Annotated in this window: 91 protein-coding genes, 5 pseudogenes and 1 other annotated feature (2 of these 97 running past the window's edge); of the genes and pseudogenes, 65 read left to right on the plus strand and 31 right to left on the minus strand. The window is 67.3% G+C overall.

Features of this window, described 5'->3' with window-relative positions; translation table 11 throughout:
• The 4 genes from FZ938_RS16210 to FZ938_RS16225 all read right to left on the minus strand — a co-directional run.
• A protein-coding gene (locus FZ938_RS16210) for an ABC transporter ATP-binding protein (RefSeq protein WP_149199523.1) crosses the window boundary here: on the minus strand, positions 1-1,244 show its 5' portion. It extends 670 nt beyond the left edge of the window; 1,244 of the gene's 1,914 nt are visible here — the first part of the coding sequence; the start codon lies at positions 1,242-1,244; its stop codon lies off the left edge, out of view.
• Positions 1,241-2,086, minus strand: a complete 846-nt coding sequence (locus tag FZ938_RS16215; RefSeq protein WP_149199524.1) for a D-amino acid aminotransferase — start codon at positions 2,084-2,086, stop codon at positions 1,241-1,243. The genes FZ938_RS16210 and FZ938_RS16215 overlap by 4 nt, the downstream gene beginning before the upstream one ends.
• Before the next feature lie 56 nt (positions 2,087-2,142).
• Positions 2,143-3,036, minus strand: coding sequence for a MurR/RpiR family transcriptional regulator (locus FZ938_RS16220; protein ID WP_149199525.1), 894 nt, complete (start codon positions 3,034-3,036; stop codon positions 2,143-2,145).
• A 154-nt stretch (positions 3,037-3,190) separates the two neighbouring features.
• Positions 3,191-3,892: an MORN repeat-containing protein gene (locus FZ938_RS16225; RefSeq protein ID WP_149199526.1), complete on the minus strand. Its 702-nt coding sequence runs from the start codon at positions 3,890-3,892 to the stop codon at positions 3,191-3,193.
• Between the two features lie 172 nt (positions 3,893-4,064).
• On the opposite strand from FZ938_RS16225, the gene fliG reads away from it, so the two are divergent.
• The 6 genes from fliG (at position 4,065) to FZ938_RS16255 (ending at position 10,072) form a co-directional block, all read left to right on the plus strand.
• Positions 4,065-5,087 carry a flagellar motor switch protein FliG gene (gene fliG, locus FZ938_RS16230; RefSeq protein WP_085084489.1) on the plus strand — a complete coding sequence of 341 codons (1,023 nt, stop codon included), beginning with the start codon at positions 4,065-4,067 and terminating at the stop codon, positions 5,085-5,087.
• Between the two features lie 253 nt (positions 5,088-5,340).
• Positions 5,341-6,354 carry a TRAP transporter substrate-binding protein gene (locus FZ938_RS16235; RefSeq protein WP_149199527.1) on the plus strand — a complete coding sequence of 338 codons (1,014 nt, stop codon included), beginning with the start codon at positions 5,341-5,343 and terminating at the stop codon, positions 6,352-6,354.
• Between the two features lie 114 nt (positions 6,355-6,468).
• A complete protein-coding gene (locus tag FZ938_RS16240) occupies positions 6,469-6,978 on the plus strand; it encodes a TRAP transporter small permease (RefSeq protein ID WP_149199528.1) in 510 nt (169 codons plus the stop codon).
• Between the two features lie 3 nt (positions 6,979-6,981).
• Positions 6,982-8,283 (plus strand): TRAP transporter large permease, encoded by a 1,302-nt coding sequence (locus FZ938_RS16245; protein ID WP_149199529.1) that lies wholly within the window; start codon positions 6,982-6,984, stop codon positions 8,281-8,283.
• Positions 8,284-8,294: 11 nt separating this feature from the next.
• The gene (pxpB, locus tag FZ938_RS16250; protein WP_149199530.1) at positions 8,295-9,014 is read left to right on the plus strand and encodes a 5-oxoprolinase subunit PxpB; all 720 of its coding nucleotides are present in this window, start codon (positions 8,295-8,297) and stop codon (positions 9,012-9,014) included.
• Complete coding sequence (locus FZ938_RS16255; protein WP_149199692.1) at positions 9,014-10,072, plus strand: 5-oxoprolinase subunit C family protein; 1,059 nt, start codon at positions 9,014-9,016, stop codon at positions 10,070-10,072. The genes pxpB and FZ938_RS16255 overlap by 1 nt, the downstream gene beginning before the upstream one ends.
• 36 nt (positions 10,073-10,108) lie before the next feature.
• Here the strand turns inward: FZ938_RS16255 and FZ938_RS16260 are convergent, their stop codons facing one another.
• From FZ938_RS16260 to FZ938_RS16270, 3 genes are all read right to left on the minus strand, one after another.
• A complete protein-coding gene (locus FZ938_RS16260; RefSeq protein WP_174757474.1) occupies positions 10,109-11,809 on the minus strand; it encodes an ELWxxDGT repeat protein in 1,701 nt (566 codons plus the stop codon).
• Between the two features lie 176 nt (positions 11,810-11,985).
• Positions 11,986-13,128, minus strand: a complete 1,143-nt coding sequence (locus FZ938_RS16265) for a GGDEF domain-containing protein (protein WP_149199531.1) — start codon at positions 13,126-13,128, stop codon at positions 11,986-11,988.
• Positions 13,129-13,389: 261 nt separating this feature from the next.
• Positions 13,390-15,936, minus strand: coding sequence for a bifunctional diguanylate cyclase/phosphodiesterase (locus FZ938_RS16270; RefSeq protein ID WP_174757475.1), 2,547 nt, complete (start codon positions 15,934-15,936; stop codon positions 13,390-13,392).
• A 604-nt stretch (positions 15,937-16,540) separates the two neighbouring features.
• Between FZ938_RS16270 and FZ938_RS16275 the strand changes: the two genes are divergently transcribed.
• From FZ938_RS16275 to glmS, 4 genes are all read left to right on the plus strand, one after another.
• A complete protein-coding gene (locus FZ938_RS16275) occupies positions 16,541-16,879 on the plus strand; it encodes a hypothetical protein (RefSeq protein ID WP_149199533.1) in 339 nt (112 codons plus the stop codon).
• A 385-nt stretch (positions 16,880-17,264) separates the two neighbouring features.
• Positions 17,265-17,555, plus strand: coding sequence for a hypothetical protein (locus tag FZ938_RS16280; protein WP_149199534.1), 291 nt, complete (start codon positions 17,265-17,267; stop codon positions 17,553-17,555).
• A 190-nt stretch (positions 17,556-17,745) separates the two neighbouring features.
• Entirely contained in the window at positions 17,746-19,098 is a 1,353-nt protein-coding gene (gene glmU, locus FZ938_RS16285; protein ID WP_149199535.1) for a bifunctional UDP-N-acetylglucosamine diphosphorylase/glucosamine-1-phosphate N-acetyltransferase GlmU, read from the plus strand.
• A 52-nt stretch (positions 19,099-19,150) separates the two neighbouring features.
• On the plus strand, positions 19,151-20,977 hold the full coding sequence (gene glmS / locus FZ938_RS16290; protein ID WP_149199536.1) for a glutamine--fructose-6-phosphate transaminase (isomerizing): 1,827 nt from the start codon (positions 19,151-19,153) through the stop codon (positions 20,975-20,977).
• 15 nt (positions 20,978-20,992) lie between these two features.
• Here glmS and FZ938_RS16295 read toward each other — a convergent pair whose 3' ends face one another.
• The 3 genes from FZ938_RS16295 to ftsH all read right to left on the minus strand — a co-directional run bounded on the left by FZ938_RS16295 (position 20,993) and on the right by ftsH (position 28,655).
• Entirely contained in the window at positions 20,993-24,616 is a 3,624-nt protein-coding gene (locus FZ938_RS16295; RefSeq protein ID WP_246458118.1) for a DEAD/DEAH box helicase, read from the minus strand.
• 250 nt (positions 24,617-24,866) lie between these two features.
• Entirely contained in the window at positions 24,867-26,588 is a 1,722-nt protein-coding gene (locus FZ938_RS16300) for a long-chain-fatty-acid--CoA ligase (RefSeq protein ID WP_149199538.1), read from the minus strand.
• A gap of 132 nt (positions 26,589-26,720) precedes the next feature.
• Entirely contained in the window at positions 26,721-28,655 is a 1,935-nt protein-coding gene (ftsH, locus tag FZ938_RS16305) for an ATP-dependent zinc metalloprotease FtsH (RefSeq protein WP_149199539.1), read from the minus strand.
• A 190-nt stretch (positions 28,656-28,845) separates the two neighbouring features.
• On the opposite strand from ftsH, the gene FZ938_RS16310 reads away from it, so the two are divergent.
• Entirely contained in the window at positions 28,846-29,316 is a 471-nt protein-coding gene (locus FZ938_RS16310; protein WP_149199540.1) for a DUF3775 domain-containing protein, read from the plus strand.
• Between the two features lie 89 nt (positions 29,317-29,405).
• Here the strand turns inward: FZ938_RS16310 and FZ938_RS16315 are convergent, their stop codons facing one another.
• From FZ938_RS16315 to FZ938_RS16330, 4 genes are all read right to left on the minus strand, one after another.
• A complete protein-coding gene (locus tag FZ938_RS16315) occupies positions 29,406-29,984 on the minus strand; it encodes an NAD(P)H-dependent oxidoreductase (protein ID WP_149199541.1) in 579 nt (192 codons plus the stop codon).
• Positions 29,981-32,404 carry a phosphoenolpyruvate synthase gene (gene ppsA, locus FZ938_RS16320; protein ID WP_149199542.1) on the minus strand — a complete coding sequence of 808 codons (2,424 nt, stop codon included), beginning with the start codon at positions 32,402-32,404 and terminating at the stop codon, positions 29,981-29,983. Before ppsA ends, FZ938_RS16315 begins: the two co-directional genes overlap by 4 nt.
• Before the next feature lie 86 nt (positions 32,405-32,490).
• The gene (locus FZ938_RS16325) at positions 32,491-33,084 is read right to left on the minus strand and encodes an HPF/RaiA family ribosome-associated protein (RefSeq protein ID WP_149199543.1); all 594 of its coding nucleotides are present in this window, start codon (positions 33,082-33,084) and stop codon (positions 32,491-32,493) included.
• A 382-nt stretch (positions 33,085-33,466) separates the two neighbouring features.
• Positions 33,467-33,988 (minus strand): BCAM0308 family protein, encoded by a 522-nt coding sequence (locus FZ938_RS16330; RefSeq protein ID WP_149199544.1) that lies wholly within the window; start codon positions 33,986-33,988, stop codon positions 33,467-33,469.
• 192 nt (positions 33,989-34,180) lie between these two features.
• Here FZ938_RS16330 and FZ938_RS16335 point away from each other — a divergent pair, with 192 nt between their 5' ends.
• Genes FZ938_RS16335 through FZ938_RS16345 form a run of 3 tightly spaced genes read left to right on the plus strand, consistent with a single transcriptional unit; the run spans position 34,181 to position 37,159 of the window.
• Positions 34,181-35,068 carry a universal stress protein gene (locus FZ938_RS16335; RefSeq protein WP_149199545.1) on the plus strand — a complete coding sequence of 296 codons (888 nt, stop codon included), beginning with the start codon at positions 34,181-34,183 and terminating at the stop codon, positions 35,066-35,068.
• Positions 35,069-35,106: 38 nt separating this feature from the next.
• Entirely contained in the window at positions 35,107-36,087 is a 981-nt protein-coding gene (locus FZ938_RS16340; RefSeq protein WP_149199546.1) for a ribose-phosphate diphosphokinase, read from the plus strand.
• 22 nt (positions 36,088-36,109) lie between these two features.
• Positions 36,110-37,159, plus strand: coding sequence for a hypothetical protein (locus FZ938_RS16345; RefSeq protein ID WP_149199547.1), 1,050 nt, complete (start codon positions 36,110-36,112; stop codon positions 37,157-37,159).
• Between the two features lie 2 nt (positions 37,160-37,161).
• On the opposite strand, the gene FZ938_RS16350 is transcribed toward FZ938_RS16345, so the two are convergent.
• The 3 genes from FZ938_RS16350 to FZ938_RS16360 form a co-directional block, all read right to left on the minus strand.
• A complete protein-coding gene (locus FZ938_RS16350) occupies positions 37,162-37,473 on the minus strand; it encodes a GYD domain-containing protein (RefSeq protein ID WP_149199548.1) in 312 nt (103 codons plus the stop codon).
• 153 nt (positions 37,474-37,626) lie between these two features.
• The gene (locus FZ938_RS16355) at positions 37,627-38,337 is read right to left on the minus strand and encodes a phosphoribosyltransferase (protein WP_246458121.1); all 711 of its coding nucleotides are present in this window, start codon (positions 38,335-38,337) and stop codon (positions 37,627-37,629) included.
• A 33-nt stretch (positions 38,338-38,370) separates the two neighbouring features.
• Positions 38,371-38,832, minus strand: coding sequence for a phasin family protein (locus tag FZ938_RS16360; RefSeq protein ID WP_174757477.1), 462 nt, complete (start codon positions 38,830-38,832; stop codon positions 38,371-38,373).
• Positions 38,833-39,320: 488 nt separating this feature from the next.
• Between FZ938_RS16360 and FZ938_RS16370 the strand changes: the two genes are divergently transcribed.
• The 11 genes from FZ938_RS16370 (at position 39,321) to FZ938_RS30840 (ending at position 48,817) form a co-directional block, all read left to right on the plus strand.
• The gene (locus tag FZ938_RS16370) at positions 39,321-39,878 is read left to right on the plus strand and encodes an Hsp20/alpha crystallin family protein (protein WP_149199551.1); all 558 of its coding nucleotides are present in this window, start codon (positions 39,321-39,323) and stop codon (positions 39,876-39,878) included.
• A 123-nt stretch (positions 39,879-40,001) separates the two neighbouring features.
• Positions 40,002-41,378, plus strand: coding sequence for a nicotinate phosphoribosyltransferase (locus tag FZ938_RS16375; RefSeq protein ID WP_149199552.1), 1,377 nt, complete (start codon positions 40,002-40,004; stop codon positions 41,376-41,378).
• A gap of 136 nt (positions 41,379-41,514) precedes the next feature.
• Positions 41,515-43,272, plus strand: a complete 1,758-nt coding sequence (gene acsA, locus FZ938_RS16380; RefSeq protein ID WP_149199553.1) for an acetate--CoA ligase — start codon at positions 41,515-41,517, stop codon at positions 43,270-43,272.
• Positions 43,269-44,276: a pyruvate dehydrogenase (acetyl-transferring) E1 component subunit alpha gene (gene pdhA, locus FZ938_RS16385; protein WP_149199554.1), complete on the plus strand. Its 1,008-nt coding sequence runs from the start codon at positions 43,269-43,271 to the stop codon at positions 44,274-44,276. Before acsA ends, pdhA begins: the two co-directional genes overlap by 4 nt.
• Positions 44,273-45,283 carry an alpha-ketoacid dehydrogenase subunit beta gene (locus tag FZ938_RS16390; protein WP_211101075.1) on the plus strand — a complete coding sequence of 337 codons (1,011 nt, stop codon included), beginning with the start codon at positions 44,273-44,275 and terminating at the stop codon, positions 45,281-45,283. Before pdhA ends, FZ938_RS16390 begins: the two co-directional genes overlap by 4 nt.
• Entirely contained in the window at positions 45,283-46,452 is a 1,170-nt protein-coding gene (locus tag FZ938_RS16395) for a dihydrolipoamide acetyltransferase family protein (protein WP_149199555.1), read from the plus strand. Before FZ938_RS16390 ends, FZ938_RS16395 begins: the two co-directional genes overlap by 1 nt.
• On the plus strand, positions 46,449-46,718 hold the full coding sequence (locus FZ938_RS16400) for an acyl carrier protein (protein ID WP_149199556.1): 270 nt from the start codon (positions 46,449-46,451) through the stop codon (positions 46,716-46,718). The genes FZ938_RS16395 and FZ938_RS16400 overlap by 4 nt, the downstream gene beginning before the upstream one ends.
• A 19-nt stretch (positions 46,719-46,737) precedes the next feature.
• A complete protein-coding gene (locus tag FZ938_RS31550) occupies positions 46,738-47,256 on the plus strand; it encodes an early set domain-containing protein (RefSeq protein WP_211101076.1) in 519 nt (172 codons plus the stop codon).
• A gap of 94 nt (positions 47,257-47,350) precedes the next feature.
• Positions 47,351-47,566 (plus strand): alpha-amylase family glycosyl hydrolase, encoded by a 216-nt coding sequence (locus FZ938_RS31555; protein WP_211101077.1) that lies wholly within the window; start codon positions 47,351-47,353, stop codon positions 47,564-47,566.
• A gap of 123 nt (positions 47,567-47,689) precedes the next feature.
• Complete coding sequence (locus tag FZ938_RS30835; RefSeq protein WP_211101078.1) at positions 47,690-48,409, plus strand: alpha-amylase family protein; 720 nt, start codon at positions 47,690-47,692, stop codon at positions 48,407-48,409.
• Between the two features lie 54 nt (positions 48,410-48,463).
• Positions 48,464-48,817 carry a hypothetical protein gene (locus FZ938_RS30840; RefSeq protein ID WP_211101079.1) on the plus strand — a complete coding sequence of 118 codons (354 nt, stop codon included), beginning with the start codon at positions 48,464-48,466 and terminating at the stop codon, positions 48,815-48,817.
• Between the two features lie 93 nt (positions 48,818-48,910).
• Here FZ938_RS30840 and FZ938_RS16410 read toward each other — a convergent pair.
• Both FZ938_RS16410 and FZ938_RS30580 read right to left on the minus strand, forming a co-directional pair.
• Positions 48,911-49,680 (minus strand): annotated as a pseudogene (locus tag FZ938_RS16410) (transposase).
• Positions 49,280-49,396: a sequence feature (AL1L pseudoknot), on the minus strand. (Overlaps the previous pseudogene by 117 nt.)
• Positions 49,681-49,730: 50 nt before the next feature.
• Complete coding sequence (locus tag FZ938_RS30580) at positions 49,731-49,997, minus strand: hypothetical protein (protein WP_174757478.1); 267 nt, start codon at positions 49,995-49,997, stop codon at positions 49,731-49,733.
• Positions 49,998-50,391: 394 nt separating this feature from the next.
• Here FZ938_RS30580 and FZ938_RS30585 point away from each other — a divergent pair, with 394 nt between their 5' ends.
• From FZ938_RS30585 to FZ938_RS16505, 19 genes are all read left to right on the plus strand, one after another.
• The gene (locus FZ938_RS30585; RefSeq protein WP_188093915.1) at positions 50,392-56,361 is read left to right on the plus strand and encodes a beta strand repeat-containing protein; all 5,970 of its coding nucleotides are present in this window, start codon (positions 50,392-50,394) and stop codon (positions 56,359-56,361) included.
• A 222-nt stretch (positions 56,362-56,583) separates the two neighbouring features.
• The gene (locus FZ938_RS16425; RefSeq protein WP_246458123.1) at positions 56,584-57,921 is read left to right on the plus strand and encodes a TolC family protein; all 1,338 of its coding nucleotides are present in this window, start codon (positions 56,584-56,586) and stop codon (positions 57,919-57,921) included.
• Positions 57,918-59,600 (plus strand): ATP-binding cassette domain-containing protein, encoded by a 1,683-nt coding sequence (locus FZ938_RS16430; RefSeq protein ID WP_149199557.1) that lies wholly within the window; start codon positions 57,918-57,920, stop codon positions 59,598-59,600. The genes FZ938_RS16425 and FZ938_RS16430 overlap by 4 nt, the downstream gene beginning before the upstream one ends.
• On the plus strand, positions 59,597-60,967 hold the full coding sequence (locus tag FZ938_RS16435) for an HlyD family type I secretion periplasmic adaptor subunit (RefSeq protein WP_149199558.1): 1,371 nt from the start codon (positions 59,597-59,599) through the stop codon (positions 60,965-60,967). Before FZ938_RS16430 ends, FZ938_RS16435 begins: the two co-directional genes overlap by 4 nt.
• A 46-nt stretch (positions 60,968-61,013) precedes the next feature.
• Positions 61,014-64,097, plus strand: a complete 3,084-nt coding sequence (locus tag FZ938_RS16440; protein WP_149199559.1) for an ABC transporter substrate-binding protein — start codon at positions 61,014-61,016, stop codon at positions 64,095-64,097.
• 14 nt (positions 64,098-64,111) lie between these two features.
• Complete coding sequence (locus FZ938_RS16445) at positions 64,112-64,519, plus strand: hypothetical protein (RefSeq protein ID WP_149199560.1); 408 nt, start codon at positions 64,112-64,114, stop codon at positions 64,517-64,519.
• A gap of 2 nt (positions 64,520-64,521) precedes the next feature.
• Positions 64,522-65,004: a hypothetical protein gene (locus FZ938_RS16450; RefSeq protein WP_149199561.1), complete on the plus strand. Its 483-nt coding sequence runs from the start codon at positions 64,522-64,524 to the stop codon at positions 65,002-65,004.
• Complete coding sequence (locus FZ938_RS16455) at positions 65,001-65,759, plus strand: hypothetical protein (RefSeq protein ID WP_174757483.1); 759 nt, start codon at positions 65,001-65,003, stop codon at positions 65,757-65,759. The genes FZ938_RS16450 and FZ938_RS16455 overlap by 4 nt, the downstream gene beginning before the upstream one ends.
• A complete protein-coding gene (locus tag FZ938_RS16460) occupies positions 65,747-69,025 on the plus strand; it encodes a type VI secretion protein IcmF/TssM N-terminal domain-containing protein (protein WP_246458125.1) in 3,279 nt (1,092 codons plus the stop codon). The genes FZ938_RS16455 and FZ938_RS16460 overlap by 13 nt, the downstream gene beginning before the upstream one ends.
• Before the next feature lie 391 nt (positions 69,026-69,416).
• The gene (locus FZ938_RS16465; protein ID WP_149199563.1) at positions 69,417-69,917 is read left to right on the plus strand and encodes a YcjF family protein; all 501 of its coding nucleotides are present in this window, start codon (positions 69,417-69,419) and stop codon (positions 69,915-69,917) included.
• A 42-nt stretch (positions 69,918-69,959) separates the two neighbouring features.
• Positions 69,960-70,130, plus strand: a complete 171-nt coding sequence (locus FZ938_RS30590; protein ID WP_169054901.1) for a hypothetical protein — start codon at positions 69,960-69,962, stop codon at positions 70,128-70,130.
• Complete coding sequence (locus tag FZ938_RS16470) at positions 70,127-70,906, plus strand: substrate-binding periplasmic protein (RefSeq protein ID WP_246458127.1); 780 nt, start codon at positions 70,127-70,129, stop codon at positions 70,904-70,906. Before FZ938_RS30590 ends, FZ938_RS16470 begins: the two co-directional genes overlap by 4 nt.
• 7 nt (positions 70,907-70,913) lie before the next feature.
• The gene (locus FZ938_RS16475) at positions 70,914-72,626 is read left to right on the plus strand and encodes an ATP-binding cassette domain-containing protein (RefSeq protein WP_149199564.1); all 1,713 of its coding nucleotides are present in this window, start codon (positions 70,914-70,916) and stop codon (positions 72,624-72,626) included.
• 1 nt (position 72,627) lies between these two features.
• Positions 72,628-73,929 (plus strand): SPFH domain-containing protein, encoded by a 1,302-nt coding sequence (locus tag FZ938_RS16480; protein WP_149199565.1) that lies wholly within the window; start codon positions 72,628-72,630, stop codon positions 73,927-73,929.
• Positions 73,930-73,936: 7 nt separating this feature from the next.
• On the plus strand, positions 73,937-75,610 hold the full coding sequence (locus FZ938_RS16485; RefSeq protein ID WP_149199566.1) for an ATP-binding cassette domain-containing protein: 1,674 nt from the start codon (positions 73,937-73,939) through the stop codon (positions 75,608-75,610).
• 69 nt (positions 75,611-75,679) lie between these two features.
• Positions 75,680-76,837, plus strand: a complete 1,158-nt coding sequence (locus tag FZ938_RS16490) for an SDR family oxidoreductase (RefSeq protein WP_149199567.1) — start codon at positions 75,680-75,682, stop codon at positions 76,835-76,837.
• A 32-nt stretch (positions 76,838-76,869) separates the two neighbouring features.
• On the plus strand, positions 76,870-77,283 hold the full coding sequence (locus FZ938_RS16495; protein WP_149199568.1) for an SET domain-containing protein: 414 nt from the start codon (positions 76,870-76,872) through the stop codon (positions 77,281-77,283).
• Positions 77,280-78,026: a hypothetical protein gene (locus FZ938_RS16500; protein ID WP_174757484.1), complete on the plus strand. Its 747-nt coding sequence runs from the start codon at positions 77,280-77,282 to the stop codon at positions 78,024-78,026. The genes FZ938_RS16495 and FZ938_RS16500 overlap by 4 nt, the downstream gene beginning before the upstream one ends.
• 63 nt (positions 78,027-78,089) lie before the next feature.
• Positions 78,090-79,274 carry a porin gene (locus tag FZ938_RS16505; protein ID WP_246458129.1) on the plus strand — a complete coding sequence of 395 codons (1,185 nt, stop codon included), beginning with the start codon at positions 78,090-78,092 and terminating at the stop codon, positions 79,272-79,274.
• A 201-nt stretch (positions 79,275-79,475) separates the two neighbouring features.
• Here the strand turns inward: FZ938_RS16505 and FZ938_RS16510 are convergent, their stop codons facing one another.
• The 4 genes from FZ938_RS16510 to FZ938_RS16525 form a co-directional block, all read right to left on the minus strand.
• Positions 79,476-80,918, minus strand: coding sequence for a UbiD family decarboxylase (locus tag FZ938_RS16510; protein WP_211101080.1), 1,443 nt, complete (start codon positions 80,916-80,918; stop codon positions 79,476-79,478).
• Positions 80,919-81,004: 86 nt separating this feature from the next.
• Entirely contained in the window at positions 81,005-82,411 is a 1,407-nt protein-coding gene (locus tag FZ938_RS16515; RefSeq protein WP_149199569.1) for a sodium:solute symporter family protein, read from the minus strand.
• 108 nt (positions 82,412-82,519) lie between these two features.
• Positions 82,520-83,773: an alpha-hydroxy acid oxidase gene (locus FZ938_RS16520; RefSeq protein ID WP_246458131.1), complete on the minus strand. Its 1,254-nt coding sequence runs from the start codon at positions 83,771-83,773 to the stop codon at positions 82,520-82,522.
• Entirely contained in the window at positions 83,773-85,503 is a 1,731-nt protein-coding gene (locus tag FZ938_RS16525; RefSeq protein ID WP_246458133.1) for a thiamine pyrophosphate-requiring protein, read from the minus strand. The genes FZ938_RS16520 and FZ938_RS16525 overlap by 1 nt, the downstream gene beginning before the upstream one ends.
• Positions 85,504-85,838: 335 nt before the next feature.
• Between FZ938_RS16525 and FZ938_RS16530 the strand changes: the two genes are divergently transcribed.
• The 3 genes from FZ938_RS16530 to FZ938_RS16540 all read left to right on the plus strand — a co-directional run bounded on the left by FZ938_RS16530 (position 85,839) and on the right by FZ938_RS16540 (position 89,053).
• Positions 85,839-86,522 carry a UbiX family flavin prenyltransferase gene (locus FZ938_RS16530; protein WP_425529370.1) on the plus strand — a complete coding sequence of 228 codons (684 nt, stop codon included), beginning with the start codon at positions 85,839-85,841 and terminating at the stop codon, positions 86,520-86,522.
• The gene (locus tag FZ938_RS16535; RefSeq protein WP_149199572.1) at positions 86,522-87,472 is read left to right on the plus strand and encodes a LysR family transcriptional regulator; all 951 of its coding nucleotides are present in this window, start codon (positions 86,522-86,524) and stop codon (positions 87,470-87,472) included. Before FZ938_RS16530 ends, FZ938_RS16535 begins: the two co-directional genes overlap by 1 nt.
• A gap of 129 nt (positions 87,473-87,601) precedes the next feature.
• Positions 87,602-89,053 carry an aldehyde dehydrogenase family protein gene (locus FZ938_RS16540; RefSeq protein WP_211101081.1) on the plus strand — a complete coding sequence of 484 codons (1,452 nt, stop codon included), beginning with the start codon at positions 87,602-87,604 and terminating at the stop codon, positions 89,051-89,053.
• Positions 89,054-89,325: 272 nt separating this feature from the next.
• Here the strand turns inward: FZ938_RS16540 and FZ938_RS16545 are convergent, their stop codons facing one another.
• A complete protein-coding gene (locus tag FZ938_RS16545) occupies positions 89,326-90,054 on the minus strand; it encodes a GntR family transcriptional regulator (RefSeq protein WP_149199573.1) in 729 nt (242 codons plus the stop codon).
• 125 nt (positions 90,055-90,179) lie between these two features.
• Here FZ938_RS16545 and FZ938_RS16550 point away from each other — a divergent pair, with 125 nt between their 5' ends.
• The 7 genes from FZ938_RS16550 to FZ938_RS16580 are packed head-to-tail and all read left to right on the plus strand — an operon-like array spanning position 90,180 to position 98,846.
• Complete coding sequence (locus tag FZ938_RS16550) at positions 90,180-91,553, plus strand: M20 family metallopeptidase (protein ID WP_149199574.1); 1,374 nt, start codon at positions 90,180-90,182, stop codon at positions 91,551-91,553.
• Positions 91,550-93,136, plus strand: coding sequence for an ABC transporter substrate-binding protein (locus tag FZ938_RS16555; RefSeq protein ID WP_149199575.1), 1,587 nt, complete (start codon positions 91,550-91,552; stop codon positions 93,134-93,136). Before FZ938_RS16550 ends, FZ938_RS16555 begins: the two co-directional genes overlap by 4 nt.
• Before the next feature lie 4 nt (positions 93,137-93,140).
• Positions 93,141-94,088, plus strand: a complete 948-nt coding sequence (locus tag FZ938_RS16560) for an ABC transporter permease (RefSeq protein ID WP_042698287.1) — start codon at positions 93,141-93,143, stop codon at positions 94,086-94,088.
• Positions 94,081-94,911 (plus strand): ABC transporter permease, encoded by an 831-nt coding sequence (locus FZ938_RS16565; RefSeq protein ID WP_149199576.1) that lies wholly within the window; start codon positions 94,081-94,083, stop codon positions 94,909-94,911. The genes FZ938_RS16560 and FZ938_RS16565 overlap by 8 nt, the downstream gene beginning before the upstream one ends.
• Positions 94,908-96,494: a nickel ABC transporter ATP-binding protein NikE gene (gene nikE / locus FZ938_RS16570; protein ID WP_149199577.1), complete on the plus strand. Its 1,587-nt coding sequence runs from the start codon at positions 94,908-94,910 to the stop codon at positions 96,492-96,494. Before FZ938_RS16565 ends, nikE begins: the two co-directional genes overlap by 4 nt.
• 19 nt (positions 96,495-96,513) lie before the next feature.
• Positions 96,514-97,725: a M20 family metallopeptidase gene (locus FZ938_RS16575; RefSeq protein WP_149199578.1), complete on the plus strand. Its 1,212-nt coding sequence runs from the start codon at positions 96,514-96,516 to the stop codon at positions 97,723-97,725.
• On the plus strand, positions 97,722-98,846 hold the full coding sequence (locus FZ938_RS16580; protein WP_174757486.1) for a M24 family metallopeptidase: 1,125 nt from the start codon (positions 97,722-97,724) through the stop codon (positions 98,844-98,846). The genes FZ938_RS16575 and FZ938_RS16580 overlap by 4 nt, the downstream gene beginning before the upstream one ends.
• A gap of 282 nt (positions 98,847-99,128) precedes the next feature.
• Here the strand turns inward: FZ938_RS16580 and FZ938_RS16585 are convergent.
• Positions 99,129-99,527, minus strand: a pseudogene (locus FZ938_RS16585) (IS6 family transposase); the annotation flags it as partial.
• Between the two features lie 88 nt (positions 99,528-99,615).
• A complete protein-coding gene (locus FZ938_RS16590; RefSeq protein WP_149199579.1) occupies positions 99,616-100,527 on the minus strand; it encodes a LysR family transcriptional regulator in 912 nt (303 codons plus the stop codon).
• Here FZ938_RS16590 and FZ938_RS16595 point away from each other — a divergent pair.
• The 9 genes from FZ938_RS16595 (at position 100,510) to FZ938_RS16635 (ending at position 108,954) form a co-directional block, all read left to right on the plus strand.
• A complete protein-coding gene (locus FZ938_RS16595) occupies positions 100,510-100,782 on the plus strand; it encodes a hypothetical protein (RefSeq protein ID WP_149199580.1) in 273 nt (90 codons plus the stop codon). The genes FZ938_RS16590 and FZ938_RS16595 overlap by 18 nt on opposite strands.
• 20 nt (positions 100,783-100,802) lie before the next feature.
• Complete coding sequence (locus FZ938_RS16600; protein WP_149199581.1) at positions 100,803-101,588, plus strand: 5-oxoprolinase subunit PxpA; 786 nt, start codon at positions 100,803-100,805, stop codon at positions 101,586-101,588.
• A gap of 71 nt (positions 101,589-101,659) precedes the next feature.
• The gene (locus FZ938_RS16605; protein ID WP_014189242.1) at positions 101,660-101,896 is read left to right on the plus strand and encodes an acetyl-CoA carboxylase; all 237 of its coding nucleotides are present in this window, start codon (positions 101,660-101,662) and stop codon (positions 101,894-101,896) included.
• A gap of 5 nt (positions 101,897-101,901) precedes the next feature.
• Positions 101,902-103,281 (plus strand): acetyl-CoA carboxylase biotin carboxylase subunit, encoded by a 1,380-nt coding sequence (locus tag FZ938_RS16610; RefSeq protein ID WP_149199582.1) that lies wholly within the window; start codon positions 101,902-101,904, stop codon positions 103,279-103,281.
• Positions 103,282-103,290: 9 nt separating this feature from the next.
• Positions 103,291-104,166 (plus strand): 5-oxoprolinase subunit B family protein, encoded by an 876-nt coding sequence (locus FZ938_RS16615; protein ID WP_149199583.1) that lies wholly within the window; start codon positions 103,291-103,293, stop codon positions 104,164-104,166.
• On the plus strand, positions 104,156-105,127 hold the full coding sequence (locus tag FZ938_RS16620; protein ID WP_149199584.1) for a 5-oxoprolinase subunit C family protein: 972 nt from the start codon (positions 104,156-104,158) through the stop codon (positions 105,125-105,127). Before FZ938_RS16615 ends, FZ938_RS16620 begins: the two co-directional genes overlap by 11 nt.
• Positions 105,128-105,220: 93 nt before the next feature.
• On the plus strand, positions 105,221-106,300 hold the full coding sequence (gene torT, locus FZ938_RS16625; protein ID WP_149199585.1) for a TMAO reductase system periplasmic protein TorT: 1,080 nt from the start codon (positions 105,221-105,223) through the stop codon (positions 106,298-106,300).
• Between the two features lie 63 nt (positions 106,301-106,363).
• Positions 106,364-107,911, plus strand: coding sequence for a sugar ABC transporter ATP-binding protein (locus FZ938_RS16630; protein WP_149199586.1), 1,548 nt, complete (start codon positions 106,364-106,366; stop codon positions 107,909-107,911).
• The gene (locus FZ938_RS16635) at positions 107,908-108,954 is read left to right on the plus strand and encodes an ABC transporter permease (protein WP_174757487.1); all 1,047 of its coding nucleotides are present in this window, start codon (positions 107,908-107,910) and stop codon (positions 108,952-108,954) included. Before FZ938_RS16630 ends, FZ938_RS16635 begins: the two co-directional genes overlap by 4 nt.
• 4 nt (positions 108,955-108,958) lie before the next feature.
• On the opposite strand, the pseudogene FZ938_RS16640 reads toward FZ938_RS16635, so the two are convergent.
• The 3 genes and pseudogenes from FZ938_RS16640 to FZ938_RS16650 all read right to left on the minus strand — a co-directional run.
• A pseudogene (locus FZ938_RS16640) lies at positions 108,959-109,216 on the minus strand (transposase); the annotation flags it as partial.
• Positions 109,217-109,392: 176 nt separating this feature from the next.
• A pseudogene (gene istB / locus FZ938_RS16645) lies at positions 109,393-110,106 on the minus strand (IS21-like element helper ATPase IstB); the annotation flags it as partial.
• Positions 110,106-110,576: a Mu transposase domain-containing protein gene (locus FZ938_RS16650; RefSeq protein ID WP_149199587.1), complete on the minus strand. Its 471-nt coding sequence runs from the start codon at positions 110,574-110,576 to the stop codon at positions 110,106-110,108. The pseudogene istB and the gene FZ938_RS16650, both read right to left, overlap by 1 nt.
• Positions 110,577-110,724: 148 nt before the next feature.
• On the opposite strand from FZ938_RS16650, the gene FZ938_RS16655 reads away from it, so the two are divergent.
• Positions 110,725-112,041: an ISL3 family transposase gene (locus FZ938_RS16655; protein WP_149199588.1), complete on the plus strand. Its 1,317-nt coding sequence runs from the start codon at positions 110,725-110,727 to the stop codon at positions 112,039-112,041.
• 18 nt (positions 112,042-112,059) lie between these two features.
• Here FZ938_RS16655 and FZ938_RS30595 read toward each other — a convergent pair whose 3' ends face one another.
• On the minus strand, positions 112,060-112,722 hold the full coding sequence (locus FZ938_RS30595) for a DUF6538 domain-containing protein (RefSeq protein WP_174757489.1): 663 nt from the start codon (positions 112,720-112,722) through the stop codon (positions 112,060-112,062).
• Positions 112,723-113,088: 366 nt separating this feature from the next.
• On the opposite strand from FZ938_RS30595, the gene FZ938_RS16665 reads away from it, so the two are divergent.
• Positions 113,089-114,384 (plus strand): tyrosine-type recombinase/integrase, encoded by a 1,296-nt coding sequence (locus FZ938_RS16665; protein ID WP_149199589.1) that lies wholly within the window; start codon positions 113,089-113,091, stop codon positions 114,382-114,384.
• A 183-nt stretch (positions 114,385-114,567) separates the two neighbouring features.
• Here the strand turns inward: FZ938_RS16665 and FZ938_RS16670 are convergent.
• Positions 114,568-115,343: pseudogene (locus tag FZ938_RS16670) on the minus strand (IS3 family transposase); it runs 405 nt beyond the window's last position.

Genomic DNA, 115,343 nt, shown 5'->3' on the forward strand with positions numbered 1-115,343 from the left:
ATATACTGGATCTTTTCCTTCAGCTTGGCCTGACCGTTGGAATCCAGCGTCGCGGTGTCGACGCCGTCAAAGCGGATGGTTCCGGAGGTGGCGGACTGAAGCCCCATGATGGTGCGGCCGGTGGTCGACTTGCCGCAGCCGGACTCGCCGACCAACGCCAGCGTCTCGCCCGGACGAACGGCGAAGCTGACCTTCTCCACCGCATGGACGCGGGCCTTCAGCGAGCCGAAGATGCCCTTGCGCACGTCGAATCGGGTGGTGAGGTCGCGCACCTCCAGCAACGGTGCATCGGCGGCGCGCACGGTGTCCTGAACCGGCGGGGCCGGCGGGGTGGCGTCTGCCTTGGCCTCATCGACCACCAGCAAGGGAAAGCGGATCGGCAAATCCTGGCCGCGCAACGCGCCCAGCTTCGGCACCGCCGACAGCAGCGCCTTGGTGTAGGGGTGCTGCGGCGCCTGGAAGATGCGCTCGACAGGCCCCTCCTCCACCTTGCGGCCGCGCCACATCACGACGACGCGGTCGGCGACCTCCGCCACCACGCCCATGTCGTGGGTGATGAAGATGACGCCCATCCCCATCTCGTCCTGCAGCAGGCGGATCAGCCGCAGGATCTGCGCCTGGATGGTGACGTCCAGCGCCGTGGTCGGTTCGTCGGCGATCAGCAGAGACGGGCGGCAGGACAGAGCCATCGCGATCATCACGCGCTGGCGCATGCCGCCCGACAGCTGGTGCGGGTGACGGTCAAGCAAGCGGGCCGGTTCGGGAATGCGAACCTTCTCCAGCATGCGTAGCGCCTCCGCCCGCGCCGCCTTGCGGTCGAGACCCTGGTGCAGCATCACCGCCTCGGCGATCTGGTCGCCGATGGTGAAGACCGGGTTCAACGACGTCATCGGCTCCTGAAAGACCATTGCGATGTCGTTGCCGCGCATGTCGGTCAACGCCTCGGCCGGCGGCGTGGCGAGATCGCGTTCGCGCCCGTCACGACCCTTGAAGCGGATGCGCCCGCCGACGATGCGGCCGCCGGCATAATCGACCAGCCGCATCAGCGACAGTGAGGTCACCGACTTGCCGGAGCCGGATTCACCGACGATGGCGACCGTCTCGCCCGGCGCCACGGTGAAGCTGACGTCGTCGACCACGCGCACGGGACCATGCTCGCCGTCGAAGGCGACGCTCAGCCCCTCTACGGAAAGCAGGGCCGGCGCGGTGTCGACGGCTTTTGCGGCAGCCGCAGCGGTGCTCATCGCCCCAGCCTCTCGGCGAACAGCGCGAAGATGCGGCGCCACACCATGCCCGGCGCGCCGCTGCCGACCGGCTTGCCGTTCAGACTGGTGACCGGGGTGATTTCCTTGGTGGTGCTGGCGATCCAGATCTCGTCGGCGGTCTCAAGCTCCGCCGCCGGGATGTCGCGCTCCTCCAGCCGCAGGCCGGCCTCGGCGGCAAGCCGCAAGACGACGATGCGGGTGATGCCCTCCAGGATGCGGTTGTCCTTGAGCGGCGTGGCGATGACGCCGTCCTTGACCACGAAGATGTTGGTGGCGGCGCCCTCCGTCACCATGCCGTCGCGCAGTTGCAGCGCATCGATCACCCCGGCATCGGTCGCCGCCTGCTGCGCCAGCACGCTGCCCAGCAGCGCCACCGTCTTCAGGTCGCAGCGGCCCCAGCGGATGTCGGGGATGGTGATGGCGGCGACGCCCTGGTCGCGCCACGCGGCGGGCGGGCGCTTCAGCGGGCTGGCCATGCCGAACACCGACGGGGTGACGCCCGCCGGGAAGGCATGGCCGCGGCTGGATGCTGCGCCGCGGGTGACCTGCAGATAGACGGTCAGGTCGCCGTCGATGCCGGACTCCGCCGCCAGCCGCTCCATGATGTCCAGCCAGTCGCCGGCCGACAGGGCGCAGTCGATGCGCAGTTCGGACAGCCCGCGTTGCAGGCGGGCGATGTGCGCCTCCGGCTCGAACAGGCGGCCGTTGTAGGCGGCGGTCACCTCATAGAGGCCGTCGGCGAACAGGAAACCGCGGTCCAGCGGCGACACATGGACCTCGTCCAGCGGCAGGTAACGCCCGTTCCAATAGGAGATCGTCATCGCTTTCCAGCTTCTTTGGCGCGTGGAGGGGAAGGCCCGGATCACTCGGAGCAGAGCTATTCGGGCGGCCGGTTCGATTTGGGCACGACGTGGAGGTAGGGCAGGATGCGTTCGGCCATGTCGGCGGCCTGATGGACGCTGTCGGGACCGGAGCGCGACAGCGCGGTGCCCAGCGCCACGATCAGCGCCATCAGCCCGGTGGGGGAGCTGTGGCGCACGCCATGGTCGGCCCCGGCCAGCAGGGTCACATCGGCCAGCGGCACGATCGGGCTGTCCGGCGCGTCGGTCAGTGCGATGGCCTTCGCCCCGCGCTCCCGGCACAGCTGCAGATGCTCGATGGTCCGGCGCGAATAGCGCGGCGAGGTGATGGCGATCACCAGATCGCCGGGCTTCATCGTCATCAGCCGGCGGATGGTGCGCTCGGTGCCCGCGAACTCGATGGCTTCGTGGACATTGTCGACATAGGGCTCCAGCACGTCGGTCAGGAACAGGGCGAGATAGGCGCTGTCGCCCAGCCCGAGCGCCACGACGCGACCAGCCTCGCGGATCAGGCGGATCGCCGCCTCGCACTGTTCCGGCTGCAGCAGATCCATGGTGCGGGTGATGTTGACGGCGTCGCTGGCCAGCGATTCCCGCATGATCTCGGCATTCGAGGTGTCGCGCTGCACCGCGACGCGCAGCTTCTCCACCGGCGCGAAGGTGGATTCGAAGGCGCGCAGCAGATCCTCGCGGAATTCCGGAAAGCCGTCATAGCCGAGGAAGCGGGCATAGCGGTTGACCGACGCCACCGATACCTCCGCCGCGGCGGCCAACTCGCCGATCTTCAGGGTCGCGGTGCGGAAGGGATAGGCCAGCGCCCAGGCCCCGACCTTGGCGAGCGCCGCCGGAAGCTGCTGCTGGCAGTTCTGCATGCGGATCAGCAGCGATCCCGTCTGAATGGGTGGCTCCATCCCCCGCTCCCCCTTCGCAGCGGCAGCGCCGCCTTTGTGTCGATAGAGTTACAGGAATGGCATATTCCTGTAAATCCATTTTCACATAGTGGCGTATGCGGTGGGCCGGAGTCCGGGTGGGGATCCCCTCTCCCTCCAGGGAGGGGATTGCCCCCTAGCGGGAGCTGTCGCGAAGGATCTGATCCGGCTGGTTCAGCCACTCCTCCAGCTTCTGCGGCCGGTTCGCAGGGACCGGAGGCGAAGCTCGTTTGGGCTCCGGGGCCGACGGAACCTCCGCCGATTGCGGCGGGCGGTCCAGCGGGGCGCCGGCACTGACTTTGCCGCCGGCGTCGATCCGCGCCCGATAGCGGTGGCCGTCCGCGGCGACGAACTCGCCCGGCCCGGTCGGGCGGTTGCGGTGGAACCGGCCGACATATTTGTTGCCGCTGGGGAAGGCGAGCGTGCCGAAGCCGGTCCGGCGGTCGTCCTTCCACTCCCCCTCATACACGCGCCCGTCGGGCCAGACATGGGTCGCCTGCCCCGAGACCAGCCCGTCGCGGAAACTCCCGTCGAGGCGGCGTCCGTCGCGCCAGGTGACGCGCGCCTGCCCTTCCAGCCGCCCCTCAATCAACGTGCCCTCCACCTGCCCGTCATAGCGGCCGTCGTAGGACCAGCTCAGCACGCCGGGACCATTGCCCCAGCCGTTCGGGCAGGCCCCGGACCAGCGGATGGTCTTGCGCCGGTCGGGATACTGGTCCCACACCTGGCAGTCGGCCCCCTGAACCGTCACCGCCCGTTCCGCCAGGGCGGAAGCCGGCAGCATCGCCGACAGGACGGCCGCGAGACAGGGCGGCAGAAGGGCGGCATGGGCGGGCATGGAGGCCACCTTTCGCGCGGAAGGTTGGGGCTGCACCCTCCAACCGCCCCCGTCCGGATTCGGTTCCGGACCCGCCCTTTCGCAACGTCCCTAACGTGTTCCTTATCGTTTGTTAACGATGTTTGCCGCAATCATCGCACATTGTCGGAATCGCGCATCATGAAGGGTAGCAATGGCTCAGAAGGTTCGTGAGGATTACCGGACCCTCACCGGCCCGGAAAAGGCCGCCATCATGATGCTGGCGCTGGGCGAGGAGCATTCGTCCAAGCTGTTCTCGCTGATGGATGACGAGGAGATCAAGGAACTGTCCCAGGTGATGGCCAACCTGGGCACGGTGTCGGCCAACCTGATCGAGCGCCTGTTCGTCGAGTTCGCCGAGCAGATGTCGTCGAGCGGCACCGTGGTCGGCTCCTTCGATTCGACCGAGCGGCTGCTGCTGAAGACCCTGCCGAAGGACAAGGTCGACCAGATCATGGAGGACATCCGTGGTCCGGCCGGCCGCACCATGTGGGACAAGCTGACCAACGTCAACGAGTCGGTTCTGTCCAACTACCTGAAGAACGAGTATCCGCAGACCGTCGCCGTCGTGCTGTCCAAGATCCGCTCCGACCATGCCGGCCGCGTGCTGGCGCAGCTGCCGGAAAGCTTCGCCATGGAGGTCATCATGCGCATGCTGCGCATGGAGGCGGTGCAGAAGGAGGTCCTGGACGACGTCGAGCGCACGCTGCGCACCGAGTTCATGACCAACCTTGCCCGCACCAGCCGGCGCGACAGCCACGAGATGCTGGCGGAAATCTTCAACGGCCTGGACCGCACCACCGAGCACCGCTTCATGGCCGCGCTGGAGGAACGCAACCGCGACAGCGCCGAGCGCATCAAGTCGCTGATGTTCACCTTCGAGGACCTGTCGAAACTCGACCCCACCGGCGTTCAGACGATGCTGCGCACGGTCGACAAGCAGAAGCTGGGCACCGCGCTGAAGGGCGCGTCGGAGTCGCTGAAGGACCTGTTCTTCTCCAACATGTCCGAACGCGCGGCGAAGATCCTGCGCGAGGACATGGCGGCCATGGGTCCGGTGCGCGTCCGCGACGTGGACGAGGCGCAGATGTACATGGTGCAACTGGCGAAGGACCTTGCCGCCCGCGGCGAACTGGTCCTGGCCGAAGGCAGCGGCGAGAACGAGCTGATCTACTGACCGGCATCTACTGACCGGCGGGGGCTTTCTCGCCGATAAGCTGCGGACAAGGCTGAATTTTTCCGCCTCCCTCACAGGACGTTTGACGGAAGGCGCGGAACGGTGAACCTTTGGATTCCGAGAAAGGGCGGGATCGGGGAAGCCACCGTTCCGGGACACAACCGTTTCAGGATTGCGGCTTCCGCTCCCGCCCGACCGGCCGCAAGGCCGGCGGCTGCCGTTTCGGCCAACAATCAGGGAGCTTCCAGACATCATGACCGCTGACACGCTGCAATCCCGTCTCACCCGCCGGATCGCCGGTCCGGTGGTCGCCAGCCTGCTCGGCCTCGGCGTCGTCGCCGCCGGGCCGCTGGCCGCCGCGGCCGAGACCTGGGATATGCCGACCCCCTATCCGGACACGAACCTGCACACCATCGTGGTGAAGCAGTTCGCCGACGATGTGAAGGCGGCCACCAACGGCAAGGTCAACATCACTGTCCACACCAACGGCTCGCTGATCCGCCATCCGGAGATCAAGCGCGCGGTCCAGTCCGGTCAGGCCCAGCTGGGCGAGGTGCTGATCAGCTCCTGGGCGAACGAGGATCCGCTCTACGGTCTCGATTCCGTGCCCTTCCTCGCCACCGACTTCAAGGCTGCGCACAAGCTGTACGACGTCTCCAAGCCCTTCCTCGAGAAGAAGCTGGAGCGCCAGCGCCTGAAGCTGCTCTATTCGATCCCGTGGCCGCCGCAGGGCCTGTATGTGAAGGACGAGATCCAGTCGGTCGAGGGGCTGAAGGGCCAGAAGTTCCGCGCCTACAACCCTGCCACCACCCGCATCGCCGAGCTGTCCGGCGCCATCCCGGTGAAGATCGAGGCGGCGGAGGTCGCGCAGGCCTTCGGCACCGGCATCGTCACCGCCATGATCACCTCGGCCGCCACCGGCGTCGACACCAAGGCCTGGGACTTCGTGAAGGTCTATTACGACGTCCAGGCCTGGCTGCCGCGCAACATGGTGTTCATCAATTCCGAAGTCTGGAAGGGGCTGGACGCCAACACCCAGAAGGCGGTCCAGGACGCCGCGGCGAAGGCCGAGGCCAAGGGCTGGGCCGAGTGGGAGAAGAAGACGGCCGAGCTGAACAAGACCATGTCGGACAACGGCATGAAGGTGCTGCCGCCGTCCGACAAGCTGAAGGAAGGCCTCTCCGCCATCGGCAAGACGATGACCGAGGAATGGATCAAGGCCGCCGGCGCCGACGGCGAGGCCATCATCGCCGCCTATCGCAAATAAGGCTCCGAGTTGGGAGATGAGTACCCGGCCGGCGGCCAGCAGCACGGCGGCCGGCCGGACATCTCCATTCCCGACGCCCCTTCGTCACGACCGAACGCAGGAGGTGGTTGCGCCATGCGCACCGCACTGTCCATTCTTTACCGAACCGCCGAGATCCTGGGCGCGGTTTCGCTCGCCGCCATCGCCGTCCTGATCGTGACCCAGGTGGCGAGCCGCCTGTTCGACCGCATGGTGCCGGGCGCCGACGAGCTTGCCGGCTACTGCATGGCCGCGTCCTTCTTCCTCATGCTGGGGCCGGCGCTTCGCCGCGGCGCCCATATCCGCGTCGGCGTGCTGGTGGAGCGGCTGAACGGTCCCGCCCGCCGCCTCATGGAACTGCTGTGCCTGGGCTTCGCCACCGCGCTCAGCGCCTATTTCGCCTGGTACTGGGTGCGCATGACCTATGATTCCTACGATTTCGGCGATCTCAGCCAGGGCGTGCTGCCGATCCCGCTGTGGATCCCGCAGGCACTGATGGCGGCGGGCCTGGTGGTGCTGGTCATCGCACTGATCGACGACCTGCTGGCCGTGCTGCAGGGGCGCGACGCCTCCTACCAGCATGCCGGCATGCAGAGCGAGGGCTGAGCGATGGACGAGACGACCGCATCCATCGTCGTCGTGGTGACGATGTTCCTGATGCTGGGGGCCGGCGTGTGGGTGGCGCTGGCGCTGGCCGGCGTCGGCTTCGTCGCCATGGCGCTGTTCACCGCACGGCCGGTGGGCATGGTGATGGCGACCAACATCTGGGGGGCCAGCACCTCCTGGACGCTGACAGCATTGCCGCTGTTCATCTGGATGGGCGAGATTCTGTTCCGCACACGCATCTCGTCCGACATGTTCAAGGGGCTGGCGCCCTGGACCGGCTGGCTGCCCGGCCGGCTGATGCATGTGAACATCATCGGCTGCTCGATCTTCGCCGCGGTGTCCGGCTCGTCGGCCGCCACCGCCGCCACCATCGGCCGCATGACCATTCCGGAGCTGAACCGGCGCGGCTACGACCCGATGATGACCTTGGGGTCACTGGCCGGGGCCGGCACGCTGGGGCTGCTGATTCCGCCGTCGATCATCATGATCGTCTATGGCGTGGCCGCCGACGTGTCGATCGCCCGGCTGTTCATCGCCGGCGTCATCCCCGGCATCGTGCTGACCGGCCTGTTCATGCTCTATGTCGGCGGCTGGTCTCTGGTGAACCCCGGCCGGGTGCCGCCGCCGGAGGCGTCGCAGAGTCTGCCTGAGAAGATCCGCGACACCGGAGCGCTGATCCCGGTCATGCTGCTGATCGCGGCGGTGCTGGGCTCCATCTATGTCGGCATCGCCACCCCGACGGAGGCGGCCGGCATCGGCGTGCTGGGCTCCCTGGTGCTGGCGCTGGTGACCGGCACGCTGAACTGGACGACCTTCCGCGACAGCCTGTTCGGCGCCGCCCACACCTCCTGCATGATCGGCTTCATCCTGGCCGGTGCCGCCTTCCTGACGGTGGCGATGGGCTATACCGGCATCCCGCGCCTGCTGGCGGAATGGATCACCACCATGCAGCTGTCGCCGGCGGCGCTGCTTGTGGCGCTGACCTTCTTCTTCATCGTGATGGGCTGCTTCCTCGACGGCATCTCCATGGTGGTGCTGACGACCTCGGTCATCCTGCCGATGGTGCAGCAGGCGGGGATCGACCTTCTGTGGTTCGGCATCTACATCATCATCGTGGTGGAGATGGCGCAGATCACCCCGCCGGTGGGCTTCAACCTGTTCGTGCTGCAGTCGATGACCGGCAAGGACATCTTCACCATCGGCAAGGCCAGCCTGCCCTTCTTCCTGCTGATGGTGGTGATGGTGGTCCTGCTGTGGATGTTCCCCGGGCTGGTCACCTGGCTGCCGTCGAAAATGATCGGGTGAGGAGCGACAGCGTGGAAGTCCGCTTCACCAGTTGCGGCGACACCGCCTTCAACGTCGAGTTCGGCGAGACCATCGACCGGGCGACCAACGCCCGCGTCATGGCCCTGCACGCCCGGCTGAAGGCCGCGCCGCCGCCGGGACTGGTGGAAACGGTGCCGACCTTCCGCTCGCTGCTGGTGGTCTATGATCCCGTCACGACCAGCCGCTGCGAGATGCAGGCGGCGGTCGAGGCGGCGCTGGCCGGCAGCGACGCCGCCCCGGAGGAGGGACGGCTGTGGCGCCTGCCGGTCTGCTACGACCCCGACCTCGGCCCCGATCTGGCGGAGCTGTACGACACGCTGGGCCTGACGGCGGAGCAGGTGGCGGCGCTGCACGGATCAGTCGAGTATTTCGTCTACATGCTGGGCTTCATGCCGGGCTTCGGCTACATGGGCGATCTGCCGGCCGAACTGGAACGGCCGCGCCGGACGGAGCCGCGGGTGCGGGTGCCGGCGGGATCGGTCGCCATCGCCGGCCGGCTGACCACCGTCTATCCTTGGGAAAGCCCCGGCGGCTGGCACCTGATCGGCCGCTGCCCGGTGCCGCTCTATGATGGCGACCGGCCCGACCCGGTGCTGCTCGCGGCCGGCGACCGGGTGCGCTTCGAGGCGGTGGACCGCGCGGCGTTTGACGCCATCGCCGAGGCGGCAAACGCCGGCCGCTTCGACCCGGCCAGCCTGAGGGCCGCATGATGGCCGCCTGTCTTACGGTGGTCCGGCCGGGCCTGTTCGCGACGATCCAGGATCTGGGCCGCTTCGGCTTCCAGGAGCTGGGCATGCCGGTTGCCGGCGCGCTCGACCCGGTGGCGCTGCGGCTGGCCAATGCGCTGGTCGGGAATCCTCAGGGAACCGCCGGGCTGGAGATTGCCCTGCTCGGTCCTGCCCTGCGGGTGGATGCGCCCGCCGTCCGCATCGCCGCCGTCGGCCCACTGGCGCTGACGCTGGAGCGCGAGGGCGACGCCCCGCAACCGCTGGCCCCGCACCGCAGCCACACCCTGCGACAGGGCGACGTGCTGCGGCTGGGCGCGGTGGACGGGGCTTCCGTCGCCTGTCTGGCGGTGGCCGGCGGCTTCGCGCTGGCGCCGGTGATGGGCAGCCTGTCCACCTATGTGCGTGCCGGGATCGGTCCGCTCGGCGGGCGGCCGCTGGCTGAGGGCGACCGCCTGCCGCTGACCCGCGACAGCGCCCCGGACGGTTCCGACGTCGAGCTGCCGCAGCCGCCCGACTACGGCGCCGGGCCGCTGCGCGTCGTGTTTGGGCCGCAGGAGGACCGCTTCACCGACGCCGCGATCGACACCTTCCTGTCGGCGACCTACCGCGTCGGCAAACAGGCCGACCGCATGGGCCTGCGGCTGGAGGGTCCGGCGCTGGCGCATCGCGGAAGCGCCGACATCCCGTCGGACGGGCTGGTCACCGGCTCCATCCAGGTGCCGGGCAACGGGCAGCCGATCCTGCTGCTGAACGACCACCAGACCGCCGGCGGCTATGCCAAGATCGCCACGGTGATCTCCGCCGACCTGCCCCGCGCCGGCCGCCTGCGCCCCGGCGACAGCCTGTCCTTCCAGGCGGTGACGGTGGAGGAGGCCGAAGCGATCCGCCGCCGCCGGGAACAGGCCATCGCCGGCTGGGTTCGCGCCATCCGCCCGGTGCGCCCCACCGGCGGCATCGACCTGGAGGCGCTCTATGCCGAGAACCTGATCTCCGGCACCGTCGACATCGTGAACGGCGGCAGCGACATCCCCCTGTTGTGACGCCCCTTGCTGTGACAGACGCCCGCCGGAATCGGGTCAGACCCCGACGATCTGCAAGCCGCCGCTGGGAAGGGTGAAGGGCTGCGAGCTGGCGAGTTCCCTCACCACGCCGCTGTCCACATCCAGGCGGAACAGGGCGCCGGCCTGGGTGGAGTCCGTCGCGCTGAAATACAGCTGGTCGCCGACCGCATCCACGCTGGTGGGCTGCGTCCAGGTCGTACGGTTGGTCTTGTCGGTGACCATCCGCGTGCCGGCCTCGGTGCCGTCGGTTCTCCACAGGGCGTTGCCATGCACGGTATCATCGGCGGTGAAGAAAAGCCTGTGATCGGCGACGGTCAGGTTTGCGATGGCGGCGCTGGCGCTGCCGGGCGCGATGTCCTTGACCATGTGCGTTCCCTGCTCCGTCCCGTCCGAGATCCAGAGTTCGAAACCGTTCTGCTGGGTGCTGGCATTGAAAACGACCTTGTCGCCGACGGCAAGGAACTGATTGGGAACGGAAAATCCCGTTGATGGAAAATCCTTGACCAGAACCGTGCCTTCCGGCGTGCCGTCACTCTTCCACAGATCGGGGCCACGATTGAAGAACAGCGTATCTCCCGCCCCGACCAGAGAAACCGTGTGTCCGCTCCTTATATCCTCACCAAGACCTTCCAGCAGCTTGACCGTCCCCTCCTCCGTCCCATCGGTCACCCACAGCTGGCCGTAAGAGCCGGTGCCGTCCCAGGCCGACAGGAACAGCCTGTCGTCGGCGGCCGTGAAATGGTCGGGAAAAATAGGCAACGGCACCGGGATCGGCGGATCGACCGCTCCGGGATAGAAGTCCTTCACCAGCATCGTTCCGGCCGCCGTTCCATCCGACCGCCACAGCGCGTTGCCGTGCTCCATGTCGGTGGCGGAGAAGAACAGCTCGTCCCCCACCGCCGTCAGATTACCCGGAGGGCGACCGGCCCGCGTGTCACCGATGTCCTTGACCATGTGCGTCCCGGCGGCGGTGCCGTCGCTGACCCACAGCTCGGTTCCGTGCCGGCCGTCGTCGGCTTGGAAGAACAGCTTGCCGTCCGCAACGGTCAGCGACACCGGCGACGAGCCCGTCGCCCCCGGATTGATGTCGGCCAGCATGCGCGTCCCGCCCGGCGTTCCGTCGGTCGTCCACACTTCGCGGCCATGCACGCCGCCATCCGCGCTGAAATACGCACGCTTGCCCATTTGGACCAAACCCTGCGGGTCCGACGAGGCCGCACCCGGGGCGATGTCCCGCAGAAGGAAAGCCCGGCGGCCATCTGTTCCCCACAGCTCGTCGCCATGACCGGTGTCCACCGCCGCGAAGACGGCATCGGCCCTGACATGGCTGGTCTTGAGCCGCAGATTGTCGGCGGTCAGGTCATCCCGCGACAGCCCCATCAGCTTGACCCCATCGCGCGGCCCGAAATCGAGGACCAGCCCGTCGCGATCCTGATGGGAATGGGCCAGCACATCCTCAAGGCTGCCGATCCCGCCCCAGCCCTGCAGGTCCAGCAGATCGCCGCTCGTGCCGGCCTGGAAATCGCCGATGCAGTCCCACCCGTCGCCGGGCTTGAGGACGAAGCGGTCGCTGCCGCCGCCGCCTTCCATATAGTCGTTGCCGCGGTTGCCGATGATGGTGTCGTCGCCGCTGCCACCGAACAGAAGATCGCGATGCGCGCCGCCCGTGATCCGCCGGCCGGACACGCCGTGATTCTGCGCCTGATCCCGTCCCATGACTGCGCACTCCCGATGGTGCCGACGCGGACGGCGTCGGAAGGGTGCCATCATCATAAGATTCTTATATACGTGCCCGGCATGTGCACACAGTCAGTGATCCATCGCGCCGGGCCTCTACCCCGGTTCGGCCTGTGATATCCAGCCATCGTCCGAAAGAATGTGCGGCGGATGCTTCAATCCACGGCCGGTGCCGGCTCTTTCACGCTGCTTTCGCGATGGCGGCAGACCCGGTCCCGGCCGCCCTGCTTGGCGCGGTAGAGCGCCATGTCGGCCGCCTTGATCATGGCGTCGGACCGGCCGATGTCGGGGGTCAGGGTCGACAGGCCGATGCTGACGGTCACATGCAGGATCGCGCCATCGTCCTGCGGGATGCTCAGGTCGCGGACGGCGCAACGCAGGCGTTCGGCGAGTTGGAAGGCCCCGTCGCCCGGCGCGTTGGGAAGCAGGATGGCGAACTCCTCGCCACCGAAACGGGCGACGAGATCGCTCTGCCGCACGCTGCACTGAAGCAGACGGCTGAGCGACACCAGCACGGCGTCGCCGGCATCGTGCCCGCGGCTGTCGTTGACGTCCTTGAAATGGTCGATGTCGAGCATCAGGAGCGACACCGGCGTGTCGTGGCGCAGCGCGCCGGCCACGGCCCGGTCGATGGAGGCGAAGAAGGCCCGGCGGTTCGCCAGCCCGGTCAGCGGATCGCTCAAGGCCGCGTTGCGCAGCATCTGCTCGGTATCGACGCGACGGCGCTCGCGCGCCAGCATCGTGCCCAGCATCAGGATGCCCGCCGCCGTGAACAGCGCGATGGGAATCCCGCCATCGATGAAGATCGGCAGAGCGACCTCCCACGGCAGCACGAAGATGCTGAGGGGATGGACGGAGGCAACCGGGCCGAGGATGAACAGCGGTCTTGAATTCCGCCACTCCACGGCAGGCACCAGCCGCCGCAGCAGCAGACCGACGGAACCGGCCACCAGGATTCCGGCCACCCCCGGAAGCGTCCCGGCGCCGCCGATCGCGATGCGGGCCGCCGACACCATCCCGGCGGCCAGCATGGCGGCCAGCGGTCCACCGAAGGGAGCGGCCAGCGCGACCGGCACCGCCTTCACGTCCAGATAGACGCCGGGAGAGATGGGAACCGATTGCAGCATGGCGGCCACGCCGCCGATGCCGAACAGCAGCCCCAGGCAAAGCTGCCGGATCCGGGGCCGTTCCTCCATCCGGTACAGGATCGTCCCGTAAACGAGCGTCACCAGCGCCAGCAGCCCCACACCGCCCGCGAGGGCCGTTGCGATCGTCGCCGTGGCGCTGGGTTCCTCCACCTGCCGCCCCCTTTGAACCGCCGGGTTACCGACCTTCGGGCATCCTTCTTCGTGTGAGTATTCTAATATGCTTAGTGCGAACATCCTAGTGCGATGCACAGGGGTTTGTCGCAAATGCGGCGCATTGTCCGGGGCGTTGCCGGACCGGGACCGGCTTTCGGGCGCCGGCTCTCCGCCGAAATCCGCCGACGCGCCGCCGACAGGCCAAAGACGGCGAGCGGAGCGGCCCGTATGGCGCGAAAACGGGCTTCGCGCGGCTTGTCAGCTCTCCCCATCACCGACGGGACACAGCGACTCGCCTCTTTCACCGGCGGTAGCCGCCGCCACCGGGCCGAACGCCGGATCGAACGCTTCTGCCGGGATGGGCAGGCCGAGGAAAGCCCCCTGCGCGAAGCCGCAGCGGACCTCCGCGGCCAGGAGCTGCTGCTCTCCCGTCTCGACCCCTTCGGCGATCACCGTCAGGTTCATGCTGCGGGCCAGTGCCACCATGGCGCGCACCGCCTGCTGGTTGGGAGGGTTGCGGATCATGTCCAGCAGGATGCCCTGGTCGATCTTCAGGAATTCCACCGGAAGCCGCCGCAGATGGCCGAGCGAAGCATAGCCGGTGCCGAAGCCGCCGACGGAGAACGCAATGCCCAACATCCTGAGCGACTGCATGTTCCGTGTCATCTCCGCCGACGGCGCGAGCATGGCGGCCTCCGGCAGTTCCAGGATCAGCCGGTCCGGCGACGCCCCATGACGGGCGAGGCAGCCGGTGACCTGATCGCCGAAGCCGGAATGCTTGAGCTGCAGGGTGGACACCGGCACGGTCAGCCGCAGTCCCGCGGCGCCACGGTCGCGCCAGCCCGCCAGTTGCCGGCAGCCAGCATCGAGCAGCCATGCGCCGATCTGCAGGATCAGCCCGTTCGCCTCGGCCAGATGCAGGAAGTCGGTGGGCGGCAGCAGGCCGCGGTCGGGGTGGTTCCAGCGCACCTCCGCCTGCGCGCCGGCAAGCAAGCCGCTGCCGACCTCCACCACCGGCTGAAGGAACAGCGCCAGCTGGCCCTTGGCCACCGCCTCGTGCAGCTGGTTCTCCATCCGCAGGTGGTCCAGCGCGTCGGCATCCATCGCCGGATCATAGAAGGTCCAGTTGGCGGTCCCCTTCCGCTTGGCCTGATACATGGCGACATCGGCGTTCTTCACCAGCAGTTCGGGGTCGGTCCCCTGCTCCGGCGCGAAGGTGACGCCGATGCTGGCCGAGATGTGCAGCGTCTGGCCGGCGATGTGGAAGGGTTCGCCCAGGCTTTCGAGCAAGCGGCGGGCCACCGTCTCCGCCTCCGCTCGGTCGCCGACCTGCGACAGGATGACGGTGAACTCGTCGCCGCCGATCCGGGCGATGGTCTCCGATCCGCGGACGCAAGCGGCCATCCGGTGCGCCGCCTCGCGCAGAAGCACGTCACCGGTCTGGTGGCCCAGCGTGTCGTTGACCCATTTGAAGCGGTTCAGGTCGATGAACAGCAGCGCCATGCAGGTCCGGTCGCGCGCCGCCCGCCGCAGCGCCTGACGCAGCCGGTCATAGAACAGCGGCCGGTTGGGAAGCCCGGTCAGCGCGTCGTAATTGGCCTGATGGCGGATCGTCTCCTCCGCCCGGCGTCGCGCGGTGACGTCCTGGATGGCGGTGATCAGCCCCAGCACGAGGCCGCCGGCATCGTGGAATGGTTCCCCGACCTCCTGAAGGTCCAGATGGTCGCCGTCGGGCCGGGCGACGCGGTATTCGATGTCGAACCGTGCGTTTTCGGCCCAGGCCCGGCGGTAGGCGTCCTGCACGTCCGGCCGCTGTTCCGGCACAACCCGGTCGAGAAGCTGCCCGACGGTGATCCGTTCGGCCCCGCCGCCCAGGCTGATCGGTTCCAGGCCCACCGGTTCCAGGCCGACCAGCTCGCGGAAATTGGCCGAGACCTCCAGCAGGTCTTCGGGCAGATGGACGGTGTAGGCCAGCTTGGCGACCCGTTGCGCCTGGGCCAGCCGGGCTTCGCTGAGACGCAGCGGCTCCTGCCGCTTCAACCGTTGCAGCACGCGCTGGAACAGGAACAGCAGGGCCAGCAGGGCCAACGCAAAGCCGCCGGCATAGGGAGCCGTCTCGCGGACGAGGGTGCGGCCGGGCTGCTGCGGCGTCCAGGTCAGCACGCCGAACCACTGCCCGGCGATGCTCTCCAACGGCAGGCTGACGATGTCCGCCGGTGCCGGCCCGCCGGCGTCGGCCACGCGCAGATCGGCGATCCGACGCGAACTTGCCAGCTTCGCCAGCTCCGAGTCGAGCCGGGTCATGAAGACCTGGACCGGCCGGTCGGGGTCCGGCGGCAGGGGATCGTGCCCGTTTTCGTACTCGATCACCCGCGCGCCGAAAACGAAGGGGATTTGCGCGATACGGACGATGCCGTTGACCGGCTTTCCGGCGGCGCGCGCCGCCGCCAGCACCGGCCGCAGATCGGCGGCCTCGCTGGTCGCCGCGTCCAGGTCGTCGCGCAGGGCACCGTCCTTCGACGCATAGATCAGCCCGTCTCGGCCGTTCCAGGCATAGGAGCGGTCGAGACCCCACAGCCGCTCCGCATAGGGGCCGACATTGGCGTTGGCCCAGACGGGGTCGTAGCCCACGACCAGATGGTCGACGGCATCGTTCCACAGGCTGTATTCCTCGGCCTTCTTTCCCATCGCGGCGCCGAGGTCCGCAACCGCGTCGGCGATCTCGTCCTTTGTCCGCTCCGCCGTGGCCGTATCGATCCGCCGGGCCGTCTCCAGCGCCATGAACAGCACGAACGCGATGGTCAACACAACCATAACGGCAAAAAGCAGGCCGGCCATGTTAAGACGACGAGCATCGCCCGTGGCGTGATCGAAGTTTCCCGAGGTGGATGCAGAGATCATCGCGGCGGCTACCAACTTCCGGACAGTGCAATTATTCTATCCCGACCTCCGTTAATTTTCCGCTTATGAGAACAGTTCGCAATGCAAGCGCACCAATCTTTCGTTCTTGCCCAGCTGCCCATGGCCGGCATCCCGCCAGTCTTTCGGCGAGTTGCGTCGATACAGACAAACCGCAATTGAAAATGCGACCCGGCGGAGATCAGCCGACGGAGAAGGGGCGACCGAAAGCTTACAGCTACGGGCGGCGGCCTTCGTTCGATTCTGAAAAATCTGCAGCCAGGATGACGTGAATGGCTGATCGCGGACGGGATTGAAAGATCTGGTCGCGGAGTTGCAATCACATGCCGCCGGAGCCAAGAACGCGCGTCAATTCAAACATGAATATAACGGTACATTCGCAGCATTCTGTTTCATCTTGCTTTCTCGTGATTACGCCGCCTTATTGATACAGTGAAACATGGGCCTCCAATAGGCCTCTCTAATGTAAATAACTGTATTGGGAGTGGGTATGAGCAATTTCAATCTGGTCGAGACGTACGGTGCCGACGCGGTTGGCGCGGCATTGCTGAAGCTGGAGCAGGACCCGGCATTTCGTACTGAAGCCAAAGCAGATCTGAACGCCGCTGTGCTGAAGCATTTCGGCGTCGCCCTGCCGGTGCCCATGCGGCTGATCGAAAACGACCAAGGCTTCCGGGCAGAGGTCGCAGACGCCGGAGATGGTCGCGAGCTGTCCGACCACGAGCTTGATCTGGTCGCAGGCGGCGGTGGCAACAGCACGGGATCTGGCAAGGACCAGGGCGTCATGGATTTTAGCAAGTCCCGCGCATCCAGGGGGCGCATCGGGTAAAGGCGCAGGCTCGCCAACGAGGGGGCATCCGGATACCAGCCGGGCGAAGAAAACTCGGCCGGTGTCCAACGGGTGCAGTTCGGCGAATGGGAACGGTGGCCGGACCGGGCGGGCGATTTCGCCATCTCCCAACGTCAATGAGCCTATGCGCCGGAACTAAGGTCCGGCGCTCCACACCGGCCAGAGGTCATCGGACCTCATCAAGATACGGTGGGATGATTATGACGACTCCGCGATCCAGGTTACCCAGGAAAGGACCGGTACCCGGCTGTGGGTACCGTGTCACGAGGACCTAAAGGTCGAGTTGACGGAGTGGAAGAGAAACGCTACCTCCGTAACAATACTGGTCAACCCCGCTTCCGGAGAGCCCTGGAACAGAATAGGATTGTCCAACGCCGTACATTTGGCCATCAAAGCTCATCCGGAGCTGGAGGGTTACGTTTTCCATGGCTTGCGGAAAGCCTCTGCCTCGCTGCTGGCACCGGTCGGCCGTTCGGCTCTGGAGACCGCAGCCATCACCATGCACATGACATTGAAAAACCTCGAAATTTTCACACGTCAGGCGAACCGGCGACAAAGGGCGAACGCCGCCATCGGAACCGGGGAAACCACCGACGGAAAACGCAGGAAAATTGGGCAGGCAACCCGTTGGAAACATTCGTTTATTGCAGATTGAAACAAAAGTTGACTTGGGCTTCCCCGGCGTGCTGTGGCACACCACTCTCGGAATTGCCGATGGTGTGGCGCCCGCTCCGGAAGAAGCGTCGTCCAATCCGGCAGTGATGTCTTAACCTTTCCCGGCTCAAGTACGACGCCTTTTGCGACCGGCTTTCCCTCCACATCAAGGCTCGACCAGGAACACCACCATGGCCCATCGTCCGCTCGCCTGCGTGATCCTCGCCGCCGGCAAGGGCACGCGCATGAAATCCGATCTGCCCAAGGTGCTGCACCGGGTGGCCGGCCGACCGATGGTCGGGCATGTGCTGGCCGCGGTGAAGACGCTCGACCCCGACCATGTCGTGGTCGTGGTCGGCCCCGGCATGGACAGCGTGGCCGCCGCCGTTGCCCCCTACCCCACTGCGGTTCAGCATGAGCAGCGCGGCACCGCCGACGCCGTGCGCGCGGCCTTCGGCCTGCTGGAGGGCTTCACCGGCGATGTCATCGTGCTGTACGGCGACACGCCGCTGGTCACGCCGGACACGCTGCGCGCGCTGGTCCAGGCGCGCCGGCAGGCGAGCGATCCCGCGGTGGTGGTGCTGGGCATGCGGCCCGACGATCCCGGCGCCTATGGCCGGCTGATCCTGAACGCCCGCGGCGGGCTGGAGAAGATCGTCGAGTATCTCGACGCCAGCGAGGAGGAGCGTGCGGTCACCCTGTGCAACGCCGGCCTGATGGCGTTCGACGGCGCCCGCATGTTCGACCTGATCGGCAGCGTCGGCAACGACAACGCCAAGTCCGAATATTACCTGACCGACGTGGTCCAGATCGCGCGCCGTGCCGGCATGGCCTGCGCCGTGGTGGAGGCTGCCCCGGCCGAGGTGGTCGGCGTCAACTCCCGCGCCGAACTGGCGGAGGTGGAAAAGCTGCTGCAGCGCCGCCTGCGCAAGGCTGCGATGGACAATGGCGCCACGCTGATCGACCCCGACAGCACCTTCCTCAGCGTCGACACCAGGCTGGGCCGCGACGTGGTGGTCGGTCCCGGCTGCTTCTTCGGGGCCGGCGTCACGGTGGGCGACCGGGTGGAGATCAAGCCCTACTGCCATCTGGAAGGCGTGCGCATCGACAGCGGCGCCGTCATCGGCCCCTACGCCCGCCTGCGTCCGGGTGCGGAGATCGGTCCGGACGTCCACATCGGCAACTTCGTCGAGGTGAAGAACGCAGTGATCGAGGCCGGGGCCAAGGCCAACCACCTGACCTACATCGGCGACGCCCGCGTCGGGGCCAAGGCCAACATCGGCGCCGGCACCATCACCTGCAATTATGATGGTTTCACCAAGAGCCGGACGGATATCGGCGCCGGAGCCTTCATCGGCTCCAACAGCGCGCTGGTCGCCCCGGTCGTCATCGGCGACGGCGCCATCGTCGGCGCCGGCAGCGTGGTGACGATGACGGTGGAGGCCGACGCCCTCGCCGTCGCCCGTGGCAGCCAGAAGCTGTACGCCGGCTGGGCAAAGCGCTTCCGCGAACGGAAGCAAAACGAGAAAGCGAAAAAGGCGTAAGGTCGGTTCGGGTCTTCTCTCCGGTCGGCATCCATTCAGGAGCATCAGGTCCATGTGCGGCATCATCGGCATCAACGGCATCCACGACGCGTCCCCCCGGCTGGTGGAAGGCCTGCGCCGGCTCGAATACCGCGGCTATGACAGCGCGGGCGTCGCCACCCTGGTGAATGGCCACATCGAGCGCCGCCGCGCGGAGGGCAAGCTGGCCAACCTGGACATGAAGCTGCGCGACCAGCCGCTGTCCGGTACGGTCGGCATCGGCCACACCCGCTGGGCGACCCATGGCGGCCCGACGGAGAACAACGCCCACCCCCACGCCACCAAGCGCGTCGCCGTCGTCCACAACGGCATCATCGAGAATTACCAGGAGCTGAAGGACGAGCTGACCGGCCACGGCTACGTCTTCGAAAGCGCCACCGACACCGAGGTGATCGTCCACCTCGTCACCTATTACCTGGACCAGCACGGCATGACGCCGGTCCAGGCGTCGGCCGCCGCCTTCAAGCGCTTCACCGGCGCCTTCGCCCTGGTGCTGATCTTCGCGGGCGAGCATGAGCTGATGATCGGCGCCCGCCACGGCACGCCGCTGGCCGTCGGCTATGGCGACGGCGAGATGTATCTGGCGTCCGACGCCTTCGCCCTGGCGCCGCTGACCAACCGCATCTGCTATCTGGAGGACGGCGACTGGGTCGAGGTCAGCCGCACCGCCGCCATCGTCCACGACGCCACCGATGCGGTGGTCGAACGACCGGTGAAGACCACCGCGGTGTCCGGCGCCCTGATCGGCAAGGACGGCTACCGCCACTACATGCTCAAGGAAATCTACGAGCAGCCGCAGGTCATCGGCGACACGCTGAACGCCTACATCAACCCGGAAACCGGCACCTTCTCCCTGCCGGATTTCCCCTTCGATCTGGCCGGTGCGTCCAAGCTGACCATTGTCGCCTGCGGCACTGCCTATTATGCCGGTTTCGTTGCCAAATACTGGTTCGAGACGCTGGCCCGCATCCCGGTCGAGGTCGACATCGCCTCGGAGTTCCGCTATCGCGAGGCTCCGCTGCCGCCGGGCGGCATCGCCCTGTTCATTTCGCAGTCGGGCGAGACGCTGGATACGCTGGAGGCGCTGCGTTACTGCAAACGCCAGGGCCAGAAGATCCTGTCGATCGTCAATGCGCCGGAAAGCACCATCGCGCGCGAATCCGACGCCGTTCTCTACACCATGGCGGGTCCGGAGATCGGTGTCGCCTCGACCAAGGCCTTCACCACCCAGCTGACCACGCTGGCCTGCCTTGCCGTCACCGTCGGCCGCGCCCGCGGCGCCATCGACCAGGAGCGGATGCAGCAGATCGCCCACGCCCTGCGCGAGGTCCCGGCCCGTGCCGCCGACGTCCTGGCCCATGACGAGCGGCTGAAGGAACTGGCGCAGGAGGTGTCGGAAGCCCGCGACGTGCTGTATCTCGGCCGCGGCGCCATGTACCCGCTGGCCCTGGAAGGCGCGCTGAAGCTGAAGGAGATCAGCTACATCCACGCCGAGGGCTACGCCGCCGGCGAGTTGAAGCACGGCCCCATCGCGCTGATCGACGACAATGTGCCGGTGATCGTGCTGGTCCCGTCCGACGCGCTGTTCGAGAAGGTGGTGTCGAACGTGCAGGAAGTCTGCGCCCGCTCCGGCAAGGTCCTGCTGCTGGCCGACAAGAAGGGCATCGACAAGCTGAAGGACAAGGTCCGCTGGTCGGTCGAGCTGCCGGCCTGCGATCCGCTGGTGGCGCCGCTGCTGTATGCCATTCCGGTGCAGCTGCTGGCCTATCACACGGCGGTGCTGAAGGGGACCGACGTGGATCAGCCGCGTAACTTGGCGAAGAGCGTGACTGTGGAGTAAAGGGAACGCGTGTCTTCAGTAGAGTGCGCCCCCCGGATGTGCAGGCGGAGAACCGGGGGGAGCCGACCACAGGCTTGAGCGGATCGACGCCTCGTCCACGACGGCGAGGCTTCTGGCCAGCACGTCGAAATAGCGGCGCCTCTTCCACTGGTCACGGTCGCCGATCACGATGATGCGGTCGCGGGCGCGGGTCAGGGCGACGTTCAGCAGGTTCGGCGCCAATGCCGCCCAGTCCATGCCGCCCGGCCGGGCCGGATCGCCACCCAGCACCAGAAGCACCAGTTCCGCCTCCTTTCCCTGAAAGGTGTGAACGGTGCCGACGGACTCCTTGATCCAGTCGGGATCCAGCTTGTCCCGCTCCAGCTTTTGCCGCAGCCCCTTTGCCACCTTGCGGAAGGGCGTTATCACGTACAGGCCGGGCCGGCGGCCTTTGTGCCTGCTCCCCTGCCACGCGACGGCGATCAGCGCGCAGGCGAGGTCGCGCTGGGCGGGGATCAGATGCCCTTCCGCGCCTTCCGCCGGAATGTCGATCCAGCAGCTTTCCCCGAACAGACCGCCCGGATCGACGGCGCCGCCGCGCCCCTGCACCATCAGCCCGTCATAGGCGATGCGGTTCGCCCCCGTGAACATCGGGTCCAGACAACGGCGATGCACGCGCAGCGGACTGCCCACCCACAGCGGATCGCCGTCCTCCTGCGGCAAGGCGGTGCCCAGCGGATTGGCGCGGTCGGCCAGCACCTGGGCCGAGGTCCGGACCGGATGCCAGCGGTCGGCCAGCGCACAGCGGCGCCGGATCGCCTCGACCGCCTGCATCGGCAATGTGACCACCGGCTCCAATTGCAGAGGATCGCCGATGATCACCGCGCGCCGCGCGCGCCAAACCGCCCCGGCCGCGGCCTGAGGCGTCGCCTGTCCTGCCTCGTCCACGAACAGCCAGCCGATGCTTTCCCGACCCATGCCGTCGAACAGCCGGTCGAAGGAGGCGAAGGTGGTGGACACCAGCGGCACCGCCAGACCGAAGGTCGCCCACAAGGACGCCGGACCACCGTCAATGGCATCCCCGGCGGTCTTGCCGGTCAGCAGATCCATGAATCGGTTGAGGTTGGTCCACACCTTCTTCGACGCCCCGGCCAGGAAAGCGCGGTGCAGATCGAGCGCCCGCAGGAAACAGGCGACGCGCAAGTCATGCAGTTCGGCATCCAGCCAGGGCGAGGTCTTCTGCCGTTCCTCCTCCGGCAGAGCCCGCCATGCCGCGTCGATCCGGGTGCCGGCGAAACCACCGTCCAGCGCGGCAAGCCGGGCGTCCCACGCCGAACAGGCGATCCTTTGCTCCTCGCACCGGGCGCGGGAGGCCGCAAGCTGCCGGCGCACCTCCTCCACCTCCGCCATTCGGCGACGGGCCTCCTCCGTCGCTGCCCGTACGGCAGCGGCGGCGGCGGACGCCAGCGCGTTCAGCAGGTCGCCGGCACCCTGCCGATTACCGGCTTCCTGCAACAGGGCCGCTTCGGCCAACCGGTCGTCCGACCGCAGCAGTTCGGACAGGGTCCGCCGCACCTCGTCCCGGTCCGCCAGCGCCCGTTCGCGCTCGGCCGGAGCGGTTACCCGGTCCCGCCTCAGCGCCTCGAGCGCGGCGAGCGTCTTCGTCCGGCGAAGATCGGCCTCGACCCGTTCGCGCCGAAGCCGGGTGACGGCGTCGCCCGCTTCGCGCCGCCGCACCTGCCACTCCCGCTGCTGTTTCGTGCCGAACAGCTTGCCGAGGAAGGACGGCCGTTCGCGGTCCAGACGGTCGTAAGCCTCGCGCTCCACGAGAAGATGGGCGTCGCAGGCAGCCACCGCCGTCTCCGCCTCGGCAAGGTCGGCCGCCAGGGATTCTTCGCTCCGGCCGGACGCCTCGATCAGGTCGTCCAGGCGGCTCACCGCCTCCCGGCATGTCTGTTCGCGCGCCATTGCGTCGCGGCAGCGGTCGAGACACTCCACCCACGCGGACGCCTTCGCCACCTCCTCCCGCGCCGATGCCGTGTCGATCGTGGATTGCCGTTCCGCAGCCTCGCCCTGCCGCACCCCGTCCGCTGCCGCCGCCAGCGCCGAATGGGCCGCGTCACGCCCGGTCAGGGCATCGGACAGCGCCGCCAGGGAATCGCGCCGGGCCTCGAACAGCGCGATGGCGTGGCGGAAGGCGTCGCGCGCCTCGGTCCAGGACGGCGCGCCGTCTTCATAGGAGGTCTTGAACAGGGTGGGCGGGACCTTCACCCGGTCGAAACGGCCGAACCAGAAGCGGTTGGCGAAGGTTGACCGCTTCTCCTTGTTGCCCAGCACCGCCGCCATCATGCCCCAGCAGAGGCCGGACCTGCCTGGATTGTCCTCCGGCGCGAACAGGGTATCGGCAGCCGCGCGGAAATGATCGGCCTGATCCAGCCAGCGCGGATCGATGGCCTTCAGCGCCGGAATCTCGCGGGTGACGTTCTCCACCGCGCTGTTGTTGGACGAGGCGACGACCATTTCGAAGCCGCGAAGCCGCTCGTCGATCTCCCAGACATGAAAGTCGCTGTGCCGGACGGCGCGTTTGTCGCCGAAGGCGTCGTTGGGGTGGCCGAATTGGGCCAGCGCCCGCGCGCGTTCGACGAACACCCCGACGATCAGGTCGCGCAGAAGGGTCGTCTTGCCGGTTCCCGGCGGGCCGTTGACCGAAAACACGCCGCGCCCATCGCTCAGCCTGGTCAGGGCGGCGTTCACCGCCATCTGCTGCGCCATCACCAGCGGATGGCCGCCCGGTGCCGGCCAACAGCCCGGCGGCAGGTTGGACGGGTGCAGCATCCGTTCGGCGAAACCGGGGTCGCGCACCACGTCGGTGCGTCCGCCGTCATGGCCGAACAGGTAGCCGGCCAAGCCCGGGCCATGGTCGCCACGCCCAATGGCGGCGGACACACGCCCCAGATCACGCAGGAAAAAGCTGTTCAGCAGATCGGGTTCGATCTCCCCGAACCGCCCATCCTTGCGGCGCCTCAACTCCACGCCCTTGAAGCGGGCGCGCGCGGTCAAGCCGGCCCGCGGTGCCCAGCCGGTTTCCCTGGTGACGATGGCGGCGATCGCGTCGCAATCGGCCAGCGTCAGCGCCGGTGCATCGCCCGATGCACAGGCCCCCTCCCCCTCCGGCACCAGGATTTCACGTTCGGCGAGGTAGTCGGTGATGCGCGTCGCCACCCGTTCCTCGACCGCACCGAAATCGCCAAAGCGCAACTCCCCCTTGGCTGCGGCGATCTCGTTCATCGCCCACGGCACCGCCGACACGGCCGGCACGCCGAAGGGATGGCCGTCGGCGGTGACGCACAGGCAGACCAGCGACGCCTCGCCACCGCGCGGACGCTCCTCGTCATCGTCCACGCCCAGCCGTTCACGCAGTTCCTCGACCACCTTCTCCATCTCGAACAGGCCGATATGGACCTGGAAGCGCCATCGCCGGTCGCGTGTTTCGGCATAGGTGGCGCGCATCCGTTCATGCCAGGGCAGCGTCGTCTCGTCCGCCGCCGTCCAGGCGTGATCCCTGCGGTCGTTCTTCGGCGGAGCCGCCGGAGACAACGCTTCGATGGCCTGCCAGTAATCGAGGATCGTCAGCGCGGTGTTCGTACGGTCGGGCGTCATCGGCGGGAGGATTGTCGCAGAAAATCAATCTATAGCAGGCGGCGGGGAATCAATACCATCGTTTCCGGGCAAAGGACGGGGATACACCGCCGCGTTCTGATAGATCGCAAACGCCCGCTCCCCTGCCGGCGCGCGATTGGATGACGACCTGCATGGCGAGCTGGCCGGCGTCCTCGGTGTCTGCGAGGACGCCGCCCGGTAAGGTCGGGATGCACATCGCCGACCTCTGCGTTCCTTGGTCCATGCCGGTTCACAGGTCGGGCGGCCTGGGCTGCTCGGTCGCGCTGCGCAGATCGCGCTTCAGGATCTTGCCGATGATCGACGTTGGTAGGGCCGATCGGAATTCGATCGTCGACGGCCGCTCGAAACGGGACAGGCGGGGAACGAGAAAGCTGTGCAGGTCCCCCGACGACAGCCCGGCGCCGGGCTTCACGACGATGAATGCCTTGACGATTTGGCCGCGCACCGGATCGGGTTCGCCGATGACGGCGACATCGCTCACCGCCGGGTGTTCGCGGATCGCGGCTTCGACCATGCGCGGATACACGTGCTGCCCGCCAGCAATGATGAGATCCTTCAGCCGATCGACGATGTGGAGATAGCCGTCCTGGTCGAGAAAGCCGATGTCGCCCGTGTGGAGGTGTCCGCCGGCCATCGCCGTTGCGGTCGCATCGTCGTCGCCCCAATAGCCGGCCATGAGTTGAGGACCCCTGACACACACCTCCCCGACCCTGCCGACCGGCTGCGGCGTCGTGCCGTCTTCCACGGATACGATCTCGACGATGGTCCCCGGCAGGGGCAGCCCGGCCGAACCCGGCTTGGTGGCGCCTTCGTAGGGGGTGCAAGTGACGACGGGGGATGCCTCCGTCAGGCCGTACCCCTCGACCAGCCTGCTGCCGGTCATCGCCTGGAAGCGCTCCTGCAGCAGCGGCGGCAGGCTGTCGCCGCCGGAGATGCACAGCCGCAGCGACGAGAGATCATGGAGGGCTGCGGTGGGGCAGTCGATCAGCGCCTGGAAAAGCCGGGGAACGCCGGTCATCATGGTCGGGCGTTTGCTCTGGATGGTGGCGAGAATCTCCCGCACGTCGATGCGCGGCAGCAACACCAGCTCGGCGCCGAGCGCGATGCCGAAATTCATCACCGCGGTCATGCCGAAGACATGGAACAGCGGCAACACGGCAAGGAGGCGCTCCTGTTCCGCGGCGCTTCCGGTGAGCCAGTCCCGGCACTGGCAGGCATTCACGCAGAGGCCGGCATGGGTGAGGACGGTCCCCTTGGGCAGTCCGGTGGTGCCGCCGGTGTATTGGATGACGGCCGGTGCACGCTGCGGATCGATGGCGACCGGAACACAGCGGCCGTCGTTGGCGAGCAGACTGGAAAAGGAAAGATGGCGCCCGTCTGCCGGAAAGTCCGCGACGTCCCCCCGGTGGAACAGAGGATACAGCCAGTTCTTCGGGAAGGGCAGGCTTTCCGCCAGGGACGCGACGATGATCCGGCGCAGCCGGCCCGGCCATCCGACCGCCGACAGGGTGGCCTGGAACCTTGGCAGATCGAGCGTGATCAGGATTTCGGCGGCGGAGTCGGCGATCTGCCGCTCAAGCTCCAGTTCGGCGTTCAGCGGGTTGGCGTTCACCACCGTCCCGCCGGCCTTGAGGATGGCATAGAAGGCGATGACGAAATAGGGACAGTTGGGCAGCAGAAGCATGACCCGTGTCCCCTCGCCGACACCCAGCCCCTGCAGCCCCTTGGCGGTTCTTTCGACCAGATCGAGGGTTTCACCGAAGGAATGTCGCCTCCCGAGGAAATCCATGCAGGACCGGTCCCGGTGGGTCGCGGCAGCCTCCTCGAGCAGTGCTGGCAGGGGCCGTGCCGGCGGCGGGCGACGCCAATCCAATCCGGGAGGATAGCTGCGCTCCCAGGGGTAGGTGCTCCCCTGCGCGCCCGCCGAGGCGTCGGCGATGGACCTGATCATGACGTCGGTTCCGATCACGGGTGTGCCGGACACAGTCTATCGGACCTGCCGGGATCGCCTCTTGATGCAGGTTAAAGCCGTTGCCCTGCCACCATCCCCCGAAGGATGGATGATGCAGACCGGCGCGAAATCTCAATGCGTGCCGAGAATGCGCAGCGGGGGTTTGGCAGAAGCCTTCGACCCATCCGGCAGAGTCTCCGCGCCCTGTTTGCTTTCTCCATCAGGGTCTTCCTCCCCGCCCTCCGACTCAGGCAGCGGCTTCGGCAGTTCGTCCGCAGTCAGGGTTTCACGCTCCAGCAGGCTTCTTGCCCCTTGCTCCAGCACGGCGTGGTTCCTGCGCAGAATGTTGGAGGCCCTTGAGGAGGCGGCCTCGACCAGGGTGCGGACCGCCGCATCGATGCGGCTCGCCGACGCTTCACCGTAATGCCGGGGTTGCCAGAAGGCGCCCGGGGGTTGACCGAGAAGATGGCCCGGTTCGGTATCGTAGCAGACCGCCCCCAGCGTTTCGTCCATGCCGTACCGCATCACCATGCCCCTGGCGATGTCCGTGACCTTCGCCAGATCGTCGGCTCCGCCCGTCGACACCTCGCCGAACACGATCTGCTCCGCCGCCCGGCCGGCCATCAGGACGGTCATCTTGTCTTCCAGTTCGTGGCGGCCCATCAGGAAGCGATCCTCCGTGGGACGCTGGATGGTGTAGCCGAGCGCCCCGATGCCGCGCGGGATGATCGAGACCTTCTGGACGGGATCGGTGCCCGGAATCGCCATGGCGACCAGGGCGTGTCCCATCTCGTGATGGGCGACGATGGATCGTTCGTGCAGGCTGAGAATGCGGGATTTCTTCTCCAATCCGGCGACGATCCGTTCGATGGCGGCCTCGAAATCCTCCGTCGACACGGCGTCGGCGTCCCGCCTCGTGGCGATCATCGCCGCCTCGTTGACCAGATTGGCGAGGTCGGCGCCGGTGAAGCCCGGGGTCAGAGCCGCGAGATGGGTAAGGTCCACGCCCCGGTCGAGAGGGACCCGTCTGGTGTGGATCGCCAGGATTTGCGCGCGTCCGGATTTTTCCGGCCGATCGACCAGGATCTGCCGGTCGAACCGCCCCGCGCGGAGCAGGGCCGGATCGAGGATTTCCGGGCGGTTGGTCGCCGCCAGCAGAACCAGCCCGGCGCTGGGGTCGAAGCCGTCCAGTTCGGCCAGAAGCTGGTTGAGCGTCTGTTCCTTCTCGTCATGCCCGCCCAGCATCGGCATTGATCCGCGCGCACGGCCGAGCGCGTCGAGTTCGTCGATGAAGATGATGGCCGGCGTTCGCGCCCGTGCGAGCGTGAACAGGTCCCGCACCCTCGCCGCCCCGACCCCGACGAACATCTCGACGAATTCCGATCCGTTGGTCGAAATGAAGGGAACCTTGGCTTCGCCGGCGACGGCCCTGGCCAGCAGCGTCTTGCCGGTTCCAGGCGGACCCACCAGCAGAATCCCCTTGGGCACATGGGCGCCCAGGCGCGAAAACTCCTGCGGATTCTGCAGGAACTCCACGACCTCCCGCAATTCCTCCTTCGCCTCGTCGACACCGGCGACATCGTCGAACCTGATGGAGACATCGGTCTCGGCGAACAGCTTGGCCTTGCTGCGGCCGATCGACAGCAGGCCTCCGCCCGCCCGCATGCCGGACATCCCGGCCAGACTCCACACGGCGAACAGGATCAGGAGCCAACCGAACCAACTGGCGATGCCCGATGCCCAGCCGGACCCGCTGATGCCGCTGAAGGGGATGTGACGGGCCGAGAGGTCGCGGGCGATGTCGGGCGCGACACGGACGGTCTCGAACGTCCGCGACCCGTTGGGCAGAGGTTCGCTCAGCGTACCGGTCAGGGTGGTTTCGCCGACCATGACCTGCTCGATCTTGCCGCGATCCAGCAGATCCTGGAACTGGCTGTAGGGTATCGTTTGCGCTTGATGAACGCCGGGGAGCGCCCACAGCAGGAACAGCCCGACCCCGATCGACAAGGCAAGGGAAAGCCACAACAGCAGGTCGGCGCCGCGGTCGCTGTCCTTCCTGTCGTCCATGACACCTCCCGCTGCGGTCGGAGCCGCCCGTATGCCTTGCCCGATACCCTGAAGGCTGCAGCGGAGTCCGCTTCCTGTCCTTTACTCAGGTTAAGGCCGGCATCGTGAAGCCGTGGATCAATGGCGGCATTCTCCCGATGCGGATGCACGGATGCCGTTCAGGGAGTCCGCCACAGGAGTCCGGACCGCCATGGCCAAACCTGCTCCTCCCCAACCAGTCCCGTCCGTCGAGCCCCCGTCCGTCGAACCGGTGATCGAGCTGAACATCGGATTGCAAAAGCTGTGCTTTCTGATCGTCAAGGCCCGGGAATTCGACGCCAAGGTGGAACCGTCCGATCTGGATGAGGGCTCCAACCCAAGCGACGACGGCATGCGGGCGGTGCTGGAGGATTACGCCGACGATCCGACCCTGGCGGAACTGAAGGACGCCATCGACGGCCTCGACGACGACGAGGTGGTCGATGTGATCGCGCTGGTCTGGCTGGGCCGCGGCGATTTCTCAGCGGACGAATGGGCAGAGGCGCAGGCGCTGGCCCGGGAACGCCATACGGCCCGTTCCGCGGATTACCTCATCGGCATCCCCAACCTGGGAGACTGCCTGGAGGAGGGGGCCGCCCAGCTCGGCTATTCCTGCGAGGAATTCGAAATCGACCGGCTTTAGACCGGATCGGCGGCGGAATGGTTGAGACACGGCTTCGGCATCCGTCCCGGTCCGGTGGGGCCAAGGCGGGGCCGAGCCGCAAGCCCCACTCAGAAATGGTCGCGTACGGCCGCGCGGATGCGGCGGATGTCGTCGTCGACCTGCGCGGGCGTGGTGTGCGGCCCCAGATCGTCGAAATGCAGATGCTCGACCACCCTGATGCCGCATAGGCCCATGATCGCAACGTCCTGCGTCACCGTGAAGGCCTGCCTCTCACCGGTCGCTTCCAGAAATGCCATCGGGGCGCCGGAACTTGTGACGATCAGCCCCTTGCGCCCATGCAGTTTGCCCTCGACCTCCTCGCCCCGCATTTCCCAGGCAAATCCGTAACTGAAGACACGGTCCACATAGCCTTTCAGCATCGCCGGCATGCCGGCCCACCAGATCGGAAACACGAAGGAAACCGCCTGGGACGCCGTAATGAGGTCCTGCTCGCGCTGGATGTCTTCGGGTACGGCACCCTCGCCGGCCAGTTCCTCCTCCGAGAGGACCGGGTTGAAGCCCATGGCGTAGAGGTCGCGCACGGTGACCGCGTGCCCGCATTGCTCCAACTCGTCCACATAGGCGCCCACCGCCTGCCGGATGAAGCTGCCGGAGCGCGGATGCGCGAAAATGACGACGTGCTTCATGACAATCCTCCCGTTCCGGGCTCGCGCGGCGCGCGGCCGAGTTTCCGTTCCAGCTCCACGACCGCGCGCAGCGTCCCGAGCACGCTGTCCGGCGTCAGGCTGATGGAGTCGATGCCGAGGCGGACCAGGAACTCGGCGATCTCCGGATAGTCCGAGGGCGCCTGTCCGCAGATGCCGCAAGGCCGGCCATTGCGCCGCGCGCCCTCCACGGCCTGGCGCAGGAAAGCCAGCACGCCGGGATCGCGCTCGTCGAAATCGAAGGCGACCAGCGGGCTGTCACGATCCACCCCGAGCGTGAGTTGCGTCAGGTCGTTCGACCCGATGGAGAAGCCGTCGAACCTTTGGGCGAACTCATCCACCAGCAGCACGTTGTTGGGGATTTCACACATCACGTAGACCTCGAGGCCGTCACGCCCGCGCTCCAGCCCGTGGCGCGCCATGGCGGCGATCACCCGGTCGGCTTCCTCCAGACGGCGGCAGAAGGGCACCATCACCTTCACGTTGGTCAGCCCCATCTCGCCACGCACGCGGGCAAGCGCCCGGCATTCCAGCGCAAAGCCCTCCTCGTATGCCGGGTGGGCGTAGCGCGCAGCCCCCCGGAAGCCCAGCATCGGATTCTCCTCGACCGGCTCGAACCATCTCCCGCCGAGCAGGGAAGCGTATTCGTTCGTCTTGAAATCGGACAGCCGGACGATCACCGGACGCGGGAAGAAAGCCGCCGCGATGGTGCCGATCCCCTCCGACAGGCGCTCCACGAAATAGGCGCTGCCGTCCGGGTGGTTGCGGGTCAGGCGGGCGATGCGGGCCCGCACGTCGGCGTCCTCGACACGCTCCGGGTGGACGAGCGCCATCGGATGGACCTTGATCGCCTCGTTGACGATGAACTCCATGCGCGCCAGCCCGACACCGTCGACCGGCAGCCGGCCGGTCTGGAAAGCCAGATCGGGATTGCCGAGGTTCACCATGATGCGCGTCTGCGGCCGCGGCAGCCGGCCAAGATCCAGGCGCTCCACCCGGAACGGCACGGCGCCGTCATACACCTTGCCGGTTTCACCCTCCGCGCAGGAGACGGTCACCGTCTGCCCCTCGCGCAGGGCCTCCGTCGCGCGTTCGGCTCCGACCACGGCTGGAATGCCCAGTTCGCGGGCGACGATGGCGGCATGGCAGGTCCGGCCACCCCGGTTGGTGACGATGGCGGCGGCCGTCTTCATCACCGGCTCCCAATCCGGCGTCGTGGTATCGGCCACCAGAACCTCGCCCGGACGGAAGGCTGACAGATGGTGGGCGTCGGTCACCACGCGCACCGGCCCGGTGGCCATGCGTCCGCCCACCGCGCGTCCCGACGCGAGCACGGTCCCCTTCGCCTCCGAAACGAAGCTCTCCAGTTCCAGCGCCGCCCGCTGCGAGGCGACCGTCTCCGGCCGTGCCTGGACGATGTAGAGGCCGCCGTCCAGTCCGTCCTTGGCCCATTCGATGTCCATGGGCTGGCCGTAATGCTCCTCGATCCGGATGGCGTATCCGGCGAGCCGCAGCACCTCCTCGTCGGTCAGGCAGAAGCGCTCCCGGTCGGCGTCGGGAGTGGGGACGGTCCGCGTCGGCTCGCGCGTGCGGCCCGGCCGGTAAACCATCTTCACCTGCTTCTCGCCCAGCCGCCGCTGCAGCACCGCGCGGTGGCCTTGCCGGAAGGTCGCCTTGTGCACATAGAACTCGTCGGGATCGACCGTCCCCTGGACGACCGTTTCCCCAAGCCCATAGGCGCCGGTGATGAACACGGCGTCGCGGAATCCCGATTCCGTATCCAGCGTGAACATCACCCCGGCCGAGGCGAGGTCGGAGCGCACCATTTTCTGCACCCCGACCGACAGCGCGACCTTGAAGTGGTCGAAGCCCTGGTCGATCCGGTAGGAGATGGCGCGGTCGGTGAACAGCGAGGCGTGGCACCGCCGCACCGCGTCGAGCAGCATCGCCTCCCCGGACACGTTCAGATAGGTCTCGTGCTGCCCGGCGAAGCTGGCGGTCGGCAGGTCCTCCGCGGTGGCGGAACTGCGCACCGCGACGGTCAGGCCCTCCCCGTACTCGACCAGCAGGGCGCGGAAAGCCGTGCGCAGTTGCGCCTCCATCGCCGCCGTCAGGCCGGCCGAGTAGACGATGTCGCGCGCACTGGACCCGGCGCGGGCAAGCCGGACCATGTCGTTCTTGTCCAGCCCGTCGAGCAGCGCGTGGAGATCCTCCCACGCCTTGGCCGCGGTCAGCGCGTCGCGAAAGGCTGCCGCGGTCAGGGCGAAGCCGTCCGGCACCTCGACCCCCAGCGGCTTCAGGTGCCGGTACAGCTCACCGAGGGAGGCGTTCTTGCCGCCCACCAGGGCCACGTCGTCGCGGCCGAGGTCGGAGAACCAACGGATGTATGTGGTGTCCGGCATGTCCGGCGTCCTTGTTCCAGCCTTCGTCCATCGGCGCAACATGGCCGGGCGGCGTGGCCAGAGGTCGTGACCGGGAGCGTGACGGGTCACGGCCCCGGGACGGCTCCCTGGCCGACGACATGATGCTTGCCGACCGGCGTGACCGTGGTCGCCTGCGGGCCGTGAGCGCTTTCCTTCTCGGCGATGCTCAGGCGGACCTCCTGGTCAACCTTCAGGGCGTCGAAGGACCCGTCGGCCACGCTGTTGCGGTGGAAATAGACCTCCTGCCCATCCGTCATTTCGATGAAACCGTAGCCGTCTCCGGCAAACAGGCGGACCACGCGGCCGTGCAAGGGAACCTCATGAGTCTTCACGTCCAGCCGGCGGCGGCGCGCGTAGTCCTCCAACTCCCGGCGGGCCGCGTCGAACGCATCGCGCACGGCGACTCTTGGATTTTCGTGAGCGTGGTCCTCGGGCTTGGCGTGACGCACGGCAAGCTTTTCTCCCGGCACGGTCAGGTCGATCCGGACCGCGTAGAGCTTGCCCTGGTGCTGGTGCCGGTGCGGCGCGTCGATGGTCACATGGCACGCCATGATGTGGTCGAAGAACCGCTCCAGCTTGGCGGCGTGTTCCCGCACGACCGTCTCCAGGGCGGGCGACGGCTCCAGATTGTCGAAGGTGATCTGCACAGGGAATTCCATGGCATTCCTCCTGTCGGTTGCCGCCTGTCAGCGGCCGTACACCCGCCCTCGAGTTCGGCGTCCACCAGGGTGTGCCGGCGAGCGGCACGTTCCACGACCATCACCTCGACGGTAACGAGCAGTCCAGCCACCAGGGCTGCACAGCGCGCCGGCAGCCATTGTGGCGGCTCCCATTGTGGCCGCTCCAGGAGTCCCGGCGTTAACCTGGATCAAGCGGCGCCCCGAAGTCTTGCGGTCCAATGATCCGAGCCGACAATCCCGCAGCCAACCATCCGGGAGAGAGTCGCCATGGAACCCGCAGGCAAGACCGGCCCACGCCACCTGGTCCGCATCGCCTGTGAAACCCCGCTCCCTGCAACTGCCCTCCCATCCGGTCCGCTTCTCAATCGGCGTGCCAATTCACCCTGAGGAAGCACTCGCCTTCGGCGTACTTCCACGTCACTTCACCCTGGTGATGGCGATCGAGCGCTTCGGCGATACGCCGGGGCAAGTGAAGATCCGTGGTCGTCACGTTGATCCCGTCGGCGGTGTCGTGGATGTCCATGATCCTGTTGAGCGGATGCTCGGCGGTCTCGACCTTCTCCTGATGGCGGACCTGCGCCACGATCTCGGCACGATGGGCTTGGACGAACGCGCCGCTCATCGACAGGATGCCGGCCGGGGTCCGCTCCTCGATGCGCTGGCAGGCCTGGCAGACGGTCTCCGTCGCGTCGGCCGGCCTTGCGCCCCACCGCCAGCAGCCGTCCTCGTAGACGGCGTGGCAGCGTGAACAGACGCTGGGATCGGCGGGTTTGAGGTCCGACTTGTAGGGGTCGTGCTCCTTCTCCTGGATCAGCCGGTCTCGCCGTTCCGGTTGCAGGCGGTCATCGATGACCGAGCGGCTGTTCTGAGGCTTTTGTCCCATGGCCACGTCCTCCCCGGTGAGCGGAAAGCGGTATAGTCGCGCCCAGGCAAAACGCCGCCTTAACCTGGATAAACCCGTTTGCGTTTGACTGAAGATTCACTGTTGGGGTCGATCAGGTTAACCTGGATCAAGGTGGGCTGCGATTTTTGGCGCGACGGTACGGAACCTATCCTCCTCTGTAGGAGATGGTTCATGATCAAGCATATTCTTGTCCTGCTCGATGGTGCCGCCGCCGACGAACGGGCGCTGAACGCCGCCTTTACCCTCGCCAAGCTGTTCAATGGGCATGTTGACGCCTTCCACGTTCGGCCCGACCCGCGGGTGGCCATTCCACCGGTTACCGAGGGTTTCTCATCCGACATGCTGGAGCGCCTGATCCGGGAGGCGGAGCAGGCGGACCAGGAACGGGCATCGCACGCAAGGCACAGCTTCGACACCGCCGTTGCGGCCGCCGGCATTCACAGCATCGGCTATCCTGACGCCGATACCGCCATCGCGTCCGGTTCCATCACAGCAACATGGCGCGAAATGGTTGGCCAGCCGGAGGATATTCTCACTCAGCGTGGGCGCTGTGCCGACCTCCTCCTGTTCGCACAGCCATTCGATGCACCAGCCAATGTCCTGCGGCTGGAGACGGCTTTGTTCGAAACCAGTCAGCCGATGCTGCTGGCGGCACCAGGCATGGATGGAGAGGCACTTTCATCGATTGCAATCGCCTGGAACGGCAGCCGACAAGCGGCAAGGGCGATCGCCGGGGCCATGCCGCTCCTGCGGCGGGCGCGGAATGCCACGATACTGACGGTGGACGGAGGCGATGAGGTCAAAGGTCCGACGGCGCCGATGATCACATGCCTTTCCGACCATCTGGCCTGGCACGGCATCTCCGTGGCAGTCGACGTCCTGCACAAGGATGGCCGCCCGACCGGCGAGTTGCTGACGGGAAGGGCGAAGGAGATCGGCGCGGGTCTTCTGGTCATGGGTGGCTACGGACACAGCAGATTCCGGGAAATGGTCCTGGGCGGCGCAACCCGCCATGTGCTGGGGACCACTCTCGGATGCTCGGTCCTGATGGCACACTGAGACAGCCAGCCACTGATAGTCCGGCTTGGGAGGCATCGATGACGCACGATGGAATGCTGCTGTTCGATCTGGACCCGCATTGGCGGCATGGCCGCCGGATCGCCACTCATCTGGAAATTCCGATTTCCCCCCATGAGGAGAGACGCTTCGAGGATGGCGAAATGAAGCTTCGCCCCTTGATCAGCGTCAGGGACCGCGACGTGTTCGTTGTCCAGTCCCTGCTGGGCGATGCTCATGACAGCGTGCATGACAAGCTCTGGCGGCTCCTGCTTTTCACGGGCGCCCTGAAGGATTCGTCCGCGCGCCGGGTGACGGTGGTGGCCCCCTATCTGGCCTACAGCCGCAAGGACCGCCGCACGAAATCCCGCGATCCTGTGGCAACGCGCCAGCTGGCGATCCTGTTCGAGGCGGCCGGTGTCGACCGGGTCGTCACGATGGACGTGCACAATCAGGCCGCGTTCGAGAATGCTTTCCGCTGCCGGACCGAGCATCTTCTGGCACGCCCCCTTTTTGCCGATCACGTCAAGGCGACGGCAGGGAATGACCCGATTGTCCTGCTTTCCCCCGATGTCGGAGGCATGAAGAGGGTCGAACAGCTTCACGAAACGCTGGAACACAGCCTTGCCCGGCCGGTCGGTCTGGCCTTCATGGAGAAGACCCGCAGTGCCGGAGTTGTCGGCGGCGGACAGCTGGTCGGCAACGTGGCCGGCTGCAGAGTGCTGATTCTCGACGATCTCGTTGCGACGGGAACCACCATGCTGCGGGCCGCCGAAGCATGCCGGACGGCGGGAGCCCTTTCGGTGGTGGCACTGGCAACCCACGGCGTGTTCGCGCCGGGTGCCGTCGACATGCTGCAGTCGCCGGCCTTCGACAGCGTCGTGGTGACCGACACCGTACCGCCCTGGCGGTTGGAGGGCGACATATCGGTTCGAAGACTCACGGTGCTGGACACCGCGCCGCTGTTCGCAGAGGCGATCGCCCGCATGCATGCCGGCGGTTCGTTGAGCGATCTTCTTTAGAACAGATGGCGGATCGCCCGAAGTGGATGACCATCCGATACAGCGCGCGGATCGAATGCCGGCGGACCAAGACTTTCCGCTCGAATTGAAGGTGGAGTTCTTACAGAGACCGGATGCTTATTTCGATCGCCCCAGCCAGGTCCAAGCGATCGAAACCCGTCTTTCGTGGGTCTTCCTGACCGAGCGACATGCATACAAACTGAAGAAACCCCGACGACTTCCCGAAGTGAACCTGTCGACGGTGGCGTTGCGCCACGCAAATTGTCTGACCGAAATACGGTTGAACCGTCGACTGAGTGCGATGGTTTATCATTCCGCCCTTTGCCTTGCCCTTCGGCCGGATGGTGACCTCAGCTTGTGCGAGCGGCCTGGGCCCACAGATCGTGTCGTCGATTGGGTGGTTTGGATGCAGCGCCTTCCGACCGAGCGACGGATGGACGAATTGATCGGCTCCAACGCCTTGCAGACAAGCGACGTCCGCAATCTCGGGATTACGCTATCGAGATTTTACCGCTTCAGTCGATCCGTTCCGATGGCAGGCGACAGGTACGTAGGCCGATTTGCGCAGGATGTTGAGAAGAACCAGGTCACGGCCAGAACCACACTCCCCAAAGAAATGGCTTACCGGGCGAACAAGGCAGCGATCTGGCAACGAGGGTTCCTGAAAACACAACGCGGTCTGTTGCGGAAGCGGGCGGAAGGTCGGTGGATCATCGAAGCCCATGGCGACCTTCGCCCAGAACACATCTTTTTTACTGCTCCCCTTCAGATCATCGACTGCCTTGAATTCGACCGGGCACTCCGGCTGCTCGATCCCGTTGATGAGCTTTCCTATCTCGGCCTTGAATGCGATCGCCTGGGAGAAGGGTGGATCGCCAACCATCTTCTGAGGATTTACGAGGCGCGGAGCGGGGACAGGGCCGATCCTCATCTGGTCGCCTTCTATCGCAGTGTCCGCGCTTGCATCCGCATCCGGCTGGCCGCACACCGGCTGGCCGACGCCACTGCCGCCCAACGTGGACGGTGGCTGGAACGCATCGATCAATATCTCTCATGCATCGAGAAACATTGACCCTATTCGGCCAGAGGATCGGAGGTCCGAACAGCGGCGTCGATGGGATGCAACTCGCTTGCCCCCCAGATTTCGGTGTGGGCGTAACCGGAGGCACGGACGGTGGTCGCCACCCTCATTGCCGCGTCAATCCCTGGGGCGGTGAAGATATCGAGGAAGTCGTAGGGACCAAGAACGGCAAAGCTGCTTCGCCATTCGACATCTGGGCAGTTCTGGCCGATCTGTTCGGCGAGGTGCTGCCGGACCTTGTCGGTGGATTTCGGTGGAGCTTTCGTCCCCTGGATAAGCCGTGTCAGCATGATGAATGTGGCCATGGCGTGCCTCTCCATACTCGTGGCCGCAGGCTGGAAGGTCAGCCGGACAGCCGAGCTGCGTTCATGACTATTCTTCAGCTTTCATAATGGACGCCAGGGGAGCGATCCTCGTTAACCGAGATCAAGAGATTGCTCAAATTCACCGGCACCGGATCACGGAAACCCGGTCGTTCCCTGTCCGGCGGCGTCGAGGAGATCGATCACGTCGGAGTCATCCAGTTGGCGGAAGTCGCGGTAGAAAGTTCCGATGGACATGAAAAAGGCAGGAGTTTCCAGACAGATGATTGAGTCGGCTGTTTCGGTGAATGCAGCCAGGCTGTCCGCCGGCGCCACCGGAATTGCCAACACAAGCGCCTTTGGCCCCTCCTTTCGCACCGCCCGAAGAGCGGCGAGCATGGTGGCGCCGGTAGCAATGCCATCATCGACCAGGATGACGGTACGGCCGGCTATGGAAGGCTGACGCCGACCTGCGAGATAAGTGGTGCGGCGTCGCTCCAATTCCTTGAGTTGACGATGTGTTTCCTCTTCGAGCCATGAATCGGATAAAGGCAGGCCGACGTTGGCATTGATCACCGTTTCGATCGCCGCGTTCCCTCCTGCCCCACAACTGGCAATCGCACCGATCGCCAGCTCCGGCTGGTACGGAGCACCCAGTTTGCGGACCAGAACGAGCCCGAGCGGGGCGTGAAGCCTCCTTGCGATCTCCACCGCCACCGCAACACCGCCGCGCGGGAGGGCCAGGACAACGGGCGCCTGATCCCGCAAGGGCGACAGCTTGTCTGCCAGCCGCTTGCCGGCATCGGCCCGATCCCTGAAAAGGGCCGTGATCCCGTCTCCCCCTTCCATCGCTGGCCAATGGCCCATGTCCCCTCCCGGTGCTTCTTCAGGACAGCGGCTTCAGCCGCGCGCATCCGCGGGCTTGCCTTCGCGCCGGCCCTCTGCATTCCGAAAGCGCCGTTCCCTCGGATGGAAAGGCCGGTCCTGTGATGCGCTGGCGGAGGCCTGTTCGGCAATGGCGCGGGACATGCCCTGCGCCTGCTCCATCACCGCGGTCGCCTCATCCGACCAGCGTTTCAGGCGGTCGGCCATCCAGTCGTTCCAGAGAGAGGATCGTTCCGCCGCATCTTCCACCGTCCCCATCCGCTCCACGGTGGACAATGCCGATTGGAGATCGTCCTGGCGATGTTCCAGCCAGTTGCGGCTCATGGCCTCAAAACCGCCGAACAGGTTCGACTGCATGCGCAAGATTGCCTCGGTCCGTTCCAGAAAGTTGTTTTGCAGCAGTGTGTTGGCGCTCCATATTGGAAATGCGCCTTCCAATTGGGGGAACGCCGGTGTGTCGATTGGTTGGCGCCGCATCGATACTCCTCCTCTTGTGCCCGGCATTTGCCGCCGGCCAGCCCAGGCTGGGCATCGCGGGATTTAGAAGAGAATCTTTTTCTCGGCCCTTAATCCACGTTAAGAACAACATGGCGCATTCGGACGGGAATACTTCTTTGGACATTTCGAATCCGAATTGGCTGATCGGCGCAGCCTTCGGCGGATAAGGGTTCAGGAGGACAGGATCACGGACGAGATCTGGATAAAGCCAATCTCTGCGGTCCTGACGGAGCTGGGTATCACGAGCATCGGGTTGGCTCAGACCGAGGTGGACCGCCGCCACAGGCGATACGGGTACAACCGGCCGCCAACACGGCCGTTGTTCGGGGCCGCCGAAGCGCGGCATCGAGCGCATTCTCCGACGAAACAACGGCCAGCCTTAATCCAGATAAAGTCGGCCGGCCCCGCCGGGTGCTAAAAACCATCGCGTCACAAGGGTAATCCCAAGGATAATCCAGGAGGATGCCATGACTATGACTGAAACGGGCACCGGCGAAAAGCCGAAGGACCTCAAGACCACCGGCCTGGCGGCCAAGGAAGTGGCGGAGCGCAATCGCCACCCGCTTTTCGCCCTGCGCGACGAATTCGACCGACTGTTCGACGAGGCGTCGTCGATGATGCGCTTCCCGTGGAGCCGCCGCCCGGTATTCGGCATGGAGCCGCTGTTGCGCAGCGACGCCGATCTGGAGGCGATCGTGCCCCCGGCGGAAGTGGATGAACGGGAGACCGAATACCGCGTCACCCTGGAAATCCCCGGCATGGACGAGAAGGATGCCGAGATTTCCATCCAGGACGATATCCTGACCGTCAAGGCCGAGAAGAAGGAGGAGACGGAAGAAAAGGACAAGAACCGCTATTTCTCGGAGCGCCGCTATGGACTGTGCGCCCGCACCTTCCGGCTGCCTGCCAATGTGAAGGCGGACGCGATCACGGCCAGCATGAAGAACGGCGTGCTCACCATCGTGCTGCCGAAGTCCGAGCCGAGCAAGCCGACCAGGCGCACCATCGAGATCGCCAAGGTCTGAGTTCCCGGCGCCGCTGAAAAAGCCGCGGAAAAGACGGCATCGCCGATGGGCAGGCAGGCCGCCGGCTGCTATGTCGCAGCCCGACATAGCAGCCGGCGCATAGCATTTGGGCGGGAGGCGGCCATGAAAATCCATCCCGGTCCGGCGGGCGATGGCGACAATCTTCTGCTCACGGACCTCTACGAGGTCGCCATGGTCGACGCCTACCTCGACCACGGAATGAACGGCACTGCATCATTCGAGTTGTTCGTCCGCACCCTGCCGGACCAAAGGAATTTTCTGATCGCAGCCGGTCTCGAACAGGCGGTTGCCTTCCTGGAGACAGCCAGATTTGCTCCGGACGATCTGGCGTGGCTGCGCGACCATGCCCAAATATCGAACCGGACCGTCGAATATCTTCGGGACTTCCGCTTCTCCGGGGATGTGGACGCGCTCCCTGAAGGGACGGCCTTTTTCGCCCATGAACCGATCCTGCGCGTGACGGCCAGCCTGCCGGAAGCGCAGATGATGGAAACGCGCCTGATCAACCTGATCCATCTTCAGACCGTCATCGCCTCAAAGGCCGCAAGGCTGGTGTTGGCGGCGGACGGCCGCCCGCTGTTCGACTTCGGTCTGCGCCGGGCACACGGCGCTGAAGCCGGGCTCCTGGCTGCACGAGCCGCATACATCGCGGGCTTCGCCGGAACGGCAACCGCTTTGGCCGGCCGGCGTTTTGGCATTCCGATCGTCGGGACGATGGCGCATTCCTTCGTGCAGGCCCATCGGCAGGAAGCCGAGGCATTCATCAACTTCGCCCGTTCACGTCCACGGAACCTGACCCTGCTCCTCGACACCTACGACACCGAGGCGGCAGCCGGGACTGTGGTGTCCCTGGCAGGCAAGCTGGCGGTCCAAGGGATCCATCCGTCCGCTGTCAGGCTGGACAGTGGCGATCTCGCAGCGCAGTCGCAACGGGTGCGTGCCATCCTCGATGCCGGTGGATTGAGCGGGACGCACATCGTGGCGAGCGGCGGATTGGACGAGCATGTGCTCGGGTCGCTTCTGACCGCGAATGCGCCAATCGACAGCTTCGGTATCGGCACCAACCTGACCACTTCCAGCGACGCGCCTGCGCTCGATTGCGCCTACAAACTGGTCGAGTATGCCGGGTTTCCTCGGCGCAAGCGCTCGCCCGGCAAAGCGACATGGCCAGGGCGTAAACAGGTTTTCCGCAGCTACGATGCCGGCGGCCGGATCCGGACGGACCTGCTGTCCGTCGCCGAAGCGCAGGAGCCGGGACGTCCGCTGCTGATCCCGGTTATGCGGAACGGGCGCCGTGTCGGGCCCCTACCGGACCTGACCGCGATCCGCTCCCACGCTGCGGCTGAATTGGCGAGCCTGCCGGAGCCGGTGCGCGACCTGAAGCATCATGCAACCATTGAAACCGGCATTTCGCCCGAACTCGAGGCGCTCGCCGAGCAGGCTGACAGCATTGGTCAGGTCCGACCGGACCATCCATAACGGCAGGACATCGAATTTCCGGGCGGCTCCTAACCTGGGTTAAACCCAGCCATGGGACGCGGGCGTAACCTGCTGCGCGATACCGCCATCATCAGCACCTGCTCGCCGGGCGGTACGTTCAGGATGAGGTGCACCCATGCCCTGGGAGACCATTCGCAAACGACCTGACGACAAGGCCACCGCCGTCCTGACGGATTACGATCAGGCCCGCGCCGCCTTCACCTGGTCGGGGGCGCGCGCCGATCTGGATGGCCTGCCGGACGGCGGGCTCAACATTGCGTACGAGGCCGCCGACCGTCATGTTGCGCATGGCCGGGGCGACCGGATCGCTTTGCGCTGGTTGGCCAAGGATGGAACGTCCCGTAAGTTCCGGTATTGCGATCTGGCTGAGCACTCCAGCCGGTTTGCAAGTCTCCTGCGCTCGCTGGGTATCGGCAAGGGCGAGCGCGTCTTCAGTCTGCTCGGTCGTCAGCCCGACCTGTATGTCGCCGCCCTCGGCACGCTGAAGAGTGGCTGCGTCTTCTCGCCCCTGTTCTCCGCCTTCGGCCCGGAGCCCATAAGAACGCGCCTGTCGCTCGGCGACGGCCGGGTGCTGGTGACCAGCGAAGCGCTCTACCGCCGCAAGATCGAGCCCTGGCGCCACGAGCTTCCCGGATTGAAACATGTGCTGCTCGTCGATGGCGGAGCCGGGCCGGACGACGGTGTCCTGGATCTGCGGCGCGCGCTGCCGGCAGCGTCGCCGGACTTCGCCTGTGCGAAAACGGCACCGGACGACATGGCTCTTCTCCACTTCACCAGTGGCACAACCGGCCGTCCAAAGGGAGCCGTGCATGTGCACGAGGCCGTGGTCGCCCACCATGTCACGGCCCGCTGCGCCCTGGACCTGCGGCCCGGCGACGTCTTCTGGTGCACCGCCGATCCCGGCTGGGTGACCGGCACCTCCTACGGCATCATCGCTCCGCTGACGATCGGCGCCACGCTGCTGGTGGACGAGGCCGAGTTCGATGCGGAGCGGTGGTACGGTATCCTCCAGCGAGAGCGCGTCACCATCTGGTACACCGCCCCCACCGCCATCCGCATGTTGCTGAAGGTGGGCGCAGACGTGGCGCGGCGCTACGACCTGTCGTCGGTGCGCTTCATGGCGAGCGTGGGGGAACCGCTCAATCCCGAAGCCGTGGTATGGGCCCAGGAGACGTTCGGCCGCCCCTTCCACGACAATTGGTGGCAGACCGAAACCGGCGGGATCATGATCGCCAACTACGCCTCCGCCGACGTGAAGCCGGGGTCCATGGGTCGCCCGATCCCCGGCGTGGAGGCGGCAATCGTCGAACGCACAGCCGACGGCCGCGTCCACCCGGTGGAAGAGCCGATGACGGCGGGCGAACTCGCCCTGCAGCCCGGCTGGCCCTCCATGTTCCGCGGCTATCTGGGCGAGGAGGAACGCTATCGGCGCTGCTTCGCCGACGGCTGGTACCTGAGCGGCGACCTCGCCATGCGCGATACCGACGGCTATTTCTGGTTCGTCGGCCGCGCGGACGACGTGATCAAGTCCGCCGGCCACCTGATCGGCCCCTTCGAGGTCGAGAGCGCCCTCATGGAGCATCCCGCCGTGGCCGAAGCCGGGGTGATCGGCATTCCCGATCCCATCGCCGGCGAGGTGGTGAAGGCCTTTGTTGCGCTCAAGCCGGGCTGGACACCGTCGGAGGCGCTGCGCAAGGAATTGCTCGGGCACGGCCGCGCCCAACTGGGTCCGGCGGTCGCCCCGAAGGCAATCGATTTCCGGGCCTCCCTGCCACGCACGCGCAGCGGCAAGATCATGCGCCGTCTGTTGAAGGCGCGCGAGTTGGGCCTGCCCGAAGGCGATCTGTCGACGCTGGAAAGGGACGAGCGATGAGCGACCTGTCTCCGCCCCCGCATGCGAAGCCGCGCCTGACCCGCGACCATCTGCTTGGCCTGCTGCGGCAGATGGTGCGCATTCGCCGCTTTGAGGAACGGTGCGGCGAGCTGTACCAGCAGGAAAAGATCCGCGGGTTTCTTCACCTCTATATCGGCGAGGAGGCGGTGGCGGCCGGGGTGATGGGGTGCCTGCATCCCGAAGACGCCGTCGTCGCCACCTACCGCGAACACGGGCACGCCATCCTGCGCGGTGTCCCGATGACCGCCGTCATGGCCGAGATGTACGGGAAGGCCGAAGGATGCAGCCACGGGCGCGGCGGATCGATGCACCTGTTCGATGTCGGCACCCGCTTTTTCGGCGGCAACGCAATCGTCGCCGGTGGGCTGCCCCTGGCGGTGGGCATGGCGCTGGCCGACCGCATGCGTGGCCTGCCACGGGTAACCGCATGCTTCTTCGGCGACGGCGCCGTGGCCGAGGGCGAGTTCCACGAGAGCCTGAACCTCGCCGCCCTGTGGAAACTGCCGGTCCTGTTCGTCTGTGAAAACAACCTCTACGCCATGGGCACGCGCCTCGACCGGGCACAGTCACAGACCGACCTGCACCTCAAGGCCGCCGTCTATCAGGTCGCTTCGGAGGCCGTGGACGGCATGGACGTCGTCGCCGTCGAGGCTGCGGCACGGCGCATGACCGACGCGATACGCGACGGCGCCGGGCCGCAATTCCTCGAATGCCGGACCTACCGCTTCCGCGCCCATTCCATGTTCGACCCCCAACTCTACCGCGATAAGGCGGAGGTCGACGATTGGAAGCGCCATGACCCCGTCGCCCGACTGTCCGCCTGGATGCGGGAAGCCGGCATGCTGCACGACACCGATCTCCCCACCATCGAACGGGAAACCGAGGCGGAGATTGAGGCGGCGGTCGCATTCGCCGAGGCCGGGAAATGGGAGCCGGTCGAGGATCTGGCGAAGGACGTCTATACCCGCGAGGTGCATCCATGATCGATGCGGACATCACCGTGGCGGCGGCCAGCCGTATGATCACTTACCGTGACGCCATGCGCGAGGCGCTTCGTGATGCGCTGCTGCGAGACGAGCGGGTCTTTCTGATGGGCGAGGATGTCGGGTGTTACGGCGGATGCTACGCCGTGAGCAAAGGCCTGTACGACGAATTTGGGCCGGACCGCATCCGCGATACGCCGCTGTCGGAATCCACCTTCGTCGGCGCCGGCATCGGCGCCGCGCTGAACGGCATGCGTCCGATCGTCGAGATCATGACCGTCAACTTCAGCCTGCTGGCGCTCGATCAGATCGTCAACAACGCAGCGACGCTCCGCCACATGTCGGGCGGACAGGTGAGCGTGCCGGTGGTCTTCCGCATTCCGACCGGGGCGGGACGGCAGCTCGCGGCGCAGCATTCGCACAGTCTGGAGGGCTGGTACGCCCATGTGCCGGGCCTGCGGGTGGTGGCGCCGGCCACCCTGGAGGACGCGCGCGGCATGCTGTGGACTGCACTCCAAGACCCCGACCCGGTGGTGATGTTCGAGCATGTGATGCTCTACAACATGGAGGGCACGCTGGATGCCGCGGCCGGGCCGGTCGACATCGACCGCGCGGCGGTCCGCCGGGCCGGCAGGGACGTGACGCTGATCACCTACGGCGGCAGCCTGTTCAAGACACTCGCCGCAGCGGAAGCGCTGGCGGCGGACAATATATCGGCAGAGGTCGTGGACCTGCGCAGCCTGCGGCCGCTCGATGCCGAAACCGTGCTGGCCTCGGTCGCCCGCACCCGCCGGGCGGTCATCGTCGACGAAGGCTGGCGGACCGGCAGCTTCGCCGCGGAGGTCAGCGCCCGCATCATGGAGGGGGCGTTCTGGTCGCTCGACGCCCCGGTGGCGCGGGTCTGCACGGCCGAGGTGCCGATCCCATACCCCCGGCATCTGGAGCAGGCGGCGCTCCCGCAGCCGGCCGCCATCGTGGCGGCGGTCAAGGCACTGATGGGGGCGTGATGGGCATTTTCCGCATGCCTTCGCTGGGCGCCGACATGGAGGCGGGGGTTCTGGTCGAATGGCTCAAGCAGCCGGGCGATGCCGTCGCCCGCGGCGACATCGTCGCCGTGGTGGAAACACAGAAGGGCGCCATCGAGGTCGAAACCTTCGAGGCCGGCGTGATCGAACGCCTCCTCGTCACACCGGGCACTTCGGTTCCGGTCGGCACACCGCTTGCCCTGCTCACCGGAGCCGGGGAGAGCGTCGTGCTGCCCAGCCCCGAGCCGCAACCATCGGCGCCCCCTGCCCCGCCCATGCGGGCACCGGCGCCGCTCCCGTCCCCTCCTCCGGTCACGACGGCAACCGTCCCTCCGCCGGCGTCGCCGGCGGCACGGCGGCTGGCGACGGAGCGCGGCATCGCCCTGACGGCGGTTACCGGCAGCGGGCCAGGAGGTGCCGTGCTTCTGGCCGACGTCGAGCGGGCCGCCGCCATGCCGTCCGCCTCCCCGCAGCCGCGTGGGCTGGATGTGGTGCAGATGCGGCGGGCGATCGCTGCGGCCATGGCGCGCTCCAATCAGGAGATCCCTCACTACTACCTGAGTACCACGGTGGCCCTGGCCAAGGCGAACGCCTGGCTCGCGGCCCACAACACCGAACGCCCGCCAGAACAGCGGCTGCTCCTGGCGGCGCTGCAATTGAAAGCCGTCGCGCTGGCCTTGCGGCGCCTCCCCGAGTTCAACGGATCCTGTATCGACGGAACGTTCCGGCCGGCCGAGGGCATTCACATCGGCACCGCGGTGGCGATCCGCGGCGGCGGCCTCGTCGCACCCGCGATCCACGACACCGACCGGTTGGCCGTGGACGAAGTGATGGCCTGCCTGCGCGATCTGGTCGCCCGGGCACGCTCCGGGCGGCTGCGCAGTTCTGAGCTGCAGGATCCCACCATCACCGTCACCAGTCTCGGCGACCGCGGGGTAGAGGGGGTGTTCGGTGTCATCTACCCGCCGCAGGTCGCCATCGTCGGCTTCGGCAAGCCGGTCGAGCGGCCTTGGGTGGTGGATGGCCAAGTCGTTCCATGCCCCGTGATGACGGCGACCCTTGCGGCCGACCACCGGGTCAGCGACGGCCACCGCGGCGCCCTTCTCCTTGCCGAAATCGATCGCCTGCTGCAGGAGCCCGAATCGCTATGACGCCCGACGACGTGCGACACGTGGTGCTGGAGGAGTTGAGCAACATCGCCCCCGAAGCCGACCTTGCCCTCCTCGATCCGGCTGCCGACCTCCGGGAGGCGCTGGACATCGACTCCATGGATCACCTGAACTTCGTGACGGCCCTGCACAACCGGCTGGGCATCGCGATCCCCGAGGTCGATTACCCCCGCCTGACCACCCTCGATGGAGCGGTCGCTTACCTCATGGCCGATCCGGCGATTGCGGCAAAAGCCGGGATCGCATGACGAAGAGTGCGATGTTCCGATGGACGATTTGACAAGACACGAAGGCTCACCCTCGCCGCTTGGAGTTTCTTTCATCCCAGACGAAGATGCCTACAACTTCGCTCTTTATTCAAAGCATGCCACTTCCGTCACCCTGTTGCTTTTCTCTGCACAGAATCCGATTGATCCGATCGCGATCGAGTCCTTCGATCCCCGCCGCAACAAGAGTGGCCGCATCTGGCACTGCCGGTTGCCCGCGACCACGGTCGACCGCGCTACCCACTATGCCTATCGCATCGACGGACCGCGCGCCCCGGCCGAGGGGCAGCGGTTCGATCACGAGAAGACCCTGCTCGACCCCTATGCGACGGCGGTCTTCATTCCGCCTGGCTTCAGCCGCGAGGCCGCCCGTCATCCGGGGCCCAATCCCGTACGTTGCCGCCCTCGGCGTCCTGCGGACGGCAACGTACGGCCTAGAACGGGCCGGCTTAGAACGGGCAGGCTTCGACTGGGCCGGCGACCATGCTCCGCGCCATACCCACGACACCATCATCTATGAACTGCATGTCCGCGGCTTCACCCAACGTGCAAACTCCGGCGTTCCGGCCGACCGGCGGGGCACCTTCGCGGGCCTGATCGACAAAATTCCATACATGCGGGATCTCGGCGTCACGGCGGTCGAACTGATGCCCGTGTTCCAGTTCGATCCGCAGGAGGGAAATTACTGGGGGTACATGCCGCTCAACTTCTTCGCCCTGCATCACACCTACGCAGCCCACCCAGAGCCGGTCGGCCAGCTCGACGAGTTTCGGACACTGGTCAAGGCGCTGCACGCTGCAGACATCGAAGTCATCCTCGACGTCGTTTAAAACCATACGGCCGAAGGCGACGAGAACGGCCCCACCTACAGCTTTCGCGGCGTCGACAACACCACCTACTACCTTCTGGCCGAAGACCGACGCCGCTATCGCAACGACAGCGGCACCGGAAACGTGCTGCATACGGCCAACCGCTACGTCTCCGGCATGGTCATGGACAGCCTGCATCATTGGGCGCGGCAGTTCCGCATCGACGGCTTCCGCTTCGATCTCGCTTCACTGTTCACCCGCCGGGATGATGGCTCCATCGATCTCAACGAGCCGCCGGTGATCAGCGCGATCCAGACGCACCCCGATCTGGCGCGCCTGCGGATGATCGCCGAGGCCTGGGACGTGGTCAGCTACCAGCTCGGCCGCTCCTTTCCCGGAACCACATGGCTGCAATGGAACGATACCTTTCGCAACGAGGTCCGATCCTTCGTCCGTGGGGATCGGGGGGTCACCGCCGGCCTGATCCGCCGGCTCGGCGGCAGCGACGACATCTTCCCCGACACGCCGGAGGACGCCTATCACGCCTATCAGAGCATCAATTTCGTGACCAGCCACGACGGCTTCTGCCTGTATGATCTGGTCAGTTACGACCGGAAGCACAACGAGGCGAACGGCGAAGGAAACCGGGACGGCCGTGACGACAACCGATCCTGGAACTGCGGCTGGGAAGGCAATGTGGCTCTGCCCGAGGCAGTGGCAAGGCTTCGGCGCCGGCAGGCGAAGAACCTGTTCTGCCTGCTGATGCTGGCGAACGGTACGCCGATGTTCGTGGCGGGCGACGAGTTTCTGAACACGCAGCGCGGCAATAACAACCCCTACAACCAGGACAATGAGACGACGTAGCTCGACTGGGATCTGCTGCGGGCCAACGCCGATTTTCACCGCTTCTGCCGGGCGATGATCGCGTTCCGCAAAGCCCATCCCACGCTGTGCCGCAGCCGCAGCTGGCGCGAGGATGTGACGTGGTTCGGAACGACCGGCAGCCTCGACCCTTCGGCCGACACCGGCACGCTCGCCTTCCTGCTGCGCGGCAGCACGCAAGCCGATGTCGATCTCTATGTCATGATCAATGCCTCGACGGCGGAGCAGGAGTTCCTGATTCAGGATACCGCGCCACAGGGCTGGCGCCGGGTGATCGACACGGCGCGCGACGGGCCCGACGACATCGTTTCCCTGGACGGCGCGGCACAGATCGGGGAACGGCGCCATAGGGTGGAGGCGCGATCGATCGTCGTGCTCGTCCGGCGCTGACGCGCTCCACCGATGTCCGGGGAGCCTCCACCCCGGATGTGCATTGGCCTTAACTGAACCGCGCCAGGTTTCCTGGAGGCCATTTGGCTTGAGTCACGCTGCCATAGCGACGTCCTCGGTTTGAGCATCGTAGCGCGCTTCGGTCTCGGCGGGAGGAATGTTGCCGATGGGCTCGAGGAGGCGCCGGTGGTTGAACCAGTCAACCCATTCGAGGGTGGCGAATTCGATAGCCTCTACGGTGCGCCATGGCCCGCAACGCCGGATCACCTCGGTCTTGTAGAGACCGTCGATGGTCTCGGCCAACGCGTTGTCGTAGGATTCGCCAACGCTGCCCACGCAGGGCTCGACGCCAGCTTCGGTGAGGCGCTCCGTTTAGCGAACGCTCAGCTCCGCGTCGCTTCGCGAGCGGGCTGGCGCCCTGGACGGATCGGCCCGCCGGGCGGCATGGGCGTGGTAAGTCGACGGGGCGATCGGCAGCACTCGGCAGATCGGCTCGCCCCCGTGAACGGCGCGGTGCGCGTCGATGAAGGCGATCATTTCTTGAACGGGCGGTCGAGCTCCGCCTGGGCGAAATACGCCGACGCTTTGCGAAGGATCTCATTCGCTTGGCGCAGTTCCCACACCTCACGCTCCAACGCTTTGATCTGCTCCTGCTCATCCGTCGTCGGACCCGGCCGCCTACCTTGGTCACGTTCGGCCTGCCGGACCCAGTTCCGCAGCGTTTCGGGGTTGCAGCCGATCTTCGATGCAATTGAGCTGATCGAAGCCCACTGCGAGGCATGCTCGCCTTCGTGCTCGAACACCATTCGAACCGCGCTCTCGCGGACTTCAGGGGCGTACTTGGGTAATGCCTGTTTCGTCATGATGACCCAACTCTTTCAGATGATGGGGCCTCCAGGAAACCCGGCGCGGTTCAGAGCGCCTGCTCGGCGCCGACGTGGTCGCTGCCTTTATTGAGGAAATGGTCGTGACGCAACGGCGTGATCAGGCCGAGGCCCGGAACCGGCGCAGGGATCGGGAACGCGCCCTCGCTGGAACCGACCGGAAGATCGCGGAACTCGAGTCCGTGCTCGGCGACGGCGACTAGGGGATGGCCGTAATGGAGATAATCCGGTCCATGGTCGACCGCGTCGTGCTGTCCCCCTGCCCCTCGGGCGCCGGGCTGGAGACGCAGCTTCATGGCGACTTGCTGGCAATCCCGGAGGTGTGCGCCAGGCGGACCCGAAACGCCGACAGCCCGCGTCTTTAGAGGCGGACTGTCAACTTTCGGTGGTTGCGCGCGCCCGCAACCACCGAGAATCGCGTTTGCCAATTCTCAGAATCCGAGCTTCGGAAAATATGAGGCCGAGGAATATAGCGATATACCGGCTTGCCTTGCTTCGGCATTACTCCAAGCCGACCCTCAGGTCTTTAATATCAACGTTCTCTGAAATAAAGAGCCTATTCAGAATAGGGATTTATCGCTTAAATGCTGACTGACCCACCCATATATTTAACGGCATTCAGATTTTCTTCAGCAAATCAGAGTGTCATTGCCGGTTGCTACTAGCAACTTCTGCCCCGGCGAAAGGGCCATGATGACAGACCCTCAGAAGGCCGACACCAGTTCCGCACAGCTCATGAACATCCCTGAGGCGCTCGCTTCGGAAGCGGCGGAGGTGCTTCTGAGCGGAAATCGGAATGCGCTGCTGGCTGTGCAGGAGAAGATGGCAGAAGCCTTGAACAGCCAAGGCTTGCCTGGAAATGCCGCGGGCACGCTTGCGGAAGGCTGGATGCATGATTTCGCCGATGGACTGGGCGCCCATGCCACGCCTGATGCCGCCATCCTCCAGGCGAACCGAATCGCTGCCGGTGCCGCCGCACGCATGGCTCAGGCGATGCAGGATGCGGCATCCCTGACCGGCGAGCAGCGGATGGCGACGGCATTGGCCCAAGGACAGGGAGTGGACGCGCAATCACTGTCCGTCCCGGGCTCGGCAGCCGACTTGTCCGCCGCCCTGTTCAACGGCGTAATGGACTCGCTCGCCCGGCCCGCGGGGGCGGCGGACCCGATTGCCGCGCTGGCACTGTCCCTGAGCGCGCCGGCGGCCCAGACGCCTCCTTCAGCACCTCCGCTTTCTCCGGTGGATCAACTGACCGCCGCGCTGGCCTCGGGCGCGGGCGTGCAGGAGGCCGTCAAGGCATTGGGAAGCGATCAGAACAGCCACTTCGCCGATACACTCGAACAGGCGCTGTCCAGTGGTGCGGAGTCCGACGCAGCGGTCGCCGCTGCCCAGGATCTGAGCGCCAGCAGCAAGGTATTGGCCCACGCCGCCTCAGTTGCGCAGTCCGACGGAAACCATATGCTCGCCACGCTGGCGTCCGGAGGCGCGGAGGCGCGCAATGCGCTGGGCAGCCCGGCCTTTGCCAGCGTCCTGAATGATGCACTGGCCCGGGGTGGGGCGCCCGATGCGGCGCTCGGTGTGTCGGTCAGGGCGCAATCGGACATGGCGGCCAGCCAGAATGCCGCCGTCGTACCGGCGAAGCCGACCGACGCGCTGGTGGCGTCGCTTGCGTCCGGCCGCGACGTGGCCGAGACCGTGAAAATCTTCGCCATGGCCGCCGGTATCGACGCGAAGGCATCCGGCGGGTTCGGTCAGGCTCTGGAAGGCGCGCTATCCGCCGGCCATGAGCCGGCCGGGGCACTGGGCGTGGCACGGCAGGACATCGTCGCCCTGTCCGCCCTGTCTGCGGAGACGATGAAAGGCGTCAAGGCCGACCCGCTCGTCACGGCGCTCGCCAGCGGACACGATGTCCAGCAAGCCGTCCAGGCCCTGGGCGGAAGCGGAACCGCATTCGGTGCGGCACTGGGACAGGCCTTGGCGGAAGGGCGGACCGCCGGGCAGGCCCTGGCGGCGGCCCGTCTGGCTGCCGATACCGTCCAGCAGAACTCCCAGGCCAGCGAAGTCCCGGTGTCTCCGCAGGACAAGGCTATGTCCGACCTCGCCAACCCGGACAAGGCCGCCGCTGCCAAAGAGCCCGGCGAGGGCAAGAAGACGGCCGAGGACACCGCTCAGCACAGCAAAAGCGCAGACGGCAAGGCCGCTGAGCAGGTGGCGGACGCCCCGGCGAAAGACGGCAAGCAAGACGGGGAAGCGGAAAAAGACGGCAAGGCCGACGACAAGGGCGAAAGCAAGGGTGATGCCAAAGAGGACGCAGGCGACAAACTTGCGGCCGATGCGTCCGCCGATGGGGCCTCTCCGGCTCCGGACACCTCCTCTCCCCCGGCGGCGAAGCAGGCAACGTTGAGCGAGGCCGCGCTCAAGACCATCGGCTTCGATCAGGCCGGCGTGGCGGACAAGGGAACCGCGAACGATACGCCCACCCACGCCACCACGTCCCCGGAGGCACGGCCGGCGGCCTCATCTCCGTCGGTGACCAAGGCACTGACCACCGCCGACGCCTTCGCCGTTGCCGCGCAAAGCCAGCAGCGGACAGTCCAGGCGGCGGTCCAGGCGCTCGAGACCTCGTCATCCAACACAACCGGCACCGGTTCGCCCGGCAACACGCCGACGCTTCCCTCCACCCCCAGCCTTTCGCCAGAACATCACGCCGTCGCGCCTACCCTATCGTCGTCCTTCGACGCAAAGGCCCTGGCGAAGGCGCTGGCGATGGCCGAGGGAACGACCGCTCCCGCCGGGTTCACCGTCTTCCATCTGATCGAATCGATGTTCCGCCCCGGCGAAACCGACGGCAGCGTGGTCGGCGTCGCCATCGTGGGCAACAGTGGCTCGGCGCTCGGCGTCTGGCAGTACAGCGTCGATGGCAGCGACTGGCTGGCTGTGGGTTCGGTTGCCGAAACGGCGGCACTCGTGCTGCCGGGCAATGCCCTTCTGCGTTTCCTGCCCGCGGCAGGCGCCTCCGGACAAGCTCCCGCCTTGGACCTTCGGGCGGTGGGAGATGAATGGACCAGCGGCTTCAGCGGCGCCGAACACCGCTTGTTTGCGATTGCCGGTACGGGGGGCACGACACCCCTGTCGTCGGAGGTCGCACAGCTTTCCCTGGAGATCACCCCCGTCAACGGCGCCCCGGTGGCAACAGGCGTTCAAGTGGTTTTGGACGCCGTGGCGGAGGACAGCGCCAGCCCGGCCGGCTCCAGCGTTCTCTCGCTGTTCGGCAAGCTGTTTTCCGATCCGAGCGATGCGGTCTTCGGTGCCGCCGGCGACGGCTTCGCCGGTGTGGCCGTTATCGCCAATCCCGGCGATGCCGCCCAGGGCGAGTGGCAATATTGGGACGGTGGCAGCTGGGTCGCGGTCGGCGCGGCGTCGGACGGCAATGCGCTGCTGCTGTCCGCCGACACGATGCTGCGCTTCCTCCCCGTCGCCAACTGGAACGGCCAGCCACCCAGCCTGATGGTGCGTCTGGTCGACGATTCCCAGGGTGCCATCCTCAGCGGCGGCCGTGTCGACCTGAAGACCCTCGGCGTCGGCGGAACGACGCCCTACAGCGTGTCCGCCATCCTGCTCGACAGCCATGTGACCGCCGTCAACGACGCCCCGGTCGCCACCGGCACGACAGCGATGTTGGCGCATATCGCGGAGGATACAGCCAACCCTTCCGGCACGACCGTCTCCGCCCTGTTCGGCAGCCTGTTCTCCGACCCGACGGACGCGGTGGCCGGCGGATCGACGGCGAACGCCTTCGCCGGGGTGCTGGTGATCGGCAACGCCGCAACCGCTGCCCAGGGATCTTGGCAGTACTGGACCGGAACCGCCTGGACCGACATCGGCGCGGCGAGCGGCAGCAACGGACTGCTGCTGGCGGCCGGCACCACTCTGCGCTTCCTGCCTGCCGCCGACTGGAACGGCACGACGCCGGCCCTGACCGTAAGGATGGTGGATGATTCGCTTGGCGCCTTCGCCAGCGGCGAGCGTGTCACCGAGACCACCGGCGGTGGGACCAGCCGTTTCAGTTCCGGCACCATCGCGCTGACCGGCACCGTCGATGCCGTCAACGACGCTCCCGTCGCCACCGGCACCGCCACGACCCTGCCGGACATCGCGGAGGACACCGCCGATCCGGCCGGGGCGACCGTCACCAGCCTGTTCGGCAGCCTCTTCTCCGACGCCGCCGACGCCGTGGCCGGGGGATCGTCGGCCAACGGATTTGCCGGGATCGCCATCGTCGGCAACGACGCAACCACCGCGCAAGGCGCCTGGCAATATTGGACCGGCACCGCCTGGGCGGCCGTAGGGGCGGTGTCGGAAGGATCGGCATTGGTGATTGCCGCCGGCGATCGCCTGCGTTTCGTGCCGGCTGCCGACTGGAACGGCACCACCCCGGCGCTGACGGTCCGGCTGATCGAGGAGGGCGGCGGCGCCTCCCTGACCGGAAGCCATGCCGACCTGACGCAGGGCGTCGGCGACAGCACGGTCTACAGTGCCGAAACCATCGCCCTTACCGGAAGCGTCACGCCGGTCAACGACGCGCCGCAGGTCACCGCCGGCACACCGTCGCTGTCGACGGTGAAGGGTGTGGCCGTCGCGGTCACGGGGCTGTCGGTGTCGGACATCGACGCCGGTTCGACGCCGATGCTGGTCACCCTGTCCGCCGGACACGGAACCCTGACCCTGGCGAATGATGGGCTGGATGCCGTCATCACCGGCAACGGCACCGACACCGTCACCGTCCGGGCGACGCTTGCCACGATCAACAGTCTGCTGGGCGCCACCAATGGGCTTCTCTACACCGCAAGCTCCTACACCGGCGCCGACAGCATCCATATGCAGGTGGATGACCAGGGCGGCGGTGGGGCGGGCGGACCGCTGACCGCCGACGCATCCGTTGCCGTCACGGTGGTGCCGCCCAATGCCTCCCCGGTTCTGATCGACACCAATCTCTCCCTTTCCGTCGCGTCGGAGGCGCTGGCGCCGCCCACCGCAGGCACCGCAGGGTTCGCCGTTTCGACGCTGGTCGGCCTGAATGGCGCCGGACCGGCCAATGTCACCGACAGCGATGCGGGTTCCGTGACCGGCATCGCCCTGGTCGGCACCAACGAGAGCTATGGGCACTGGTGGTTCTCGACCGATGGCGGCACGACCTGGACCCTGGTCGGCACGGTCAACGACAGCGACTCCGCCCTGCTGCTGCATTCGTCCGACCGGCTCTATTTCCAGCCCAACGCGTCGGTGCCCGCCACCGTCAGCGGTGCTTTGACCATCCATGCCTGGGACCAGACCAGCGGAACCGCTGGCACCAAGGTGGCGATGGACACCAGCGCCGGCAGCGCCTTCTCCACCACCACCGACAGTGTGACACTGCACCCCGGCGTGCTGATCCCGAACGGCTCCTTCGACAATGGGCTAAGCGGCTGGACCTACACCGGCGGCACCAGCATCGGTTCGGCCGGGGACGGTCACGAGGGCACCATCACCTCGGCGAGCGGCCAGACGCCGACCCAGTTGGAGGACTTCCTCGGCCTGCCCCACGGCTCCATCGCCACCGCGACCGGAACTGTGCCGTCCTATGGCCATGCGATGAAACTCGGCACGACCGTGACGGTGACGCAGGACACGACGCTGACCTTCGACTGGTCCTTCACCTTCACCGACAACGCGTCCTATCACGACTTCGCCTTCGTCAGTGTCAACGGCGTGGTGACTCTCCTGGCGAAGGAGGCGAGCGCCAGTGGCAGTTTCAGCGTGGTGGTTTCGGCAAACAGCACCCTGTCGCTGGGCTTCGGCACCTCCGACACCGGCGACAACAGCGTCAACCCGACCCTGCGCGTCGACAACATCAAGCTCACCACCGTCGCCAGCGATCCCATCGTGCTGGACATGACCGGACAGGGGCTGGCCCTGCGTCCGCAGTCCGACGGCATCCATTTCGATGTGACCGGCGACGGCGTCGCCGACAGCACCGGCTGGATCGGGGCCGGCAACGCCCTGCTCGTACAGGACAGCAACGGAAACGGCCGAATCGACGACGCGCACGAACTGGTATCAGAACAGTTCGGCACCGGCTTCAACAGCAGCCTGGAGGCGCTGGCATCCCTAGACCGCAATCATGACGGCCGCCTTGACGCCACCGACGAGACCTTCGCCACGCTGAAGGTCTGGCAGGACGGCAACGGCGACGGAAGAAGCCAAGCCGATGAACTGCGGAGCCTCTCCGAAGCGGGCATCCGCTCCATCGCCGCCACCTCGACGCCAAGTGACGCGACCCTCGCCGGCAGCCGGATCCTGGGCACCACCAGCATGACGATGGCTGACGGCGGCACCCACATGGTGGCCGGCGTCGCGTTCGACGTGAAGGCTGCCACCACGGCACAGGTCCAGATCCAGCCGACAGCGTTCGCCCCGGCCAATGCTGCCGACAATGCGGTGCCGGGGACCAACTTCACCAGTCTTCTGGCGTCCGGCCTTGGCCTGCCCACCGACGCGGAGGTTGTGACGCAATCGGATTTTTCTCATTTCCTCGCATGGAGTCCGGAGGCACACGCTCCCGATCAACAGCATCCACAAAACAGCGATACATCAAACGTGCATCATATAAACGGATCCTAATAGTTCTGACGAATTTAGAGGATTTATTAAGCAATTGAACACTGTTTTGTCTTAATTTCCGACGAGTTCGGTCAGCTATATTCGCCAGTGCAGTAAACCGCAAAGCTTCAGCCGACAGCGTTTCTCAGGACCCTCATGCGCAAATTTTTCTTTTACGCCACGGCCTGGCTTACGCTTCTTGGCGGAGCACCACAATCTTCGGTTGCGTCTCCGCGCGACGACGTGATCTCGCTGATTGCCAAGGCGACGGAAACGCATGACCGTCTGAGAGGGGCGGCGGCGGCGGCCGACTCCGCCCGCAATGGTCTGCGGATCAGCCATGGCGGCTGGTATCCGACCCTCAGCCTGTCGGCCAACGGCGGACGCGAAACCACCGAAAAGCCGGCGGGCCTTCCCAACACCGACATGAACGCCGGCCAGCTTTCAATACGCGCGACCCAGCTGATCTGGGACTTCGACGCGACCAATGCCGACATCCGGCGGGCGCAGGTCTCGGTCGTCCGCGCCGACATCGCGGTGGAGCGAACCCGCCAGGAACTGCTGGTGGAAGGCCTGTCCGCCTACGCCAGCCTCGTCCGCGCCCACCGGCTGCTCACCTTCGCCCGGCAGTCGGAAGACAACATCCGCCGCCAGACCGGCCTTGAGGAAGTCCGCCTTCAGGAGGGTTACGGCTTTTCCACCGACGTCCTTCAGGCCAAGAGCCAGCTTGCCGGCGCCCAGGCCCGCCGCGTCGCGGCCGAAGAGGCGATGCAGACCGCGCTGAGCCGCTTCCAGGCCTATTTCGGCCATGTGTCCTTCCGGCTGGACGGCGCCGAAGTTCTGGCGATGACCAAGGCCGCCCTGCCCCCGTCGATGAACGCGGCGGTGGAGGAGGCACGCCGCCACAATCCGCGCCTGCAGGAACTGGCCCTGACCACCGCCGCGGCCGAGGAAGCCGTGACCTCGGTGCGCGGCCGCAGCCTCTATCCCCGGGTGGAAGGCTATGTCGAGCGCAACGTCAAGCGCGACGTCGCCGGCCAGCCCGGACGGCAGAACGAGTTGCTGTTCAAGCTGCAGGTCACCTTCTCGCTGAACACCGGCCTGACCGCGATCAACAGCGTCCGCCTCGCCGAGGCCGACCTGCGCGCCGCCGACGCCACCTGGGCCGATCAGGAACGCACGGTGCTGGAGACCGTCCGCAACAGCTGGAACCGGCTGGAAAGCGCCCGGTCGCAAGTGAAGCTGCTGAACGATCAGGCGAGCCTCGCCGCCGGCTTCCTCGACGTGGCGCGGGCGGAGCGCGAACTGGGGTCCCGTTCGCTGATCGACATCCTGTCGGGCGAGACGACGCTGATCAACGCCCGCAGCGACGCCGCCGCCGCCGAGACGGAACTGGTTCTCGCCGGCTACCGCCTGCTGGCCGCCATGGGCCGGCTCAGTGCCGCCGACATCCAGACCAAACCGATGCCGAAGCTGGCGGCGATGGGGCGCGGTCTTTTCGACGGCCCTGGCAAACAGGAACCGGCGCCTCCCGCCAACCGGGATTCGAAGCGCAAGCGCGGAAAGGGAGACCAGCAATGACCGGCGGCGCCATCGGCTTGCTGCTTCTGCGGCTTCGCGCAAATCCGCGGCTGACGACCCGAGTCTTCGCGGCTTCGCTTGCGGCGAACCTGCTCGGCCTCGCCTCCTCCTTCTACACCATGCTGGTGCTGAACCGGTATGTGACGCACGGCGTCGATTCCACACTCGTGGCGCTGACCGTCGGCGTCGTGCTGTCAATCGCCTTCGAACATCTATTCCGCCATGTCCGGCTGGGCATCGCCGGCCACATCGGCCGCGTCGAGCATGAACGACTGGCGACAGGCGCCTTCGGCATCCTGCTGACCGCACGCAGCGGCGCCGGTTCGGCGGAAGGCGACGCTGCCCGCCGCGAGGCGATGCGGGCGCCCGAACAGATCGACGCGGCATTGGGGTCCGCCAATCTGGCGACCCTGTTCGATTTGCCGTTCGCACTGGGATTCATCGTCGTGGTGGCGTTGGTCTCCTTGCCGCTGGCGGCGATCTGCGTCCTCTTCACTCTGCTGTCCATCACCGCCGGCCTGTTGGCTCAGGCGGACATGCGGGCGGTCGGCCGCGACCTGGCCCAGGCCGGCGCCTACGCGCAGGGTCTCGTCACCTCCGCCATCGTCGGCCGCGACGCGGTCGCGCTGTTCGGCGGCGCGAAGCCACTGCTGAGCGAGTGGCAGCGGGCGGCGAAGGTGCTTCGGACGATGCGCGAGCGGATGTCGATACGCCAGGGGCGCGCACAATCGATGGCGCAGAGCCTCCAGGCGCTCCAGGGTGTGGCGGTCATCGCCACCGGTGCCGTCCTGGTGGTCCGTGGCGAACTGGATGTCGGCTCGCTGATCGGCATCAACCTGCTGGTCGGCCGGGCGCTGGCTCCCTTCACCCGGCTGGCGCAGATCGGCGAATCGCTGGCGATGGCGCGGCAGGCGCAACTCCGCCTGGAGCAGTTTGCCCGCACGGCGGTGGAGCCGCCGACCGGCACCAGCCTGCCCCGCTATGGCGGGACGCTGGAGCTTCGCGACCTGACCTACACCCCGGCGGGCGCCGTCACCCCGCTGCTGCGCCGGCTGTCGCTGTCGGTTCCCGCCGGCAACATCCTGGTGTTGAAGGGCCGGAACGGGTCGGGAAAGTCCACGCTGATCCGCCTGATCGCCGGACTCGGTGATCCGCAGGAGGGGGCCGTGCTGGCCGACGGCGTCGACATTCGCAAATTCGCCCCGCTCTGGTGGCGTCAGCAGATCGGCTATCTGCCGCAAGAGCCCGTCTTCCTCAACCGGACCATCCGGGAGAACCTGCTGCTGGCCAATCCGCGCCTGTCGGAGACGGAGTTGCAGGCCGTTCTTCACCGTGCCGGCGCCGACCGCGCTGTAGCCGACTGCGCCCAGGGGTTGGACACGCCGTTGCGCAATTTCGGCCAGGAACTGCCGGTCGGCCATCGGCGCCGGCTGGCGCTCGCCCGCGCACTCGCGGTCGGCGGACGGCTGATCCTGCTGGACGAGCCGACCGACGGACTGGATGCCGAAGGAACCGCCGTCGTCTACCGCACGCTGATCGAGCTGGCGCGGGTCGGCCACACCGTCGTCATCGCCTCGCACGATCCGCGCATCCTCCAGGGAGCCTCGCTGGTGCTCGACCTCGACCGGCCGCAGGACACGGCGATGATCCCCGACACGGCCGCGATGGTGGCGTCGTGAAGCCGCTTCCCCTGCTGACCCGCAAGCCGGCCGCCGGGCCTGCCCTTCCCCTGGCGGGCGCGACGGCACCGGCGCTGCCCTTCACCGCCGCCACTGCGCCCGAGACCGAGGGCCGCTTCGGCGACGGGTTGTTCGCCGTCGGCATCGCCGCCTTCCTGGCCGCAGTGGGCTGGGCGTCGGTCGCCGAGCTGAACGTCTCAAGCAGCGCTCCCGGCGACGTGGTGCCGCTGGCCTACAACCAGTCGGTCCAACATTTCGAAGGCGGCATCGTCCGCGACATTCTGGTGCAGGAAGGCGATTCGGTGAAGGCCGGGCAGGTTCTGGTCGAGTTGGACCAGACGAAGACCCGCGCCGACCTTGAGGAATTGCGCCTGCGCCTCGGCTCGCTCTCCGCCGACATCGCCCGGCTGGAGGCTGAGGTCGCGCGCCGCGACAGCATCGACTTTCCCGACAGGCTGAGCCGCGAGCGGCCGGATCTGGTGGCGCAGACCCGGGACCTGTTCCGCGCCCGGCGCGACCGGTTGGCCTCCGACCTCGACATCCAGCGCCAGGACATCGTCCAGCGCGAACAGCAGATGGCTGCCATCCGCGCCCGCATCGCCGGCTCACAGGTGGCGCAGGGACTGATCCGCGAGCAGCTGTCCATCAGCGAAAGCCTGCTGAAGCGCGAGATCACCAACCGCATGAAGCATCTGGAACTGCTGCGCGACGATGCCCGCATCACCGGTTCCATCGCCGAGGACCGCGCAACGCTGGCCCAGGCCGAAGCGGCTCTGGCCGAGGCCCGCAGCAAGTTGGTGTGGATCGGACGCAAGTACGAGGAAGAGGGCCGCAACGCGCTCGACGAGGCGCGGCGCAACCACAGCGAACTGTCGCAACGGTTGACCCGTTACCAGGACAGCCTCGACCGGTCCAGCATGCGCGCGCCGATGGACGGGATCGTAAAGACGCTGGCCGTCTCCACCAAGGGCGCCGTGGTCAAGGCCGGCGAAACCGTTGTGGAACTGGTGCCGCGCGACGGCAATCTGGTTGTGGACGCCCGCCTGCCGGTGCAGGACATCGGCTATGTCCGCGCCGACCAGCCGGTGGTGGTGACGCTCGCCGGCAGCGACGCCTCCCGCTTCGGCCATATCGAGGGCCGGGTGCGCACGATCAGCCCGGACACCCTGCTCGATGCCAACAAGCAGTCCTACTACAAGGTGCGCGTCGAGCTGCCGGTGACCCGCTTCGACTATGGCGGCAAGACCTACGAGCTGTTCCCCGGCGTGCGGGTGACCTGCAGCATCCTGACCGGGCGCCGTACGATCCTCGACTACGTCTTCTCGCCGGTCCTCAACGGCCTCCAGCACGCGATGCAGGAGCGGTGAGGATGGTCCGCGCGGCTCGATTTTTCCCTCTCCCGAGGATCACCCGATGCTGAGTTCGCTCCAGCCCCGTTCCCGGCCGCCGCTGCGCTGGTCGCACATGACCAAGAAGGCACGCTTCGCCCTGATCCTGGCGGCGGCGATGCTGGTCACCGTGGTGGTGTCGCTGGTGGTGCGCGCCGGCTTCCTCGGCGGGCGGACCGGGGAGCCGCTGGCGCTCGCCGTCGTCGGACCGCTGAGCGGACCGGATGCCGCACTGGGGCTGGCGCTGCGCAAGGGTGCGGCCCTGCGCGCCGACACCATCAACGCGGCCGGCGGCATCGGCGGACGGCCGGTGGAAATCAGGCCATTCGACGACGAGGGCGACAAGGGCAAGTCGCTGGAGATCGCCCGACGCATCGCCAACGATCCCGACATCGTCGCGGTGATCGGCCACACACCGGAGGCTACGGACAGCGCCACCGCCATCTATGCGCAGAGGAAGATCCCGCTGATCGCCCCGCGCCCGCTGGTCCGCCCGGCGGATGCAGCACCCAGCCCATGGCTGTTCAGCATCGCCTTCGACCGCACGCACGAGACCCGCTTCCTCGCCAACTATGTCCGCAATGTGGTGGGCGAACCGATGGTCGCCATCATTCGCGATGACAGCGAGCAGGCGGCCTCCCTGGCCGGTCAGTTCGATACCATCCTCCAGCGCTTCGGCACCAAGCTGGTCAACCAGTGGACCTACACCCCCGGACGCGGTGGAGCCGGCGCCCTGCCGGCGCTCGCCCAGGCGGTGAAGGAGAAGATGCCGACCGGCGCCATCGTCGTCATCGGGTCGGCGGTGGACAGCGCCCGCGTGGTGGTCGCGTTGCGCGATGCCGGCGTGCGCAACCTGATCGCCGGCGGTTCCGAAATGGCGACGGCGGCCTTCCGCACCGAAATCGTCGCCCAGACGCAGGGCAACCCCAAGGCGCTGACGCCGGAGGCCTACGGCCATAGCCTGCTGGTCGCGTCGCCCGTGCTGTTCGACACGGCGAGCGAGCGGGCGCAGCGCTTTTACGGCCAGTACGTCAAACGCTTCAACGCCGTGCCCGATTGGGCGGCGGCGCTGGGGGCGGACGGCGTCGACCTGATCGCCGGCGCCATCGCAGCCTCCCCCGCCAGCGCCGGCAAGCCGGGCGGCGACGCGCTGCGCCTCGCCATCGCCGGCCATGACCGGACCGAAAACGCCTTCCAGGCCAATGCCGGCGCCTGGACCTTCGATGCCCGCGGGCAGGCGACGCTGCCGGTGATGATGGCGACCTACAACGGCCTGAACCCGGTGGCGGCGCTGACCCAATTGCAGCCGATCCGCGAGGCCGGCGTCTCCAACTTCCTGGAGGAGGTGCAGCGGGGGCGGGCGCTCTACGTCAACGACCGCTTCATGTACAAGACGGACGTCATCTACACCGGCGTCCAACTGCACGAGATCCGCGACCTCAATCCCGATGCCAACGAAGCGACGCTGAACCTGACCATCTGGTTCCGCTACCGCGGCACGTTCAACCCGACCGACGTCGTCTTCACCAATGCGGTCAAGCCGGTGGAACTCGGCAAACCCTACCGCGAGGAGCGCGGCGAGGTCACCACCTACGTCGCCTACCGGATCGAGGGGCGCTTTGCACTCGACTTCTCCGACCAGCGGCCGCCTTACGGCAGCCATTCGGTCGGCGTCAGCTTCCGCCACCGGACCCAGAACCGCAATACCGTGATGTTCGTCTCCGACGTGCTGGGCATGTCGCTGGTGAACACCAACGATTTCGTGGAGAAGCTGAAGGCGATGGCGGCGGCGGAAACCGCCTCGGCCGCCGACCTCAGCCTCGCCGACCGCTTCCGCCGGGCGCTGGAGGGCGAAAGCGAAAGCTCCACTCTGCTCGACCAGTTGCGCGCCCGGCGGGTGCTCGCCCCCTCGCCCGGCTGGCGGCTGGCGCGCGCCTGGATTTCCCAGGACGTCACCAGCGTGAGCAGCGAGGGCGACCCCAACTATGTCGGCTTCGGCCGACCGCAGCCGGACTTCTCCCGCGTCGATTTCGGCGTGGTCGCGACGCCGGACGCCCCGGCGGCGCGCGACTTCATCCATCGCGACTTCTTCGTCTACATCGCCATCTTCAGCGCCGTTCTGGCGGTGTTCGCCGCCTTCATGGACCGACGCGACCGCGGCCAGTTCTGGAAGATCCAGACCCTGTTCATGCGTATCCTGTCCTGGCCGCTTCTGCTGATGTCGGCCGGCAACATCGCGCTGGATCAGGCGGTGGCGACGCTGCCGGCCAGCGGCATTGCCATGGTGGTGAACGGCGTCAACGTATTGTGGTGGATCGTGCCGGCGATCCTGGTCGACCGCACGCTGGAACGCTTCGTCTGGACCCCGCTGGAGATCCGCACCCAGCGCCGGATCCCGGCAATCGTCCGCCGCTTCTCCACCCTGATCGTCTTCGGCTTCGCCGGCTGCGGCATCATCGCCTTCGTGCTGAAGCAGCCGATCACCAGCCTGCTGGCCGCCTCCGGCCTCGTCGGCATGGTCGTCGGCCTCGCCATCCAGGCGAACATCGCCAACGTCTTCTCCGGCATCGTCCTCAACATCGAACGACCGTTCCAGATCGGCGACAGCATCCAGATCACCGACATCGTTCGCGGCGTCGTGGTGGACATGACATGGCGGACGGTGCGGGTGCGCAACGTCGCCGGCTTCATCGTCGCCATGCCCAACGCCAAGGTGTCGGAGGCCACCGTCGTCAATTTCAGCGCGGTCGAACGCGTCTCGATGAAGCTGGAATATTTCGCCGACGCGCGCCACGACCCTGGACGGATGGGCGGCCTGCTGACCGGTGCGCTGCGCGCCGCCGATCGGGTAATGCCCAGCGCGACCGGCGGCCTGCCTTTCGTCCGCTATGACGGCTTCCGTGCCGTCAACGGCCAGTGGCTGTGCAAATACAACCTGTTCTTCTGGGTCAAGGACCACGACGCCAGCTTCGCCGTGCCGGAACTGGTCTGGCGGTCCGTCTATCGCACGCTGGCCGACGCCGGCATCGACCCGACCCCGCCCGACCTGATGGAGGCGGGTGCTGCAATCGGCACCGCCACCGGCGCCGTCACGGCCATACCGGCATGAGCAGGAAATTTCCGATGACACGCCCCTTCTCCTGCCGCCGGCTCGCCGCGGCGACACTGCTGCCGGTCCTGCTTGTCGGGGCGGGCTGTGCCCCGCTCGGCGGCGAAAAATCCGCCGCAATCCTGGAGCGGGTGGCCGACGGCGACTATGACGTCGGCATCCGTTATCCGTCCAAGCGCACCCGCTACGTGATGATCGTCGAGGACGACGAGGAGTCCTTCGCCATCACCAACCGGCCGACGGCCGGCAGGGATACAGCCGGCGCTGCGGCAATTCCGGCGGAGGAACCGGCCGTACCCCAGCGGAACGACCGGGTGCTTGCCCCCTGCGCCGTATCCGCCGGCAACTGGTATCGCCACACGCCGGCCGGCTATGTCTGCGCCGGTCAGGCGGGGGCCGCATCCGCGGCGACGGGGGGCTGACCGTGAAGCGTCTGGCCCTGACGATCGCCCTGCTCCTTGCCAGCTGTGCCGCGGACAGGTCCGCTCGTCCCGACGTTGACGGCGGCGCGAGCGGCAACTCCGCCCCCATTCTGCGCATCGAGGCCGACCCCGACGCCAACAACCGCCATCCGGTGGCCGTCGACGTGGTACGGGTGGCCGACGGCGCGCTGGCGCGCCGGCTCGGTTCGCTCGACGCTGCAGGCTGGTTTCGCGATCGGGCCGCCCTGAACGGTGAGGCCGCCGGGCGGATCGCCATCGCGTCGTGGGAGATGGTGCCCGGCCAGAGCGTGATCCTGCGCAGCCTGCCGCCCTTCGTCGCGACTCCGTCCGCAACCATCGTCTTCGCCCGCTACGGCACGCCGGGCGTCCACCGCCAGTCGCTGGATGGCGCGAGCGCCCTGGACATCCGCCTGGGTCATGACGGCTTCACCGTGGCTCCGCTGCCGAAGGACACCGCACCGTGACCGTCCGGCCCGCCCCCTCCCCGGCCCCCTCGCCCGGTCACGCTCCGGCTGTCCCGCAGGAAGCGATGCGCGGAACCGGTCCGGGTGTCCTGACCCTGTTCCGCGCCTTCCACACCGACCTGCTGGCCGGCTGCGCTCAGGAGCAGGCCCCCGCCGGGTCGGTGGCCGAACGGCTGGTCGCGACGCTCCACGGCATGAGCGGCGCGGCGACCGCCCAGGGTCCCGCCGCCCACGGCATGGTGGTGAAGGCGGTCTTCGCGATGGCGATGCTGGCCGACCGGGCGTTGTCCCAGGTGAAGCCTGCCGATGCCGTCGTAGCCGGCCGCCTGTTCGGCGCGAACGCCACATTGCAAACCCTGTTCGTCCAGGCCGACGACCTGATCCGCCAGGGCACCAAGGCCGACCGCGGACTTGCCACCGTCTATCTTGCAACGCTGGCTCTGGGCTTCCCCGACGACGCCCAGGCGGCGGCGCGACGTTCCCCGCTGCACCGGATCGTCACCCGCAAGGAAGGTGGAACCGAGCCGACCCACGCCGGCCTTGCCAGCCCGCGCGCCTATGATCCGCCGGCGGGTGCCGTGCTCGGCACCTTCCGTCCGTCGGCACGGCGCTGGTGGATGGCGGCCGGCGGCGTGACGGCACTGTTCCTGCTGGTATCGCATCTGCTGTGGTCCACCGCGGTGAACGATCTCCAGCGTGACCTGCGCGGCGCCCGGTCTGCGGTCGAGGATATGGGGCTGTCATGGTCCTACTGATCCTGACGCTGGAGTTCCTGCTCTCCACCATCGGCTCGGCAATCGGCTGGGCCCTGTCCTTCGTCTTCGCCTTTCTGCCCTACGCGCTGGCGGCACTTCCAGCCTACATTCTCTTCCGGGCGGCCCGGACGGTCTGGCCCAAGCTGCGCGCCCGACTGCGCCGCGGCCGCAAGCCCGCCGCCAAGGCGCCTGCCCGCAAAAGGGCGGCGGCGCGCAAGGCCATGACTTCGTCGCCCCTGCATGTGAGAGCGGAAGCGCCGCCTCCGTCGAAAGCCGCCGCCGGCAAGCCTCCACTGGCCCGCATCTACGGAGAAGGCCTGGACATTCTGACCCGGCAGATGCGTGGTCCCCTGCGGCGCGGCGACATTCCCTGGTTCCTTGCCTTCGGCGTCGGCGGTCCGGCGCTGCTCGCCACCGACCCGACCCATGTCAACTGGCCGGAGGATGGCAGCGCCGGGGATGGCTGCTGGTGGTTCTGCGAAGGGGCGGCGATCCTGCATGCAGGAGCCGATTCGGCCGACGGCTCCAAGCTCGACGCCTCCTGGCCGTCGCTGGTCGCGGCGATGGCCAAGCGGCCGATGCGCCGGCCGCTGGACGGCATCCTGCTTATGGTCGGCGCCGACGAACTGTGCGCCGCCACCGAACGCGAGGTGCCGCGCAAGGCATTGGCCAAGCGGGCGGAGGCCCTGCGCGCCCGGCTGCGGGCGATCCGCGACGACCTCGGCATGGTCTGCCCGGTGCATGTGGTAGTGGTGCGCGCGGAGGCCCTCGACGGCTTCGCCGACCTCTGCGCCGCAGTTCCCGCCGCCCTGCTGGACAGCACGCTGGGGTGGACCAGCCAACAGGACTGGCTGCTGCCTTTCGAACCCGCCCGGGTGGGCGAGGCGTTCGACGCCATCCGGTCGGATCTGGCACTGCTGGAGGCGGACGCCCTTGCCGCCGGAACCGCCGGCATGCGCCTGCCACTGCTTGCCTCGTCCCTGGAAACGCTGCGGCACCCGTTGGCGCTGTTCCTCGATGGTGCGTTGGGAGGGGATGAGACCGCCGAACCCTTTCCGCTGCGCGGCATCGCCCTGACGGGTGCCTGTGCGACTGCGACGGGTGGTCGCCGCCCGGCCTTTGCCCGTGACCTGCTGCCCGGCCGGGCCTTCGCAGAACCCGGCTATGGCCGTCCGTCCGAGGCCGCGTTCCTGAAAGGCCACCGCCGGCGCCGGATCGCACAGGCCACGCTGGCCGCATCCGCCACGGTCCTGTCGCTCGCGGCGTGGCAGGGCTTCGCCACCGTCTCGGCCGGCAGCCCCGCCGTTGCGGCCCCGGTCTCCGATCTGCGGCGGGCGCTGCTGTCGCGCGACGCCGTTGCCGACGCTGCCTTGGTGACCCGCGTGATCGCCGCCACCGCCGCGATGGAGCGCGACCGGCTCGCCACGCCGCTGCTGCCAACCTCGCTGTTCAGCGGCTTCGACGAGGACAAGCGGCGGCTCGCCTCGGTCACACTGCGCCGCGCGGTGCTGCGGCCGATCCGCGACGCGCTGCTGCCCAGTTCCGCCCTGACCGACCTGCCTCCCGTCGCCAATCCCCGCAGAGTCGAGGAACTGCCGGCCTTCCGCCGGCTGGCTGCGCAGTTGGACCGCATCGGCGGCCGGCGCGACGCGCTGGAGCGTTACGACCGCTTCCGCCGCAACAGCGGGTTCGACGAACTGATCGCGCTGGCGGAAAGCGTCTATGGTGCCGTCCCCCGCCCGCCGGTGACGGCGACCGACGGTTTCATCACGCGTATCGCCGCCGGTGCCGATCTTCCCAACCTGGATGCCAGGACCATCGCGGTCGCCTTGCGGGCGGAGTCGGTGCAACTCGCCACTCCGCTCGCCGAGGAACTCTATACCCGCAACCCCTTGGGCCTTCGCGCGCAGGCGCTGGCCAAGCGTCTGCAGGATCTTCCCGAGGCGCCGACCGGAGAGGATGTCGCAGACGTCCGCCGGCTGGTCGATGCGGTCGCCGAGGCCGCCGGCTGGCCGATCGCCGCCGCGTTGCGGGACCCCGCGCGCGGGTTGCCGGATGCCGTGAAGCTGGCGCTTCAGAAGGCGGCGATCGCCGACCTGCCCGGCCGCGACACCACCGAGCGCATCACGGAAGCGCTGTCGACCGCCGCCACATCGACCCGTGCCGCCTTGCTGGCGCTCGACGCCGTGCCGGTCGGCCGCCTGCTCGCAAGCGGGGAGGCAGGAGCACTGACCTTGAACCCGGCCGTCGCCGCACTGCCAGCACAAATGGCCACAACCTTGGCCGGCAAAGCTCCGGACGAACCGGCGCCGGCCAAATCCGCCGCTCCCGAAAGCAAACCCGTGGAGCCCGTCTCGGCCGCACCGGCCGTCGAGCCCCGACCCGCACCGAAAGCTCAGGCGGTGGCTTCCCCCATGCCCGAACAACCAGTTGCCGCCGATCCGGCGCCTGCGTCGTACACAGCCCCGCCACCGGCCCGGCTGCCGCCACAACCGATGCCATTGCCCCCCTTGCCGACCCCGTCCGCCGGAGTTTCGGCCCCGGAGACGGGCGCGGCGGTGACGACGCTTGATGCAATCTTCGCCCAGTCCCTGGCGGGCCGCTTCCCCTTCGTCCGCCCTGACCTCGCCCGCGGCGCGCCCGATGCCGATCCCAAGGAGGTTCGCCGCTTCTTCGAGCAGCTTGACGAGAACCGGCCCGCAATCACGAGGACGGCGACGCCCGAACTCGCCGCTTTCCTGGAGAAGATGGAAGCGGCACGGCCGCTGCTCGACACGGTCGTACGCAATGCACCGGTAAGGGTCCGTTTCACCTACGGCACCAACCGGGCACAGGAGCTTGGGGCGGAGCATATCATCGATTGGTCGGTCCGTTCCGGGACCGGTGCGGTCGGCGCCTCCACCGGTTCCGAACCGTTGGTCTGGAAGGCCGGTCAGCCGCTGCAGATCAGCTTCCGCTGGGCCTCCGGTTCGCCCTACCGGCCGAAAAGCGCCATGGCGAGCGAGGCCGAGGCCGCCACGGGCGACACGCTGACCCTGGTGGAGCGCGGCCCATGGGCGCTGCTCCGCCTGTTGAGAAGCCGGTCGGCTCCCTCATCGGTCACCGGTGACGGCGTCCTGCTGCGCATCGCCTTGCCGACCCAGACCATCGGCGGCGAACCGGCACGCGACACGATCCTGTTCATGACCGCGTCGATTGCCGTCGGATCGCGCGCGTCCCTGTCGGCCAAGGCACTCGATCTGCCGTCCCGTTTCCCTTCCAGGTAGTGCAATGCAGTGATCACAAGAAAAACTGATGATGATTTTCGTCACAAGCCGCAACAAGACGATCCAATATCCTATAAAAACCCCGACACCCCTGATTGCGACTTAATACGATTTTAATTAATAAAAACGTATCAGTAAGTTAGCTAACGCCACTCTGACAGGATTAAAGCTCCTGCCAGAAACCGATCTAATTATGATTTGCTAATTTCTTCGCTGCCCCTGAGCAGCAAACGCCATTTGTTTGTCAATCGCTGCATCCGCAATTGACGATAGGCTGCTGCTTTCCCTCAGGAAGCTCGGCTCGGCGATGCGAAATGCATGGAAACGTGTGTTGCGCATCGGAATATCCACCTCCGATCAACATTCCCCGACCCGAGAAAGGCTTCGGATCATGGTAGACCGTAAGAAGCGTGCCCAGGACCTGATCAAGTATCACAGCTACGCCTCCGGCGCCTTCGGGCTGATCCCGGTGCCGGGCGCCGACGTCGCCGCCGTCAGCGCGGCACAGCTCAACCTGGTCCACAAGCTCGCCAAGCTGTACGAGGTCGAGTTCGCGCAGGAGCGGACCCGCGCCATCGTCGGCGCGCTGCTGGGCGGCGTCATGCCGGGGGCTCTCAGTTCCAGTGTCCTGGGCTCCGCCGTCAAGGCCGTTCCCTTCATCGGCACCGTGCTCGGCGCGGCGGTGATGCCGGCCCTGTCGCTGGCCGCCACCCAGGCGCTCGGCCGTGTCTTCGCCCAGCACTTCGAAACCGGCGGCACCCTGCTGGACTTCGATGTCGAAGCAATGCGCGAGTATTTCCGCAAGGAGTTCGAGACCGCCAAGGGTGAGGCCGCCGACGCTCCGGCCGCCGCACCGCAGATGGACGAGCAGCCGGTCCAGAAGGCCGGCTAAGGCCTGAACGACGGAACGTCGGGTAAAGAGGGAAGCATCGCCGTGTTCGAGCTGATCTATATCGGTCTCTGCCTGCTGGTCGGGTTCCTGGGGATCGGCCGCCGCGGCGGCTTCCTGCTTTATGCCTTTCTGGCGGTGGTTCTGACGCCGCCCGGCGCCCTCCTCGTCATGATCCTGCTGACCTCCCGTCGCAAGAAGCAGGCGAAGGCGTGACCGCCGTCATGACCCTCACCCATCTCACGGCACCGCCACGCCGGCCGCTGTTTCCGGCATTGCTGCTGAGCCTGCTGGTTCTGCTTGCCATGTCCTTTCCGGCAAACGCGGAATATTGGACAGTGGCGTCGGAAGACCATTTCCCGCCCTACAACTACTCCTTCAATGGCAATCGCACCGGCATCGACACCGAGATCGTCAACGCGCTGCTGAAGGAACTGAGCGTCACCCCGGTCCACCGCCCGCTGTCCTGGTCGGAGGTGGTGCAGTCGATGGACGAGAACACCGCCGACATCGGCTTCCAGTTCATTGCGTCGCCCGCCCGCTTCGCGCAATACAATATGATCGGGCCGTTCCGCACCGGCACCACGGTGTTCATGGTGCGCAAGGATTCGCCGATCACGTTCGACCGGCTGGAGGATCTCACCCCCTATCGGATCGGTGTGGTCGACGGCTTCTCCTACGCGCCCGATTTCGACGCCGCGACCTATCTGGACAAGCTCGCCTCCAGCAGCAACGTGGTCAATTTCCGCCGCCTCATCCTGGGCCGGGTCGATGTCATCATCGGCGATCTGCATGTGCTGAACCACATGGCCAAGCAGGACGGCCGGCTGAAGGACGTGCGCGTGCTGACCAAGCCCGTCGGCCTGATCCCCCGCTACATCGCGCTTCCGAAGGCACGTAAGGAAAAGGCGGAGCGACTGCAGGCCGCCTTCGTCAAGCTGCGCGACAACGGCACCATCGCCCGCATCCTCGACAACTGGCTGGCGGAGTGACCGGGCGATGGGCAAGCGCACTCCTCCCCCCAGCCGGCCGCCGTCCTATCTGCTGCCGCTGATCGGCCTCGCCGACCGCAGCATTCTGACCCGGCTGGTTCTCACCGGCTGCGTCGCCGCCACCGCCAACCTCATCAGCCTGATGAGCCTCAGCGCTGAACTGAGCGGCTGGATGCGCGGCGAGGTGCTGGATACTCCCTTCCTGGTCTTCTGCCTGTCGCTGCTGGTCGCCTATGCCTTCAGCAAGCGCTTCGTCGCCCTGACACTGACCACCGCCTTCAGCGCACTGGCCGGGGTGCGGCGGCGGTTCCTGCGCCATGTCACGCTGGGTGGCCATGCTGATGTTCTGGATCTGCAGGCCCGCCGATCCTTCGACATGGGCAACAACCACCTAGAACGCATCGCAGCGCTGCTGCCCAACCTGTCGATTGCCGCCAACATGATGCTGGTGGCGGCGGTCGCCTACCTCTTCCTGTGGACGCTGTCGACCGTGGGCGCCACGCTGCTCCTGGTCGCGGCGCTGCTGGTGGGCGGGTGGTACGTACGCGAGGCGCACCGAACCCGTGCCTTGCTGGGTGAGGCCAAGGAATCCGAAATCCGGATGCTCCAGGGCTTCTCCGAGATGGTCGGCGGCAACGCCGAGATCAAGCTGGGCAAGGCGCGCCGCGACGAAATCACCCAGGCGGTCGAGGCCGACGTCGCCCGCTGGGAAGAGCTGAAACGCCGCCACGGCCGCAATCTGGGCGAGCTGTTCTCCTGGATTGCGACCATCATCATCGGCTTCTCGGCGGTCTTCGTCTTCATCTTCCCGCGCATGGGCGCGATGTCGGCGTCCGAGTTGCCGCTGGTCACCTCGGTCATCCTGTTCCTGGCCCGTCCGCTGTCGAAGTTCCTCAACGCCGTTCCCGACTATGTGGCGGCGGAGGATGCGGCGGCACAGCTGACGGCGCTGCTCGCCACCATGCCGGCACTGGAATACGAGCCGTCGCGCACCGCCCGCGCCCCACGCCGTTTTTCCAGCATCGAGCTGCGCGGCGTCAGCTTCGCCTACCGCGCCGGGTTACGGCCGGAACCCTTCGTGATCGGTCCGGTCGACCTGACCATCCCGGCCGGCAGCGTGGTCGGCATCGTCGGCTCCAACGGGTCGGGGAAATCCACCCTGCTGCGCGTCATCCCGCTGCTGTTCCGTCCCGACGAGGGTCAGGTGCTGCTCGACGGGCAGCCGGTGGAGACCGACCGGCTGGAAGCCTACCGCGACCTGTTCTGCGCCGTGTTCCAGGACCACCACCTGTTCACCCGGCTGCCGCAGGGCCCCGGCTTCGACGCCGACCTGTTCCGCGAGATGCTGGCCTATCTGAAGATCGACCATCTGGTTCCGAACACAGGCGACGGGCTGCTGAACCGCGACCTGTCGAAGGGGCAGCGCCGGCGCGTCGCGCTGGCGGTCGCGGTGGCCGAAGGGCGGCCGGTCGTCATCCTCGATGAATGGACCTCCGATCAGGACGCCGAGTTCCGCACCCGCTTCACCAACGAGATCATCGGCAAGCTGCGGTCGCTCGGCCGCACCGTGATCTTCGTGTCGCACGACGGCGACGTGTCGTCGGTCTGCGACGTCACCATCCACATGAACAATGGCCGAATGACCAACGGTCGCATGGACATGCCGGCCGCCATGGTCGCGTCCACCGCCGCCATGGCTTGCTTGCAGGAGACCGCGTGACATGGCTGACCAGGCCTTCACCATCGACGACGCCGATGCGCTGCCGAAGCCGAAGTCGCGCCTGCGCGCGCTGCTGGCCCACTGGTACGACGAACACCGCCGGTCCCTGCTGTGCACGCTGCTGGTCGGGATCCTGATCTTCCTCTATTTCGCCCCGTCCATCGTCGTCTTCATCCCCGCCGGCCATGGCGGCGTGCTGTGGAAGCGCTTCCACCAGGGCACCCAGATGGCGCCGGCCCTGCCCGAGGGCGTGCATGTCATCTTCCCCTGGGACAAGATCGAGATCTATGACCTGCGCCTGCAGGAGGACACGCGCTCCTATTCCGCCATCGCCAACGACGGCCTGAACGTCAGCATCGAGATCACGGTGCGCTACCGCCCCTATGCGGAGATGCTGGCCGCCCTGCACAAGAATGTCGGTCCGCGCTATCTGGAAGTGCTGCTGGTGCCGGAGGTCGGCTCCGTCTCGCGCGAGATCGTGTCGCGCTTCAAGGCGGACGAGCTGTATGCCCATCGCCGCCTGCGGGTGCAGACCGAAACCTACGAGCAGGTCGCCGACCGCGTGATGTACGCCCAGCTGATCGGTGCGGAGAACGTGCCGAAGCCGGACGGGCGGACCAAGACCGGCTACCTGCTGATCCAAGACATCCTGATCCGCAACGTCACCCTGCCCGACGCGATCATGGCGTCGATCGAACGCAAGATCCAGCAGGACCAGGCGGCGCAGGAATACCAGTTCCGCTTGCAGCGCGAGTTGTTCGAAAGCCAGCGCAAGCAGTTGGAAGGCCAAGGCATCCGTGCCTTCCAGGAGACCGTGCAGGCCAACCTGACCGAGAACTACCTGCGCTGGCGCGGCATCGAGGCGACGCTGGAGCTGGCCCATTCGCCCAACGCCAAGATCGTCGTGATCGGCAACGCCGCCAGCGGCGGGCTTCCGCTGATCCTCGATGCCGCCTCCGGCCAGAACGCCACCCCCTTGCCCGGCACGCCCGCCACGACGCCGGGCGCACCGCCCGCCGGTCCGAACGCTAAGCTGACCTCGGTGCCCACCAGCACCGCCGTGCCGCCGGTCTCGCAGCTGCCGTCCCTGAGCGGCGAAGGATCGCCGGGTCAAACCCCGATCGGTCAGATGCCCAGCCTGAACACCGGCGGCGAGTCCGCGCCTGCGGCGGCACCCGCACCCGCCACCAAGCCCGAACCGGCGAAGGAGGGAGCCAAGGACGGCTCGAAGACCGCAGCCTCGGCGCCGATCCTGTCGAAGGTGTCGCCGTCCAAGCTGCTCGACATGATCCAGTCGAAGTGAGGCGGCGATGGATCTCTGGCGCATCCTGAGACGCGACGCTCTGCGCAACCTCCAGCCGCTGATGCTGCTGGCGGTGCTGGCGGCGGCGCTCAACCTCGCCTTGCTGACCTCGTTGAACGACGCGCTCCTGGTGCTGGACGATCCGGAAGGCTTGCAGCGGCTGCTGATCGTCTTCCTGCTGTCGGCCTTCCTGTGGCGGATCGCCCAGGGCTGGATGATGAACGCGGCGTCCAAGCGCATGCAGGCCGCCCTTGCTGTCCTGCGCGTTGACCTGCTGCGGCGGGCGGTGGCCGCAGACCTGCCGGACGCGATGGCGGTCGGTCCCTCCCGGCTCGCCCAGGTGACCGGACCGGAGCTGCAACTGCTGGCGCAGGCGGTGCCGACCCTGGTCATCAGCTTCCAGTCGGTTGCCGCCATCGTGCTGTGCCTGCTCTACCTCGCCACCCTGTCGGGTGCGGCGGTGCTGATCGTGCTCTGCTTCCTGGTCGTCGGCGGCATCCTGATCGGTCGGTCCGTCATCCGGCTGGAACTGATGTCGGAGACGATCCACGAGGCGGAAGGAGCGCTGTCGGAACGGTCGGACCACATCCTGCAGACCCTGCGCGAATGCAAGCTGAACCGCCGCCGCGCCGCCAATGCGCTGGCCGATGCGACCGCCTGCGCCGAAAACCTGCGCAAGGAACGCCATCGCTTCGGGGCGGAGTACAGCCACTATTTCACCATCAGCGAGCTGACCTATTACGCGGCATTGGCCGGGATCATCTTCCTGCTGCCGGCGGTGACCGACACCGACATCGCGACCGTCATTCTGGCCGGCCATGCCGCCGCCTTCATCGCCTATCCTGTCATCACCATCGTCGCCTCCTACCCGTCCTATATCGCCGCCGAGACCGCCGCCCGCTCCTACCTCGCGGTTGAGGCGGAGCTGAAGGCGGCACCGCAGGCGGTGGCTACGGGCCGCGGCAGCGGATCGGAGGACGGCTTCGCCACAATCGCGCTGGAGGGCGCCACCTTCCGCCATGCCGGCCGCGACGGCACGGGGTCCTTCACCGTCGGTCCGGTGGACATGACGATCAAGCGCGGCAGCGTCGTCTTCATCACCGGCCACAATGGTGCCGGCAAGAGCACGCTGATCCACATGCTGCTCGGCCTCTATCCCATCCAGCGCGGCAGCCTGACGGTCGACGGGGTGCCGGTGGGGCCGGACGGCCTTGCCGCCCACCGCGACCGCTTCGCCGTGGTCTTCTCGGACAATCATGTGACCCGCCAGCTTTATGGTGCGGCGACGCTCGACGACGGTTATGCAGAGGAGCTTCTCGACCTGCTGGAAATGTCGGACAAGGTCGCGGTCGACGGCCGCGCCTTCACCACCGTCGATCTGTCGCAGGGCCAGAAGAAGCGCCTCGCCCTGATCGCCGCGCTGCTGGAGCGCAAGCCGGTGCTGGTGCTGGACGAATGGGCGGCCGACCAGTCTCCCTATTTCCGGCGCAAGTTCTACCGCGAGATCATTCCCTGGCTGAAGGCGCGCGGCATCACCGTGATCGCGGTGACCCACGACGACGCCTACTTCGACGCGGCCGATGTCCAGCTCCAGGTCGACCGCGGCGGCATCCGCCGGCTCATCACTACGGTTCCCCCGGGCGGCATTCCTGCCCCCGACCTGCTTCCCGCCTCTTCCTGAGACGGGTTCCCGTCCTCCCTTCGTTCTCCCCCTGCCCCCATCCCTTCAGACGCGAGACAGAGGCACACCATGATCCTTCTCACCGGCGGCACCGGCTTCCTCGGCGGCTCCTTCTACCTCGACGCCGTGCGGAACGGGTCCGCGGCGGACTGCCTTCTGCTGATCCGCGGCGCCGACGAAGCCGCCTGCCGCGCCCGGCTCGCCGCCAACCTTGCGCGCTGCGTCGACCGCGCCACGGCCGAGGCCTATGCCGGCCTGTGCCAGATTCTGCCGGGCGACCTGCAATCGCTGGCGACCAGCGCCGACCCGCGGCTGGACGCGGTGACCCACATCGTCCACGTCGCCGCCGACACCTCCTTCGACAGCCGCCATTCGGTCTGGCAGATCAACGTCGACGGCACCCTGGCGCTCGCCGCCCGTGCCCGCCGGATGAAGCATCTCCAGCGTTTCCTGCACATCGGCACCGCTTTCTGCTGCGGCGAGACGCCGTGGCTGGAGATGGTGGAGGAGGCTCCGGCCCCCGGCCACGACACCCCGCACATCGTCGAATACACCCGCAGCAAGGCGGCGGCCGAGCGTGCCCTGGCGGCCGGCTTCCCCGACCTGCCGATCGTCGTCTGCCGCCCGTCGATCGTCGTCGGCCACACCCAATTGGGCGTCCGCCCCAGCGCCAGCATCTTCTGGTTCTTCCGTCTGGTCGACCGCACCGGCATCCTGCCCTGCTCGCCCGACGGCTTCATCGACATCGTGCCGGTGGACTGGGCTTCGGCCCGTCTGCACGACCTGCTGCGCAAGCCCGACCTGAAGCACAATCTCTACCATATCTCCGCCGGCATCGGCAGCCGGACCACCTGGGTCGATTTCGAAGAGGCCTTCACCAGCCACGGCCATGAGGGCACCCGCCCCTACAGCTTCTTCGACCCGAAGGGTCCGGAGGGGTGGAAGCCCTTCGACCGCGCCTATCGCCTCGCCTTCCCGCAGCGCGACATCCTGCACCGGACGATGGCAGCCGGCGGACGCAAGTACCACCGCTTCACCGCCCAGGACATCGCCTTCGACAACAGCCGCCTGCTGGCCGAAGGCTTCGCCCCGCCGCCCCGCTTCGCCGATTACATCGGCGTCTGCCTGCAGCAGCCGCGCACGACCATCGAGGAGCAGTTCGTCGACGACGCCGCCAGCTTCGAGTTCGACGAATCGCTGGCTTCCGCCGCCACCGCCGCCGCCTGACGCACCACCCAGCCTGCCGGAACAGGGACTCCATGCCGCTCCTCATCCCCACCCGCCTCGCGGCCAGCCCGATCCACGGGCTGGGTCTCTTCGCCGAGGAGCCGGTCGCGGCCGGCACGCCGGTGTGGCGGTTCGATGCCCGCATCGACCGCCTCTTCGCCTCCGACGACGCCCTGCTGGACGAGTTCCCGCAGGTCGCCCGGCTGGCCGATTTCCACGGCTGCGTGATCGACGGGGTCGGCGTCCTGCTGCCGGGGGACGACGCCCGCTTCCTCAACCATGACGACGAACCGGCCATCGGACGGGCCGACCCCGGCGACTGGCGGATGTTCGTCGCCCGTCGTGCCATCGCTGCGGGGGAGGAGATCACCTGCAACTACGAGGACATCTGCGCCGATGTCCGCGACGCCGGTGCCGCCAGCTACCTGTCCGGAGGGGCGGCATGACGCCACGCCCGTCCCATCACCCTCTGCGGACCAGCATCGTCGAACCCGCCGCCCTGACGGCCGAACGGCGGGCGGTGATGTTCGCCCTGCTCAGCGTCTGGTTCGAAGGGTACGGCGAGGATTACTTCAACGAGGAACTGGGCGACCTCGACCACTGCGTTCTTCAGGAGGATCCGGACACCGGCGAACTGGTCGGCTTCGCCACCGTCTATCGCCAGGAGGTCGACATCGCCGGCACCGCCGTCGGTGCTTTCCACACCGCCCACTGCATCCTGGAACGCCGCTTCTGGGGGTCGAACGGACTGGTGCGCGCCATGGTTTCCGAAATGGTCGACCGGGCGCGTGCCGACCGGTCGGGGCGGCTCTGGTACTGGAGTTACAGCGCCGTCGGCTATCGCTCCTACCGCTACATGCCGATGCTGTTCATCCGCCACTCACCCAATGCCGACCAGACGCTCGACGGGCTGGATCGGGCGTTGCGCGACCATATCGGCCGCGAGTGCTTCTCCCAGTACTACGACGCCGATACCGGAACGGTGGACTGGAAGTGGCAGGGCTACGGCCTGACGGAGGAGGCCCGCGCCATCAGCGAGGCCAAGCTCGACAGCCCGGCGGTCGCCCAGTTCCGCCGCCTCAACCCGCGCTGGGCCGACAGCGTCGAGATCCTCTGCCTCGCCCGCCTGACCGACGACAACCTCACCCCGTTCGGCCGCCGCTGGTTCCCCGCCACCCAGGTTGCCTGACCCCAGATAGCCCGACGCCCGCCACCCCATCCCACGCCGCCCATTCCCGGAATGATCATCCCCATGCGCCCGATGCACTCCTTCTCCATCCTTCGCACCGCAGCCCTGACCGGCACCGCCGTCGTCGCGCTTCAGGCAGCACCGGCCCTTGCCGAGGCCGAATTCAGCCTGACCATCGGCGGCGACGCCTATTTCCAGGGCGCCTATGTCAGCCAGAAGCAGGACAGCGGGCTGCGCTCGACCGAGTTCGCCAACCGCCTGCGCCTGACCGTCACCCCGTCGGCCACCGCCGACAACGGGCTGACCTACGGCGCCCGGCTGCGTCTGGTCTCGGGCAACGGCGATCCGTCGGTGTCGAGCCGGACGGTGGAGAATGACCGCGCCTATCTGTACGCCAACGGCGCTTTCGGCACGGTGCAGGCCGGCGTGGTCAACGGGCTGTCGGACGAATACGGCATCATCGGCCCCAACACCGAAGGCATCGCCGGCAGCCCGGACAGCAATGGTCTGCTGTTCCTCTACGGCTCATCCACCTATGCCGCCCTGCCGCTGGCCGCGACCAGCCTGCGCACACTGGTGTCCTACGACACCGGGACCAAGTTCATCTACATCAGCCCCAGCTTCGGCGGCTTGCAGGCCGCAGTGTCCTACACCCCGCGGACCGGCGATTCCAACACCTCGGTCAACCGCCGCAAGGTCGATGCCCTGGGCGATGCGCTCGCCTTCCGTGACGTGGTCGAGGCCGGAGCCGCCTTCCAGAGCGCCTTCGGCGACGTGACGGTGGAGGCCAGCGCATTCTACCAAACCGGCAAGGCGGTGCGGCAGAGCGACGGCATCGTCAGCCAGTCCTTCGAGGATCTGAACTCCTTCCATGTCGGCGCCAATGTCGGCTACGGGCCGGCGAAAGTCGGCGTCAGCTACGCCTACAGCGGCGACAGCGGTTATGCCAAGGGCATCGCGCAGTCGCGCGACCAGCAGAACCTGATCGTCGGCGCCCAGTATCTCAGCGGCCCCCTGATGTTCGCCGCCAACTACATGCGTGCGCAGGGCAACGACATGGCGACCATGACGACGCCGGCCAAGGCCGACATCTGGCAGGGCGGCGTCACCTGGACCGTGGCCCCCGGCCTGACCACGGGGCTGGAGTACGACTATGTCCGCTCGACACTGTCCGGCGGTGCGGCAAACGGCGGAGATCTGACCGACCGGGCACATATCCTGATGCTGGACACCCGTTTGGCATTCTAGCGTTTCGATCACTCGATCTTGCCCCGGTTCGGACAGGGGTTCACGCGGATCTTAGCTCGGCCTGTTCGGGGGGTGATGTATCCGATGTCCCAGGATAGGCGGGCGATGCCGCAAAGCCGTGCGACATCGAACGGCCGACGAATGGGGCCGGACTGCCTTTGAGCTCAACGGTCTGCGTGGCGGTCCGGGTGGCCGTCATCGTCATTCGATCGCCGCGCGCCAGACGGCGGCGGGGGCGGCCAGCCGGTCGATATCGACGGCCTCTTCGCCCGGAACGCGGATGCGCTTGAACTTCATCTCGGGCGAGCCAATCGGAATGGTTGCGTCGACACCCCATTTCGCCCCCAGTCCGTCGTCGGTCGAGGGGTCGAGCTTGGAACATTGGCTGTTCCCCACCACCACCAGATCGCGGTCGGCCTGGAACCGGGTGGCTACCGCCCATTCGACCTCGCGCGCGTTGTGGATGTCGACGTCGGGATCGACCACCACCGCATGCTTGATGTCATAATGGGCTGCGAAGGCGCCGAGCAGGACGTTCTTGGCCTCGCCATGCTGGGTCTGGCGCAGCTTCACCACCAGATGGTAGCGGCCGACCCCGCCCAGCGAGAGATGGACGTCCTCCACGTTGGGGAAGTTGCGCTGGAGCGTCGCCAGGATCGTCGCCTCGCGCGGGATGGCGCCCAGCAGCAGATGCTCCAGCCCGCCGCCGACAATGGTGTGGAAGAGCGGACGGACGCGGTGGGTCACCGCATCGACCTGGATCACATGGCGGTCGGCGCGCTCGCCGTAATATTGCGGGAATTCGCCGAACGGCCCCTCCGCCTCGCGCACCCGCGGCAGCAGCCGGCCTTCGATGACGATCTCGGCCTGGGCCGGAACGCGCACGCGGTTGGTCTTGCAGCGCACGACATCCAACGGCTCGCCGCGCAGCGCCCCGGCGATCTCCAATTCGTCCTGGCCAACCGGCACGATGGCCTGGGACGCCAGCAGCGTAGCCGGATCGACGCCGATCACCAGCGCGATCTCCAGCGACTCGCCCTTCGCCTCCGCCTTGCGGTAGAAATGGTCGGTGTGACGCGGCAGCAGCAGGATGCCGATGCGGTCCGGCCCGTTGATCTGGCAGCGGTGGATCGAGACGTTCTGCACCCCCGTCTCCGGATCACGGGCGATGGTCAGCCCGGCGGAGATGTAGGGACCGCTGTCATGCTCGTTGTGGGTCGGGATCGGCAGCAGCCGGGTCAGATCGATATCGCCGCGGTGGACGATTTCCTGCACCGGCGCCTCCGCCACCTCGCGCCAGGGCAGGGGTTCGGCGGCGGCGCGCTGGCAATGGGCGATCAGTTCGTCCCCCGGCACCCCCAGCGCCTCCGCCATCCAGGCCCGGTCGGACACCAGGCCCGACACCACCGTGCCGGAATGGCCGTCGGGGTGGGGGAACAGCGTGGCGGTCGTCCCGTCCAGGCGCTTGGCGACGGCGGCGAGCTGGTGCACCAGCCCGACGCCCGGCCGCATCACCGTCAGGCGGCCGGTCGCCTCCAGCCGATCGAGCCAGCCGCGCAGACTGTAGGCGGCGCTCCGCGTTTCTGGGACCGGAGACAATACCGGGGCCGGGGTGGGGAAACGGTCTATGGCGTGGTTGCTCATGGCTGTCTGCCTTGGAATGGACGGTGCGACAATGCGGACAAGGGGGCGGGCAAGAGGTGTGGGGAGGAGCCGGGCATGGCCCTGGTTCAGGCGGTGTCCCGCATCGTCCGGGAGGAGGACATCAGGCGCGGCAGGTGGCTGACGCTCATCACGATCAGCGGGATGACCAGGGCGACATAGGCGTTGTCGATGCCGTAGGGATCGCCGGCCAGATACCAGCCGATGGTCAGGACCAGCGACAGCAGGATGCTGGTGAGGGCGCCCTTCGGCGTGCCGAACTGCGGCGCGTAGAAGATGAAGAGGACCAGCACCGCCAGGGTCAGGCGCAGCGACTTCGCCAGGAAGGTGACCTTCAGCACGTCGGGGGCGAAGATGGCGAGCGGGATCGGCAGCAGGCAGACGACGGTCGACGCGATCCGCACGAACATCAGCGCCCGGGAGTCGGCGGCCGTGACCGCGTCGGCCTTATGGACGGCCGGCAGATAGAAGTCCTTGTAGAGCAGCGTCGCCGTACCGATGCTGATGGCGGAGATCGTTCCGAACAGCGAGCCGGCGAGGCCGGCGACCACCACCGCGGCCATCAGGCTGTCCATCTGCGACACGATCATCGGGAAGGCCTGAAGCGCGTTGATCTTCGGGAACAGCAGCGACGCGCACATGCCGCACAGCGCCGCCGCCAGCCCGAAGGGCACCAGCAGCAGGGCGGTGTAGAGGCTGGCCCGCTGCGCCTTGGCGGCGTTGTCGACGGTGCTGATCGCCTGCAGCACGTATTGGGTGGAGAAGACGGCGCCGGTTCCCGCCAGGATCCAGGCCATGATCTGCGGCCAGCCGGCGGTGTCGACCGCGAACATCTCGGCCGGCAGGCGGGCGCGCAGTTCCCCCATGCCGCCGACCTGCGACAGGGCGAAGGCGGTGGCGACGAGGATGCCGATGTATTTGACGATCGCGTGCATCACGTTGGTGTAGATGACCGACCGCATGCCCCCCATGCTGACATAGAGCGCGGCGACCATCCCGGTGATGACGATGGCGGTCGCCCGGTCGATCTTCAGAAGCCCGGCCAGCACGGCGCCGCCGCTGGCGTAGACGGAGACGGCGACGATCTGCAGCGCCGCGATCATGATGATGCTGGTGGCGAGCTTCGTCCCCTTGCCGTAGGTCTTCGCCATCACGCCGGAGATGGTGTTCTCGCCCAGCTCCTTGAACTTGCGGGCGAACAGGAAGGCGTAGAACACGAAGCCGATGCCCAGCGCCGCGAGGTTCCACGCCGCCGAGATGCCCCACTTGTAAGCAGCCTGGGCGGTGCCGACGCTGGCGGTGGTGCCGATGAACTCCGACATCAGCAGGAAGCCTACCAGCAGCGCCGGATAGGTAGTGCCGCCGGAGGTGAAATTGTGCGCGGTGTTGGCGAAGCGCTTGGCGGCATAGCTGATGACGCCCATCGCCAGGATATAGGCGATGGCGAGCGACATGGCGGTCCAATTGGCGCCCATGGCGAATGTCCTCCCGGTATGGCAAGGCCCGCCCTTTATCGGGGTCTTTTACGGGCATGTGGGTGGGTGTGGCGGCCCATGAGGCAGGCCGGCCCTTGCGCTGGCGCGCTATGACACAGGGTCGTGAAACGGGGTTCCGCTCTGGATGAGGGCGGTCCGGAACTCCTCGGTGAACAGGCGGACGACATGGTCCAGCCCGTCGGCACCGGCGGCGGCGTAGGCCATCAGGAAGGCGCGGCCGGCGAAGGCCGCGGCGGCTCCCCGCTTGCGGGCGCGCAGCAGGTCGAGGCCGGAGACCATGGCGCCGTCGACCAGGACGGTGGCACGGCCGCGCACCCGCTCCTCGATCGGCGGCAAGGCGTCGATGGCTGCCGGCGCCGCGTCGAACTGGCGGCCGCCATGGTTGGAGACCAGGATGCCGTCGGCACCCAGCGACACCGCCTTGTCGGCATCGTCCGGATGCAGGATGCCCTTGACGACCAGCGGGCCGCGCCAGGCGTCGCGGAAGCGGGCGACCGACTCCCAGGTCAGCGGGCCGGTCATCTTCTGGTAGACGAAGCCGGCGAGATCCCCGGTGCTGGCCTCCGGTCCCAGATAGGGTTCGAAATTGCGGAAACGCGGCTGGCCGCGCCGCAGCATCGCCAGCGCCCACAGCGGTGCCCGCGCCACGTCCCATGCCGTCCGCAGGGTCGGACGGAAAGGCACGACGAGGCCGTTGCGCACGTCGCGAACCCGCTTGGAACGGACCGGCACGTCCATCGTCAGCACCAGCGCGTGGGCGCCCGCCGCCTGCGCCCGGCGGATCAGGTCGAGCGACACCGCATGGTCGTTTTCCGGCACACTGTAGAGCTGGTACCAGAACACGTCCGGCGCGATGCGGGCGATGCGCTCGATCGAGCTGTTGGCGACCGTCGACATCACGTAGGGGATGCGGGCGCGCTGGGCCGCAGCGGCGATCGCCTCGTCGGCGTCCGGCCACAGCAGCCCGGCCAACCCCATCGGTGCCACCCCGACCGGCAGGGCATAGCCGCGGCCGAACAGCGTGGTTTCGGTCGACACGCCCCGCAGGTCGATGCCATAGCGCGGCACGATCTGAACGGCATCGAGCGCCTGGCGGTTGCGCGCCAGCCCATGATCGTCCCCTACCCCGCCGGCGACGAAATCATAGGCGAAGCGCGGCGTCCGCCGCCGGGCCTGCGCCGCGAGATCGGCGACGGTGGGGAAGCGGCGGCGCAGCCGAGCCGCCTCGCTGCTCAACCCGCCGCTGCCCCACCCCGCGCCGGCCTTTGGAGCTGGAGCGGAGGGTGGCGCCGGGGTGATCTGGGCGGTCGCCGCCTCCATGGCCGGATCGCGCGCCGACATCAGTAGTCGCACAGCACGTTGACCAGCGCCTGACGGCGCTCCTGCGTCACCACCGCCACCGCACGGCGCAGGGTATCGCGCAGCTCTTCCGGCCGCTCTACCCGGAAGCCGACGCCGCCGCTCGCCTCCACCAGCTTCTCGAAGGCCGGCGACGGGCTTAGGTCGGCCAGCATGCGCCCGCCGCTGCGCGCGGCGACGCCGGTCCTGTACATCGCCATGGTGGCGTTGCGCACGGCGCCATAAAGCTGGTTGTTGAAGACGACGGTCAGCACCGGCAGGTCATGGGCCTCGCCGACCCAATGGGAGGCCGTCGGGTTGGCGAACATGTAGGCGCCGTCGCCCAGCGTCGCCACCACCAGCCGGTCCGGGTTGGCCAGCTTGGCCCCCAGCGCCGCCCCCAGCCCCCAACCGAGCCCGCCGGCGGCGCTGAGGCCGAAATAGGTGCCGCTGCAGGTCTGCGGGCAATGGTCCAGCCGCAGGGGGTATTCGTTGACGACGATCGCGTCGGGACCGACCGCCTCGCCGATGCAGGCGCTGAGCCATTCCGGACCGATGCGGCCGTCGGATGGCACCGCGTCGGCCGACACCCGCTTGGCGGCCAGCGCTCGCGACTGCGCCCGCAACGCCGCGCCGCGGTCGGCGATCCTCTTGCGGTCCAGCCCTTCGTGACGGTCGAGGCAGGCTTCGACCGCCGACAGCACGTCGGCGGCTTCGCCGGCGACACAGAGGTCGGCGGGAAAGCTGCGCATCGGATAGCGGGTGTAGGCCGGATCGGTCGCGACATGCACCACCCGGCAGCCCGCCGGAGGCGATTCCAGCGCCGGGATCCAGGGCACGTCGGCATCCAGCGCAATGACGAGATCGGCCTGGGCCAGCAGTCCGCCGGGCAGCGAGCCGAGATTCATCGGGTGGTCGGCAGCGATGTTGAGGAAGCGCGGGTGGAAGGAGATCACCGGCAGGGCGAACCGCTCCGCCACCCGTGCCAGCGTGTCGAAGCCGGCCTGGGTACGCCCGGCACCCTGGGTGACGATCAGCGGGCGTTCCGCGTCGGCGATCCAGTCGGCCAGGGTGCGGATGTCGTCCGGCTGCGGGTGGGGAGCGGCAGGCGCCGCCCGGCGCCCGGCATCGGGGCGGGACACCCGGATCGGATCGGCCAGCACGTCGCGCGGCAGCGTCGCATAGACCGGGCCGCGCGGCGCCGTCATCGCCACCTGCCAGGCGCGCGCCACCATGTCGCCGGCCTGTTCGGGCAGATGGAGTTCATAATCCCACTTCACAGCCTCGCGCAGCATGCCGCCCTGGTCGAACATCTCCTGCGCCCAGTGGATGTAGCGGGTGCGGGTGCCGTGACGGCCGCTTTCGCTGTAGGGGGAGCGGCCGGCGAACAGCAGCACCGGGGTCTCGTCGCGGCTGGCGTTCAGCACCGCGTTGACGGTGTTGGCCGTTCCGACATTCACATGCACCATGACCGCCTGCGGCCGTCCGGTGGTCATGTAGACCCCGTGGGCCATCGAGACCGCGAGATTCTCGTGCGGGACCACCAGGGGGCGCGGAACGGCCGTACCGGATTCCGCCGCCCGGGCGAACGCCTCGGCGATCGGCGGAAAATCGGTTCCACCATTGGCGAAGAAGTAATCGACACCGTACGCGGAGAGCTGGGTCAGGAAAAGATCCGACGCGCTCTGCTCGAATTCTCTGGATTCGCCAGCGTTCGATTGATTTCTGACCAAGGACTGTACTCCCTCAACGTGCATTGGCTGATCGTCGGTGCTCGTTCCGCCGCTTCATAGGTCGCGCGATTGGGAACACTAATCAAATAATTTAAAATCATCGGCCCGATCATCCGATTTGATCGCATAGCTGACTGATGGATTTACAGACCATCGCCGTCACCCCGGATGCAGCAGACTTCCGCCGTCCGTTTCACTGCCATCAGTTTTTATGATAATCAGCATTCCCAATCATTATTTGTGATGGGGATCCGGTTTCGCCATAGTCCGACGGCAAGCCATGCGCCCCACCCGCGGGCGGCGCCCGACCAGGATGAGGATGCCAACCCATGGAGATGTCCGCCGATATGCCGCACCACGGCACAGACCCGGACGGGCGCCCACGCCCCGCGGTGCCGCAACGGCTGATCGTCGGCATTTCCGGCGCCTCGGGTGTGGTGTACGGCATCCGGATGCTGCAGACCCTGCGGGCGCTGGACATCGAGACGCATCTGGTGCTGACCCGCTCGGCGGAGGTCACCATCGCCATGGAGACCGACTGGAAGATCGCAGAAGTCCGCGCGCTCGCCAGCGTCGCCCACCCGGCGGACGACATCGCGGCCTCGATCTCCTCCGGGTCGTTCCGGACGATGGGCATGGTGGTGGCGCCCTGCTCCATGCGCAGCATGTCCGACATCGCCTGCGGCACCACGACCGGCCTGTTGAGCCGGGCGGCCGACGTCGTGCTGAAGGAGCGGCGCCGGCTTGTGTTGATGGTCCGCGAGACGCCGCTCCATCTCGGCCACCTGCGCACGATGACAGCCCTGGCCGAGATGGGCGCGATCATCGCTCCGCCGGTCCCGGCCTTCTACGCAAAGCCCGACGGGCTGGACGACCTGATCGACCATACGGTCGGACGAGTGTTGGACCTGTTCGACCTGGACAGCGGACGGGTGCGGCGCTGGGGCGAAACCGCACGCCGGTCCGGCCGTTCCCCCGCCCGCCAGGCCCCGGCCGATCAGCCGAGCGCGAGCGTCTGATGGACCTGCGCCAGCTCCAGTATTTCATGTGCCTGTACGAGGAAGGCAACGTGACCCGCGCCGCGCGCCGGCTGAACGTCGTGCAGCCGGCGCTGAGCATGCAGATCGCCAAGCTCGAGGCCGAACTCGGCGAGAAGCTGTTCGAGCGCAGCCCGCAGGGCATGATCCCGACGGCGGCCGGCAGAACCATGTTCCGGCTGTTCCTGCCGATCCTGCGCGACATCGCCGCCGCCAAGCAGGAGATCAGCAATCTGGCCGGCCGCATCTCCGGCCAGGTCTCCATTGGCCTGATCGCCTCGGTCACCCAGTCGGTGCTGTCGCGGACGATCGAGATCTTCTCCAACCAGTACCCCAGCGTGGAGTTGAGCGTCGCCGACGGCTACACCGCCACCTTCGTGGAGCAGGTGACCTCGGGCCAACTGGACATCGCGGTGATCAACCGGCCGCGCAAGCGGCTGGCGCTGGAAACCACGGACATCCTGAACGAGGAGATGGTGCTGGTCAGCGGGGCCGCGCAACCGCCTCCCCTGCCAGACACGGTACGGCTCAGCGACCTCGCGCAGTTCCGTCTGGTCATCCCGTCCAAGCGGCACGGGCTGCGGGCGGTGCTGGAACAGGCCGCCGAGGCGCAGGGCATCGACCTGAAACCGCAGCTTGAGATCGATACCCTGATCTCCATCGCGGAACTGGTTGCGCGCACCGACTGGGTCACCGTGCTGCCCAGCATCGCCGTCCATCGCGGTCTGGCCGACGGCACCCTGCGGGCGACGCCGATCGTGGAACCGACCATCGTGCGCACGCTCGCTTGGCTCCACCACCCGCGGCGGCCGCTTAGCCTTGCCGCCGTCCGCTTCATGGAAACCATGAACGAACGCCTGATCGAGGCGGCGCGCCCCGGTGCGCATCTGGATGCCGTCCGGGCTGCCGCCGAATGCCATCAGGCAAAGTGATCTCATTGATTAGAATAGACTATTTGCCTTGACACCGCCGCCAGGGATTAGCTGGCGGTGGGAAGGAGAGCGCGCAGGTCCCGCGCGCCCCCCGCAATGAAAACGTCCAACAAGCATGGGAGGATAGCGGTGACCAATCTGGACAGCCGGCATTGGATCGACGGCGCGTGGGTGACCGGCACCGAGCGCTTCGCCAGCATCAATCCAGCCGACGGCAGCGTCGTCGGCCATGCCGCCGAGGGCGGACGCGCCGAGGCCGACGCCGCCATCGGCGCCGCGCATGCGGCCTTCAATCGGCCCGATTGGGCACAGAATCCGCGGCTGCGCCAATCCGTCCTGCTCGGCTGGGCCGACAGGCTCGACGCCGAGGCCGAGGATCTCGCCCGCCTGCTGACGCTGGAGAACGGCAAGGCCATCGCCCAGTCGCGGGGCGAGATCGCCGGCGCCATTTCGGAAATCCGCTATTACGGCGGCCTCGCCCGCCATGTCCCCAGCCATGTGCTGGAGGTCGAACCGGGCGTGCTGTCCACCATGCTGCGCGAACCGGCCGGCGTGGCGGCGCTGATCATTCCGTGGAATGCGCCGGCGGTGCTGCTGGCGCGGGCCATCGGCCCGGCACTGGCCTGCGGCTGCACCGTCGTGGTCAAGCCGGCGGCGCAGACCACCCTGCTGACCGCCGCCTTCCTCCGCACCCTGTCCGAGGTCCCCGGCCTGCCCCGCGGCGTCTGCAACATGGTCAGCGAGACCGGCCATGCCGCCGCCGCCCGCCTGGTCGACTCGCCGCTGGTCGACGTGGTCAGCTTCACCGGATCGACGGCCACCGGCAAGCGCATTATGGTCGCGGCGGCGGACACCATGAAGAAGCTATCACTGGAACTGGGCGGCAAGAGCTGCTGCGTCGTCTTCCCCGACACCGATACGGCGGAGACCGCGGCGCGTATCGCCACCGCCGCCACCATCATCTCCGGCCAGCAATGCACCGCCGCCCGCCGGGTGCTGGTCCATGCATCGGCCTTCGACGCGATGAAGACTCATCTGCGGGCGGCGCTGGCGGCCATGACGGTGGGGAACGGCCTCGATCCGGCGATACGGATGGGGCCGCTGATCGACCGGCCGGCGCGTGACCAAGTGCAAACCCAGGTCGAACGGGCCTTCGATACCTGTGACGAGGTGCTACTGCGCGGCGGCGTGCCGAAGGACTCCCCGGCCGCCGCGTCGTTCCTCACCCCGTCGCTGGTGGCGCACGACGACCCGTCCGCCTTCTTCTGCCAGGACGAGATCTTCGGTCCCTTCGTTGTGCTGGAGCGTTTCGAGACCGAGGCGGAGGCGGTGGCCAAGGCCAACAACACGGCGTTCGGCCTGTCGGCCAGCGTCTGGACCCGCGACGGCGCCCGGGCGCTGCGCATGGCCCGGGCGTTGCGCAACGGAACCGTCTGGATCAACGATCACAACCGCCTGTTCGCCGAGGCGGAAACCGGCGGCTACCGGCAGAGCGGGCTTGGCCGGTTGCACGGCTACGATGCCTTCGCCGATTTCACGGAGCTCAAGCACATCTGTCAGATGGTGGGGACCATCGGCTGACCGCGTGTCGGGAAACCGGGGGGAACGTCACCGGCGACAGGATACCGCACCGGCAGTTGGGCGAATGGACGCGTCGGCCATGAGGGCAATAGGGCGGGCCTGCCTATCCGGTCGATGCCGGGTAACGGGTACGGCGGCTCATCGATTTCCCCTTCCCCCCGGTCTATGGCAGCGAAGGTGACGTCGCTCCCCTCAGCCCCGTCCAGATGCGGACGCGGCGGACCGGCATGTATGAATGGGCGGATCCGCATGGGTAAGCCCCATCACGCCCGTCACCGCACTTCATTCACATAGCGGTGATCATCCGTCAGCGTGCGGTGATGACTGATGATCGTCAGGGTTCCGGTCTGGTCGAACGCCTCCTCGTCGATGACCAGGAGCGGCGTCGGGTCGGGAACGCCGAGGTCGGCGCGATCCTCGGCAGTGGCGAGCCCGGCCGAGACCCGTTCGCGCACGGCGGAAATGCGGATGCCGTGAACGTCGAGCAGATGGAGGTAGAGCCGCTGCGGCACCAGTGACGGGTCCAGCGGGAAATCGGGCACCCGGCGGGCCACCAGCGCGATGTGGGAGCGCATCACCGCCCGCCCATCCACCCGCCGCAGCCGCAGGATGCGGATCAGCGGCTCGCCCGGCTCCTCGCCCAGCAGCGCGGCCTCGCCGGCGGTGGCCGGGCTGCGCGAGATATCCGTCACCACCGCCTCGGACGACAGCAGCCGGCCGTCGCCGCCATGCAGGCGGTAATACTGGAAGAAGAAGCGCAGGCTGTGCTGCGGCGTACGCCCGGTGACCACCGTCCCGGTCTTGCGCCGGCGCATCAGCATGCCGTCCGCAGTCAGGTCGGCCATCGCGCGGCGCATCGTTCCCACCGCAACTCCGTAATCCGCGGCCAGCGCGACCTCGCCCGGCAGCACCATGCCGGGCGGCCATTCGCCCAGCAGAATGGCTTCCGCCATGCGGCGCTTGACGTGCTCGTAGAGCGGGATCGGCAGGTCACCCGCCATGTTTGCCGTCTTTTTGCTCACTACCGCCTCGAAAATAGCCAGAAATTGCTTGAATCTTGACGATTGACAAAGATTTGTGCGCCGGTCACATTTCTTTATAGAATATAGAAAACAGCGAGCATGTCATGGACAATCGGCATGGAAACGGCCGGCCCACCGGTGACGACTCCCTCGATGCGGCGATGGCCTGGATCGCGCGGTCCGCGGAACCCGCCGTGGCCGATCTCGCCCGTATGATCGCTGTCGACACGTCCTTTCCTCCCGGTGCCGGCTACGACGCCTTTGCCGACCTGATGGATGAGCTGATCGCCCCGCTGGGCTTCCGCTCCAGCCGGGTCGTCGTCCCCGATGCCCTGTGGCGGGTGCCCGGCGGGCCGGCGTCCGGACGGCGCACCAATCTCATCGGCGAACGGGAGACGGGCAAGCCGGTTCTCGGGCTGTATTTCCATGTCGACACCGTGCCCGCCGCCGCCGGCTGGGACAAGGACCCGCTCCGCCTGACCCGCGACGGCGACCGGCTGTACGGGCTGGGCGCCGCCGACATGAAGGGAACCATCGCCGCCGTGCTGCTGGCGTTGCGCGCCGCCGAGGCCTGCGGCCTGCCGCTGGCCTACGACCCGATGCTGCTGTTCTGCACCGACGAGGAGGGCGGGCTCTATCCCGGCGTGCGCTACCTCGCCGAACAGGGGCTGCTGAAGGGGCATGTCCTGAACTTCAACGGCAGTGCGGCGCCGCGCATCTGGGCGGGCTGCTTCGGCCTGTTCAACCTGCTGATCCGGCTGCATGGCCACACCGTCCATGCCGGCGAGGGCAACCGCTCCGGCTCCGGCGCCAACGCCATCGAGGCGGCACTGCCGCTGCTCCAGGCCTTGACCGACCTCAAGCCGGTGGTGGCGCAACGCACCTCGGCCCTGCCGCCGCCGCCGACCGCCTCCGGCCCGCTGGCCGCCCGGCTCGACATCGCCGCCGCCCATGGCGGCATCTGCGGCGGCCAGGTCCCCTCGCTGTTCGAGATCCTGGTCTGCCGCCGCTACGCTCCGGAAGAGAACTATGAGGAGGCGCGGGCCGAGATCGAGGCGGCGATTGCCCAGGCGATGGCCGGGAATCCCGACATCGCGGTGGACATCCAACTAGTCGGCCATCTCGCCCCGACCGGCGACCCGACCGGGCCGCACTGGCCGCGCTGGCAGGCGGCGCTGTCGGCCGGCTTCGGCTACCGCCCGGACGAGTTCCGCGCCTGGGGGGCGGCCAGCTGCTCCGACTTCGGCTGGGTCCAGCGCACCGGCATGCAGGAGGTGCTGCTGACCGGGCTCGGCCGGCCCGAGCGCAACGTCCACTCCCCCGACGAACACACCACCGTCGCCGACATCGTGGCATTGGCGCAGAGCGTGCTGGCCTATCTGGCCGCCGGCTTCGCCCCCGACCTGATCCCCGAAAAGACCGATCCGAACGCCGTGCCGACCCCGGTCCGCGGCCCGCAGAAGGAGTCCGACCGATGAGTTCCGTGACCCGCCGCCTCTTCCTCTCCGGGACCGCCGCCGGCCTCGGCACCCTGCCCGCCTTCGGCCTGACGGGCATGGCACCGGCCTTCGCCCAGTCGGCCCCAGCCAAATCTACACCGGGCCGCGGCGGCGTGCTGCGCATCTCGGTCGATCAGGCCGCCAGCGTCATCCACCCGCTGCGCACCCGCGTGAACCCGGAATATCTGGTGGCGGAGCTGCTCTATTCCGGCCTGACGCGGCTCGCCGCCGGAATGACGGTGGAGCCGGACCTCGCCGAATCCTGGTCGCCCGACCAGACGCTGACCGAATGGACCTTCATCCTGCGGCAGGGCCTGACCTTCCATGACGGGTCGCCCTGCACCTCGAAAGACGTGGTCGCCACCTTCACCGCCATCCTCGATCCCAAGACCGCCTCGCCGGGCCGCACCAACGTCGGCCCGATCAAGGAGGTGATGGCCAAGGACGAGCGGACCGTGCTGTTCCGCCTGACCTCGCCCTATGCCGACCTGCCGGTGGCGCTGGCCTACACCAACGCCCGCATCGTCCCGGCCAAGGTGATCGAGACCGATCTCGACAGCCTGTCGCGCAGCGCGGTCGGCACCGGGCCGTTCAAGCTGGTCTCCTTCGAACCCGACCGCAAGATCGTGGTGGAGCGCAACCCGGCCTATTACGACCCGGCGCGCCCCTATCTCGACCGGGTCGAGGTGCTGGTCTATCCCGACCGCACCGCCGAAGCCTCGGCGCTGATCTCCGGCGACATCGATCTGATGCTGGGCACCGCCCCCGGCGAATACCAGCGGCTGGAGAAGGCCTCCGGCGTCAAGGCGCTGCGCGTGCCGTCGGGCCAGTTCCTGAACGTCAACATGGGCTGCGACCAGAAGCCCTTCTCCGACCCGCGCGTCCGCAAGGCGCTGGCGCTCTCCGTCGACCGCGAGGCGATGGTGGGCTTCGTCGCCGGCGGCTACGGCACCCCCGGCAACGACACGCCGATCAGCCCGGCTTACCGTTTCCACCGCGAGCAGCCGCTGCGCAAGGCCGACCTCGCCCAGGCGAAGAAGCTGCTGGCCGAGGCCGGCTATCCGAACGGCGTCGACCTGACCATGATCGCGTCGGACAAGCCGGGCACCCGCACCGAGCTGGCGGTCGCCATCCGCGAGATGGCGAAGCCCGCCGGCTTCCGCATCCAGGTGCAGACGATGCCGCACGCCACCTATCTGGATCAGGTGTGGAAGAAGGGCAACTTCTACGTCGGCTTCTACAACATGCAGGCGACCGCCGACGCGGTCTTCTCGCTGCTCTACACCTCCGACGCCGCCTGGAACGAGACGCGCTGGAACAACAAGGATTTCGACGCCCTGGTCGCCGAGGCGCGGACCAAGACCGAAGAGGCGGAGCGAGCCGCCCTCTATGCCAAGGCGCAGCAGCTGATGCATGACGAGGTGCCCTCGGTCATCCCTGTCTTCTTCGACCTGCTGGCGGCACGGCGCGATTACGTCGAGGGCTACGACCTGCACCCGCGCGGCTCGGTGTTCCGCCTCGACTTCGTCTCGCTCGGGGCGGCTGCGCCCAAGCGGAGTTGAGTCCGTGAGCGCATCCTGGCTCCTGCGGCGGCTGGCGCTGATCCTCTACACGGTCTTCATCGTGTCGGTGCTGGTCTTCGGCATCACCCAGGCGCTGCCGGCCGACGCCGCCGTCACCCTGCTGGGCGAGAACGCCACCGCCGAGGCGCTGAACGCGATCCGCGAGCGCCTCGGCCTCGGCGACCCGATCTGGTGGCAGTATCTGCGCTGGGTCGGCCATGCCGCGACCGGCGATTTCGGCCTGTCGATGCGTACCGGCCAGCCGGTGGGACCGGAGATGCTGACGGCGCTCGGCCGTTCGCTTCTGCTGGCCGTCGCCGCCATCCTGGTCATGCTGGTGATCGCCGTGCCGCTGGGCATGGTGGCGGCGGTGCGCCAGGGCAAGCTGGCCGACATGGCGACCGGGCTGATCTCCTATCTCGGGGTCTCCTTCCCGGAATTCGTCACCGCGACGCTGCTCGCCATGCTGCTGGCCGACACCCTGCAATGGCTGCCGGCCACCGGCTACGTCTCGCCGCTGGAGGATTTCGGCGGCGCTGTTCGGCATCTGGCCCTGCCGGTGCTGACCGCTTCGCTGATCCTGGTGGCACATGTCGCCCGCATGGTGCGGTCGGAAACGCTCGACGTGCTGCACAGCGACTATATCCGCGCCGCACGGCTGAAGGGGCTGCCGGAACGCACGGTGCTGGTCCGCCACGCCCTGCGCAACGCGCTGCTGCCGGTGGTCACCATCGTGGCGCTGGATGTCGGCTATCTGCTGGGCGGCATCATCGTGATCGAGGAGATCTTCGCCATTCCCGGCATCGGCCGGCAGCTGATGGTGGCGGTCACCGCCCGCGACCTGCCATCGATCCAGGCCGGTGCCCTCATCATGTCGGCGACCTACGCCGTCGCCAACACGCTGGCCGACGTCGCCTACGCCGTCCTCGACAAGAGGATCCGCTATGACTGACCTGCTGCGTCGGCTGATGCGCACGCCGCAAGGCGCCATCGGCCTGCTCCTGCTGGCGGTGCTGGCCGCGGCTTGCCTGTTCGGCCCCTGGCTGGCGCCTCACGACCCGGAGAAGATGGACTTCCTCGGCCGCTTCCGTCCGCTCGGCGCCCAGAACTGGTTCGGCGCCGACCAGTTCGGCCGCGACGTGCTGAGCCGCCTGCTGGTCGGCGCCCGCTCCACCCTGCCGATGGCGCTGGCCGCCACCCTGCTTGGCACCGTCGCAGGCGCGGTGGTCGGCACCGCCTCGGCCTATCTCGGCGGGCGCTGGGACGAGGCGATCATGCGCACCATCGACGCGGTGATGGCGGTGCCCGGCCTGCTGCTCGCCCTGCTGCTGGTCAGCACGCTGGGCAACGGCGCCGGCAACGCGATGATCGCCATCGCCGTTACCTTCGCCCCCGGCATGGCGCGCGTCACCCGCGCGGTGGCGCTGACCGTGCGCGGCCAGGACTATGTCAAGTCGGCCACGGTGCGCGGCGAGAGCGCGTCCTGGATCATCTTCCGCGAGATGCTGCCCAACGTTATGGCTCCGGTGGTGATCGAGGCGACGATCCGCGTCTCCTTCGCGGTGATGCTGTTCGCCACCCTCAGCTTCCTCGGCCTCGGCGCCCAGCCGCCGGCCTCCGAATGGGGCCTGATGGTCGCGGAGGCGCGCCAGTACGTCCACCAGGCACCCTGGATCATCATCGCGCCGTCGCTGGCCATCGCCATGACCGCCATCGCCTTCAACCTGCTCGGCGACGGGCTGCGTGACGCCATGAACCCGCGGGACGAACGATGACCGCAGTCCTTTCCCTGCGCAACTATACGCTCGACTACCTCACCGGCAGCCGTCCCTTGCGGGTCCTGCAGGACATCACCCTCGACATCGCGCCCGGCGAGGTGCTGGGGCTGGTCGGCGAATCCGGCTCGGGCAAGAGCACGCTGGCCTGGGCGATAATGCGCCACCTGCCGAAGAACGCCCGCGAGCTGTCGGGCAGCATCCGGCTCGGCGACACCGACCTGCGGAGCCTGCCGCCGCGCGAGCTGACCCGTATCCGCGGCCGGCGCATCGGCATGGTGTTCCAGGATCCCTCGACCGCGCTGAACCCGACGCTGACCGTCGGCCGGCAGGTGATGGAGACGCTGGTCAACAACCGCGGCCTTGGCCGGCGCGAAGCCTGGGATCTGGCGCTGGAACTGCTGGGCCATGTCGAGCTGCGCGACCCCGAGGCGCTGATGCGGCGCTATCCGCACGAGATCTCGGGCGGCGAGAAGCAGCGCATCCTGATCGCCACCGCCTTCGGCTGCCGGCCCGAGCTGATCGTCTTCGACGAGCCGACCACGGCGCTCGACGTCATCACCGGCGCCCGTATCCTCGACCTCTTCGCCCGGCTGCGCGCCGAGACCGGGGTCGCGGCGCTCTACATCTCGCACGACCTCGCCCTGGTCTCGCGCGTTGCCGACCGGGTGGCGGTGATGAAGAAAGGCCAGCTGGTGGAGGAGGCGCCGGCCGCCTCGATCTTCGCCCGCCCCGCCCACGAGGAAACCCGCAAGCTGGTGGCGGCGGTGCCGCGCCCGGAAAACCGGCTGGTTCACGACCGTCCGGGGGACCGCGTCCTGCTCGCCGCCGAGGCGGTCTCGGTCCGCTATACCCGCCGGCGCCTGTTCCGTCCGCCCCCGCCGCCGGCGACCAGGGCAGTCGGCTTCGACATCAAGGCCGGCGAGATCCTGGGCATCGTCGGCGAGTCCGGCTCCGGAAAATCCTCCATCGCACGGGCGCTGACCGGTCTGGCCGACTTCTCCGGCGGCATCCGCTTCGACGGCCGGCCGATCGGCTCGGCCCGCGACATGGACGGCGCCTATCGCCGCGCGGTGCAGATCGTCTTCCAGCATCCCGACGGCTCGCTGAACCCGCGCCAGACGGTGGGGGAGATCCTGTCCCGTCCGCTGAAGCTGTTCGGCACCGGCCAAGCCAATCTGAGCGCCGAGATCGGCCGGCTGCTGGAACAGGTGCGGCTGCCGGCCGCCTACGCCACGCGCTGGCCGCACCAGCTCTCCGGCGGCGAGAAGCAGCGCGTCGCCATCGCCCGTGCCTTCGCCGCCCGGCCGTCGCTGGTCATCTGCGACGAGATCACCGCCCCGCTCGACGTGTCGGTGCAGGCCTCGATCATCGAACTGCTGCTGGCTCTGCGGGCCGAGACCGGGGCTGCCTACCTCTTCATCACCCACGACATCAACCTGATCCGCCAGATCGCCCACCGCATCGCCGTGATGCGCCGGGGCGAGCTGGTCGATCTGCTGCCCATCGACGCGGTCGACGCCGACCATGTCCACCCCTACACGCGCGACCTGATGGCCGCCTCGCCGACCCCGGTCGGCTGACCCGCTAGGAACTTCCCCCATGGACACCGCAGAGATTCTCGCCCGGCTCGACACCGATGCCGCCCTCGCCTTCCTCTCCCGCATGGTCCAGCACAAGAGCTACAGCCAGACCGAGGGGGAGCGCGAGCTGGCCCGCTTCATGGCCGCCTCGATGTCGGGCCTGGGGCTGGAGGCGGAGCTGACGCCGGTGCCCGGCGGGCGGGTGAATGCCGTCGGCCGCTGGCGCGGCACCGGCGGCGGCAAGAGCCTGCTGTTCAACGGCCACATCGACACCAACCCGGTGACCGAGGGCTGGACCGTCGATCCCTGGGGCGGAAAGATCGACGACAAGTTCATCTACGGCATCGGCTGCTCCAACATGAAGGCGGGCGACGCCGCCTATTTCTGCGCGGTGAAGACGCTGATGGACGCCGGGGTGAAGTTGCGCGGTGACGTCATCCTGACCTATGTGGTTGGCGAGCTTCAGGGTGGTGTCGGCACGCTTGCGCTGATGGACCAGGGGCTGCGCGCCGACTGTTTCATCAACAGCGAGCCGACCGACCTGCAGGCGATGACGATGCACGCGGCGGCATTGAGCTTCGTAATCGAGCTGGTCGGCGACACCCGCCACCTGTCCAAGCGCGACGAGGCGATCGACGCCATCGCCGCCGCCTGCGACCTGATCCCGCGACTGAACGCCCTGGCCCTGTCCGGCGCCAAGTCGCCGGAGCACGCGACGATCAACCGCGTCCATGTCGGCGTGGTCCACGGCGCGCTCGGCAAGGAACTGCACGAGTGGCGCTCGCCGCAGGTCGCCGACTTCGTGCGGATCAAGGGCTCGGCCCGCTATGCCACCGGCCAGAGCGAGGACGGGGCGCTGGCCGACCTGCGGCGCGAACTGAAGGCGCTGGAGGCGCGCTTCCCAGGGCTGAAGGCCACAGTGTTTTCCGAGGACCGCGGCGGCACGCCGACCATGCCGACCTTCGAGGTGGCGAAGGACAGCCAGATCGTGCAGGCGGTGAACCGCGCCTACCGCGCGGTGCGCGGCACCGACCAGCCGACCGGCGCCATCACCCCGCCCGGCTTCTACGGCACCGACGCCGGCCACCTGCAACATGCCGGCGGCATGGAGGGCGTCGTCTGCGGTCCGGGAGGACGCTACAACACCATGCCGGACGAGCGGGTCGACATCGACGACTATCTCGACATGATCCGCGTCTACATGCTGACCATCATGGAAATCTGCGGATGAGCGGCGACAGGGCCGAGTGCTTCGCGCCGCGGATGGCCCGGCTGCGCGACGCCATGGCGGTCGCGGGTTGCGATGCCTTCCTGGCCGACCATGCCGAGCTGATCGCCTGGATCGGCGGCTACACCGTGTCGGAAACGCTCTACCGCGCCGTCATCGTGCCGATGGACGGCACCCCCTGTTTCGTCCTGCGCTCCATCGATGCCGGCCCCTGCCGCTCCGGGGTGTGGTTCAGCGACGTGGCGACATTCGACGACCATGAAGACCCACATGGCGCGGTGGCGAATGCGCTCGCTGCGCGCGGCCTCGCCGGCGCGCGGATCGGCGTCGATCCGATGTCTTACGGCCACACCGTCGCCACCGCGCAACGCCTTGCCGACCTGCTCCCCGAAGCCCGCTTCGTTCCGTTGCCGGGGCTGAGCGACCGTCTGCGCGCCTGCAAGTTCGCCGCCGAGGTCGATGCCATCGCGGCGGCGGCGGCCATCGCCGACCAGTGCATGCTGGGGTTGGAAGGCAACATCCATCCCGGCCTGACGGTGCGGGAGGTGGCGGCGATGGCGGCGGCGGCACAACTCCGGCTTGGTGCCGACGACGGCGGCCCTGGGCCGATTCTGGTGTCGGGCGGCCATGTCGATTTCCTGCACGGCAGCGGTCTCGACCGGACGCTGATGCCGGGCGATATCCTGCATGTCGAGTTGACACCGCGGGTCGGCAACTATGGTGCCCGGCTGATGCGGCCCGTCTTCGTCGGAGACCCGCCGGCCGGAGCAGCCGAGACCTTCAACCTTCTAGCGACGCTTCAGGACCGGCAGATCGCCGCCATGCGGCCGGGGGCCCTGGCGCGCGATGTCGATGCCCTGTTGCGGACGGCCGTAGTGGCCGCCGGGCTGCGGCCCGATTACAGCAACGTGACCGGCTACGCCATGGGCCTCTACGCCCGCACGCCGCGGCCGAGCGACTTCTCGCAGTCCTTCCACCCCGCAGCCGACTTCGTTCTGGAATCGGGTCAGGTGTTCCACATGTATGCGTCGGCGCGCGGCGTGGCCATGAGCGAAACCGTCCTGGTGACCAACACTGGTCCGCGCCGGCTGACCGCCTGCCCGCGCCGACCGATGCAAAGCTGAGCGTTGGTCACCCTGAACCGCAGTTCAGAGCGCGCCATACGGCCGGGGACGACATGGACGCGGCGGAGCAACGTCGTCGTGCGCCATTCGACCAGGTGTCGGCGCAGGAGCGAGCCCGAGGCACGCCCATACGCTGGCAGGAGGTCGCGCCACTGGACGCCGTCACGCAGGAAGAAGCGAAGGGCCGCGTCCCGATCGCAATGAAAGCAGAGTGTGATGTCGAGTCGATATATTGGGCGGTTGTAGACACTCCGTTCAGCGCGTCGGAGCAGATCGGCCGGGGGGTGCCCGGCCTTGCTTTTTCAGCAGCTTGCGCAGCAGACGCTTGGCTGCCTTGGTGGCGCGCCGGCTCTGGAGCAGGGCGTCGAGAACGAAGCCGTCCTGATCGACCGCCCGCCAGAGGTAACGTTTGCGGCCGCCGATAGTCAGGACGACCTCGTCGAGGTGCCACTTGTCGCCCCGCCGTGGCGCCCGGCGGCGCAACCGGGCGGCGATCTCAGGGCCGAACTTTCGGCCCCACTGGCGCACCGTCTTGTGGCTGACGGTGATGCCGCGCGCCGCCAGCATCTCTTCGACCATCCGCAGGCTGAGCGGAAAGCGGAAGTACAGCCAAACCGCCGTCGCAATGATCTCGGCGGGATAGGGGTAGCCGGCGTAACGGGGATCGCGGCGCGTCGTCATGCCGTCCCATATTCCGCACAGCCCGCCACGGCAACTGGGTGGTCAACGAGTTGACGGTGCCAGATGGGGGCATCCTGGCGATGTCGGCTCAACGCGGCATGCGACTTTGCGGCGTTTGATAAACCTCGCTGAAGTGGGTGCGGAACAGCCGCATGGCAGGTGTCAGCTCCACCCCTTGCCGCCAGGCCAGGCCGACGTCCATCGCCGGAACCCGCTCCCGCATGATGATGGTTTCGATCCGTTTGCCCTCCAACGACCACGGTCGGTAGACCATGTCGGACAGGATGGTCACGCCCTGGCCGTTGGCGACCGTCGAGCGCACGGCTTCGATCGACGAGGTGCGCAGCCGGACATTGGGGCGGAAGGGTGAGGCGCTCCAGTAGCGGGTGGTCCAGTGGGCGGCCTCGTCGACGGTCAGCATGATGTAGGGATGTTCCGCCACGTCCTGCAGCCCCACCGAATCAAGTTCGAGCAGCCGGTGCCCGGCCGGCACCCACAGGCGCCGCTGGCTTCCGATCAGCGTTTCGGTCGTCAGCTCCGGATTGCTGATGTTGGAGGTCAGGACCACCGCCATGTCGAGCCGGCCGGTGATCAGATTGTCTTCGATCATCTCGCGCGTCAGCTCGTGGATATGGATGCGCAGATTGGGGTAGCGCCGCTCCAGCCGCTCCAGATGCTGCGGCAGGAAATATCCGAGAACCGTATAGCTGGCACCGATGGACAGGCTGCCGGCCACCTCCGCCGCCGTATCGGCTGGATGCAGCGCCTCCTCCACGCTCGCCATGATGCGATGGCTCGCGGCCAGGAAGCGGCGGCCGGTGTCGGTCAGCTCCATGCCCTGTGCGGTGCGGACGAACAGACGCCCGCCCACTTCCGCCTCCAACTCCTTGATGGCCGAAGTGATGGCCGACTGCGAAATCGACAGCTCGCGTGCCGCCCGCGACACCTGCCCCAGATTGGCGGTAGCGACGAAATATTTCACATGGCGGAAATTCAGCATGTTGAACCCCGGATTTTGACATGGGCTGATATCGAAAAATCAGAATATGCACAAATCCTGCACAGGAGCATCCAGCCTAGTACCGGCGTGATTCTGCTGATCTGCCTGATTATCAGGCGGATTTTGACCGCAGAAAAACAGATAAAGCAATCGCATAAATTAGAAATTGCAAAGAACAGGGAACAACATACGCTCATATGGCAAGGCAGCCATTCCACAGACTCATCTCTGGGGCTTAGCGCCCCGGTTCCGTAAGCAAGCAAGGGAGTAAGGCGTTGGCTCGTACAATGGTCGATCTCAACTGTGACCTCGGCGAGGGGTACGGCCAGTGGACGCTCGGCGAGGCCTCCGACGACGCGCTGATGGACCTCATCAGCTCGGCCAATGTCGCCACCGGCTTCCATGCCGGCGATCCCAATCTGATGGATCGGGTGGTGCGGCTGGGGGTTGAGCGCGGCGTGGCCCTGGGCGCCCACCCCGGCTACCGCGACCTGCAGGGCTTCGGCCGCCGCGTCATCCAGGCCAAGCCCGAAGAACTGGTGAACGACATCCTCTATCAGGTCGGCGCACTGCGCGAATTCGCCCGCCGCCACGGTACCCGGCTGCAGCACATCAAGCCGCATGGCGCCCTCTACATGGAAGCGGCGAAGGACGAGACGCTGTCTCGCCTGATGGTCGAGGCGCTGCTGAAGTCGAGCCCCGATACGCTGCTGTTCTGCATGGACGTGTCGAAGACCTGTGCCGTCGCCGAGGCGGCCGGCCTGCCGGTCATCCGCGAATTCTATGCCGACCGCGACTATGACCGCAGCGGCTCCATCGTCTTCGCCCGCCGGATGCGGCCGCTCGACCCGGCGGAGGTCGCCGACAAATGCCTCCGCGCCTGCCGCGACGGCAAGGTACGGACAGTGGAGGGCGACGACATCGACATCGCTTTCGACTCGATCTGCTTCCACTCCGACACGCCGGGCGCGCTTGCGATCGGTACCGCCGTGCGCAATGCCCTGCTGAACGCAGGATTGCGCATCGTCGCGGCCGCCGATCTGGTCGCCCAGAAGCGCTGACATCATCCGGTCTTTCCAGTCCCGCCCCAGATGGCCCGCCCCAGACTGCCCGTTGAAGAAGGAATGTTTCGATGCCCGAGATCCGCTCCCCCCTTCCCGGCTCCTTCTATCGGCGCCCCGCCCCCGGCCAGCCACCCTTCAAGGAGGTCGGCGACCGGGTGGAGCCGGGCGACGTCATCGGTCTCGTCGAGGTGATGAAGAGCTTCAACGAGATCCGCGCCGACGTCGCCGGGACCATCCTGAGCTTTGCCGTGGAGGACGAGGAGCCGGTGATGGCCGGCGCCGTCCTCGTCGAGCTGGAAGGCTGACGGCAATGACGATCCGTCGCCTGTTCATCGCCAACCGCGGCGAGATCGCGGTGCGGATCATCCGCGCCGCCAAGAGCCTGGGGATCGAGACGGTCCAGGCTTTTTCCGAAGCCGACCGCGACATGCTGGCGGTCAAGCTGGCCGACAAGGCCGTCTGCATCGGCCGCCCGGCCGCCCGGCATTCCTATCTCGATGCGGCGGGGCTGGTGTCCGCGGCGCGGAAGGCCGGCTGCGACGCCGTCCATCCCGGCTACGGCTTCCTGTCTGAGAATGCCGACTTCGCCGAGATGGTCGAGAGCTTCGGCATGGTCTTCGTCGGTCCCAAGGCCGACACCATCCGACGCATGGGCGACAAGGCCGCCGCCCGCGAGGCGGCCATCGCCGCCGGGGTGCCGGTGGTGCCTGGATCACAGGGCCGCGTCGCCGATGTCGATGCGGCACTCGTCGCCGCGGAATCCATCGGCTATCCGGTGATGATCAAGGCGGCGGCTGGCGGGGGCGGGCGCGGTATCCGCATCGCCGAGACTCCCGATGAGCTGCGCCGCCTCGCCCCGCAGGCCCAGTCGGAGGCACAGGCTGCCTTCGGCGACGGTGGGCTCTATCTGGAACGGGTGATCGAGAATGCCCGCCATATCGAGGTGCAGATTCTCGGCGACAGTACCCGCGCCATCCACTGTTTCGAGCGCGAATGCTCGTTGCAGCGCCGCCGTCAGAAGGTGTGGGAGGAGGCACCCGCCGCCTGCCTGGACGAGGCCACCCGTGCGCGGCTCTGCGCCTCGGCGGTGGCGCTGGCCGAAAGCGTCGGCTATCGCGGCGCCGGCACGCTGGAATATCTCTACGACGAGCCGACCGGCGCCTTCTACTTCATCGAGATGAACACCCGCATCCAGGTCGAGCATCCGGTGACCGAGATGATCACCGGCATCGATCTGGTGGCGGCGATGATCCGCATCGCCGGGGGCGAGCCGCTGCCCGTCACCCAGGATCAGGTGACGCGGACCGGACACGCGATCGAGGTGCGCATCAATGCCGAGGATCCGGCCGCCGGTTTCCTGCCCAGTCCCGGCACCGTCGAACACCTGTCGCTGCCCGCCGATCCGGCGGTCCGCTTCGACGGCATGGTCTATGAAGGCTATACGGTTCCGCCCTTCTACGACTCCCTGCTCGGCAAGCTGATCGTCCATGGCGCAACGCGGGACGAAGCCATCGACCGCATGGCGGCGGCACTGGAGGGCTTCACCCTCACTGGACTGAAGACCACCGTGCCGCTGCACAAGGCGCTGGCCGCCGATCCGGATGTCCGAACGGGCAAGGCGCACACCCGGTTCCTGGAAGGCTGGCTGGCCGGGAACCCTGCATTCAATCCCCCGAAGGCCGCGCAATAGGAGCACCGGATGCAGACCCGCTATTCCTACGGTGGCGACGAGCACATCTTCGTCGAAATGGACGAGGAGATGTCGCTCGAAGCCTTCTTCAAGAGCATGTCGATCACCAATGCGGTCCGCGCCGCGCACATCGACGGCATCACCGAGATCTGCCCGGCCAACGGCAGCTTCCAGATCAAGTTCGATCCCGACCGCATCGCCCCGGACGACCTGATGGGCCGGCTGCGTTCTCTGGAACAGGCGGCGGACAAGGCGGAGAAGCGGCTGGAAACCCGCATCGTCGAGGTGCCGGTCTTCTACCGGGATCCCTGGACCACCGAAACACTGATGCGCTTCCGCGAGCGGCACCAGGATCCGCAGAGCACTGATCTGGAATACGCCGCCCGGATGAACGGCTACGACACGGTGGAGCAGTTCATCCATGCCCACCACGCCTCGCCCTGGTTCGTGTCGATGGTGGGGTTCGTCGCCGGCCTTCCCTTCCTCTATCAACTGGTCGAGCGGTCGCGGCAAATCCAGGTGCCGAAATACCTGCGCCCGCGCACCGACACGCCCAAGCACACCATCGGCCATGGCGGCTGCTTCGGCTGCGTCTATTCGGTGCGCGGCGCCGGCGGTTACCAGATGTTCGGTATCACGCCGATGCCGATCTACGACCCGACCCAGAAGGTCTCCTACCTGCGCGAGTTCATGGTGTTCTTCCGCCCCGGCGACATCGTGAAATGGAAGCCGATTGGCCGCGAGGAATACGACGCCATCACCGCCGACGTCGCGGCCAACCGCTACGAGCCGCGCATCCGCAAGGTCACCTTCGATCTGGACAGCTTCAACGCAGACATCGACGGCACCAACCAGCGGCTGATGGAGACCCTCCATGGCGTTTAAGGTTCTGAATCCCGGCCTGCTGACCACCGTCCAGGATCTCGGCCGGCCCGGCTATTTCCATCTCGGCATCCCGATGTCTGGGGCGATGGACCGCTACGCGCTGCGCGCCGCCAACCTGCTGGTCGGCAATCCGGAAGGGGCCGCCGCGCTGGAGGCGGTCTTCATGGGGCCGCAGCTGGAGTTCGAGGTGGACGCCACCGTCGCCGTCACCGGCGCCGACCTGCCGGCCCGCGTCGACGGAGAACCCCATCCGGCCTGGACCGCCTTCCCGGTGCGCGCCGGACAGGTGCTGTCCTTCGACTATCTGAAAGGCGGCGCCCGCGCCTACATCGCGATCTCCGGTGGCATCGACACCCCGCCGGCGCTGGGCAGCCGCTCCACCTACATCATCGGGGCGCTCGGCGGCTATCACGGCCGGGCGCTGGCGGCGGGCGACATGGTGCCGCTGGGCAAACCGGGTGCCTTCCGCCATGGCACCGAGGTGCCGGAGGCACTGCGCCGCACGGTGGGCAAGAGCGCCGAGCTGCGCGTGCTGCCCGGCCTCTATTGGCGCCTGATCACCGAGGAGGCCGGGCGCAACTTCTTCGAGGACGGCTGGAAGGTGGCGCCGGAAGCCGACCGCATGGGCTATCGCTTCCGCGGCGGCCGCCCCTTCACCTTCGAGCCGCGCGAACAGCCCTTCGGCGCCGGCTCCAACCCGTCCAACATCGTCGATGCCTGCTATCCCTATGGCTCGATCCAGGTGCCGGGCGGCACCGAACCCATCGTGCTGCACCGCGACGCCGTGTCGGGCGGCGGCTACTTCACGCTTGGGGCGGTGATCTCCGCCGACATGGACCTGATCGGCCAGATGCAGCCGCACACCGGCGTCCGTTTCGTCAAGGTCGATATGGAAGAGGCGCTGGCCGCACGCGCCGACGAGGCTGGCAGGCTGGCCCGCCTGCGCGAAGCGCTGGCCTGACCGGCGGGGAGGCGGCGCCCCCTCCGCCGCCTCCCTCCCCGCCTTTTTGAACATCCCCCGTCCGTCCAATCCCATGCCGTGGAGACCACTTGCATGAACGCCTTCGCTCGCGCTCTCGTCACCGCCACAGTTCTTGGAAGCAGCCTTGCCGCCGCCATCCCGGCATCCGCCGCCGAGTGGTTCCCCTATCCGGCGGTGGAGGTGACGCCCGCCTTCTCCGCCGATGGCAGGCCGAAGGACATCTCCTACAGCCCGCTGACGAAGGCGGCGAAGAAATGGGACATCTGCGTGTCCTTCCCGCACATGAAGGACGCCTATTGGCTGGGCGTCGACTATGGCGTGGTGGAAGAGGCCAAGCGGCTGGGGGTGAAGGCCAACATCGTCGAAGCCGGCGGCTACACCGAACTGAACAAGCAGATCGGCCAGATCGAGGATTGCGTGGCGCGCGGCGCCAACGCCGTGGTGATCGGCGCCATCAGCTTCGACGGGCTGAACAATCTGGTGGCCGAGCTGGCGAAGAAGAACATCCCGGTGATCGACGTCATCAACGGCATCTCCTCCCCGGCGCTGACCGCCAAGTCGCTGGTGTCCTTCCACACCATGGGGGCGGAGACCGGCCGCTATCTCGCCGCCAAGCATCCGGCCGGCAGCCCGCCGGTGAAGGTCGGCTGGTTCCCCGGCCCGGCCGGCGCCGGCTGGGTCGAGGCCGCTAACAAGGGCTTCATGGAGGCGGTGGCCGGCTCCGCCGTGCAGGTGCTGGAGCCGCGCTACGGCGACACCGGGAAGGAGGCGCAGCTGCGGCTGGTCGAGGATGTGCTGCAGGCGACCCCCGACGTCAAATACATCGCCGGCACTGCGGTGACCGCCGAGGCGGCGCAGGGCCTGCTGCGCGAGCGCGGGCTGAGCGACAAGGTCGGACTGCTCGCCTTCTACATGACGCCCGGCGTCTATCAGGGCATCAAGCGCGGCTTCATCCAGGCGGCGCCGGCGGATTCCATGGTCATCCAGGGCCGCATCGCCATCGATCAGGCGGTGCGGGCGCTGGAGAAGGCCGATCTGGTGAAACATGTCGGCCCGAAGATCTTCGTCGTCGACAAGGGCAATGTCGGCAGCGTGCCGCGCGACAGCATCCTGCCGCCGGACAATTTTGCCCCTGTCTTCAGCGTGAAGTGAGACCGCATTTCCCGCCGCCGGTCCTGAAGAGAACCGGCGGCGGGGACCATCCGGAGTGTGCGCATGTCCCCTCCCGTCCTGATCCGGACCGTCGCCCTGACCAAGCGCTATCCCGGCGTCACCGCGCTGGACCGCGTCGATTTCGACCTGCGCTCCGGCGAGGTGCATGTGCTGTTCGGCGAAAACGGCGCCGGCAAATCGACCTTGATCTCGCTGCTGGCCGGGGTGTCGACTCCCAGCGAGGGCGAGATTCTGGTGCGCGGCCACCATGTCCGCTTCACCGGCGTCGCCGACGCCCGTGCCGCCGGCATCTCCGCCGTCTTCCAGGAATTCTCGCTGGTCCCAACCCTGACGGTGGCTGAAAACCTGTTCTTGGGTGACGAGCCGCTGAGCGGCCCCTTCCTGGACCGCCGGGCGATGCGGCGCAAGGCGGCCGCCCTGTTCGCCGACCTCGATTTTGCCATCGATCCGAAACGGCTGGTCGCCACGCTGAGCCGCGCCGAACAGCAGATGGTGGAGATCGCCAAGGCCCTGCACGGCGAGGTCGGCATCCTGATCCTCGACGAGCCGACGGCCTCGCTGACCGACCGCGAGGTCGACCATCTGTTCGCGGTGATCGCGCGCATGAAGGCGCGCGGCGTCGGCATCATCTATATCTCCCACCGGATGCAGGAGTTCGCCCGCATCGCCGACCGCGTGACGGTTCTGCGTGATGGACGACGGATCGGCACGGTGGCGATGGCCGAGACCAGCGAGGCAGCCCTGATCGAAATGATGGCCGGCCGCGCCATCGCCGAAATCTACCCGTCCATCGCCCGCAGTCCCGGTCCGGTCCTGCTGCGGACGGAAGGGTTGCGGGCGTGGGGCGTTCATTGTGTCGACCTGGAGGTCCGCGCGGGAGAGGTGCTGGGCGTGGCCGGCCTCGTCGGCTCCGGCAAGTCGCGCAGCTTTCGGGCACTGATGGGACTGCTGCCGATCCAGGCGGGACGGGTGACCGTACAAGGGCGCGACCTCACCGGCGCCACGACCCGCGAGGTGATGCGGGCGGGCCTCTGCTATGTGCCGCCCGACCGCAAGACCGAAGGGTTGCAGCTGGCCTTCAGCACGCGGGACAATCTGGCCCAGGGCGAACTGGCCGGCACTCCAAGCCGCTTCGGCCTGCTGCCCTGGCGGCGCATCCGCAAGCGCTGCGAGGCGACCGCCGAACGGGTCGAGCTGCCGCCGGCCTATCGCGGCCGGGCCGTCGGCAAGCTGTCGGGCGGCAACCAGCAGAAGGCGCTGTTCGGCCGTGCGCTCGGCCGCGACTACGATCTCTACATCTTCGACGAGCCGACCGTCGGCGTCGACATGGGCGCGCGGGCCGCCATCTATCGCCTGATCCGCGAACTGGCTGAGGCCGGCAAGGCGGTGGTGGTCATTTCCTCCGACCTGCCGGAGGCGATGAACCTCGCCCACCGTCTTCTGGTCTTCGCCCATGGCCGCATCGCCGCCGAACTGGAAGGCGACGCCATCAGCGAAGCGGCCATCCTTTCCCACTTCTTCGATCCCATCCCATCGGCTGCCATCCCATCGGTCCCCACCATCGACCAGGAAGCGAGACTGCCCGCATGAGCGCCACCTCCTCCGCCGCATCGCCGTCCTCCGGCGCCGTTCCGGCCTCCACCTCTGTTCGGCTGCGCGCCGCCGGACGGGCGCTGTTCATCCACCTCGGCGTGCTGCCCTTCTTCCTGGCGGCGGCGCTGATCGTATTCACGCTCGTCTCCGACCGCTTCCTGACCGCGGACAACCTCGTCAATGTGATGCGCCAGTCGGTCTATCTGGTGCTGGTGTCGCTGGGACAAATGACGGTGCTGATCACCGGCGGGTTCGATCTCGCGGTCGGGGCGACGGTCGCCCTCACCTCAGTGGTGTCGGCTTTGGTGATGGCGGCACTCGGCCCGATGTTCCCGGATGCCCCGGCCCTGGTGATCGCGCTCGGCGCGCTGGCCGGCTTCGCGGTAGCGGCGCTGGTCGGGCTGGCGAATGGCGCCGGCGTCGCGCTGTTCGGCGTTTCGCCCTTCATCATGACGCTGGGTGTCAGCTCGGTGGCGGCCGGCGGATCGCTTTTCCTGACCGGCGGCGTCCCGGTATCCGGCCTGCCGACGGAATTCGCCGACCTGTTCGGTTTCGGCCGCTGGCTGGGCATTCCGGTACCAGTGCTGGTCGCTGCGGTCGCGATCTCCATCGCCTGGGTCGTTATGACCCGCACCCGGACCGGAGCCCATCTTTATGCCGTCGGCGGCAACATCAAGGCGGCAAAGTTGTCGGCCATCCACACCGGGCGTACGCTGATCGTCGCCTACATCCTGTGCGCCCTGATCGCGGCGCTGACCGGCCTGCTGCTGACGGCACGGGTGGAATCGGGAGAGGCCAATCTGGGCGGAACACTCGCTCTGGAGTCCATCGCCGCCTGCGTGATTGCGGGCGTGTCGCTGCGCGGCGGCATCGGCCGGGTTGAGAATGTGGTTCTGGGCGCTCTGTTCATCGTGCTGGTGCAGAACGGTATGAACCTTGCCCAGATCGGATCCTATCTGCAGATGGTGCTGCTCGGCGGGCTGCTGATTCTGGCGGTGATTTTCGACCAGATCCGCTACCGTATGATGATGGGCGTGTAGTTGCTTGGCTCGCTGACTGCGTCGTTTGACCAGCGCCGTTGGTGGCGGCACGACCGTATTCGGCGGAGCGATCCCGCGCCACCACGGCGATGCCGGGGTGGTCGCGCAACCAGCCGGCAACGGTGTTGGCAAATCGATCGGCCAGCAGGTCAAGGACACGACGACGTTCCAGGTCGACCAGGATGGTGCCATAGGTCCGCCCCTTGCGCAGCGCCCAGTCATCCACGCCGACGACGCGTGGCGGTTCAACGGCCGGCAAGGGAGCCGCAGCTGCCACGCTCGATCTGAAACACGCGGCAGCCCGGAAGGAAAGAGAACTTCTGCATGCTCCTTCCATGTGGGCAATGTCAAACGACCTCCCGAACTGCCCCCTGGCGACACGAGGAACTGCCCCCGGTTGCGCCGTTCAGGCTGTGGTAGGTTGAGGCGCCGCAGTCGGTAGCTATCGCCTCGGATGGTGACGACGTGATTGTGATGGAGCAGCCGGTCGAGGATCGCCGTCGCCACGACGGAATCGCCGAAGACGCTGCCCCATTCCCCCACGGCTCGGTTGGAGGTGACCAGCATCGCCCCTTTCTCATAGCGCCGGCTGACAAGCTGGAAAAGCAGGTGGGCGGCATCCGGCTCGAACGGCAGGTAGCCCAACTCGTCGACGATCAGCAGCTTGGGCTTGCTGTAGTGCAACAGCTTTTCCTCCAGCCGGCCGTCGGCATGGGCCTTGGCGAGTTGAGCCACCAGGGTGGTCGCCGGGCTGAACAGCACCGAGTAGCCGGCTACGATGGCTTCCCGTCCGATGGCCACCGCCAGATGCGTCTTGCCCACCCCCGGCGGACCGAGGAACAGCACCGCCTCACCGTTGGCGATGAAGCGCCCCGACGCGATCTCCCGGATCTGTGCCTTGTCGAGCGACGGCTGGGCGGCGAAGTCGAACCCGGCCAACTCGCGCACGAAGGGGAAGCGGGCCAGCCCGAAACCCATGTCGATGCGGCGCTGGTCGCGCCGGGCGATCTCCCGCTCGCAGAACAGCGCCAGGGACTCGCGGATCGTCAGCTCCCGCCGCCCGGCCTCGTCGATCAGGCTGTCGAGCTGGTCGCGCAAGGCCGTCAGCTTCAGCCGGTTCAGCATGGCGATCAGATGGTCGTGTTCGCTCATCAGAAGCCTCCCCCGGCCACGGCCTCGTATTCGGCCAGCGGACGCAGCAGCGCCGGCACCGCCGCCACCGCGCCGCCATCCTCGGGTCGAGCGACGCGGACCGGGCGGCCGTCCGCCCCGGCGACGCCGGCCAGATGGACGTCCTGCATCGAGCGCCCGTGCCGCCCCTTCAGTTCGGCATGCACCGCCACCTCGCGCCCGGCGTGGAGAACCCGCAGCGTGCCGGCCTCCAGCATCACCCGGACCCGCTCGCCGATCAGCCGCCAGGGCACCGAGTAGGCGTTGCCGTCCACCTCCACCGCGCGGTCCGTGCCGACCCGGCGAACTAGGTCGCGCGCCATGGTGAAGGGCGGGATGCCGGCCAGCAGCTTCAGCGCCTGGGCCTCCTCCCGCCGGGACCGCTCGATCGGCGCTTCGCCGGTCGTGCCGTGAAGCCGTTGATTGTCAATCGGCTTGAGATCGGGGTTCATCCGCGCATTCGGTGCTGAGACGGACGGCTCGTAGCTGTTGGTGCACATGTGTAGCGGGGAGATTCACATGATGCAGATCTCGGATCGCGCCCTGCCGCTGGTGCCGGCCGGCCTTCAGGCGACGGCGGTTATGGTCGAGTAGGATCGCATCGTCGTCACCGCCCGAACGATTGGAACGGTGGCAACCTGTCCGACCTGCGGAACGGGATCGGACCACGTTCACAGCCACTATTGGCGCACCATCGCTGACTTGCCGTGGCAGGGACGCCAGATCGTTCTGCGGGTTCAGGTGCGTCGCTTCCGTTGCCGGCACTGCGGATCGCATATCTTTGCCGAGCGCCAGCCCGAGATTGCCCGCAAGGAGCGGCGGACGGGGCGGCTGGCGTTGGCTCAAGCCCAGATTGGCTTGGTGCTGGGCGGCGAGCCGGGGGCGCGGTTGGTGTCGAAGCTGGCCATGCCGGTGAGCGGCGATACCATCCTGCGCCTCATCCGCAAACTGCCGCCACCACCGTGTCCGCCTCCGCGGGTGATCGGTGTCGACGACTGGGCATGGCGCCGCAGCCGGCGCTACGGAACCATCGTGTGCGACCTGGAACGCGGCCGGGTGATCGACCTGCTGCCGGATCGCTCCGCCGCTCCTCTGCGCGCGTGGCTGAAGCGACACCCGACCGTCGCGCTGGTCAGCCGTGATCGATCCGGCCCCTATGCCGAAGCCATCCGCACCGGCGCGCCGGGCGCCGTGCAGGTGGCGGATCGGTGGCACCTGCTCGTCAACGCGTCGGACGCCCTGCGCTCCTTCCTGGACCGCCACCACGCTGAACTGCGCGAAGCTGCGCGGCTGTGCGGCTCCGGTGTTCGCCCGTCCGCATGCGCCTTCCCACCGGACGCCATGAAACTGGATCGCTACACGTCCTTCGCCGAGGCCGCATGGCGCAGTGGACGGCGCAACGTCGCCGCCATCTGGCGCGCCCTTGTCGAGCAGGGGTTCGAGGGCGGCTATGACATCGTGCGCCGCTGGGTCAAACGGCGGCGAATGGCCGAGTCTGAGCGACCTGATGCTCCCCTGCCGTCGTGGCGGGTGCCATCCAGCCGCCGCGCGGCCCGCCTGCTGACGAGTGACCCGACCACGCTGAGCCGTGCCGACCGCCGGTTCGTCGACACCGTGCGGGCGATCGCGCCAAGCATCCGTGAGGTGGCAGACCTCATCAACGACCTTGGCAAACTCCTCCGCCGGCAGAGCGCGAGGTCCCTCGCCGCGTGGCTGGAGGCGGCCTCCGCGACAGCGCTGCGCAACTTCGCACAAGGTCTGGCCGCCGATCTCGACGCGTTGCAAGCGGCTCTCCAGGAGCCCTGGAACAATAGCCCGGTCGAAGGGCAGATCAACCGCCTGAAGCTCATCAAACGGCAGATGTTCGGCCGCGCCAAGTTCGATCTGCTCCGTCAGCGCGTCTTATGCACCGCCTGACGACTGCCACGCCGGCCATCACTGCGGCCCACGCCACCTCAGCACCGAATGCGCGGATGAACCCTTATTCCATGCCGATTCACACTCCACGACGCCATCCGCCAGTTCGAGGTCATTCCTACGGACCGCCTGCGTCATGTAGTGGCACAGTCCCGCAAAGAAGGCCGCGCGCCGTGCCGGGGTGGCGAGATCCGGCGGGAGCACGCCGTCCGTTGCCGTAGATGCGCCCGCGGCCGGCGCATCGCCAGACGAGCGTCGGCCAAGAGGATGCTCCTCGATCAGGTCTTCATCTGGAACCGAAGGCATTTCGCTGAGTGCCATCAGATCGGCCAGGGAGGATTCAGCCAAGCCCGTCGGGTTCGACGCGGGAGGCGTTCCGAAGGCCGCGCTGGGCGCCGTCGGGCGCGACGCGCGCTCCATCTCGCCCTCAAGCACCAGCTCGTTGCGCAGGTTGACCATCAGCGTGCGGATGGTGAGACCGGGTGGCGGCACTTCCATGAGCATGACCTCTTCCAACGCGAGATCGAGCGCAAGAGCCCGTCGAATGGCCGTGCGTCGGTCGCCCGTCCTGAGCGACATCTCGTATGTCGTCCGATGATCACCGCAGGGAAGAGCGCGCGGGCAGCGTCGCCGCCAATACCAGATTCCGGAACGCAGAGAGAGGTGGGCCAGCTTCGCCACGCTCGGTCACTCCAGGCCGACCGGGGTGCGCGATGTGCGACAGCGTTGCGAGTCAGTTTCGCACACGCCCGGTGTTGCGGGGGTGCGCACAGCCCGTAAGTTCCTGAAAGTGCTGGCCGTTTGGAGAAGGTGGTTGGGGGACTAGGATTCGAACCTAGGCTGGCGGAGTCAGAGTCCGCAAGAACAGCCTGCGCTTTGCTGCGACACCATACGAGATGGCACGACAACACATTGTAATACCACGTATTTACATTTGTCAGCTTGCGCTGATCATCGCCAGAATATCCCATCATTCACTCTGCCGTGCTTACTGGGTGCTTACTGGAGGCGCATTTATATAGGACGATATTCCGGAAGGGAGCGACCATGCCATCGACACGGATCACTAAGCGGGCTGTCGACGATGCGACGCCTGAAGCGCGGGATTTTTATCTGTGGGACAGCGAACTGAGCGGCTTCGGATTGAAAGTCACGCCATCGGGGACGAAGACATATCTCGTGCAATACCGCGCCGGCGGACGCGGCATGCCAACCCGCCGCATCACAATCGGGCGGCATGGATCACCCTGGACCCCTGAGCAGGCGCGCCAGGAAGCCCGTCGCGTGCTGGCCACGGTGGAACTCGGCGACGATCCTGCCGCCCGGAAGGCGGACAGGCGGCGGGAATTGACGGTGTCAGAGCTGTGCGATCTGTACATAGCGGAAGGATGCACAACAAAGAAGCCCTCGACCATCCGGGCCGACCAGGGAAGGATCACGTGGCACATCAAGCCCCTGCTGGGAAAAAGGAAAGCCGGGGACATCACCCGGGGTGATATCGAGCGCCTTTTGCGCGACGTGGCGGCTGGAAAGACTGCCAGCCCACACCGCTCTAGCAAAGGCGGCAGCCGCGCAACCGGCGGAAAGGGCGCTGCGTCGCAAACCGTGATCCTGCTGAGAGCGATGTTCGCCTTCGCCATGGCTCGGGCGCTCCGCTCCGACAATCCCGCGGCCGGAATCAAGACATTCAATGTCAGAAAGCTGGAACGCTTCCTGACCGCCGAGGAAATGGGCCGACTTGGCAAGACACTGATCGCATTCGAACAGGAGGGGGCCAACCCATATCTCATCGCCGCCATTCGCCTCCTGCTGCTGACAGGTTGCCGGAAATCCGAAATTCTGAGCCTGACCTGGGATTGCGTGGATGTCGCCCACTCCTCCTTGCGTCTGCCCGACAGCAAAACCGGCGCAAAAGTTGTACCGCTGGGACGGGCCGCACTCGATATCCTGACCAAACTCCAACGCCGGCCCGGCAATCAATATGTCATCTCCGGCAAAGGGCAAGATGGACAGTTGGTCAACATCGACCGGACCTGGGAAAAGATCCGCACCGCAGCCAGTTTACCCGATGTCCGTTTGCATGATCTTCGACATAGCTTCGCCAGCGTCGGAGCCGCCAACGGAAGCAGTCTGCTGGTCATTGGGAAGATTCTTGGACATACCCAGCCAACGACTACCCAGCGTTACGCCCACCTAGCACATGATCCCGTCCTAACCGCAGCTGATCAAATCTCTGCCGCCATCGCTGATGCCCTTGACCAATCCAGCTCGCAACGAAACCGCCGGCGCAAGTTTCGCCTTCGGCCAAATCGCCCCCTGACCCCGGCTAATGCACCGGTATGACTGCATCAATCGCGACCCTTTGGGTGGGGTGACCAAGTGAAGGTGTGGCCGCAGGCGCTTGTCCAATTCCAGCGCCCAGGCCCGGATCCAGTGGACGAGGGTTCGTGTGATTGAACCGCGCCACATCGGACCGCGTCCACAGCGCCCAGCAACTTGACCTGCCCCCGCGTGGGACACCAGAGACTATGTTAGCCAACAAACACCGCCCGGCGGCTCCTGTCCAGTCCGGCGGAGCGTAGCGGAGCCGGACTGGACAGGAGCCGGCACCACCGCAGCCCGCGCCGGTGGGCGGTAGCCGAGCGCGCCGTGCGGACGCACGGTGTAGTAGGCGATGCGCCAGCGCTCGATGAGCACCTGCGCCTCGGGCAGCGTGTAGAAGATCTCCCGCGCGAGCAACTCGTCGCGCAACTTGCCGTTGAAGCTCTCGTTGTAGCCGTTCTCCCATGGGCTGCCCGGCTCGATGAACAGCGTCTTCACCCCGACTTGCGCCAGCCACTCCCGCACCGCCGTGGCGGCCAATTCCGGCCCGTTGTCGGAGAGGATGAAGTCGGGTGGACCACGGTCGACGAACAGCTCGGCCAGCCGATGCAGGACGTCGTCCGAGGAGAGACGGCGGGCGACGTCGATGGCCAGGCGCTCGCGGGTGAACTCGTCGATGATGGTGAGCATGCGAAAGCTCCGGCCGTCGTGGGTGCGGTCGGTGACGAAATCATAGGCCCAGACGTGGTTCGGCCAACCCGGGCGCAGACGCACGCACGAGCCGTCGTTCAGCCACAGCCGGCCACACTTGGGTTGCTTCTTGGGGACCTTCAGCCACTCACGGCGCCAGATCCGCTCGACCCACTTGTGGTTCACCCGCCAGCCCGCCTGACGCAGCAGGGCGGTGATGCGCCGGTAGCCGTAGCGGCCATACTGACCGGCCAGCCGCAAGATGGCCGCCGTGAGCGCATCCTCGTCGG

This window comes from Azospirillum oryzae (genome assembly GCF_008364795.1).
In the GTDB taxonomy this organism is placed as follows: Bacteria; Pseudomonadota; Alphaproteobacteria; order Azospirillales; family Azospirillaceae; genus Azospirillum; species Azospirillum oryzae.

Coding starts and splice junctions, on each gene's coding strand:
- FZ938_RS16215 (WP_149199524.1), bottom strand. CDS start 2,086: ATGACGATCTCCTATTGGAACGGGCGTTACCTGCCGCTGGACGAGGTC.
- FZ938_RS16220 (WP_149199525.1), bottom strand. CDS start 3,036: ATGGAGCCACCCATTCAGACGGGATCGCTGCTGATCCGCATGCAGAAC.
- FZ938_RS16225 (WP_149199526.1), bottom strand. CDS start 3,892: ATGCCCGCCCATGCCGCCCTTCTGCCGCCCTGTCTCGCGGCCGTCCTG.
- fliG (WP_085084489.1), top strand. CDS start 4,065: ATGGCTCAGAAGGTTCGTGAGGATTACCGGACCCTCACCGGCCCGGAA.
- FZ938_RS16235 (WP_149199527.1), top strand. CDS start 5,341: ATGACCGCTGACACGCTGCAATCCCGTCTCACCCGCCGGATCGCCGGT.
- FZ938_RS16240 (WP_149199528.1), top strand. CDS start 6,469: ATGCGCACCGCACTGTCCATTCTTTACCGAACCGCCGAGATCCTGGGC.
- FZ938_RS16245 (WP_149199529.1), top strand. CDS start 6,982: ATGGACGAGACGACCGCATCCATCGTCGTCGTGGTGACGATGTTCCTG.
- FZ938_RS16255 (WP_149199692.1), top strand. CDS start 9,014: ATGGCCGCCTGTCTTACGGTGGTCCGGCCGGGCCTGTTCGCGACGATC.
- FZ938_RS16260 (WP_174757474.1), bottom strand. CDS start 11,809: ATGGGACGGGATCAGGCGCAGAATCACGGCGTGTCCGGCCGGCGGATC.
- FZ938_RS16275 (WP_149199533.1), top strand. CDS start 16,541: ATGAGCAATTTCAATCTGGTCGAGACGTACGGTGCCGACGCGGTTGGC.
- glmU (WP_149199535.1), top strand. CDS start 17,746: ATGGCCCATCGTCCGCTCGCCTGCGTGATCCTCGCCGCCGGCAAGGGC.
- glmS (WP_149199536.1), top strand. CDS start 19,151: ATGTGCGGCATCATCGGCATCAACGGCATCCACGACGCGTCCCCCCGG.
- FZ938_RS16295 (WP_246458118.1), bottom strand. CDS start 24,616: ATGACGCCCGACCGTACGAACACCGCGCTGACGATCCTCGATTACTGG.
- FZ938_RS16300 (WP_149199538.1), bottom strand. CDS start 26,588: ATGATCAGGTCCATCGCCGACGCCTCGGCGGGCGCGCAGGGGAGCACC.
- ftsH (WP_149199539.1), bottom strand. CDS start 28,655: ATGGACGACAGGAAGGACAGCGACCGCGGCGCCGACCTGCTGTTGTGG.
- FZ938_RS16310 (WP_149199540.1), top strand. CDS start 28,846: ATGGCCAAACCTGCTCCTCCCCAACCAGTCCCGTCCGTCGAGCCCCCG.
- FZ938_RS16315 (WP_149199541.1), bottom strand. CDS start 29,984: ATGAAGCACGTCGTCATTTTCGCGCATCCGCGCTCCGGCAGCTTCATC.
- ppsA (WP_149199542.1), bottom strand. CDS start 32,404: ATGCCGGACACCACATACATCCGTTGGTTCTCCGACCTCGGCCGCGAC.
- FZ938_RS16325 (WP_149199543.1), bottom strand. CDS start 33,084: ATGGAATTCCCTGTGCAGATCACCTTCGACAATCTGGAGCCGTCGCCC.
- FZ938_RS16330 (WP_149199544.1), bottom strand. CDS start 33,988: ATGGGACAAAAGCCTCAGAACAGCCGCTCGGTCATCGATGACCGCCTG.
- FZ938_RS16335 (WP_149199545.1), top strand. CDS start 34,181: ATGATCAAGCATATTCTTGTCCTGCTCGATGGTGCCGCCGCCGACGAA.
- FZ938_RS16340 (WP_149199546.1), top strand. CDS start 35,107: ATGACGCACGATGGAATGCTGCTGTTCGATCTGGACCCGCATTGGCGG.
- FZ938_RS16350 (WP_149199548.1), bottom strand. CDS start 37,473: ATGGCCACATTCATCATGCTGACACGGCTTATCCAGGGGACGAAAGCT.
- FZ938_RS16355 (WP_246458121.1), bottom strand. CDS start 38,337: ATGGGCCATTGGCCAGCGATGGAAGGGGGAGACGGGATCACGGCCCTT.
- FZ938_RS16360 (WP_174757477.1), bottom strand. CDS start 38,832: ATGCGGCGCCAACCAATCGACACACCGGCGTTCCCCCAATTGGAAGGC.
- FZ938_RS16370 (WP_149199551.1), top strand. CDS start 39,321: ATGACTATGACTGAAACGGGCACCGGCGAAAAGCCGAAGGACCTCAAG.
- FZ938_RS16375 (WP_149199552.1), top strand. CDS start 40,002: ATGAAAATCCATCCCGGTCCGGCGGGCGATGGCGACAATCTTCTGCTC.
- acsA (WP_149199553.1), top strand. CDS start 41,515: ATGCCCTGGGAGACCATTCGCAAACGACCTGACGACAAGGCCACCGCC.
- pdhA (WP_149199554.1), top strand. CDS start 43,269: ATGAGCGACCTGTCTCCGCCCCCGCATGCGAAGCCGCGCCTGACCCGC.
- FZ938_RS16390 (WP_211101075.1), top strand. CDS start 44,273: ATGATCGATGCGGACATCACCGTGGCGGCGGCCAGCCGTATGATCACT.
- FZ938_RS16395 (WP_149199555.1), top strand. CDS start 45,283: ATGGGCATTTTCCGCATGCCTTCGCTGGGCGCCGACATGGAGGCGGGG.
- FZ938_RS16400 (WP_149199556.1), top strand. CDS start 46,449: ATGACGCCCGACGACGTGCGACACGTGGTGCTGGAGGAGTTGAGCAAC.
- FZ938_RS31550 (WP_211101076.1), top strand. CDS start 46,738: ATGGACGATTTGACAAGACACGAAGGCTCACCCTCGCCGCTTGGAGTT.
- FZ938_RS31555 (WP_211101077.1), top strand. CDS start 47,351: ATGCGGGATCTCGGCGTCACGGCGGTCGAACTGATGCCCGTGTTCCAG.
- FZ938_RS30840 (WP_211101079.1), top strand. CDS start 48,464: ATGATCGCGTTCCGCAAAGCCCATCCCACGCTGTGCCGCAGCCGCAGC.
- FZ938_RS30580 (WP_174757478.1), bottom strand. CDS start 49,997: ATGAAGCTGCGTCTCCAGCCCGGCGCCCGAGGGGCAGGGGGACAGCAC.
- FZ938_RS30585 (WP_188093915.1), top strand. CDS start 50,392: ATGATGACAGACCCTCAGAAGGCCGACACCAGTTCCGCACAGCTCATG.
- FZ938_RS16430 (WP_149199557.1), top strand. CDS start 57,918: ATGACCGGCGGCGCCATCGGCTTGCTGCTTCTGCGGCTTCGCGCAAAT.
- FZ938_RS16440 (WP_149199559.1), top strand. CDS start 61,014: ATGCTGAGTTCGCTCCAGCCCCGTTCCCGGCCGCCGCTGCGCTGGTCG.
- FZ938_RS16445 (WP_149199560.1), top strand. CDS start 64,112: ATGACACGCCCCTTCTCCTGCCGCCGGCTCGCCGCGGCGACACTGCTG.
- FZ938_RS16460 (WP_246458125.1), top strand. CDS start 65,747: ATGGTCCTACTGATCCTGACGCTGGAGTTCCTGCTCTCCACCATCGGC.
- FZ938_RS16465 (WP_149199563.1), top strand. CDS start 69,417: ATGGTAGACCGTAAGAAGCGTGCCCAGGACCTGATCAAGTATCACAGC.
- FZ938_RS16475 (WP_149199564.1), top strand. CDS start 70,914: ATGGGCAAGCGCACTCCTCCCCCCAGCCGGCCGCCGTCCTATCTGCTG.
- FZ938_RS16480 (WP_149199565.1), top strand. CDS start 72,628: ATGGCTGACCAGGCCTTCACCATCGACGACGCCGATGCGCTGCCGAAG.
- FZ938_RS16485 (WP_149199566.1), top strand. CDS start 73,937: ATGGATCTCTGGCGCATCCTGAGACGCGACGCTCTGCGCAACCTCCAG.
- FZ938_RS16490 (WP_149199567.1), top strand. CDS start 75,680: ATGATCCTTCTCACCGGCGGCACCGGCTTCCTCGGCGGCTCCTTCTAC.
- FZ938_RS16495 (WP_149199568.1), top strand. CDS start 76,870: ATGCCGCTCCTCATCCCCACCCGCCTCGCGGCCAGCCCGATCCACGGG.
- FZ938_RS16500 (WP_174757484.1), top strand. CDS start 77,280: ATGACGCCACGCCCGTCCCATCACCCTCTGCGGACCAGCATCGTCGAA.
- FZ938_RS16505 (WP_246458129.1), top strand. CDS start 78,090: ATGCGCCCGATGCACTCCTTCTCCATCCTTCGCACCGCAGCCCTGACC.
- FZ938_RS16510 (WP_211101080.1), bottom strand. CDS start 80,918: ATGAGCAACCACGCCATAGACCGTTTCCCCACCCCGGCCCCGGTATTG.
- FZ938_RS16515 (WP_149199569.1), bottom strand. CDS start 82,411: ATGGGCGCCAATTGGACCGCCATGTCGCTCGCCATCGCCTATATCCTG.
- FZ938_RS16520 (WP_246458131.1), bottom strand. CDS start 83,773: ATGTCGGCGCGCGATCCGGCCATGGAGGCGGCGACCGCCCAGATCACC.
- FZ938_RS16530 (WP_425529370.1), top strand. CDS start 85,839: ATGTCCGCCGATATGCCGCACCACGGCACAGACCCGGACGGGCGCCCA.
- FZ938_RS16535 (WP_149199572.1), top strand. CDS start 86,522: ATGGACCTGCGCCAGCTCCAGTATTTCATGTGCCTGTACGAGGAAGGC.
- FZ938_RS16545 (WP_149199573.1), bottom strand. CDS start 90,054: ATGGCGGGTGACCTGCCGATCCCGCTCTACGAGCACGTCAAGCGCCGC.
- FZ938_RS16550 (WP_149199574.1), top strand. CDS start 90,180: ATGGACAATCGGCATGGAAACGGCCGGCCCACCGGTGACGACTCCCTC.
- FZ938_RS16555 (WP_149199575.1), top strand. CDS start 91,550: ATGAGTTCCGTGACCCGCCGCCTCTTCCTCTCCGGGACCGCCGCCGGC.
- FZ938_RS16565 (WP_149199576.1), top strand. CDS start 94,081: ATGACTGACCTGCTGCGTCGGCTGATGCGCACGCCGCAAGGCGCCATC.
- nikE (WP_149199577.1), top strand. CDS start 94,908: ATGACCGCAGTCCTTTCCCTGCGCAACTATACGCTCGACTACCTCACC.
- FZ938_RS16575 (WP_149199578.1), top strand. CDS start 96,514: ATGGACACCGCAGAGATTCTCGCCCGGCTCGACACCGATGCCGCCCTC.
- FZ938_RS16580 (WP_174757486.1), top strand. CDS start 97,722: ATGAGCGGCGACAGGGCCGAGTGCTTCGCGCCGCGGATGGCCCGGCTG.
- FZ938_RS16595 (WP_149199580.1), top strand. CDS start 100,510: ATGGCGGAAATTCAGCATGTTGAACCCCGGATTTTGACATGGGCTGAT.
- FZ938_RS16590 (WP_149199579.1), bottom strand. CDS start 100,527: ATGCTGAATTTCCGCCATGTGAAATATTTCGTCGCTACCGCCAATCTG.
- FZ938_RS16605 (WP_014189242.1), top strand. CDS start 101,660: ATGCCCGAGATCCGCTCCCCCCTTCCCGGCTCCTTCTATCGGCGCCCC.
- FZ938_RS16610 (WP_149199582.1), top strand. CDS start 101,902: ATGACGATCCGTCGCCTGTTCATCGCCAACCGCGGCGAGATCGCGGTG.
- FZ938_RS16615 (WP_149199583.1), top strand. CDS start 103,291: ATGCAGACCCGCTATTCCTACGGTGGCGACGAGCACATCTTCGTCGAA.
- FZ938_RS16620 (WP_149199584.1), top strand. CDS start 104,156: ATGGCGTTTAAGGTTCTGAATCCCGGCCTGCTGACCACCGTCCAGGAT.
- torT (WP_149199585.1), top strand. CDS start 105,221: ATGAACGCCTTCGCTCGCGCTCTCGTCACCGCCACAGTTCTTGGAAGC.
- FZ938_RS16630 (WP_149199586.1), top strand. CDS start 106,364: ATGTCCCCTCCCGTCCTGATCCGGACCGTCGCCCTGACCAAGCGCTAT.
- FZ938_RS16635 (WP_174757487.1), top strand. CDS start 107,908: ATGAGCGCCACCTCCTCCGCCGCATCGCCGTCCTCCGGCGCCGTTCCG.
- FZ938_RS16650 (WP_149199587.1), bottom strand. CDS start 110,576: ATGAACCCCGATCTCAAGCCGATTGACAATCAACGGCTTCACGGCACG.
- FZ938_RS16665 (WP_149199589.1), top strand. CDS start 113,089: ATGCCATCGACACGGATCACTAAGCGGGCTGTCGACGATGCGACGCCT.